The organism is Mycobacterium deserti, from assembly GCF_025345615.1.
In the GTDB taxonomy this organism is placed as follows: Bacteria; Actinomycetota; Actinomycetes; order Mycobacteriales; family Mycobacteriaceae; genus Mycobacterium; species Mycobacterium deserti.
Map to the genome: position 1 here is coordinate 1065265 of NZ_JAODWD010000001.1, position 112438 is coordinate 1177702.

Consider the following 112438-nt stretch of genomic DNA (forward strand, 5'->3'; position numbering starts at 1 on the left):
GCGGCACGGCGGCGCTCGCCGTCATCGTCGCCGCGACCGCACGCCGCAACGCAGAAGCACTCACAGGTAACTCAACTCCTCGCGCAGGGACCGGGTGTAACCAGCCACGAGAAGCCGGCGGGGAATCGATGTGTGGTCCAGTGCGAAGTCTCGCGTGCGCTGCCAGACGGTGTTCGACGAGTGGTAGACCCGGCCGAGAGTTCTTGCGAATGAGGCGGTCCGAGCGGTCCGCGCCTCGCGCTGCTTCTCGAACGCCGCGAATGCGCCTCGCACCTGCTCGGAGTCGGTGAGATCGCGTCCGGATAGGTGCCGGTCGAGGTAGAAGCCGTCTTCGACCGCCATGCCCGCTCCATAGGCGGCGTACGGCGACGTCGGGTGCGCCGCATCACCGAGTACGGTGGCGCGGCCGTGGGACCAGCGCCGCAACCGGGGTCGGTCGACGATCTCGCGCCGCAGGATGCGCTCGGTCGCGGTGGCGGCCAACAGCTCCGGCAGCGGACTGACCCAGCCGGCGAGGATGCGCTCAAGGTGAGTCCTGACCTCACCGGTGAATGGCACTGCGCGCGGCCAGGGTTCGAGCACCCACCACTGCCAGGCCGGCCGACCCCTGTGCAGAATCGGCGACCAGCTGGCCTGCGTGTCGCGGTTGTGGCAGATGCGCCCCACCGTGCGGTCGGGCCCGTCGAGCTCGCAGTAGCCCTGCCAACACACGAACCCGTGATAGGTGAGCGGGCTTTGGCCGTGCAGTGTCCGCCGCACGGCCGAGTTGATACCGTCGGCGCCGATCAAGAGATCGGCCTCGGCGTGGCGACCATCGGCGAAGAACAGCCGGACGCGACTCTCATCCTGGTCGAACCCGACCAGGTGCCGGTCGAGCTCGACGACTCCGTCAGGCATCGCGTCGCACATCCGCTCGTACAGGTCGGGCCGCAGCAGCCCGAAGAACGTTGCCCCAAAGTGCTTTTCGAGCTCAGGAATGGCTGGGAAGTCAGCTCGCACCCGACCGTCATATCTGCTGAACCCCAGTTGCGCCGGAGCGCCGAGTCCCTCGACGTTCACGCCGAGGCGCTGCAGTACGAGAAGGGGCGGCGTCGTCAGGCTCAATCCCGAACCGACGGCGCTCACTTCCGGCCGCCGTTCGTAGACGGTGACATCGTGACCGGAACGATGCAGGGCCAGGGCGGCACTCATCCCTCCGGGCCCCGCACCGACCACTGCGACTCGCGCCATGCCACCGCCTCATCACGAACTAGAGGATTATTCTAATTTGGTTGGTGAGCGTAAGCCGCAACGCCTGCGCCGTCAACGCCTGTGCCGGGTTCGGCCTGTCAGTACCGCAGTTCGAGTAGATGCAGTGCGAGACCGACCAGCTCGTCCGCCAGGTGCTTCTCGTCCACGTCGGTGACGCCGAGCGGACCGAAAAGCAGTCGCTGATCGGCGATTCCGATCAGCAGCGAGAAGCCGAGGTCGATTGCGCGTTGCGGGTCCGCGGCGCCAATCCGGTCCCGATGTTCGAGCAACAACTCCGCGTAGCGCGTGGCGGCGAGGTGAAACATCTCGCGGCGGTGCGCGCGGAATTCCTCGTCGACACACGCCTGCGCGGCGGTCGCCCGGTACACCGGCCCCATGTCCTGGTAGGCCGTGAGCATCGCGCCGACCACGGCGGCCACGATGTCCTCGATCGCCGCGCCGACGAAGTTCTCGGCCTCGGTGACGCGCTCCAACTCAGCGCGGGCCCGCTCCTCGGTGCGCTCGCGCAGCAGCCGCAGAACGGCGTATTTGTCGCTGAAGCGGGCATAGAACGATCCAACTGTGCGGCCGGAGCGCTCGATGATCTCCATGACGCCGATCTCGTGGAACAACTTGTCGCGGAGCAGTTCCTCCGTCGCGTCGAGGAATCGATTGACCGTCTCCTGACTGCGTGCCTGTCGCGCGCGCCGGACCGGCGCCGGCCTGGCCTGCCCTGCGGCAACGGATTTGCTCGCCATGGACGCCCACCTTACGGCCGGCACCCTGCGCCGTCGGCGCCACCGTGGCAAAAAATAGAAACTTGCTCTAGTTCGGCGATCGATGTGGTGTTATACATACACCAAGTCACCTGGTGTCTTTTAGGGAGAGCGTTCTTGATCGCCAACAGCGTCGCCGCCAAGCCGGTCCGTGAGATCGGCCAGTTCCTGGCGATGGCTCTCGACACCGCCTGGCTGGCCACCAGGCGACCGTTCGCGTGGCGAGAGCTGGTGCTGCAGACCTGGTTCGTCGCCCGAGTCTCGCTCCTACCCACGCTCATGCTGGCAATTCCCTTCACCGTCCTCGGAGTGTTCACGCTCAACATCCTGCTGCTCGAATTCGGCGCAGCAGACTTCTCCGGCAGCGGTACCGCGCTCGCGGCCGTCACGCAGATCGGTCCGCTCGTCACCGTGCTGGTCGTCGCGGGCGCCGGCGCCACCGCGATGTGCGCCGACCTTGGCGCCCGGACCATCCGTGAGGAGCTCGACGCCCTGCGCGTGCTGGGCATCAACCCGATTCAGTCGCTGGTCGTGCCGCGGGTCATCGCAGCCACCGTCGCGGCGCTGCTGCTGTCCTCGCTCGTCACGCTGACGGGCCTCATCGGCGGGTTCGCGTTCTCGGTGTTCGGTCAGCACGTGACACCAGGCACGTTCGCGGCGGGGCTCACCCTCCTGACCGGGTTGCCGGAGCTGATCATCTCCGCGGTCAAGGCCGCCCTCTTCGGGCTGTCCGCCGGACTGATCGCCTGCTACAAAGGCATCTCGGTGGGCGGCGGCCCCGCGGGTGTCGGCAATGCCGTGAACGAAACCGTGGTGTTCTCGTTCGTGGCGCTGTTCGTGATCAACGTGGTCGTCACCGCCGTCGGCGTCGAGGTGACGATGTGACCGTCAGCCTGCCCAGCCCGCTGAGGCCACGGCTGAACCGCACCTTCCGGCGGTTCGGTGCGGAGTGGAACAGGGTCGGTCGCCAGGCCGAGTTCTACGCCGAAACGCTGGGCGCGGTGGGCGATGCATTCACCCGCTACAAAAAGGAGATTTTGCGGCTGATCGCTCAGATGGGCCTCGGCACAGGGGCATTGGCGCTTATTGGCGGGGCTACCGTCATCGTCGGATTCATCACGTTGTCGGCGGGCGCCATCATCGCGGTTCAGGGTTACAACTCACTTGCCGGCATTGGCATCGAAGCACTGACCGGTTTCGCGTCGGCCTACCTCAACGTCCGGTTGATCGCCCCGCTGACCGCGGGCATCGGACTGGCGGCGACCATCGGCGCGGGCGCCACCGCGCAATTGGGCGCCATGCGCATCAGCGAGGAGATCGACGCGCTCGAGGTGATGGGCATCCGGTCGGTTGCCTACCTGGCCTCGACGCGACTGGTGGCGGGCGTACTCGTGGTCGTGCCGCTGTACTGCATCGCCGTCGTGATGTCCTTCGTCGCCGCGCGTGCGGGCACGACCATCGCCTATGGGCAGTCCACCGGCGTGTACGACCACTACTTCCGCACTTTTCTCAATCCGACCGATCTGGTCTGGTCCTTCCTGCAGGCGATCCTGATGGCAGTGGTGGTGATGCTCGTGCACACCTACTACGGCTTCACCGCGACGGGCGGTCCCGCCGGGGTAGGTGAGGCGGTGGGCCGTGCGGTGCGGGCGTCGTTGGTGTCGACGGTCCTCGTCACGTTGTGCGTGTCCCTGACCGTCTACGGCCAGTCCGGCAACTTCAACTTCGCAGGATGAGCGGGATGGACACGCGCCGCGGTCGCCGCTTACGCCCCGCTTGGTGGACGGTGATCCTGCTGGTGGTCGTCGGCGGCGTCTTTGCGTTCACGACCGCTTCGTTCACCGGGGTGTTCCGGTCCTTCGTTCCGGTGACGTTGACGTCCGACCGCGCCGGACTGGTGATGGAGTCGGGCGCCAAGGTCAAATTGCGCGGGGTACAGGTGGGGCGCGTCGGCGGAATCGACAGCACCGGAACGCACGTCGCGCTGAGCTTGCAGATCGATCCGGACGAAGTGCAGTTCATCCCCGCCAATGTGGGCGCCGAGATCAAGGCGACGACTGTGTTCGGCGCGAAGTTCGTCGACCTCGTCTACCCCGAGGAGCCCAGCCGCGACACTCTGGCACCGGGTGCGGTTCTGCGCTCCCGTAACGTCAGCACCGAGGTCAACACGGTCTTCGAGAACCTCGTCGGGGTACTCGACCAGATCGACCCGCCGAAGCTGAACGCGATCCTGAGCAGCGTGGCTGAGGCGGTGCGCGGCCGTGGTGCAGAGATCGGGGAAGCGGCCACCGAAGCCAACGAAGTGCTGACCGCCCTCAACGCGCGCAGCCCGGCGTTGGCACAGAATTGGTTGTCGCTCAGAGGTTTCAGCGATGCATACGGTGCCGCCGCGCAGGATCTGGTCACCATACTTGAGACGGCGAGCGCCACGGCGACGACGATCGCGGACCGCGCCGCCCAGCTGGATGCGTTGCTACTCAACATGATCGGTTTCACCGGAAGCGGCATCGAGTTGTTGGCCACCAACCAGGAGAATCTCGTGCGCGCCGTCGACGTGCTCAAGCCGACCACCGGTCTGGTGTACAAGTACAACCCCACTTACACCTGCCTACTACTGGGAGCACAGTGGTATCTGGACAACGGCGGCAACAGAATCGGCGCCGACGGGCGTACCGGGGTGATCGACGCCGGCCTCGGCCTCGGCGACGACCCGTATCGCTATCCCGACAACCTTCCGATCATCGGGGCCACCGGTGGCCCCGGCGGTAAGCCCGGATGCGGATCGCTGCCCGATGCGTCGAAGAACTACCCGGTGCGGTATCTGGTCACCGACACCGGCTTCGGCACCGGCGTGGACGTGCGCACGAATCACGGCATCGGTCATCCCTGGTGGGTTAACTACCTCCCGGTGACCCGCGCCGTGCCCGAGCCGCCCAGCGTGCGCGGTGAGGGTCCGCCGGCTCCCGGGCCCGTGCTGCCACCGGGTGTGCCGTGACCGGGCGGGGACGCGGCGACGGGTTGCGGTCCGCGGCATGGCGGTTGGCCGTCTTCGCCACAGTCTGTTCACTCGGCGGATTTGCGATGGTGGCGGTCTTCGGCCAACTGCGGTTCAACGAGAACGTCGATTACGGAGCGGATTTCGTCAATGTCTCTGGACTGGAGGAGGGGAACTTCGTCCGGATCGCGGGGGTGGAGGTCGGCAAGGTCGAGCACATCACCGTGCAGCCCGACTCGCGGGTGTCGGTCAGGTTCAGCGTCGATGAGTCCGTGCTGCTCACCGAGGGCACCCGGGCACTGATCCGCTACGACAACCTCATCGGCGGGCGGTTCCTCGAATTGCAGGAGGGCGCGGGGGCACCCAGACGGCTGTCCCCGGGAGAGACGATCGGCGTGGCGAACACCGAACCCGCGTTGGATCTCGACGCGCTGATCGGCGGATTCCGGCCGTTGTTCCGTGCTCTGGATCCCGAGCAGGTCAACGCGCTGGCGGGGCAACTGGTCGCCGTTTTCCAAGGCCAGGGACCCACAGTGGAGGCGTTCCTTGCGCGGACCGCCGCGCTGACCGGCTCGCTGGCCGACCGCGACCAGCTTTTGACCCAGGTCATCGACAACCTCAGCACCGTCCTGAATTCGCTTGCCGACCAGAGCGATCGCTTCGGTGCCGCCGTGGACTCGCTGTCCGATCTCATCTCGGGTCTTTCCGACCGAAGGTCGGAGATCGCGACAGGCCTCGCCTACACCGACGCTGCAGCGTCCTCGATCGCCGACCTCCTATCGCGCGCCCGCGAGCCGGCGCACCGCGTGGTCGAACAAGTCGACCGCACAGCCGATCTCGTGATGGCCGATCGCGAATATTTCGACGACCTGCTCAACACGCTGCCCGACGCCTACCGCATCCTGTCGCGCCAGGGCATCTACGGCGACTACTTCAGCTTCTACCTTTGCGATCTGTTGCTGAAAGTCAACGGCAAGGGCGGCCAACCGGTGTACATCAAGGTTGCAGGCCAGAGCACGGGGCGGTGCGCGCCCAAGTGAGGTTCTTCTCCGAACGCAATCCCATGGTCATCGGAATCGTCGGCATCGTGGCGGTCGCCGCAGCACTGCTGCTGGCGCCCCAGTACCAGAAGCTGGCGCTCCTGAATCCCGGGTCGAAGTACTCCGCCTACTTCGCCGAGGCAGGTGGGCTCGCCTCGGGCGCGGCTGTGCAGGTGTCCGGCTACCGCGTCGGAGAGGTGTCGGCGGTGTCGTTGGACGGCCAGCAGGTGTTGGTCGTCTTCGAGGTGGACGACGGCATCCGCCTCGGCGAGCGGACCGAAGCCGCCATCAAGGCCAGAACCCTGCTCGGGGCAAAGGTTCTCGAACTCACCCCGCGCGGCACCGGACGTTTGACCGACCCCATCCCCGTCGACCGCACGACATCGCCCTATCAGTTGGCCGACGCGATCGGCGACCTCAGCACGACCATCGAGGGCCTCGACACCGACGAGTTGTCAAACGCGCTGGCCACGCTCTCGGATACGTTTTCGACCACCCCGCCGGCGCTGCAAGCCGCGGTGAGCAATGTCGGTCGCCTCTCTGAACTGCTGAACTCGCGTGATGCGCAGGTACGGAACCTGTTGTCCACCGCCGCCAAAGCGACCACCGTGCTGGCCGAGCGGACCGACCGGGTCGCCGCGCTCATCGAACAGACGAACGCCCTTCTGGCCGCGCTGCGCGAGCAGAGCGCGGCACTGGACACCATCTCGGCAGACCTCGCTGCCATGGCGAGGCAGTTGTCGGGGTTCGTCGCCGACAACCGTGCGACACTGCGCCCCGCGCTGGACAAGCTGAACGGCGTCCTGGCCATTCTGGACAACCGCAAGGGGCAGCTTCAGAAGTCGCTGAAGCTGCTCAACGCCTATCAGATGTCGCTGGGAGAGGCCGTGTCGTCGGGCCCGTTCTTCAACTCTTATGTCGCCAACCTGCTGCCCGGCCAGTTCTTGCAACCCTTCATCGACGCCGCGTTCTCCGACCTCGGCCTGGATCCCCATGTGATGACCCCGTCGGAGTTGACCGATCCTCAGACGGGCCAGCCCGGCACTCCCGCACTGCCCGTACCGTATCCGCGAACGGGGCAGGGCGGACCACCCAGACTCACCCTGCCCGACGCCATCACCGGAGTGCCCGGTGACCCGCGCTATCCGTACCGGGAACCGGTGCCCGCACCACCCCCCGGTGGGCCACCGCCAGGAGCGCCGTGACCAGGCTGCGAAACGTTCGAGCAACACTGGCCGTCACGCTCGTGCTCACGCTGATCGCCGGTGTGGTGCAGACCTTTGTCCTGACCGCGCCCGGCCACACGCGGCTGGTGGCGTACTTCGCCAACAGCAACGGCATATTCGTCGGCGACGAGGTGCGGATCCTCGGTATCCCGGTCGGCGAGATCACCGAGATCACCCCTGAACCGCAGCGCGCCCGGATCACCTTCCAGGTTGACTCGCGCTACCGCATACCAGCTGACGTCAAGGCGGTGATCCTGTCGCCGTCGTTGGTCACCGCTCGCGCGGTGGCACTGACCCCGCCGTACGGAGGGGGCGTCGCGCTCTCCGACGGTGCGGTGATTCCCGAGACGCGCACTGCCGTCCCGGTGGAATGGGACGACGTTCGCGTGCAACTGGAGAAGCTGACCGAAACACTGCAGCCCAGCCAGCCCGGCGGGTTGAGCACGATGGGAGCGTTCGTCACCACCGTCGCGGACAACGTGCGTGGACGGGGGCCCGACATCCGCAGTACCGTAATCGAGCTCTCCGAGGCCCTTTCGGCACTCGGCGATCACAGCGGTGACGTCTTCGCGACGGTCAAGAACCTGTCGACCCTGGTGTCCGGGCTCAGTGCGAGCACCGAGCTGATGCAGCAGCTCAACATCAACCTGGCGGCGGTGACGGCGCTGCTCGCTAACGGATCGGACGAAGTGGCACAGGCACTTTCGACGCTCAACGCGGCCGCCGTCGACGTGCGGGCCTTCGTCGCCGACAACCGCGAGGCACTGGGCACCACGACCGATCACCTCGCACTGATCTCCGCCGCGCTCGTGGAGAGCCTCGGGGATGTCAAACAGGCGCTGCACATCACCCCCAATACCGCGGCCAACTTCGCGAACGTCTACCAGCCCGCCCAGGGCGGCATCAGCGCGGCCTTGGCCTTGAACAACTTCGCCAATCCGATCAGCTTCCTGTGCGGGGCGATCCAGGCTGCGTCGCGGCTCGGGGCCGAGCAATCGGCCAAGCTGTGCGTTCAGTACCTCGCGCCGATCGTCAAGAACCGTCAGCTCAATTTCCTGCCGCTCGGTGTCAACCCGTTCGTCGGCGCAACCGCGAGACCCAACGAAATCACCTACAGCGAGGACAGATTGCGGCCGATTCACACTCCGCCGGCGCAGCCGCGTGTCGCCACCGACCCTACCCACGGCATCGAAGGAATCATGGCGCCGCCAGGAGTGGGCCCGTGACCGCGACCGGTCGCGGCAGAATGGCTGTCACGGCGCTGGTGGTCGCCATGACGCTGAGCGGTTGCGGGTGGCGTGGGGTGAACTCGATGGCCCTGCCGGGTACCGCGGGCGACGGGCCCGACGCGTTCCAGATCCAGGCCCAGCTACCCAATGTCACCAATATCGAACAGAACTCGCGGGTGCGCGTCGGCGACGCGACCGTCGGAAACGTCGTTAAGATCGAACGGCAGGGCTGGCATGCGTTGGTCACCATGCGACTCGACGGTGATGTGCGGCTCCCGGCGAACGCCACCGCCAAGATCGGGCAGACGAGCCTGCTCGGATCGCTGCACGTGGAACTCGCGCCTCCGGTCACCGAACCGGCCGAGGGCCGGCTGCACGAAGGCTCGCTCATTCCGCTGACCGCTACCGGGAGCTACCCGACGACTGAACAGACGTTGGCGACCGCCTCCCTGCTGCTCAACGGCGGTGGTCTGGGCAAGCTGCAGGAGATCACCAAGGCGTTCGCAACCGGCTTCGCCGGTCGGGAGCGCGATGTGCGCAGCCTGCTGTCGCAACTCTCCGAGTTCGTCGGACACCTCGAGAGCCAGGTCGGTGCCATCGTCGAGGCGACCGACAGCCTGAATCGGTTGGTTGGCCAGTTCGCCGCGGAGAAGGAGACAATCGACGAAGCGCTCCGAACCATTCCCCGGGCGTTGTCCACCCTTTCCGATCAGCGCGACAACCTCGGCGAAGCCCTGGTGCAGCTCGGCAGATTCAGCGCGCTGGCGGCGGACTCAGTCGACAGGACAAAAGAGACACTCGTCGCCGAGCTCAACGACGTCGCGCCGGTGCTGGAGTCGCTGGGCGACACCGGCCCCGCGCTGACTCGTGCGCTCGGAATCCTGCTCACCTTCCCGTGGCCCAAGGAGTCGTTGGGCAAGTGGATGCGCGGAGACTTCGCCAACAGCACCTTCGTCGTCGACTTGACCTTGAGCCGACTGGACTCCGCCTTGTTCACCGGTACACGGTGGGAAGGCGATCTAACCCAGCTGGAGTTGCAGTGGGGCCGCACCATCGGGCAGAAGCCCAGCCCGTATACCGCGGGCAATCCCCTTGTGGCGCCGTATCGATTCGATCAGGGACCATAGCGTGATACTCGGCAGACGGATCGCCGTCCAACTGGTCGCGTTCGCCGTCATCTCTCTGATCGCCGCGGCAGTGATGGTCGGCGGTTACATGCAGCTGCCCGGTCGGGTGCTGGGGGTCGGCGAATACACCGTCACGGTCGAACTGGACCAGTCGGGCGGTCTTTACCGCAACGGCAACGTCACCTATCGCGGCACCGAGGTCGGCCGGGTGACCGACGTGCGGTTGACACCGCGCGGAGTGGCAGTCGACCTGTCTCTGGAAGCCGACGTGCCGATTCCGGCGGACCTCGATGCACAGGTGCACAGCGTCTCGGCGGCGGGCGAGCAGTACGTGGCGCTGGTGCCGCGCGAGCCGGCGTCGTCTCGTTCTCTGAAGGACGGCGACGTGATCCCGCGTGAGCGCACGTCGGTGCCGCCCGAGGTGAGCGGTCTCCTGGACCAGGCCAACCGCGGACTGCTCGCCATTCCGCGGGACGACCTGTTGGTGGCGGTCGACGAAACCAACACGGCGCTGGGCGGACTCGGCCCTGAGTTGTCCCGCATCGTGCACAGTCTCACGACGCTGTCCGGTGATGCGCACGCGAACCTGGGTGCCCTCACCGATCTGATCGAACGGGCGCCGCCGGTGCTCGACTCGCAGACCGCCACGTCCGATGCGATCGCGGCGTGGGCAGACCACACCGCCACAGCGCTGACGCAGGTCCGCGCCGAGGACGATTCGGTGGGAGGTCTTCTGAAGGACGGTAGTGCCGCGGTCGACGAAGCCCGGCAATTAGTTGATCGCCTGAAACCAACGCTGCCCCTGCTGCTCGCGAATCTGGTCACCGTCGGACAGGTGCTGTTGGACTACAACGCGAACCTCGAGCAGATGCTGGTGTTGTTTCCGCAGAGCATGGCGGTCGCCCAGGCGGGCATCGTTCCCGACAAGGACGTCCCCGGCCCCGAGCGCGGTGCTCCCTACTTGAACTTCAACCTCAACTTCGGCATCCCGCCGCTGTGCACGACCGGGTTTCTGCCGGCCTCGCAGCGCCGCGTACCCACGTTCGAGGACCATCCGGAGCGCCCACCGGGCGACCTGTATTGCCGTGTGCCACAGGATTCTTCCTGGAACGTCCGCGGTGTCCGCAACATCCCGTGCGCGACCGTTCCGGGTAAGCGGGCACCGACCGCACAGATGTGTGAGAGCGACCAGCAGTATGTGCCACTCAATGACGGGGTCAATTGGAAAGGTGACCCGAACGCGACGCTGTCGGGTCAGCCGGTACCCGAGCTTTTACCACTGTCCGAGCCACCACCGCCTCCGCTCGCCGTGGCGGATTACGATCCGGCGACCGGCCAGTACTTCGGTCCGGATGGCAAGGTGTACACCCGCGCCGATCTCGCGACACCGCAACGGCAGGACCGCAGTTGGGAGTCACTCATTCTTCCGCCTGCCGGCTAGTGCGGCGCATCACCAGGTTGACGACGACGGCCGCCGCGAGCAGCCCAGCACCGATGGCCATCGTCACCGGGCTCAGATACAACAACAACGCGGCCGCCGGCGCGCAGAGAACACGCTCCGGCCATCCCGCCTCGCGGATCATCCAGGCGCCCGTGACCACCGCCAGTGCGGCCACCGCCAACGCGCCGACCGCGCCCGTCCACAGCATGTCCAGCACGGAGCGCAAACCGAGCAGGCCTTCGCCATTGTCGGTGAGCACGAATGCGAACGGCACCAGGAACGCGGGCAGCGTGTATTTCCAGGTCTGCCACATGGTGGCGATCACCCGACCGCCGGTGATCGCCGACGCGGCCACCGCGGCGAGCGCGGTCGGCGGCGTCACCTCCGAGAGCACCGCGAAGTAGAACACGAACATCGCGACCGCCGGCGCGGCGACGCCCAGGTCCTGCAGCGCAGGCCCGATGATCACCCAGCTGATCACGAACGACGCTGTGACCGGAACGGCGAGGCCGAGCACGGAGACCGCGAGGGCGGCGAAGATTGCGGTGAGAATCAGCACCGCCGTGGGGTTCTCGGTGATCGCGCGCGCGGTGTTGACAAGGATGGAGTTCAACTGCAGGCCGAGTCCGGTCCTGCTGATCATCGCCGCGATGACGCCGGCCGCGGCGCATACGGCCGCGACGGAGAGCACGCCGCGTACCCCGGTGGCCAGTGCGCGATACAGCTTGATCGGGGTCAGGCGGTGCTCGCGATCGAGATATGACAGCACGATCTGCACCACGGTGGCGTACACCACTGCCCGCATCGCGGACATGTCCAGCGCCAGGAAGAGGACGATCGTCGCGAGCGAAATCAGGTGATAGCCGAAACGTCCCAGCAGCCGCCACACCGACTCGGTTGTGACCTCGACTTCCCTTGTGCCGTAGCGCCTGGCGTCGATTTCGACGGCCAGGAGGATGCCGAGGTAGTACAGGATCGTCGGCACGATCGCCCACACCAGCACCGTCAGGTAGGGCACCCCGAGGTACTCGGCGATGATGAAGGCGGCGGCACCAAGCGTCGGTGGTGAGAGGATCGCGCCGATGCCCGCGGCGGCAAGCATGCCGCCCGCGTTCTCGCTCGGGTAGCCGGCCCGTTTGAGCACCGGCCAGGTCACCGAGCCCAGGCTGACTGTCGTAGCCGTACCGGATCCGGAGACGCTGCCCATCAGGAAACCGGCCATCGTCACCGTTCGCCCCGGCGCCGCGCGCGACTTCTTGAACGCGGCGAAGGACAGGTCGATGAAGAACTTGCTGGCGCCGGAAGCCTCGAGCACCGCACCGTAAATCGTGAACAGCACGATGTAGGTGGCCGCCACATCCAGCGGAACCCCGTACAGACCCGTCGACTGGATGAACGAGGCGCTGATGATCTGGACCCAGTCGACGCCCGCGTGCGCGATGGCCGCGCCCTGTGGAAGGTAGCCGCCGTAATAGGCATACGCCAGCGCGAGCAAGCTCACGATCGGCAGCGGCCAACCGGTGGTCCGCCTGCAGGCTTCCAGCACGAGCAGCACCACGAGTGAGCCGACGATGATGTCGACCATGCCGGGCGTGCCTTGCCGGCTCAGGAACTCGTCGAAACCTCCACCACCGTCGCCGATTTGGATAGGCAGCACCGGGTAGAGGCAGGCCACCAATGCCACAGCCGCGAGCAGCCAGTCGAAAACGGTCGGATTGTTGCGCGGCACAGCCGGGTCTGACCCACGCCGTAGCCGCAGCCCGGAGCGGTAGCAAAGCAAGGTCAACGGCAGCACCGCGGCAAGGAACAGAATCAGCGAGACCTGGTTGCCCTGGGCGAGCGGGAAGAACACCTGATACAGCGCGAACAGTCCGATCAGCACACAGGCGACGGTGACCGCGTGATGAACCCAGCCGGTCAGCTGCCGGGCCGGTTTCTCCTCTTCATACCCCGCGGTGGACACCGCCTCACCGGCCGGCGGCTGCCGGCCGGTGTCGCGTTCGGTCTCGGTCAGTTCGCTGCGCCGAGCTCGTCGAGTGCTTTTTTGGCGCCGGGATGCAGCGGCACCGGGTTGGTCTGCTGGGCCGTGTCCAACGCGATGTCGTCGGCCGCCTTGTTCGCCTGCACGAGGTCGGCCTTGTGGTCGAACAGCGCCTTGGTCAGCACGCAGGCGGTGTTGCCGTCCATATCGTCTTTCACCAGAAGGAGATTGGGCACCACCACAGTCTGCACATCGGCGGGTGTCTGATAGGTGGCCGCCGGGATGATGCCGCGCTCATAGAGCGGGTTGATCTCCTGCAGCTTCGTCAGGGTGTCCGTCACGTCGAGGAGTTTGACGTTGCCGCGCTGGCTGACGAACAGGTCGGTGATGCCGCCGGTCGGCAGGCCGCCGGACCAGAACATCGCGTCGATCGAGCCGTCCTTCATACCCTCGACCGTCTTGCCGAGTTCGGTGCGCTGCGCCGAGATGTCCTTGCCGGGGTCGAGGCCGGCGGCTTCCAGCATCCGGTTGGCGATGACCTCGGTTCCGGAGTTCGGCGCTCCGGTGGAAACCCGCTTGCCGCGCATGTCGGCGATGGTGTTGATGCCGGCGTCGCTGCGCGCGATCACCTGGGTGTAATTGTCGTATAGACGGGTCAGGGCCGCGATGGGCTGCTTCTCGTCGAACGACGCCGTGCCGTTGACGGCGTCGGCGGCGGTGTCGGCCAACGAGAACGCCACCTGATGGGTGCCGGCGACGAGCTGCTGAATGTTCTGCAGCGACGCCGAGGTTTCCGCGGCGGTGGCCTTCAGCTTGCCGCCGGTCTGCTGGCTGATCGCTTCCGCATATGCCCCGCCGAGGGTGTAGTAGACACCGGTGGTGTTTCCGGTCGCGATGCTGATGCGAGCGTCGGCAGTCACCTCGCATGACGTCGGCTCCGCGGCCGCCGCGCCGTTTTCGTCGCCCCGCTGACCTCCACAACCGGCCAACACCAACAACATTGCGCCGATAACGGCGCCCAGTCCGTATCGCTTCACCTCCCCATCATGGGTGTTGGGCGGTGCTTCACGGGCGGTTTCGCCGAGTTGAGTCGGACCACGCTACCGCGCCTTCGTCACCGAGAATTTGCTGCAGGAGGGCTCCGCTGCTGCGTGGGACACTGTTCAGGTAGCAGGTTGCGGGCCGGGGAGGTGCGTAAGTGAGTGTGCTCGGCGCGTTCGAGTCGACGTGGTCGAATGCCCGGTCGACGTTCGGCGAAGGCAGCCCCGCGACCGGTGAACGGTACGACCAGAGCAGCAGCCTTCGCCAGATGCAGTCGGACCTGGAGTCCGCGGCGCCAGGGTCGCGCTGGACCGGTGCTGCCGCTACCGCTTACGACGCGGCCAACGCCGAACACCGTCGGGTGTTCGGCGAGCTGGCGAATCTGGATCGACGCTTGAAGGCACACGTCGACGCATCAGCGGCTGCCGTTGCCGCGGGGCGGTCGAACCTCGATGCCGTCAGGCAGTGGGTGGCGGCTGCGGCGGCGTCACTTCCCCCCGGCCAGGCGGGAGAACAGATGAAGCTGGCCGTCGCGCAGAAGGGCATCAGCGGCGTCATCGACGTCCTGACCAAGTCCAACGGCGACTTGAACGCGATCGGCGAAAACCTGCGGGGCCTCGGGGCCGAGTACGAAGCGCTCAAGGACCAGAGGTTCGGCAAGGGCGACATCGCGATGTTTGCAGGTGGCGGTGAAGGTGAGAGGAAAGAGGACGGCTGGAAGCCGGACAACAAGTACGAGGAGGCGCTGCATGAGGCGGGCCTGCTTGACGAGGAGCCGACCGGTTACTACGCGGAATGGTTGCAGAACGCGGATCGGCAGAGTGTTTCACCCGGAACCATCGTCGACATTGCTGAGCGCCACGACATCACACCGGAGGATTTCGAGGTCCTCAACCGCATGGAAAAGGTGACCGACCCCGACGGAAAATCGTTCTTCCTCATTCCGAAGGGCACCTCGGGCGACGACGCACGCAAGGCGGTACTCATGACGTACATCCTCAACGCGGGCACCGACTATGGCGAGGGTACCGACCGCGACTTCGAGCCCACCCCGTACTCCGCCGACGAGGTCCAGCGGATCATCGATCGTCAGAGTGCCAACTCATGGAGCTACGACCAAGACGTCGGCTTTGTGCTCGACAACGACGGAGCCTTGATGACGACCCCCAACGGCATGCTCATGGGAATGGGCGGCAACTGGGCGCAGGATCAGTTCAGTTGGTTGGGCGGCACAGCGTGGGGCGAGATCTTCATGGAGAACATTGACCACTCCGCCGGAGCCGGCCCCGCCGAGCAACTCCGCCAGATTGCACAATCCGGTGTCTCGTGGAACGTCGGCGCTGACGGTGTACCGAGGGCGGGCACGCTCGATTTGGATCGGCTACTGCACCACGAAGAAATTCATTCGCAGCAGTGGGCCCGCGAGGGCTACTTCGGCATGATCTGGGACGTGGCGACCGACTTGGACAGGCTCGAAGACGAAGCAGGCCGGCGTGACGGAGGCTACAAGTGATCCGTCGGGTTATCACCGTGGTGGCGGTGGTCCTGGCAATTGCAGTGGCGTTCTTCGGCATTCGTGCCTGCCAGAATCTCAACCGTGACCCACACGCCGCGTCCCTCCCCCCGGCATTCGGCGTGCGCATCACCGACGGTGAACTCCGCATCTGGACAGGGGCGCCCTGCCGCAAAGTCAACCGAGTGACCGTCAACTTCTCATCGGAGAACGCCAGACTCGTGCTCATGCCGCCCCCGGGCGAGTGGGCGGTAGTCGAATACTTCAATCTGAACGGGCCTTATCCTGGATTGAACGTCGTTGAACAGTTGCCCGACGGCTTCGACTGGCGCGCGTCGCAGACGATCGACCTCTGGATGGACGCGGGTGAAGGCGCAGGATCTACCCCCTCCAACATCGCAGAGATCGTCGACGGATCAGCGCAGCATCCCGACGACACATTTTGGTTTCAGGGGGTTGGCTGGCTCGGCCCCGCCGACGTCAAAGCGCAAGACGGCAAAACCTTTCTCAGCACGTGTACACCCGACCCGGCTGAAACACCCTCGCTGCCAGTCGCATTCGGTGCTCGCGTCACCGACGGCAAGCTACACCTGTGGACAGGCTCACCGTGCGACAAGGTCAACGGGGTCACACTGGAATTCAAGCCCGACGCCACCAAACCTGACCATGTTGATCTAGCGCTCGGGAAGGCCGGCGACGCCATGGTGCAGCTCGAGCACTTCACCCTCGGCGATCCGGTGCCGGGGCTGAAGGTGACCGAGGCGCTTCCAGAAGATTTCGATTGGCGGGAGCAGCAATCGCTGACCCTGTCGGTGCACAGCCTCGGCCCCCACGAATTATCGGAGACCGACCTCGTAGAGGTGATAGAGGGCTCGACCGCTCACCCGGACGACACGTATTGGTTCCAAGGCGTCGGCTGGCTGAATCCGGCGCAGGTGGTCGAGCAGAACGGAAAGACGTTCCTTGCCACGTGTACGCCCGACCCGAAGAAGTGACCTCTGTGGCTACGCCCCGAACACCGGCAGCGGCGGACGCGACTTCGCCAACAGATCGGTCACGACCGGGCCCAGCTCGGCGGGGTCCCAACGTGCGCCCTTGTCAATCTCTGCCCCGCGGGCCCAGCCTTCGGCGACGCGAATGATGCCGCCCTCGACCTCGAAGACCTTGCCCGTCACGTCTTTCGATTCGGCGCTGCCGAGCCAGACCACCAGCGGCGAGATGTTCTCCGGCGCCATTGCGTCGAAGTCCTTGTCCTGCGTCGACATCATGTCGGCGAACACCGTCTCGGTCATGCGGGTGCGCGCCGACGGCGCGATCGCGTTGACAGTGACGCCGTAGCGGCCCATCTCGGCCGAGGCCACCAATGTCATCGCCGCGATACCCGCCTTCGCCGCGCTGTAATTCGCTTGTCCCACACTGCCTTGCAGGCCCGCCCCGGAACTGGTGTTGATGATGCGGGCGTCGACGGTGTTGCCCGCCTTCGACTGTGCCCGCCAGTACGCGCCCGCGTGACGCATGGTGGCGAAGTGTCCCTTGAGATGTACGGCGACGACGGCGTCGAATTCCTCTTCGCTGGTGTTGGCGAACATCCGGTCGCGCACGATGCCCGCGTTGTTCACCAGGACGTCGAGTCCGCCGAACGAGTCCACCGCGGTCTGGATGAGACCCTCGGCCTGCGCCCAGTCGGCGACGTTGGCGCCGCTGGTGACGGCTTCGCCGCCGGCGGCGGTGATTTCGTCGACCACGGATTGGGCGGCGCTGCCCCCACCCGCGGGTGAACCGTCCAGGCCGACGCCGATGTCGTTGACCACAACGCGAGCGCCCTCGGCGGCGAACGCCAACGCGTGCGCGCGCCCGATGCCTCCTCCCGCACCCGTGACGATGACCACGCGGCCGTCGAGCAGTCCCATATCCGTTGTCTCCTTTGAGTTACTTGATTTCGGCAGTGGTGGTCGCCAGGTAATGCGGCGGCTCTCCGCCGCCGTGCACCTCCAGCGATGCCCCACTGATGTAGGACGCCGCGTCCGACGCCAGAAAAGCTGTGGCCCAGCCGATGTCGGCAGGCTTTGCGAGCCGGCCCAGCGGCACGTTCTTCGAGATCGCAGCGATCGAGTCGGCGTCGCCATAGAACAATTCCGACTGCTCGGTCTCGACCATGCCCACCACCACCGAGTTGACTCGCACTTTCGGCGCCCACTCCACGGCCAGTGTGCTGGTCATGTTCTCCACCCCTGCCTTGGCAGCACCGTATGCCGCCGTGCCAGGCGTCGGCCTGCGGCCGCTGACGCTGGAGATGTTGACGACGCTTCCGCCCTGCGGCTGCTTCTGCATATGGGCGTTGGCATGTGTCGACACCGACAATGCCCCAAGCAGATTGAGCTCGATGATCTTTCGATTGAACTTGGCCGATGCATCGGCGGTCAGCACATAGGGCGAGCCGCCGGCGTTGTTGACCACCACGTCGATGCGACCGTGGTCGGCGACGATCGCGTCGACCATCGTCTTGACCGCGTCGTCGTCGCGGATGTCGCAGGAGTGAAATGCGTAGGGAAGACCCTCGACGGGCCTACGGGCACAGGTGACGACGCTGGCGCCCTGATCGGCGAAGACGGCACTGATGCCCGCGCCGACGCCACGAACGCCGCCGGTCACCAGGACGACCTTGTCCTTGAGTCCGAGGTTTATCTCTGGCCTGTCGGTCACCGTGCTAGGGTACCAAGCAAGTGCTTGCTTAGGTAGCGACCCCGGAGTAACTGAGGTATCCGCATGACGATCACCACGAAAACCGTCGAGCCGGGCATCGTCTCGGTCACCGTCGATTACCCCAAGGTCAACGCGATCCCGTCGAAAGGCTGGTTCGAGCTCGCCGACGCCATCACCGCCGCGGGCCGAGATCACAGCACACACGTGGTGATCCTGCGGGCCGAGGGACGCGGCTTCAATGCCGGCGTCGACATCAAAGAGATGCAGAACACCGAAGGCTTCGGCGCACTGATCGACGCTAACCGCGGATGCTTCGAGGCATTTCGCGCGGTCTACGAGTGCGCCGTCCCGGTCATCGCCGCTGTCAACGGCTTCTGCGTCGGCGGGGGCATCGGTCTGGTCGGCAATGCCGACGTCATCGTCGCCTCCGATGACGCCACGTTCGGACTGCCCGAGGTCGAACGGGGCGCACTCGGTGCGGCGACCCACCTGTCGAGACTGGTGCCGCAGCACATGATGCGCCGACTCTTCTTCACCGCAGCGACAGTCGATGCCGCCACGCTGCACCACTTCGGCTCGGTCCACGAGGTGGTGCCCCGCGACGAGCTCGATGAGTCGGCGCTGCGGGTCGCCCGTGACATCGCCACCAAGGACACCCGCGTCATCCGCGCCGCCAAGGAAGCGCTGAACTTCATCGACGTTCAGCAGGTGAATTCGAGCTACCGCATGGAACAGGGCTTCACGTTCGAGCTCAATCTCGCCGGCGTGTCCGACGAGCATCGCGACGCGTTCGCCGGCACAAAAAAGGGTCAGAAGGCATGACAGACAAGCGAAGCACTCTCGACGCAGCGGTGGCCGAACTGCGCGACGGCATGACGATCGGCATCGGCGGCTGGGGCTCGCGACGCAAACCCATGGCATTCGTCCGGGCCATTCTGCGCACCGACGTCAAGGACCTGACCGTCGTGACCTACGGCGGACCGGATCTGGGGCTGCTGTGCTCGGCAGGCAAGGTGCGGCGGGTGTACTACGGATTCGTCTCGCTGGACTCGCCGCCGTTCTACGACCCCTGGTTCGCCAAGGCGCGCACTTCGGGGACCATCGAAGCCAGGGAGATGGACGAGGGCATGTTGCGCTGTGGTCTGCAGGCCGCAGCACAGCGCCTGCCGTTCCTGCCGATTCGCGCGGGGCTGGGCAGTTCGGTGCGCGAATTCTGGGGCGACGAACTCAAGACGGTGACCTCGCCGTACCCGGCCCCGGAAGGCGGCCACGAGACGCTGGTCGCGATGCCCGCACTGCGTCTCGACGCCGCGTTCGTCCACCTCAATCTCGGTGACGCACACGGCAATGCGGCCTACACCGGCATCGACCCCTACTTCGACGACCTGTACCTGATGGCCGCCGAACGGCGTTACCTCTCGGTGGAAAGCGTGGTGCCCACCGAGGAACTGGTCAAGGCGGTGCCACCGCAGGCGCTACTCATCAACCGCATGATGGTCGACACCGTCGTCGAAGCTCCCAACGGCGCGCACTTCACCACTGCCGAACCGGACTACCGCCGAGACGAGAAGTTCCAGCGCCATTACGCCGAGTCCGCAGGCGCCGACGATACGTGGGCCGAATTCAAGCGGACCTATCTGTCCGGCAGCGAGGCCGATTACCAGGCCGCGGTGCGCAACTTTGGGGAGGCACAGTGATGTCGGTGAGTCGTGCGGAGGTGTGCGCGGTTGCGTGCGCGGAGTTGTTCCGCGACGCCGGCGAGATCATGGTCAGTCCGATGGCGAACATGGTGTCGATCGGTGCCCGACTGGCTCGGTTGACCTTCTCCCCCGACATTCTGCTGACCGATGGCGAGGCGCGTCTGCTGGCCGACACACCCCCGCTCGGCGTCGTCGGCGCGATCGAGGGCTGGATGCCGTTCGGCCGGGTCTTCGAGACGCTGGCGTGGGGCCGCCGCCATGTGGTCATGGGCGCCAACCAAATCGACCGCTACGGCAACCAGAACCTGTCGGCGTTCGGACCGCTGCAGCACCCCAAGCGCCAGATGTTCGGCGTGCGCGGTGCGCCCGGCAATTCCGTCAACCACACCACCAGCTACTGGGTGGGCAACCACTCCAAGCGCGTGTTCGGTGACAGCGTCGACGTGGTGTCGGGTATCGGGTGGGACAAGGTCGATCCGGACAACCCGGCGTTCCGGTTCGTCAACGTGTACCGGGTCGTCAGCAATCTCGGCGTGTTCGACTTCAACGGGCCCGACCACCAGATGCGCGCCGTTTCCCTGCATCCCGGCATCAATCCCGAGGACGTCACGGAGAACACCTCGTTCGAGGTGCACGGACTGGACGAAGCGGAGACCACACGGCTACCCACCGAGGACGAGCAAAAGCTCATCCGGGAAGTGATTGACCCGAAATCGTTGCGGGACAGGGAAATACGAGCATGAGCAAATTGCGCACTCCGCTGACTGAGTTGGTCGGCATCGAGCATCCGGTGGTACAGACCGGGATGGGCTGGGTGGCGGGTGCGCGGCTGGTGGCGGCGACGTCGAACGCCGGCGGCCTCGGCATCCTCGCTTCGGCCACCATGACCCTGGAGGAACTGCGGACCGCCGTCGCCAAGGTCAAGGCGTCGACCGACAAGCCCTTCGGCATCAACATCCGTGCCGACGCCGGGGACGCCCTGGACCGTGTCGACCTGCTGATCCACGAGGGCGTGAAGGTCGCCTCGTTTGCGTTGGCACCCAAGCCGGATTTGATCGCCCGGCTCAAAGATGCAGGCGTGGTGGTGATTCCTTCAGTTGGGCTCGCCAAGCACGCGAAGAAGGTAGCCGGCTGGGGCGCCGACGCGGTGATCGTCCAGGGCGGCGAGGGCGGCGGGCACACCGGGCCGATCGCGACCACCCTGCTGCTGCCCTCGGTGCTCGACGCGGTCGACATCCCTGTGGTCGCCGCCGGAGGGTTCTTCGACGGCCGCGGACTGGCCGCGGCCCTGTCCTACGGCGCCGCGGGGGTGGCGATGGGCACCCGCTTCCTGCTGACGTCCGACTCGACCGTGCCGGATGCGGTCAAGCGACGCTACCTGGAGGCCGGCCTGGACGGCACCGTCGTCTCCACGCGAGTCGACGGCATGCCGCACCGCGTGCTGCGCACGGGTCTGGTCGAGAAGTTGGAAAGCGGTTCACGACTGCGCGGATTCTCGGCCGCGGTGCGCAACGCGCAGAAGTTCAAAAGGATGTCGCAGATGACGTGGCGGTCGATGATCAGCGACGGCCTCGAGATGCGCCGCGGCAAGGATCTCTCGTGGGCACAGGTCGTGATGGCGGCGAACACGCCGATGCTGCTGAAGGCCGGCCTGGTCGAAGGGAACACCGATGCAGGTGTGTTGGCATCCGGACAGGTCGCCGGGATCGTCGACGACCTGCCGTCGTGTGCGGAATTGGTGGAATCGATCGTCCGTGACGCGGCCAAGCATCTGCAGGCGGCGGCCGCGCTCGTCGAGTAAGAATATAGCTTAATCTCGACGAAGTGAAGCTAAAGTCTTCATATGACTCGCATGAAGGCTGGCGCTTCATCACCTGTCTCGCTGGCTACGCTCATCGGCGACGTGGTCGGATCTCGGCGCGTGGCCGACCGCGCCGCCGCGCACCGTGCCTTGAACAGTGCCTTGGGTGGAGTGTCTTCGGGGGCGATCGATCCGCCGGCGTTCACGGTCGGCGACGAGTTCCAGGGCAGCTATCCGACTGTAGGGGCGGCGATCGACGCAGCGCTGTCGGTGCGGCTGGCGGTCGCGCCCGACATCGACATCCGGTTCGGCATCGGCTGGGGTGTGGTGACGGTGCTCGATCCGGTCGCGGGAATCCAGGACGGACCGGGTTGGTGGTCGGCGCGTGAAGCGATTGAGTGGACCGCCGCAGCGCAGAAACAACCAGGGCTGGCATTGGTGCGCACGGCGTTTCGGGGCGTCGGCCGGGCCGACGTCGACGCGGTCAACGCCGCCCTGATGTGTCGGGACCATCTGCTTGGATCAGTCTCAGATCGATCGCTGCGGATTGTGAAGGGCCTGTTGACCAGACAGACGAAGAAGGACATCGCGACGGCCGAGGGTGTCAGCGCCTCGGCCGTGTCACAGCGTGCCGGTCGTGACGGGCTGGACCTGATCGTGGTGGCGTCGAGATACCTGCGGGACGTGCCGTGAGTGCGCTGGCCGTGATGCTGATCGCGATGGGCGGTGCCGACATCGTCCGACGGCTGACCGTGCGCCTGTGGGTGCCTGCGGTCGTCGCGCCCGGTGTTGTCGTAGGTTGCGCCGCGCTCGCGGGGCTGTGGCGTCTCGGCGACATCGTGCTGCTGGTGCTGGCAGCGCTGGCCAGCGTGGTCTGGGTGACGATGTGTGCGCGCGCCGAGCGCAGCGGTGAACGCGAGGTCGCACCCCTGGTGGTGTTCGGCGTCGCAGCCGGGCTGTTGATCCTGTTGTCCGGCTGGGGTTCTGACGTGGGCGGTGTTGTCGGTCGGTGGCCGTCATGGGTGGGCCTGCCCGTTGAACCCGACCGGCTGCTGATGATCGTGGGCGTCGTGCTTCTTCAGATAGTCACCGGGAATCAGCTGGTCCGCCTGGTCCTCGGCTCGGTCGGCGCGGTCAAGCCCGCCGGCCAGCCACAGCCGTCCGACCGGCTGAAGGGCGGCCGGTTACTCGGCCCGATGGAGCGGCTGTTGATCCTCGGACTCGGACTCGCCGGCCAGCTTGCGGCGGCCACGGCCGTCGTCGCTGCGAAAAGCATCATCCGGTTCCCAGAAATCAACGCTCAAAAAGCCCGGGAGAACGGCAATCTGGGCATCGATGACATCACCGAGTACTTCCTGGTCGGCAGTTTCGCCAGCTGGATCGTGGCGCTGGGCGGCCTGGCGCTAGCCCGTTGACCAGCTCGTAAAGAGCGGGAGATCGTCTGCCGCGGCGGAAACAGTAAGCCTTTCGATTCGGCCAAAACGCGGACTTCGCTTCCCTAGACTCATGGCGCATGAAGACCAACGCCGCCGTTCTGTGGGGACTCAACGAGAAGTGGAGCGTCGAGGAGGTCGACCTCGACGGGCCGAAGGAGGGCGAGGTCCTCGTCTCCTTCGAGGCCACCGGTCTGTGTCACTCGGACCACCATGTCGTGACCGGCGACCTCGCCGGAGTGCCCCTGCCGATGATCGGGGGTCACGAGGGTGCGGGCATCGTTCAGGAGATCGGGCCGGGTGTGCGCGACCTCGCGGTCGGCGACCATGTCGTGACGTCGTTCCTGCCTGCGTGTGGCCGCTGCCGCTGGTGTGCCAGCGGACACCAGAACCTCTGCGATCTCGGCGCGCTGATCCTGATCGGGGTGCAGGCCGACGGCACATACCGGCGCAAGGTCCGCGGCCAGGACGTCGGCATCATGGCGGGCGTAGGAAGCTTTTCGCAGTACGGAACCCTGGCTGAAGCGTCGGTCGTCAAGATCGACGACGACCTGCCGCTGTCCCGGGCCTGCCTGCTGGGTTGCGGTGTGATGACCGGCTGGGGGTCGGCCGTCAACACCGCAGACGTCACCCCCGGTGACACCGTCGTCGTGATCGGCTGTGGAGGAATCGGCAGCGGCGCTGTTCAAGGCGCGCGGCTCGCAGGCGCGGAGCGGATCGTCGTCGTCGACATCGTCGAAGCCAAGCGCGACAAGGCTTTCGAGTTCGGCGCCACCGACTTCGTGACGTCGATCGAGGAGGCGACCGAGTTGGTCGCCGAGATCACCCGCGGTGTGATGGCCGACTCTGCGCTGCTGACGCTGGGTGTGCTGGAAGGGCCGATGCTCAACGACGCGATGAACATCGTGCGCAAGGGCGGCGCGGTGGTCATGACCGCGATCGCCTCGATGGCCGACGTGACGCCGACGCTGCCGATGGCGATGATGACCCTGTTCCAGAAGCGGCTGCTCGGCAGCCTCTACGGGGAGGCCAATCCCCGCGCGGACATTCCTCGGCTGCTGAACCTGTATCGCGAAGGCAAGCTGCTACTCGACGAGACCGTCACCACCGAGTACAAGCTCAACGACATCAACGAGGGTTACGACGACATGCTCGCGGGCCGCAACATCCGCGGCGTGATCATCCACGACCACTGACTGCTCGCGAGCTCCTACAGGCGCTCGATGATCGTGACGTTGGCGGTGCCGCCGCCTTCGCACATCGTCTGCAGTCCGTAGCGACCGCCGATGCGCTCCAACGTGTTCAGCATCGTCGCGAACAGCTTCGCGCCCGTCGCACCAAGGGGGTGGCCAAGCGCGATCGCACCGCCGCTGGGGTTGACCTTCGCATGGTCGGCCTTGGTCTCCTTCAGCCACGACATGACGACCGGCGCGAACGCCTCGTTGATCTCGACGGTGTCGATGTCGTCGATCGACAGCCCAGTCTTGTCCAACGCATAGCGGGTCGCGGGGATCGGGCCGGTGAGCATGAACACCGGGTCTGCGCCGCGGGCGCTGATGTGATGAATTCGGGCGCGGGGCTTGAGGTTGTGGTCCTTGACGGCCTGCTCGGAGGCCAGCAGTACCGCACTGGCCCCGTCGGAGATCTGGCTGGCCATGGCCGCGGTCAAGCGGCCGCCGTCGGTGAGCGTCTTGAGACCGGCCATTTTCTCCAGCGAGGTGTCGCGCGGTCCCTCGTCAGTGACGAAGCCGTCGACGGGGATGATTTCGTTTTCGAAATGGCCTGCGCGGATAGCCTCCTGTGCCCGCTGGTGGCTGGCCAGCGAGTACTCCTCCATCTCCTCGCGCGAGATGTTCCACTTCTCCGCAATCAGCTCCGCCCCGCGGAACTGCGAGATCTCCTGATCGCCGTAGCGGTGCAGCCAACTCTTCGACTCGTTGGTGGGCGAGGTGTATCCGTACTGCTCGCCGGCGGTCATCGCCGAGGAGATCGGGATCTGGCTCATGTTCTGCATACCGCCGGCCACGATCAGGTCGGCGGTGCCGGACAGGATCGCCTGAGCGCCAAACGAAATGGCCTGCTGGCTGGAACCGCACTGCCGGTCGACGGTGACGCCTGGGACCTCTTCGGGGTACCCGGCGGCCAGCCACGACAGCCGGGCGATGTTGCCCGCCTGTGCTCCGATGGCGTCGACGCAGCCGGCGATCACGTCGTCGACGGCGCCCGGATCGACGTCGTTGCGGTCGAACAGCCCGCGCCACCCTGCGGCGCCGAGGTCGACGGGATGAACTCCGGCGAGCGATCCGTTGCGCTTGCCGACGGCGGTGCGTACCGCGTCGATGACGTATGCCTCAGGCATATCAGGCTCCTTTTTTGGTGATGCCGCCGAGAACGATGGCTAGGTACTGTCGGCCGACCTCTTCGGCCGTGAGCGGGCCGCCCGGCTGATACCAGCGAACCGAAACCCACGTGGTGTCACGGATAAATCGGTAGACGAGGTCGACGTCGAGATCTGGGCGGAAGTGGCCCTCCTCGATGCCCTGATTGAGCACGTCCATCCACATCTTGCGCTGCTCTTTGTTGCGCTCATCCACGTAGGAGAACCGGGCCTGCGACGACAGCCGCTTAGCTTCGTCCTGGTAGATGACAACCTGCGCGTGACGATGTTCGATCGCTTCGAACGACGCCATGAAAAGGCCCCTGAGCCGCTCGAGCGGGTTCGGTTCCGTGTCGATGATCTCCTGGTACCTCGCGAACAACCAGTCCAGAAAGCCGCGCAGCACCTCGTCGACCATTTCCTCTTTGGACGCGAAGTGGTGATAGAGACTGCCGGACAGGATGCCTGCCGAGTCGGCGATGTCGCGCACCGTGGTCGCGCGCAGTCCGCGGTCGGCGAACATCGTCGCGGCGAGTTCGAGCAGCTCGTCGCGCCGACTCGGAAGCGCCCTGTCCACCCGACCAGGATAGCAACCAAGCGCTTGCTAGGTAACCCGGGATGTCAGCGGGATTTCCGCCGGTACTGGCTGCACTCGTCGCCGCGCGGCGTGCCGTCGTGCGTGGCACGCCAACGCGACAGATTGAACTCGTACCACGGGTCCCGGTCGTCACTGCGGTACATCGCGCACACGCGCATGGGTCCGGGTAGCCGGGCCAGCGCCGGCTCGATGTCCGAGGACAGCCGAAACAGGTAGGCGGTGTCCAACACGCCGGTCTGCTCGTACCGGTCGATGTTGCGTTCGGCGATCAACCGCTCGGGATTCGTCGCCGCGAGGCCCAGGAGCGCCACCGCGCCCGCCATCAGGATCGCGCGCGGCAACCACCGCCCCGTCATCCGGATACCTGCGGCGGCGACGAGGATGAACACCGCGCCGAGCCACAATTCGATGGTGATCACCATGAGGCGCTCGGTACTGAACCCGTAGGCCTGCTGATACAGCCACATCCGGTGGATCGCCGAGATTACCACCACAACCGATGTGGCACAGAGGATTCCGACGAGGATACGCAAGAGTCGCCGATCCGATGCGGCCTGCCGCCTTGCCACCCGGATGACGCCGCTGAGCACCAGAAGCGTCAGCGCGGACACCCCCAGCAGCTGCCAGAAGCCCTGGCGGGCGTACTCGGCGTACGTCAGTCCTTCGGTCTGCAGGACGTGCGCATGCCCGCCGAACAGCACCGTGGCCTGAACGGCGACGAACCCGATGAACAGCACGTCGAGCACCGCAAGGGGCAACGCCCACTCCCAGTTCGGCAATGGGCGCATCGGACGCGGCGCCAGCGCATCGAGTTTGGGAGCGAAGCGCACCAGGTAGCCGCCGAACAGGACGAAGCACACCACGATCCCGCACACCAGGGCGCGGGCATAAGCCTCGAAAGGGTTCCACTCGGGCACCAACAGGCCTACCAACCGCGCGAAGGCCGGGTCGGCGGACGCGAACAGACCCCCGAACACCAACGCGAGCACAACGGTGACGGTTGCAACGATGCCGATCCGGACCGCGCTTGGCCGCCCACGCCACACGAGTCCGCCTTCGGGGACGGCGCGACGAACCCACCCGATCACCCGGGCGGGCAGCAGCCACGGCACGAAGGGCCCGGTGAAGGCGGCGGTCCACGTCCGGCCGCCCGCCAGCGTGCCCCAGCCGACGAGCCATGCAGCCAGAACACAAAGCAGCCCAAGCCATTCCGCGGCGAGCAGTGCGGGCACCGCGAGTAGCGCAACCGTGACCGTGATCCCGAGCCATTCACTGCAGGTCGGACGACGCTCGGCGGTGCCGTACACGACGCTGAGGACCATCAGACCGATCAGGGGATAGCCCACGCTGAGCACCGAGACTCGCCAGAACGCGGCACCCACCACGCCCACGACAAGCGCCAGCATCAGCAGTCGGCGCGGAGCGGCGGCCAGCGGGTCGAGCGGCCAGATCCGGTGCGGCCAGATGGTCCAACCAGGCTCGCGGTACCGCGGCCGTTGCGGACCGAGCATCGGAGGGGGCGGCGGTGGCGGCGGCCCTTGCGGTGCCCCGTACCAGCCTGGGTAGATCGTGCTCTGCGGTGTGGTCATCGTTGTTCCTCGCCTACCGCCGGCGCGGGGATGGTGACCCCGATTCGGCAACCAGTCCTGGCGTCCATCACTTCGATGGCGCCGCCGTGCAATTCGACCGCCCAGCGGGCGATCGCCAAACCGAGTCCGGTACCACCTGCCGACGTCGCCCCCCTGGTGAAGCGCTGGAACACGCGTTCACGTTCGGCGGGCGCAATCCCAGGTCCTTCGTCGCACACCTCGACCCGAAGGCCCGTCGGCTGCGCCGCACTCGCGATCACGGAGACCTTGGCGCCCGCAGGGCTGTGCCGGATGGCGTTGTCAACCAGGTTGACGACCACCTGCCGCAGGCGGGCCTGATCGGCGACGGCAGCCAGATCCGGAGGCGACACCTGCACTGACACCTGCACTCCATCGCCTGCCACCGCGACGTGGTCGATGGCCTCCTCGAGAAACTCCTTGACGCCGAATATGCTGGGCTGCAACGCAATGGCGCCGCCTTCGAGCCGAGATAAGTCGAGCAGGTTGGTCACCAACTCGCCGAGTCGCTCGGTCTGCGACAGCGCCATCCGCATCGTCTTGTCGTCCGGCTCCGCGATGCCGTCGACGACGTTCTCCAGCAGCGCGTGCAGCGCCGTGATGGGGGTCCGAAGCTCGTGCGAGACGTTGGCGATGAGACCGCGTCGATATTCATCGGCCGCGCCCAGATCGGCCGCCATCTGGTTGTACGCCGCCGCAAGCTGCCCGATCTCGTCCCTGGACGTGGCGCGGACGCGCGCGCTGTAGTCACCGCGGGCCATGGCGCGCGCGGCCGCGGTCATCTGCCGCAGCGGCGACGTCATGCCGTGGGCGAGGAATTGGGTGAGTGCGAGTGAGGTGGCCAGCGCGGCCAGCAATGCCCAGCGGAACTGCCAGCTCGCGCCGATCCAGAATGTGAACGCGGCAAGGGTGATCGCGCTGCCGACGAGAAGGGCCATCTTGACCTTGAACGAGCTGAAGGGATCCAGTGGCCGCGGCAGCCGATCCCACACGGCGGCGAGCCTGCTCAACGCGGTAGCTCCAGCGCGTACCCGACCCCGTGCACGGTGCGGATGAGTTCTGAGCCGAGCTTGCGACGCAACGCCTTTACGTGGGTGTCGACGGTCCTGCTCTCCACCCCTGATCCCCACCCCCACACGTGTTCGAGTAGGGCATCGCGGGAGACCGCCGTGCGCGGCCGGCCCGCCAAGAAGATGAGGAGATCGAATTCGGTTCGTGTCAAATGGATTTCGTTGTCGCCCTTGTGAACTCTGCGAGCCTGCAGGTCGATCCGGTGGTCACCAACCCACAGGGGTTGGGCCGGGTCGGTGCGGTCGACCCGGCGCAGAAGCACCCGGACGCGAGCGACGAGTTCGCGCATGCTGAACGGCTTTGTGAGGTAGTCATCAGCGCCGATGCCCAGCCCGATCAACATGTCGGTCTCGTCGGTTCGCGCGGTCAGCATCAGCACTGGGATGGGCTGCACGGCCTGGATCCGCCTGCACACCTCGAACCCGTCGAAGCCCGGCAACATCACGTCGAGCACCACGAGGTCCGGTTGGGATGCCGAAGCCGCGGCGACGGCTGACGGTCCGTCGACGGCGGTCTCGACCAGGAATTCCTCGGCACGCAGCCGAGTCGCGACGGCGTCCAGAATGGTCGGCTCGTCCTCGACCACCAGGATTCGCTTCACACATCCGACTGTAGGGGCCGGATGTGGGGCTTCCTGGCAGCGTTTGTGAAGATTCCGTGGAGATCGCGGTCGGTCAGGCCCGCTGGCTCGACACCGAGATGACCTCGCCGGTCAGGTAACTGGAGTAGTCGCTGGCCAGGAACGCGATGGTGGCGGCCACCTCCCACGGCTCGGCCGCACGCCCGAACGCCTCGCCTTCGGACAGCCGGTTCAGCAGATCCGAGGAACTAGTCTTCTCCAGGAACTTGTGCCGGGCGATGCTCGGTGATACCGCGTTGATCCGCACTCCGTACTCGACAGCTTCGATTGCGCTGCACCGGGTTAGCGCCATCACGCCGGCCTTGGCCGCGGCGTAGTGCGACTGGGAGTGCTGCGCGCGCCAGCCAAGCACGCTGGCGTTGTTGACGATCACGCCACCGTGGTCCGCCCCGCGGAAGTACCGCAGCGCCGCGCGCGTCGCACGCATCACCGACGTCAACGTCACGTTGAAAACGCGGTCCCACTCCTCGTCGGTCATGTCGACGACGGGAGTCTGTCCACCCAAGCCCGCGTTGTTGACCAAGACGTCAAGGCGCCCCATCCGGGCGGTGGTCGAGGCGATCAACGCGTCGACCTGCGCGGTCGACGTCACGTCGCACACCACACTCTCGACCCTGCCCTGGCCCAGTTCCGCCAGTTGGTCACGGGTCTCCCCCAGCCGTCGCTCGTGGTGGTCGGAGACCACCACGTCGGCGCCTTCGGCCAGCGCCCGCCGCGCGACCGCCGATCCGATGCCGGTGCCTGCCGCGGCCGTGACGACCACGACCTTGCCGGTGAGAAGCCCGTGGCCCTCAATCTCTTTCGGTGCTTCGGTGAGGCTCATCCTTTGACCTCTCGTGGCAGGCCGAGCACGCGCTCAGCGATGATGTTGCGTTGGATTTCGTTGGAGCCGCCGTAGATGGTGTCCGCCCTGGAGAACAGGAACAGCCGCTGCCATTCGTCGAAGTCGCCGTTGGTCAGTGTCAACCCGTCGCGTCCCCGTACCTCCATGGCGATCTCGCCCAGCTCACGATGCCAGTTGGCCCACAACAGCTTTGAGACGTTGTCCTGGCCCGGCTGCTCGACGTCCATGGTGGCCAGCGCGTAGGACCGCATGGTCCGCAGACCCACCCAGGACCGTGTCAGGCGTTCGCGGATCAGTGGATCGTCAGCTGCGCCGTTGCTCTTGGCGAGCTCGGCGACGGCGGACAGCTCACGGGCGTACTCGATCTGCTGACCAAGAGTCGACACGCCACGCTCGAACGTCAGCGTGCCCATCGCGACGCGCCAGCCGTCGCCCGGCGCACCGACCACCATCGAGGCATCGGTGCGGGCGTCGTCGAAGAACACCTCGTTGAATTCGGAGTCCCCGGTCAGTTGAACGATGGGCCGCACCTCGACACCCGGCTGGTCCAACGGCACCAGCAGATACGACAGCCCGGCATGACGTTTGGAGCCCTTCTCGGTGCGGGCCACAACGAAGCACCACTGCGCCCAGTGCGCCAGCGATGTCCACACCTTCTGCCCGTTGATCACCCACTGGTCGCCGTCGAGTTCTGCAGTGGTCGACACGTTGGCCAGGTCGCTACCGGCACCCGGCTCCGAATAGCCCTGGCACCACAGCTCGGTGACGTCGAGGATCTTCGGCAGGAATCGCTTCTGCTGCTCGGGCGTACCCCAGGCGATCAGCGTGGGCCCGAGCAGTTCTTCACCGAAGTGATTGACCTTCGCGGGGGCGTTCGCGATCGCGTATTCCTCGTAGAACGCGACTCGGTGCGCGACGGCCAGTCCGCGGCCGCCGTGCTCCTCGGGCCAGCCGAGACACGTCAGCCCGGCGGCGGCCAGCTTCTGGTTCCACGCCAGCCGTTCGGTGAACGCCTCGTGCTCCCGGCCCGGTCCGCCGAGCCCCTTGAGCGCGGCGTACTCGCCGACGAGATTGTCGGCCAGCCACTGGCGGACCTCGGCCCGGAACTCCTCGACCTCAATCACCCTTGTAGGCTAACCTACCAAGCACTTGCTTTGTTAGAGGAGCGGCGATGACCTCGGGGCACCACCCGCGAGCGGGGGACGACCTGCGGACCATTCCCCAGGTCCTGGACCGGATCGCCGACCGGTTTTCCGACCACGACGCGCTCGTCACCGACGAGCGGCGGTTCACCTACGCCGAATTACGGGACGAGGTGCGCAGTGCTGCCGCCGCCATGATCGACCTGGGTATCGCCGCGGGAGACCGGGTCGCGATCTGGTCCCCCAACACCTGGCACTGGGTCGTCGCCTGCCTGGCCACCCACTACGCGGGCGGCGTGCTGGTACCGCTGAACACCCGCTACACCGCCAGCGAGGCAACCGACATCCTGGCTCGAACGGGTGCACCGCTGCTGATCGCGTCGGGCGAGTTCCTCGGTGCGGACAAGGCCGCCTCCGTCGACCGCGACGCGCTGCCCGCCCTGCGCGATGTTGTGCGTGTTCCGATCGATAAGGACGACGGCACATGGGACGACTTCGTGGCCCGTGGCGGCGAGCTGAGCGCGGTCGACCTGCGGGCCGCCGCGGTGCGGCCCGACGACGTGTCCGACATCCTGTTCACCTCCGGCACCACCGGCCGGAGCAAGGGCGCGCTGTGCGCGCACCGGCAGTCGCTCGACGCGCCCGCGGCGTGGGCGGAATGCGGGCAGCTCACCAGCGACGACCGCTACCTGTGCATCAACCCGTTCTTCCACAACTTCGGCTACAAGGCGGGCATCCTCGCCTGCCTGCAGACGGGCGCGACACTGATCCCACAACTGACCTTCGATCCCGAAGCGACCATGCGCGCGGTGCAGGAGCACCGAATCACCGTGCTGCCCGGCCCGCCGACCATCTTCTCCACCCTGCTCGATCACCCCAAGCGCCACGAGTACGACCTGACCTCGCTGCGGTTCTCGGTCACCGGGGCCGCCGTCATCCCGGTCGTGCTGATCGAACGCATGCAGGCTGAGTTGGACATCGACATCGTGCTGACCGCATACGGCCTCACCGAGGCCAGCGGGTTCGGCACGATGTGCCGTGCCGACGACGACGCCGTCACAGTCGCGACGACGTGCGGGCGCCCGATCGCCGATTTCGAGTTGCGCATCGACAACGGCACCGCCGCCGGCGAGACGGGAGAGGTGCTGTTGCGCGGCCCCAACGTCATGCTCGGCTATCTCGACGACCCGGAGGCCACCGCCGCGGCGATCGACGCCGACGGCTGGCTGCACACCGGCGATGTCGGCGCCGTCGACGAGAACGGCAACCTCAGGATCACCGACCGACTCAAGGACATGTACATCTGCGGTGGGTTCAACGTCTACCCGGCCGAGATCGAGCAGGTGCTGGCGCGGCTGGACGGAGTGGCCGAATCGGCCGTGATCGGAGTGCCCGACGAGCGACTCGGTGAGGTGGGCAAGGCCTTCATCGTCACCAAGGCCGGCGCGACGCTCGACGAAGAGACCGTGATCGCATACGCAAAACAGCATTTGGCGAACTTCAAGACACCGCGATCGGTGGAGTTCCTCGAGTCGCTGCCGCGCAATCCGGGCGGCAAGGTGGTCAAGCCGCTGCTGAGGGAGAGGGCCTGATGGACCTGAATTTCGACGACGCCACTCGTGAGTTCCAGACCGAGGTGCGCGAATTCCTCGCGGCCAACCGGGACTCGTTCCCGACGAAGTCCTACGACACCGCCGAGGGTTTCGAGCAGCACCGGCGTTGGGACAAGGTCCTGTTTGACGCCGGTCTGTCGGTGATCACCTGGCCCGAGAAGTACGGCGGTCGTGACGCCACGCTCTTGCAGTGGGTGGTTTACGAAGAGGAGTACTTCCGCGCGGGCGCTCCCGGCCGCGCCAGCGCCAACGGCACGTCGATGCTCGCGCCAACCCTTTTCGCGCACGGCACCTCCGAGCAGCTCGACCGAGTGCTGCCGAAGATGGCCAGCGGCGAGGAGATCTGGGCGCAGGCGTGGTCCGAGCCGGAGTCCGGCAGTGACCTCGCGTCACTGCGGTCGACGGCGACCCGGACCGACGGCGGCTGGCTGCTCAACGGCCAGAAGATCTGGAGTTCGCGAGCTCCGTTCGGGGAGCGGGCATTCGGGCTGTTCCGGTCCGATCCTGAAGCCGAACGACACCGCGGGCTCACGTACTTCATGTTCGACTTGAAGGCGGACGGCGTCACGGTACGACCCATCGCGCAGCTCGGCGGCGACACCGGATTCGGGGAGATCTTCCTCGACGACGTTTTCGTGCCCGACGCCGATGTGATCGGCGATGTCCATGACGGCTGGCGTGCCGCCATGAGCACGTCGAGCAACGAGCGCGGCATGTCACTGCGCAGCCCCGCACGGTTTCTCGCACCCGCGGAACGGCTTGTCGCGCTGTGGAAGGACAACCCCGACCCGGCATACGCCGATCGCGTCGCCGACGCCTGGATCAAGGCGCAGGCGTACCGGCTGCACACGTTCGGCACCGTCACGCGGGTCGCCGGTGGCGGCGAGCTGGGGGCCGAGTCATCGGTGACCAAGGTGTTCTGGTCCGACCTCGACGTGGCGATCCATCAAACCGCACTCGACCTGCGCAGCGCCGACGGCGAGCTGGCGGACGCATGGACCGACGGACTGCTGTTCTCGCTGGGCGGCCCGATCTACGCCGGCACCAACGAGATTCAGCGCAACATCATCGCCGAGCGTTTGCTGGGACTCCCCCGAAAGTAGATGAATGAACTTCGAACTGGACGAACAGCAGCGCGACTTCGCCGCGAGCATCGATGCCGCGCTCGGCGCGGCCGACCTGCCGGGTGCGGTGCGAGCGTGGGCGGCCGGTGACACCGCGCGCGGCCGCAAGGTGTGGGCGCAACTAGCCGACCTCGGCGTCACCGCACTGATGGTGCCGGAGAAGTTTGACGGCATCGAGGCCCACCCGGTCGATCTCGTCGTCGCGCTCGAGCGGCTCGGACGCTGGTGCGTGCCCGGGCCGGTGGTCGAATCCATCGCCGTCGCACCGGTTCTGCTTGCCGACGACGACAGGAGCGCGGCCCTGGCCGCGGGCGAATTGATCGCGACGGTGGCAATGCCACCCCTGGTGCCTCGGGCAGTCGACGCGGACTCAGCGGGACTGACGCTGCTGGCCGCCGATGGCGAGGTGCGAGATGCGACGCCGAACGAACAGCACGAATCGGTCGATCCGAGTCGAAAGCTGTTCGCTATCACCGGTTCCGGCGAAGCGACCAAGGCCGATGTGGGTCGCGCCTATGAGTTCGGCGCGCTGGCCACGGCCGCGCAGTTGGTCGGAGCGGGCCAGGCGATGCTCGACATGTCGGTCGACTATGCCAAGCAGCGCAGCCAGTTCGGCAAGGTGATCGGCACGTATCAGGCGATCAAGCACAAGCTGGCCGACGTGCTTATCGCGGTCGAACTGGCGCGGCCGTTGGTGTACGGCGCGGCGCTGTCGCTGGCCGACGGTTCGACCGACACCGCGCGCGATGTCAGCGCGGCGAAGGCCGCCGCCGCTGACGCCGCGCTGTTGGCGGCGCGGGCGTCGCTGCAGACCCACGGTGCCATCGGCTTCACCCAGGAGCACGACCTTTCTCTGTGGCTGCTGCGGGTGCAGGCACTGCGGTCAGCGTGGGGTGATCCGACAGTGCACCGTCGACGCGTCTTGGAGGCCCTGTCGTGAGCGAAGAACGCGAACTGCTGCGCGAGACCGTCGCGGCTCTGGTCGAGAAGCACGCCGCGCCCGCCGCGGTGCGCGAGGCCATGGGATCTGAACGTGGATACGACGAGTCGCTGTGGAAGTTGTTGTGCGAGCAGGTCGGCGCGGCCGCGCTGGTGGTGCCCGAGGAGCTCGGCGGTGCGGGTGGTGAACTGGCCGACGCGGCCGTCGTGCTCGAGGAGTTGGGCAAGAGACTGGTTCCCACGCCGCTGCTCGGCACGACGCTGGCGGAGCTGGCGCTGCTCAGCGCCGACGAACCCGACGGCGACGCGCTCGAAGCTTTGGCCGAGGGCACGAAGATCGGCGCGGTCGTATTCGACGCCGACAACGTTGTGCACGGCGACGTCGCCGACGTCGTGATCGCCGCCGACGGTGAACGACTGACGAGGTGGACCAGCTTCACCGCGCACCGCGTCGAGGCCATGGACCCGACCCGTCGGCTCGCGCGCGTCGAACCGGAGGAGACCAGCGATCTTGCGGCCGACCCCGGATTAGTCGATATCGCAGCGGTTCTGGTGGCCGCCGAGCAGATCGGCGCGGCTTCGCGCTGCCTTGAGCTGACGGTCGAGTACACCAAGGACCGCGTGCAGTTCGGCAGACCGATCGGTAGCTTCCAGGCGCTCAAGCACAGGATGGCCGATCTGTACGTCGCGGTGCAGTCCGCGCGCGCCGTCGTCGACGAAGCGATCGCCGAGCCGTCCCCGTCGTCGGCTGCGCTGGCGCGGATCACCGCCAGCGAGGCGTTCTCGAAGATCGCGGCAGAAGCCGTGCAGATGCACGGCGGCATCGCGATCACCTGGGAGCACGACATCCAGCTGTACTTCAAACGCGCCCACAGCAGCGCGCAGTTGCTCGGTGCCCCCCGGGAGCATCTGCGTCGACTCGAATCCGAGGTGCTCTAGTTAGTGCTGCTAGCCACGGGTTAGCCTGGCTGCAATGAGTGACCGCGTCGCGCTTCGGGCGGGCATCCCGCCGTTCTATGTGATGGACGTATGGCTGGCCGCGGCCGAACGCCAGCGCAGCCACGGCGACCTCGTGAATCTGTCGGCGGGCCAACCCAGCGCGGGCGCGCCCACCGCCGTGCGCGAAGCCGCCAAAGCGGCATTGGACAACACCGTCCTCGGATACACCGTGGCTCTCGGTATTCCGGAGTTGCGCGCCGCGATTGCGCGCTCCTACCAGGATCGGCACGGGCTGACAGTGGACCCCGCCGACGTCGTGGTTACGACCGGATCCTCCGGCGGTTTCCTGTTGGCGTTCTTGGCCTGCTTCGACGTGGGCGACCGCGTGGCGATCGCCAGCCCCGGCTACCCCTGTTACCGCAACATCCTCTCGGCGCTGGGCTGCGAGGTGGTCGAGATCCCCTGCGGGCCCGAGACCCGATTCCAGCCGACCGCACCGATGCTCGCCGAGCTCGACCCGCCCGTGCAGGGTGTGATCGTCGCGAGCCCGGCCAACCCCACCGGCACCGTGATCCCACCCGACGAGTTGGCCGCGATCGCCACATGGTGCAGCGCGACCGGTGCGCGGCTGATCAGCGACGAGGTGTACCACGGGCTCGTCTACGAGGGCGCCCCCGCCACCAGCTGCGCCTGGACGACATCGCGCGATGCCGTTGTGGTCAACAGCTTTTCGAAGTACTTCGCGATGACCGGGTGGCGGCTGGGCTGGCTGCTCGTGCCGCAGGAACTGCAGCGTGCGGTCGACTGTCTGACCGGCAACTTCACGATCTGCCCGCCGACGCTGCCTCAGCTCGCCGCGGTCGCGGCGTTTCGCCCGGAGTCGATCGCAGAGTCCGACGCGCTGCTGCACCATTACGCGGCGAACCGCACGTTGTTGCTCGACGGCCTGCGCGGTATCGGCATCGACCGGCTGGCTCCGACCGACGGCGCCTTCTACGTCTATGCCGACGTTTCGCAGCTGACCACGGATTCGCTGTCGTTCTGCTCGAAGCTGTTGAAAGACACGGGCGTAGCGATCGCACCCGGCATCGACTTCGACCCGACACGAGGCGGCTCGTTCGTACGGCTGTCGTTCGCCGGGCCGACGAGCGACATCGCCGAAGCCGTCGAGCGGATCGGCGCCTGGCTCGGATAGAACGCCGGCAGGTTTGTTCGGTGCGACGGCGTACAGTCGAAAATGTGTTCGAAAGTCTGTTCGATATCGACCCGGCCGCCAGTGAGGCTCAGCTGAGGGCGGACGTCGAGCGCTTGGAGCGCCTGAAGTCCGCCGCTGCGGCGGCGCAGGCTCGCGCCACCGCGTTGTGGAGGACAAAGCGTCGTGCCGCCGAAGTGGCTGCCGGGGTGCCTGCAAGCCGGCGCGGGCGAGGGCTCGCTGCGGAAGTGGCGTTGGCGCGCCGGGATGCTCCGGCGCAGGGAGGCCGCCACCTCGGGCTTGCCACCGCCTTGGTCGAGGAGATGCCCTATACCCTTGCGGCTTTGGAGTCGGGAGTGCTGTCGGAATGGCGGGCCACCCTGATCGTGCGCGAACCGGCGTGTCTGAGCGTCGAGCATCGCCGCCATTTGGATGCCGAGATGTGCGGCGACACAACCCGCCTCGACGGCTGGGGCGACAAGCGGATCGCTGCCGAAGCCAAGAAGATCGCTTGTAAACTCGACGTCGGCGCCGTGGTGGACCGAAGCTCCAAGGCCGCCTCAGACCGGTGCGTGACCATTCGCCCGGCGCCCGACACGATGACCTGGGTGAAGGCGCTCTTGCCGGTGCGGCAGGGCGTGAGCGTGTATGCAGCGTTGAAGCGCGCCGCTGACACCACGTTCGACGACCGCTCCAGCGGCCAGATCATGGCGGACGAGTTGGTGGAGCGGGTGACGGGCCGCCCCGCCGCGCAACCGGTCGACGTGACGCTGAACCTCGTCATGGCCGACACCACACTCGCCGGTGACGACGACTCGCCCGCTTGGCTCGAGGAATACGGCACCGTCCCCGCCGCAATCGCCAGGGGGTTGATCGGTGATGCGACCACCGACGCCGCCGCCAAGGCCATGCTGCGCCGCCTGTACCGCCATCCGCGCAGCGGACAAATCGTCGCGTTGGAGTCGCAGGCTCGCATCTTTCCCAAGGGGCTGGCGGCATTCATCGGGCTGCGTGATCAAACTTGCCGGACACCCTTCTGTAACGCCCCGATTCGCCATCGCGACCACGCGGTGCCCAAGCACCGGGCCGGGCCCACCAGCGCGCGTAATGACCTCGGAGTCTGCGAGGCCTGCAACTATACCAAGGAAGCTCGTGGATGGACGGTGACGACCAGTGAACGCGACGGCCGACACCGCGCAGCGTTCACCACGCCTACCGGCGCGACATACCGATCCACGGCGCCGCCACTTCCCGGCCCGCCCATCCGAAGAGTCAGCCAGCTCGAAGGCCGACTCAGCGTCGACTTGGTTACGTTCGACGCTGCGTGACGTACCAATCCAGCAGCGCCGGATCATCGACGGCGCTGCGCTCCACGACTTTCGCCGCATCGGCGCCTTGGAAAAGTTTCTTGATCGGCACCTCGAGCTTCTTACCCGTGCGTGTGTGTGGGACGCCTGGAGCGACGATCACCTCGTCGGGCACATGCCGGGGCGATACCTCATCGCGGATGGTCTTCTTGATGCGCTCACGCAGCTCGTCGGTCAGGTCGGCGTCATCGGCGAGCACCACGAACAACGGCATCCAGTATCCGCCGTCGGGCTGCTCGGCGCCGATGACCAGGGCCTCGGCCACTTCCGGCAGCCGCTCGACCGCCTGATAGATGTCGGCGCTGCCCATGCGGATCCCGTGCCGGTTCAGCGTGGAGTCCGACCGCCCGTGCACGATGACGCTGCCGTGATCGGTGATGGTGATCCAGTCGCCGTGGCGCCAGACGCCCGGAAACGTCTCGAAATATGCGCTGCGATAACGGCTTCCGTCGGCATCATTCCAGAACGCGACCGGCATCGACGGCATCGGCTTGGTGATGACGAGTTCCCCCACCTCCCCTCGGACCGAACTGCCGGATTCGTCCCACGAATCGAGTGCACAGCCCAGATACGGCGCAGACAGTTCGCCGGGCCATACCGGCACCGTACGGACGCCACCGATGAATGCCGACACCACATCGGTACCACCACTTATCGACGCCACCTGGATGTGCTCGCCGACGTTGTCGCTCAGCCACAGCGACGACGACGGTGGCAGCGAGGATCCCGTGATCCCGACGAGCCTCAACGCCGACAGGTCATGCTCCTTGCGGGGTACCGCGCCCGCCTTGGCGCAGCCGAGCACGTAGCCGGGGCTGGTTCCCAGAACCGTCGCACCGACACGAGCGGCGATGTCCCACAACATATCCGGCTTCGGATGGTTGGGGCTGCCGTCGTAGCAGACGATCGTCGCGCCGACGAGCAGACCGGCGACCTGGAAATTCCACATCATCCAACTCGGACTCGTATACCAGAAGAAGACGTCGTCACTACCGATGTCGGACTGCAGGGCGATGGCCTTGAGGTGCTCGAGCACGACACCGCCGTGCCCGTGCATGATGCCCTTCGGAAGCCCCGTGGTGCCGGACGAGAACAAGATCCACAGCGGATGGTCGAACTCGACGGGTTCGGTGTCGAGTTCGCCGTCGTCGGTTTCGGTCAGTTCTGAGGCCATCACCGTTGCGCGCAGCGTCGGCAGTCCGTCTCTGAGAGCGGCGATGTCGGCGCTCTTGTCGTGGTACTTGCCGCCGTACCGGTAGCCGTCCGCAGTGACCAGCACGACCGGGTCGAGTTGGCCGAGGCGGTCCAGCGCGGCCTTGGCCGAGTAATCCTGCCCGCAGGCACTCCAGATCGCACCGATGCTCGCCGTTGCCAGGAACGCGATGACCGCTTCCGGGATGTTGGGCACGTAGCCGATCACCCGGTCGCCGGGAGATACGCCCAGCGAGCGCAGCTTTCGAGCGAAAGCCGCTGTGCGACCGATTAACTCGGCCCAGGAAAGCTCGGTGGTGCTGTCCTCACCCACGTAGATGATCGCCGGTCGGTCGGTGCGGGCGTTGCGGATGACCTGGTCGACGTAGTTGAGCCGGGTGCCCGCGAACCACGTCGCACCGGGCATCGTGTCGTCGCTCAGCACCTGCTCGGGACGCTCACCGAGATCGAAGTAGTCCCAGAGCGCGCCCCAGAACGCCGCGGGCTGGTCGACGGACCATTGCCACAACGAGCGGTAGTCGGAATCCTGGTCCACGAACCGCGCGAAGTCGGTCACCCGTGCTTCGGTGATGTCCTGTTCGGTCGGCTCCCATTGCGGCGTCGCCGTCATCGCGCGCTCCAGCCGCCGTCCATGGTGTAGGACGCTCCCGTCACCATCCCTGCGGCCGGTGCGGCGAGCCAGCACACCAGCGACGCAACCTCTTCGGGCTCCACGAGACGCTTGATGGCGCTCTCCTTCAACAGGATGTTCTCCACAACCTCGTCCTCACCGATGCCGTGCGTGCGCGCCTGGTCCCCGATCTGCTTGGTCACCAACGCGGTCCGAACGTACCCCGGATCGACACAGTTGCTCGTGACTTCGTGGGGACCGCCTTCGAGTGCGGTCACCTTCGACAAACCTTCCAACGCGTGTTTGGCCGTGACGTACGCGGATTTGTACTCCGACGCCCGCAGGCCGTGCACCGAGGAGATGTTGATGATCCGGCCGAACTTGCGCTCGTACATGTGCGGCAGCGCAGCGCGGATCAGGAGGAACGGTGCCTCCACCATCAGAGCGAGCATGAACCTGAACCGTTCGGGCGGAAAGTCCGGGATCGGGCTGACGTGCTGAATCCCGGCATTGTTGACCAGGATGTCGGTTTCGAGCTTGAGATCTTCGAGGGCGGTGACATCGGAAAGGTCGACGGCCCAGGCCTTTCCGCCGATCTCGTCGGCGACCGACTTGGCACCGACGTCGTCGAGGTCGGCGACCGTGACCGTCGCGCCGCGTGAGGCGAGTTCCCGCGCACAGGCCGCGCCGATCCCGCTCGCACCACCGGTGACCAGCGCGGTGCGTCCGGCGAGATCGGTCATACGACGCCCGCCTTGGCGAGCTGCTCGCGATCTGCCTCGTCGAGGGCCTTCAGGTCGATGCCGTTGGTCTCGCGGGTGAACCATGCGGCCACCAGCGTGATCGCCGCAGCGCCTGCAAGATAGACCGCGATCGGCACCCACGTACCGAACTTGTCGAGCAACCAGGTGGCGATCGCCGGTGCCAGCGATCCGGCGACGATCGAGGTGACCTGATAGCCAAGCGACACGCCGGAATACCGCATCCGGGTGGGGAACATCTCGGCCATGATCGCCGGCTGCGGTGCGTACATGAAGGCGTGGATCACCAAGCCGAGGATGACCGCGCCCATGATCAGCAGATAGTCGCCGCTGTTCATCATCGGGAAGGCGAAGAAGCCCCATGTGGCCGCCAGAATGGTGCCGACGATGTACACCGGCCTGCGACCATAGCGGTCGGACAACCGACCGATCTGCGGGATCACCAGGAAGTGCACCGCATGCGCGGCCAACAGCCACCACAGGATGTCGCTGGTGTCGGCACCGACGTGAGTCTTGAGGTAGACGATCGAGAACGTGACGACGAGGTAGTACATGATGTTCTCGGCGAACCGCAGACCCATCGCGGTGAAAACGCCGCGGGGGTAACGCCTCAGCACCTCGAACACGCCGTATGACACGGCTTTGACCCGTTCGACCTCTTCTTGGGCCGCGATGAAGATCGGCGCGTCGGTGACCTTGGTGCGGATGTAGTAGCCGACGAGCACCACGACCGCGGACAACCAGAACGCCACGCGCCATCCCCACGACAGGAAGGCATCGTCGGGCAATACGTTGGTCAGCACCAGCAGCACGACAGTGGCGAGCATGTTGCCAACAGGGACCGCGGCCTGCGGCCAGCTGGCCCAGAACGCGCGGTCCTTGTTCGGGCTGTGCTCGGCGACGAGCAAGACCGCGCCGCCCCATTCACCGCCGACTGCAAAGCCCTGCATGAACCGCAGGACGACGAGCAGGATCGGCGCCCATACTCCGATCTGCGCATAGGTCGGCAGACACCCCATCAGGAAGGTCACCGCGCCGACGAGCAGGATGGCGAACTGGAGCAGTTTCTTGCGGCCGTACTTGTCGCCGAAGTGCCCGAACACTATGCCGCCAAGGGGCCGCGCCACGAAGCCGACCGCATAGGTCAGCAGCGCGGCGATGAGCCCACTGGCCTCGCTGGTCCCTTCGGCGAAGAACACCTTGTTGAATACGAGCGTGGCCGCCGTGGCGTAGAGAAAGAACTCGTACCACTCGACGACGGTGCCCGCCATCGAGGCGACCACGACGCGTTTGAGGCCGGTCGATACGGACGCGGAATCGCTGCCCGTTGGCTCGTTGGTGACGCTCATCGAGTGCTCCTTCGACTGTGATGGCGGACACAGATGCTTGTGAGTATCCGTGCAGATACCCACCGCCCGCAATGGCCAAAACTGCAGGAGCGATCTGCAAAAATGCACTTGTGCCGTCTCCTGCGATCGAGCCGCCCGGTCGAAGGCCCAGCGCCGACGACCTCCTGGTGTTGCTGGCCGTCGGTCGCTCCGGCCGCTACAACACCGCCGCCGAGGAACTCGGCCTCAACCACACGACGATCTCGCGACGCATCGCGGCACTCGAGCAGACACTGGGCGGTCGGGTCTTGGCCCGGGTGGCCGGCGGATGGGAGCTCACCGACCTCGGGCGCGAAGCGCTCTCGGCCGCAGAAGCCGTCGAGTCGGCCGTCCGGTCCCTGACCGTCGACACCGGAGGCCGTCGGACACTGGAAGGCGTCGTGCGGATATCGGCCACCGACGGTTTCTCGGCCTACATCGCCGCCCCGGCCGCCGCTGAAGTGCAACGCGCGCATCCCAGGGTTGCCGTCGAAATCGTGGCCGCGACGCGACGCGCCACCCAGCAGCGCTCGGGCCTGGACGTCGAAGTGGTGGTCGGCGAACCGAAGGTGCACCGGGCGAAAGCCATTCGACTCGGCGACTACTGCCTCGGCCTCTACGGCGCGCGCGGCTACCTCGCCGAGCACGGCACGCCAGCGAGCATCGCGGACCTGGCCCGGTATCCCCTGGTCTACTTCATCGATTCGATGCTGCAGGTCGACGACCTCGACGTGGCGACGAGCTTCGCTCCCGCCATGCGCGAATCCGTCACCTCCACGAACGTTTTCGTGCACGTGGAGGCGACGCGCGCCGCCGCCGGACTCGGGTTGCTGCCGTGCTTCATGGCCGACCGCCACGAGGACCTGGTCCGCGTGCTGCCCGCCGACGTGGCCGTGCAGTTGACCTACTGGCTCGTCACCCGCGCCGAAACGCTGCGCAGGCCCGAGGTCGCGGCCGTGGTCGAGGCGATCCGCACTCGGGTCGCCAATCAGCGTGAGGTGCTCCTCGGGGGCCGCTAACGTCAGAACATGCCGTTTCTCGACCATCCGAAAGGCCCGGCGTACTACCGCCACTGGCCGGCCGCCGAGCCCCGTGCCGCCGTCATCTTCCTGCACGGCTTCGGCGAGCACACCGGCGTCTATCACCGCTACGCCTTCGCCCTCAACGCCGCCGGTATCGACCTGTGGGCAGTCGACCAGTTCGGCCACGGGCTCAGCCAGGGCGAACGCGGCGACTTCGGGTCCATCGAGCAAAGCTCGGAGCTGGCCGACACCCTGACCGAGCTGGCTTCGCGCCACAGGCCGGGGTTGCCGTTGATCGCCCAGGGCCACTCGTTCGGTTCGATCGTCACGCTGCTGCGCTTGCTGGGCCAGCCCGACCGTTACCGCGCCGGTGTCATCTCCGGCGCCCCGCTGGTCCCCGTCCCAGGGATGCTCGACAACGACACCTCGTTCGACCTCGATCCGGGTTGGCTGTCCGCCGACCCGTTCTATCTCGACTCGCTCGAAAACGATCCGCTGGCGTTCGTCGACGCCGATGGAGCTCCGTTGGCGCGCGAGCTGGACCGGGCCTGGGACCGGCTCGGCGCCGACTTGCCGAAGCTCGCGGTGCCGACCCTGGCCGTCCACGGCGTCAACGATCCGATTGCCCAGATCGGCGCCGTCCGCGCCTACGCGGAACAAATAGAACCGTTGCAGCTCAAAGCGTTTGACGGTGGTCGCCACGACATTCTGAACGACACGATGCACCGCGAGGTGGCCGAGACAATCATCGACTTCCTGAACGGCTCGATCTAGAGCCAGGTGTCCTCGGTGGTGGCGGTGAGGAACGCCTCCAAGTCGTCGCGCCAGTGCGCCGGGGTGTTCTTGTCCGGTTCGATCCCGGTGTATTGCCCCCGGTAGAACAGCAGCGGACGCGGCTTCCTGTGCGGCACGTCCGACATCGACTTCACCGCGCCGAAGACGACGAAATGGTCGCCGCCGTCATGCACCGAATCCACCGTGCAGTCGATGTGCGCCAACGTCCCCGAGATGATGGGAGACCCGAGTTCCGAGGGCAGCCAGTCGATCCCGGCGAACTTGTCGGGCTCTCTGGAACCGAACCGGGCCGAGACGTCCTTCTGCTTCTCGTGCAGCACGTTGACGCAGAAGTGCCCGCTGGCCTCGATCGCCTGCCACGACCGCGACACCTTTGTCGGACAGAACAGGACCAGCGGCGGTTCCAACGAAAGCGCCGCGAACGACTGGCATGCGAACCCGACGGGCGCACCGTCGTGCATGGTCGTGATCACCGTGATGCCCGTGCAGAACTGCCCGAGCACATTGCGGAACGTGCGGGGGTCGATATCCGGAGAACTCACTAGCCCTTGAAGCCCACGCTGAAGTCGTGTCCCCACAGGCTGACCGCGGTGCTCTCCCGGGCGACCCAGCTGTCGTCGTCTTCCACTTCGAGTCCCTCGCAGCCGAACTCGATGTCGAAGCCTCCAGGCGTCTTCATGTAGAAGGACAGCATCTTGTCGTTCACGTGCCGGCCCAGGGTCGCCGACATCTTGACCTTGCGGCGCAGCGCCCGATCCAGGCAGAGCCCGACGTCGTCGGCATTGCCGACCTCGACCATCAGGTGCACGATCCCGCTGGGTGTCTCACCCGGCATGAAGGCCAAACTGTGGTGCCGCGGATTCACCCCCAGGAAGCGCAGCCACGCCGGCGCGCCGTCGGCGGGACGGCCGACCAACTGCGGCGGCAGACGCATCGAATCGCGGAGGTGGAAGCCGAGCACGTCCCGGTAGAAGTGCAGCGTCTCGGCGTCATCGCGGGTGGTCAGCACCACGTGGCCGAGCCCCTGCTCCTCGGTGACGAACTTGTGGCCGTAGGGGCTCACGACGCGTCGATGCTCCAGCGCCACGCCGTGGAACACCTCGAGCGTGTTGCCCGACGGGTCGTCGAAGATGATCATCTCGTCGACGCGGCGGTCGGCGAGTTCGGCGGCACTCGCCTCTTTGTACGGCGTCCCGTGAATGTCGAGGCGACTGCGGATCTCCTGCAACGCAGCCGCATTCGCGGTCTCCCAACCGGATTCCAGCAGCCGGTCGTGCTCACCGGGCACGATGATCAACCGGGCGGGGAACTCGTCCATCCGCAGGTACAGCGCGCCGTCGACGGCGCCCTTGCCTTCGACCATGCCGAGCACCTTGAGCGCGTATTCGCGCCAGGCGCCGACGTCGGTGGCCTCGATGCGCAGATAGCCCAGCGACCGGATGCTCATCTACTACTCCCCCAGAAAGTCAATGGTGAGCTTGTTGAATTCGTCGAACTTCTCCAGCTGTGCCCAGTGCCCGCACTGCCCGAAGACGTGTAGTTGCACCCGCGGGATCTGCTTGAGTGCGACCAGCGCGCCGTCAAGCGGATTGACACGGTCTTCCCGACCCCAGATGAGGAGTACCCGTTGCCGGAGCTTGTACACCTCGCGCCACATCATGCCGAGCTCGAAATCGGGACCCGCGAACGACTTTCCCATCGCGCGCGCAGCGGCCAGCGATTCCGGCTGGCTGGCGATGGCGAACCGCTCGTCGATCAATTCCGGGGTGACGAGCTTCTGGTCGAAGACCATGATGCGCAGGAACTTCTCCATGTTTTCGCGCGTGGGCTCGGCGGTGAACTTGCCGAGCAGCTTGACGCCCTCGGTCGGATCGGGCGCGAACAGGTTCACGCTCAACCCGCCCGGCCCCATCAACACCAAGCGCCCGGCCCGGTTGGGGTTGTCGAGCGCGAAGCGGACCGCGGTGCCGCCACCCAGCGAGTTACCCACCAGCGCAGCGCGTTCGATGCCCAGGTGGTCGAACAGTCCCAACAGCGCGGTGGCGCTGTAGCGGTTGTACTGCTCGTGTTCGGTGTGCTTGTCCGAATGGCCGTAGCCGGGCTGGTCGACGGCCAGCACGTGAAAGTGGCGGGCCAGCACCGCGATGTTGCGGCTGAAGTTCGACCAGCTCGAGGCGCCGGGCCCGCCGCCGTGCAGCAGCACGACGGTCTCGCCGTGGCCGACGCCGGCTTCGTGGTAGTGCAGCCGCATGTCGTCACGCACCTGCGCGTAGCGCGACGTCGACTCGAAGGTGACCTCGACCTGCTGTTCCGTCTCCTGGATATACGACGTCATTTAAACCATCGTGTCCTGCGGCGGCAGCCCGAAGGCGTCGTTACCGAAGATCAAATAGGCGCGCTCGGGCTCATTGGCCGCGTGCACCCGACCCGCGTGGGCGTCGCGCCAGAACCGCTGCACGGGCTGATCGAGATTCAGCGCGGTGGCACCAGAGGCCTCGAACAGCAGGTCGATCGACGCGATCGCGCGGGCGGTCGCACGCACCTGGTCGCGGCGCGCGCGGGCGCGCAATTCGAACGGAATCTCCTTGCCCGCCTGCAGCAGGGCGTATTCGTCGGAGACGTTGCCGATCAGCTGGCGCCAGCCGGCGTCGATATCGCTGGCGGCCTCGGCGATGCGGATCTTGGCGAACGGGTCATCCTTGGACTTCTCGCCGGCGAACGCGGCGCGCACTCGCTTGCCCTGGTGCTCGACGTGGGCGGCGTAGGCGCCGTATGCCATTCCCATGATCGGGGCGCTGATTGTCGTGGGATGCATGGTGCCCCAAGGCATCTTGTACACCGGCGCGGTGTTGTTCTCGTATCCGCCCGCGGTGCCGTCGTTCATCGCCTTGTAGGACAGGAACCGGTGGCGCGGAACGAAGACGTCCTTGACGACGACGGTGTTGCTACCGGTGCCCTTGAGCCCCACCACATTCCAGACGTCGTCGATCCGGTACTCGCTGCGCGGGATCAGGAAGCTGCCGAAGTCCACCGGCCGGCCGTCCTTGATCACCGGGCCGCCGAGGAACGCCCACGTCGCGTGATCACAGCCGGAAGACCACTGCCACGCGCCGCTGACCAGATAGCCGCCGTCGACAACCGTGCCCGCGCCCATCGGCGCGTACGAGGACGACACCCGAACGGTCGGATCGTCACCCCAGACCTCGTCCTGGGCCTGCTGGTCGAACAGCGCCAGGTGCCAGTTGTGCACACCGATGATCGAACTGACCCAGCCCGTGGACCCGCACGCGCTGGCGATGCGGCGGACAGCCTCGTAGAACGCGCTCGGGTCGCACTGGAGCCCGCCCCACTGCTCGGGCTGCAACAGCTTGAAGAAGCCCACCTCGTCGAGTTCGTTGACGGTCTCGTCGGGGAGGCGCCGCAGGTCCTCGGCCGCCTGCGCGCGCTTGGCGATCAACGGCAGCAGATCGTCGATGCCGGCTAGGACCGACTGCACGTCGCGCTGTTCAATGGACGTCACTGGTTTGCCTCCCGGGAGCTAAGGACCTGAAAGAAGATTAGAACACGTTACGATTTGTGTCGAGGAGCGCGTTGCTACGGCCGCTAGACCTGCGGACATCCATTTCTGTAACCTGTTCTAGTTATGACACGTAGAAGGGGCGTTAGGTGACGGACGAGCCGCTCGGTGGCCACGTGCTCGAGCTGCAGGTGGCCGAGGTGGTCGAGGAGACCGACGACGCCCGCTCCCTGGTGTTCTGCGTTCCAGACGGGGTGGACATCCCTGCCGAGCGGTTGCGGTACGCGCCCGGCCAGTTCTTGACGCTGCGCGTGCCCAGCGAGCGCACGGGCTCGGTGGCGCGCTGCTACTCGCTGTGCAGCTCCCCGTTCACCGGCGACCCGATGACCGTCACCGTCAAGCGCACCGCCGACGGGTACGCGTCGAACTGGCTGTGCGAACACGCCCACCCAGGCATGCGGATGCACGTGCTGGCGCCGTCGGGCACGTTCGTGCCCAAGTCGCTGGAGAGCGACTTTCTGCTGATGGCCGCCGGCAGTGGCGTCACGCCGATGATGTCGATCTGTAAGTCGGCGCTCGCCGAAGGCAGCGGCAAGGTCGTGATGATCTACGCCAACCGCGACGAGAACTCGGTGATCTTCGGCACCACGCTGCGCGAACTGACGGCCAAGTATCCGGACCGACTTACCGTCGTGCACTGGTTGGAGAGTGTTCAGGGCCTGCCGAGCGCGGCCGCACTGGCAGCGCTGGCCGCGCCGTACGCCGGACACGACGCCTACATCTGCGGTCCGGGGCCGTTCATGGCCGCGGCGGAAGAGGCGCTCAAGAACGTCGGCACGCAGAGCATTCACATCGAGGTGTTCAAGTCGCTGGACTCCGACCCGTTCGCCGCAGTGGTGATCGAGGAGGACGACAGCGAGCAGGGGCCGGCCACCGCGATCGTCACGCTCGACGGCGAGACCCAGGAAGTGCGGTGGCCGCGCAACGCCAAGCTGCTCGACGTGCTTCTCGACAAGGGCCTCGACGCGCCGTTCTCTTGCCGCGAGGGTCACTGCGGGGCATGCGCGGTTCTGAAGAAGAGCGGCGAGGTCGACATGGACATCAACGACGTACTCGAGCAGTCCGACCTCGACGAGGGGTTGATTCTCGGATGCCAGGCCAAACCGCTGTCGGATTCGGTCGAAGTCACCTATGACGAATAGCGCGCGGGCTAACATTCGCCGCACGTGAGTGGGATGTCGCCGCGAGCGGCTCCGGAGGGGAGCAGTGTGACGAAGCGATTGATCGGCTGGCTGGCGGTGATCTCGGCCCTGGCGCTCATGCCGCTTCCGGTGGCGTCTGCCGCGGTCGACACCGGTGACGCGTCGATCCCGGTAAATCCGACCACCACGCTGGAGATGCATGTCACCGCCAATTGCATTGCCGCCGAAGCCAACTGCTTATGGAACACGGCCGCCAATCTGCGCACGCCGCAGGGTGTGATCGGCTTTCCCGGCGACCTGTACGCCCGCCAGACCACCACGGTTCGCACGATGGACCGCGGCGTCTGGGTGGAGACCCAGTTCAATGCGCCCAACACCCGGTTGTTTAAGTCCATCACCGACGTCGAGTTGTCGACGGTGTACTTCGGCGGCGGGCCGCCCGAGAAGTTCATTCTGCGGGGCAACACCTGGCCCACGGACTGGCGCACCGGACAGAAGAGGACGGACGTTCCGCTGATCGTGTGCTCGCACATTCAGGTGGTCTACGCCGGGGTGAACCTCACCTCGCCGGACGCGTGCGCGCAGGCCTCGTTCGGCTGACGCTAACGCGGTAGGCCAAGCAGGCGCTCGCCGGCCATGGTGAGCAGAATCTGCTCGGTGCCGCCAGCGATGGTCAGGCAGCGGGTATTGAGGAAGTCGAAGACCGCTTGGTTCTCGGCGACGCCGTGGCCTTCCGATAGCTCCATGCGCAGTTCGGACAGGGCCTGGCGGTAGCGCACCCCGATGAGTTTGCGAGCGCTGGCTTGCGGTCCCGGATCCTGGCCTCCCACGGCCAGTTCCGCGATCTTCTGGTCCAGCAGGGACCCGACCTGAGCTGACACGATCAACGCGCCGAGCTGATCCTGGCCAGCTGCATCGAGGTCGAGCTCGGCCACCGTGCGCAGCAACTCCTCCATCGGGTTGCCCAGCGCAGTACCTGCCGCCATCGCGACGCGCTCGTTGGCCAGCGTGGTCCTGGCCAACCGCCACCCGTCGTTGACCTGGCCGACGACCATCTCGTCGGGCACGAAGACCTCGTCGAAGAACACCTCGTTGAACAAGTTGTCGCCGGTGATCTCACGCAGCGGGCGGATTTCGAGGCCCGGCGACTTCATGTCGACGAGGAAGTAGGTGATGCCCTTGTGCTTCGGCGCTTCGGCGTCGGTGCGCGCAAGGCACACCCCCCAATGTGCCTTGTGCGCCGCCGACGTCCAGACCTTCTGGCCGGTGAGCTTCCAACCACCCTCGGTACGAACGGCTTTCGTGCGCAGCGCGGCCAGATCGGACCCTGCGCCAGGCTCGGAGAACAGCTGACACCAGATCAATTCGCCTCGCAGGGTCGGAGAGACGAACTGCTCGATCTGCTGCTGGCTGCCGTGTTCGAGGATCGTGGGGACGGCCCACCACCCGATCACCAGATCCGGACGCGTCACTCCGGCCTTGGCCATCTCCTGATCGATGAGCAACTGTTCGGCGGGGCCTGCTTTGCGTCCGAACGGCGGCGGCCAGTGCGGTGCCAGCAGTCGGGTCTCGGCCAGCGCCGCCTGTTGCTTCTCGGCGGGCACCGAAGCGACTTCGGCGACGGCGGAGGCGATCTCGGGTTGCAGATGCGCGACCGACTCGAGGTCGATGTGCAGTTCGCGCCGCACGCCCTGCTGGGTCAACGTCGCGACACGGCGCAGCCAGCGCGGCGCCCCGCCGAGGAAGTGGGCGATGCCGTACGCGCGGCGCAGATACAGGTGGGCGTCATGCTCCCAGGTGATGCCGATACCCCCGAGCACCTGGATGCAGTCCTTTGCGTTCTTCTTCGCCGCGTCGATTCCGATCGCGGCGGCCACCGCCGCCGCGATGGACAGTTGCCGCTCGTCGTCACTGGTGACGGCCCTTGCCGCATCGGTGGCTGCGACCGCAGCCTGTTCGGAACGCAAGAGCATCTCGGCGCACATGTGCTTGATGGCCTGGAAACTGCCGATCGGCTTGCCGAACTGCTCGCGAACCTTGGCGTATTCGGTAGCCGTGCGCAGCGTCCAGCGCGCCAGCCCGGCGGCCTCGGCCGCCAGCACCGTGGCGGCCAGGTCCGCGAGGCGTTGCGTGGAGGCCGGCAGCGTCTCGGCGAATACCTCGTCCAAAACGATTCGCGCCAGCGGTCGGGAGAAGTCCGTCGCCTTGTGCGCCTCGATCGCGACGCCGTCGGCGCCCGCGTCGATCAGCACGACGGCATCAGAGGCGGGCAGCACGAGCACACCAGCCGCGTCGGCGCCCAGCACATAGTCCGCGGTGCCCGACACCTTGCCGTCCGACAATCGCAAGTCAGCCGTCAACGCGACCCCGGCGGTGCGTTCTCCGGACGCCAGCGCTTCCAGCAATTCCGTGTGGGACGTCGGGATGAGCAGGGTCGCCAGTGCCGTGGTGGCCACCGGCCCGGGAACCAGAGCCGCGGCGGCCTCGTCGACCATCGCGCACAGATCCTCGGCCGTGCCGTCGGCCCCGCCGGCCTGTTCGGGAAGCGCGACACCGAATAGCCCTAGTTGCGCGAGACCCTCGTAAGGACCGCGCCAGGCGTCCGCCTTACCGTGTTCTATGTCACGTGTCGCTTCGACCGCCGCAGAGCCGACGGCCCAGCTACGCACCAGTTCGCGAGCCGCAAACTGCTCGTCTGTGATCGTCGCGGTCACCGTGACTCCTAGTCTTTGAGGCGAGAAGCCCTGCTTCTCACTAGAACGTGTTCTAATATTGCCAGTGTTCGACCGTCAAGTCGAACGCCGTCTGAGCAGGACACATCGGTGCCCTTCCGGCACGGGTTGTGAAAACGAGGATCGTCATGCGTATCGTTTTCGAACGAGATCGCACGATGAAGGAGACGCCGGCCGCATGTCGTCACCAGCAAGCACCAACCCGCCCTCGGGTTCGCAGACGCGCCCGCGTCAGGTGATGAACGTGGCCGTCCTGGCCGAGTCCGAACTAGGGTCCGAAGCACAGCGCGAACGCCGCAAGCGGATTCTCGACGCCACCCTGGCCATCGCGTCCAAGGGCGGCTACGAGGCGGTGCAGATGCGCGCCGTCGCCGAACGCGCTGACGTCGCGGTCGGCACGCTGTACCGCTACTTCCCGTCCAAGGTGCACCTGCTGGTGTCCGCGCTGGGCCGCGAGTTCGAGCGCATCGACGCCAAGACCGACCGCGCGGCGCTATCCGGTGGCACCCCGTATCAGCGGCTGAACATCATGGTCGGAAAGCTGAACCGAGCCATGCAGCGCAATCCTCTGCTGACCGAGGCGATGACGCGGGCGTTCGTGTTCGCCGACGCCTCAGCCGCCGGCGAGGTCGACCACGTCGGCAAGCTGATGGACTCGATGTTCGCCCGCGCCATGAGCGACGGCGAACCGACCGAGGACCAGTACCACATCGCGCGCGTCATCTCCGACGTGTGGCTGTCGAACCTGCTGGCGTGGCTGACCCGCCGCGCCTCGGCGACCGACGTGAGCAAGCGCCTCGACCTGGCCGTACGGCTGCTGATCGGCGACGGGGAGCACCCTAAGATCTAGCGGGTGAGCGATCTGCCGGCCGACCTGCTGCGCGCACTGACCTCGGCAGCCGAAACGCCGCGGCTCCTGGTCACCTCCGACTTCGATGGCACGTTGGCGCCGATCGTGAACAATCCGGCCGACGCCCGTCCCCTTTCGAATGCGTCGGAAGCCCTTGTGGCGTTGGCTGATTTGGACGCCACGTCGGTGGCCCTGATCTCCGGCCGCGCACTGGCCGTGCTGCGTGAACTATCGGGTGCGCCGGCGACGGTGCAACTGGTCGGCAGCCACGGCGCCGAGTTCGACAACGGGTTCGCGCATCCGGTGGACGAAGCGCTGCTGGCTCGGATCACCGCCGAACTGCGCGACATCGCCGCCACGCGGCCGGGCGTCACCGTGGAGACCAAGCCCGCCAGCGTCGCCCTGCACGTGCGCAACGCCAGCCCTGCAGACGGTGAAGCCGCGCTACAGCAGGCGCGGGCGGCCTCGCGGTCGTGGGACGCCCACCCCACCGAGGGCAAAGCGGTAGTGGAGTTCGCGGTGGTCACCACGGACAAGGGCGAGGCCGTCGACATCCTGCGCGAGCAGTGCGCCGCGACGGCCGTGGTGTTTTTCGGCGATGACGTCACCGACGAGAAGGCCTTTCGCCGCATGCGCGGGTCCGACGTCGGCGTGAAGGTCGGGCCGGGTGACACGCTGGCGGCCTATCGGATCGGCTCCCCCGAAGATGTCGCCGCCGCACTGGAATTCCTGCTCGAGGCCCGTGCTCACCGCTGACGAGCTGGCCGAGCGGACCACTAGGGCGGTCGCATCGGCGGCCGCTGCGGGCCGCGACCTCGGACTCGAAGTGAGTCGGCCGCGGGTGCTCTACGACGTCTTCAGCGTCATCGTGCATCTCGAACCCTCACCCGTGGTGGTGCGGGTGCCGACCGTTCTGCCGCCGTCCTACTCGGTTGCGCCAGAAGCACAGACAGCGCAACAACGTTCGGAACTGGCCGTGGCGGGCTGGCTGGCCGATCGCGGCCACCCGGTGGTGCCGCCCAGCCCGCTGGTACCCCGCGAACCCGTACGGCGCGAGGGGTTTTCGATGACGTTCTGGGAGCTGGTCGACGAGGTTGCCGACGACGCACCGGACATGCTGCGCCGCATCGGGCAGATCGCGCAGTTGCACGCCGCGCTGCGTGACTACGAGGGCGACGGGCTGGGATTCTGGACCCCCTTCGGTACCTACATTCCCGAAGGCCTCGCCGAGCTGGCGCACATGCCCGAGCTGCTCGACCCCGCCGATCTTCGACGAGCGCAACGGGAATGGGCCGTTCTCTCGCCGGTGCTGACATCGCGCGCGGTCTTCCAGTCAACGTTCCCCGGCGCCGGAATCCAGGCTATTCACGGTGATGCGCCGTACGCCAACATGATTCGCACGCCTGACGGCGAGCTGTGGTCGGACTTCGAACTCGTCACGCTGGGGGCCGTCGAGTCCGACCTCGCGATGGTGGGACCAGAGGGGGTGGCAGCCTACAACGTGGCCGCGTCGAGGTTGGGCCTGCGGCCGGTCGACGAGCGGGTGCTGCGCGTCACCGAAGCAGCGGGTCGGCTCGCCATGGTGGCGGCTCTGGCGATGGCGCCGAACCTGCCGTTGCTGGTGGACGGGCTGAGACCGATGGTCGAGCAATGGCGGGCGACGCCCGAGGTGACCGAGGTCTAGGCCGGCGGGCCTGATGTCCTGCCGCGGATCAGTTCGGTGTCGAGGGCCTCGACCACCGGCAGCCCGGAGCGCGGCGGATGATGCAGCAGGTGGCCCGCGCGTCTGCCCTTCTCGATGCTCGGCTGACGCACCGTCGTCAGGCCCCTCGCCAGCGCGTCCGGCACTCCGTCGAAGCCCGTCACGGTCATCTGGCCGGGCACGTAGATACCGCGCCCCCGCAGGTGGTCCATCGCCGACAGGGCGAGTACGTCGGCGGTGCACATCAATGCTGTCGCTCGGGGATTGGCCTCGAGCGCCACGTCCGCGGCCGCCCCACCTGAGGTGGGCAGGTGCTCGTAGCTCTCCACCACGGTCAGCGAGTTCGGATCAAGGCCGGCGGCGGCCATCGCGTCGGTGACGCCGTGGATGCGCTCGCGCTGGACATGGAAATGCGGAGTCCTCAGTCGCTGGGGATCGGCAACGGCCGGGCTCGGCCCGCCGTGCGGCCAGTCTCGTCCCAGCCGCATGGTCAGCAATGCGATCTGGGTATGGCCTAGGGCCACAACGTGTTCGGCGACCTTGCGCATCGCCGCACGGTCGTCGATGCCGACCCGGGACACGCCGGGTACATCCTGGGGCTGGTCGACCACCACCACCGGCAGTTGCCGCTGCTGCACGATCGACAGGTACGGATCGTCGTCGGACGCGGAGTACACCACGAAACCGTCGACGCCGGCGGCGAGCACCGCAGCCGAACCCTCGCTGACGGTGCGGTTCGGTCCGACCGCGACCAAAAGCAGGCCCTGGCCGGCTTCTTCGCACGACTCCGCCAGTCCGGCAACGAAATCCAACGCCGCGGGGTCGGAGAACGAGTAGTTCAGCGGCTCGGTGATCATCAAGCCCACCGCTCCGGCCTTGCGGGTACGCAGTGAGCGCGCGACCGGGTCAGGGCCGGGGTAGCCCAGCCGCTTGGCGGTGGCGAGCACCCGTTCGCGGAGGTCGGCCGACAGCTGGTCGGGCCGGTTGTAGGCGTTGGAGATCGTGGTGCGCGAAACCTTGAGCTCGGCGGCGAGGGAGGCAAGGGTCGCACGCCGCCTGGGCGTGGTACTCCTCGACATGCCTGGTCACGTTAGCCCATACCAAGGCAGTTCTAGGTCACCAGCACGCGATCGGCATTTGGACGCAGCCCGCGTTCGACGGCCCACACCACGCCCCACACCCCACACGCGATGGTCACGATCACGAAGCTGGGCGGAGCGTTGAACATCGCCGAGAAGCCAAGTCCCAGCCACACCGCGGCCAGGCTGATCACGGTTGAGGTCGCGATCGCCGCGCCCGGCCTCGGCGTCAGCATGATGGCCGCGGCAGCGGGCGTGACGATCAACGCGAAAAGCAGCAGGGTGCCGACGGCCTGTACCGCCATCGTCACGGCCAACCCGAGCAGTGCCATGAACACCATCGACAGCGCCCGAACCGGCACTCCTTTGGCGACGGCGACCTGGGCGTTGACCGAGGTGAATAGCAGCGGGCGGTAGATGAAACCGATGCTGAGGGCCAGCACGACAAGCAGGACGGCGAACGAGACGATCTGCTGCTGCGAGATTGCGAGCAGGTTGCCGAACAAGACGTTGGTCATGGTGCTCGAACTTCGGGTGGCCATCGAGTTGAAGAACAGGCCCAGGCCGGTCGCCATTGCAAGTACAGTGCCCGTGGCCACCTCGCGGTCGGCGGCGCGGCGCCCCAGCGCACCGATCACCAGGGCACCACCGATGCAGAACACGCCGAGCCCGAACGCGACCGGCAGTCCGATGAGTACGGCACCCGTCGCTCCTGGAAGTCCGATGTGCGCCAATGCGTGCGCGGCGAATGCGGTGTTGCGCACAACGACGAAATACCCGACGAGGCCGGCGGCCAGCGCGACGATGGTGCCGCCGACGAGCGCGTTGCGCATGAACGGCGAGGTCATGATCTGCAACCAGTTGTCCTGGTAGCTGAGCGCCACCAGGTCGGTGGTCACGGCGTCCTCCTCGTGTACAGCTCGCCCTGCGGGGTGTGCACCACCTCCACACGCGTGCCGTACAGGTGGCTCAACAGTGTCTCGTCCACGACGCCGTCGAGTGTGTCGAAGTGGGCGTGCCCGTCGAGCAAATAGATGGCGCTCGTCAGCACCCCCAACAGCGGGTTGAGGTCGTGGGCGACGACGAGCACCGTCACTCCGAGTTCTTTGTTGATGCGGTCGAGAACGGCGACGATCTCGCGCTGGCTGCGCAGGTCCAACGATGCGAGCGGTTCGTCGAGGATCAACATCCTGGGTTGGGACACCAGCGCCTCGGCCAGCGCGACGCGCTGGCGCTGACCACCGGAGAGCTGGGACAGACGCTTGTCGGCCACGGCGGTCGCGTCCACGGCCGCCAACATCTGGTCCACCCGTTCGGTGTCGGAGCGGGAGGAGCGGCCGAATCCCCATCTGTGCCCGGTCAGCCCGAGCATCACGGCGTCACGGGCGCGCACGGCGTCCCCCGCGGTCGCAGCATAGTTCTGCGGAACGTAACCGATCCCCTGGTTGAGTTCGCCCGGCGGCTGACCGAACACCCGCACGCGACCGCAGCCCGGCGGAATGAGGCCCAGCACGATCTGCAGCAGCGTGGTCTTGCCGGCCCCGTTGGAGCCGATGACAGCGACGATGCCGCCCGCGGGCACCTCGAAGGTCGCCTCGGACCAGATCAGGCGCCCGCCGCGAGCGGCACTGACGTCCTCGAACGTCAGCGCCGCGACATCGGAGTCAGGTTGTGACACCAAGGGCCTCGGCCAACGCTTTCAGCTGGCTCACCTGCCAGCTCTCGAAGGACGTCGCGTCCGAGGGCACCGTCTCGGTCACCTCGACGACCGGTACACCGGCCTGCTCGGCCGCACCGCGAAGCTGTTGCGGCACAGAGCCTTCTGTCTGGACGTTGTAAATCAGGGCGTCGACGCCGCCGTCGCCGAGCAGGCGCAGGAACGCGTCGAGGTCGGCGGGCGACGGATCTGACTCATTGGCTGCCGCGGCCTGATAGCCCTGCGGCGTGCGGTTCGTCAGGCCGAGGGCGCTCGCCATATCGTCGAAGACGGTCTCCGTCGCGGCGTAGGTCTTGCCCGTCGCGCTGGCCTTGATGGAAGCGATGGCTTGATCGTACGGCTTCATCGTCTCGGCGAAGGCCGCGCGACGCTCGTCGAAGTACTCCGCAGCATCCGGCGCCAGCTTGCCGAGCTCGGCTGTGACCGCATCGGCCACACCGGTCACGGCCGCAGGGTTGTACCAGACGTGCGGATTCGGCTCACCCTCGTGGCCTTCGTCGCCATGATCGTGACCGTGCCCCTCCTCATGCTCTTCGTGAGGCGCCTCGGCGCCACTGGCCTCGAGCGCGTCGACGACCGGGGCATTCGACGCCGACGTGGCGGCGAGCTTGGCCGCCCACTCGTCATAGTGGCCGCCGTTGATGACCACCAGTTGCGCGCCACCGAATTTGGCCGCATCCGACGGTGCGGGCTCGTAGTCATGAGGATCAACTGCCGAACTGGCCAGCACCGTGGTGACGCGCGCACAGTCGCCGCCGAGTTCGGAGACGATGTCGCCCCACTGGTCGACGCTGACAACGACGTTGACTGGCTCGACGACACATTGAGCGGCTGCGGCTGTCGAGGGTGGGGTCGCCGACTCGTCGCCTCCCCCGCATGCCGCGAGTCCGAACGGTGCGGCTAACACAAGGCTGGCGAGCGAGGCGCGGACGGCGGCGGTCTTAGCGGTGGTCACGGCGACAACGATAACCGTTTTCACCATGTCCGCGCACGTGGGGGTGTGCTGCATAATGACGATCATTATCATTAAGGGATGTCAACCGCCAAACAAGACCTCCTGCCCGTCACCGTGCTGTCCGGGTCCTCGGCGCAGGCAAGACCACGCTGCTCAACCACATCCTGGCCAACCGCGAAGGCAAGCGCGTGGCGGTGATCGTCAACGACATGAGCGAAGTGAACATCGACGCTGCGCTGGTGACTGGCCATGGGCACCTGGACCGCACCGAGGAGAGGCTGGTCGAGCTGACCAACGGGTGCATCTGCTGCACTCTGCGCGAGGACCTGATCAGGCCGGCCCGAACCTCGTCATCGAGCTGGCCCAGTACTGGTCGACGACAGAACTGAAGCCGAGCCAGGAGATCGTGTTCATCGGGATTCGCATCGACCGGGCCAAGTTGACCCAGCTGCTCGACTCTGCGCTGTTGACCGATGCCGAGATGGCCCAAGGTGAGCGAGCATGGCTGGCCTACCCCGATCCGCTGCCGGCTTGGGGAGTAACCCACAGCCACACGCACTGAACCTTCTATAGCAACCGGCGCCGACCCCTGTGGGTCGGCGCCGGTTGTCTTGTGTGAACGATCAGTGCTCGTGGCCGAGTGCGCCGCTGATCTCATTTGGAGTCTGCTCGAGCGTGACCGACTTGGTCACCTCACCGGCCTCGGTGTCGACGAGATGCAGTTCCCTGCTCGCTGGCTCCGTCACGAAGATGTCATGGCCACGGGCGAACACCGCCGGTCGCGGTTGCTGCCAGTCCTCGGGCTCGGTCCAGTTGGCAGTCACCGCAATCGTCTTCATCGTCGCGCCGGTGTTCGGATCGATGACATACAGATTGCCGTCGGTGCCCAGGATCAGTGCTTCGGCATGCGGGCCCCGAGCAAGAGACCGCCACGAATAGCTCACCGAGGCGGGTAACCGCACGACCTTGAGTTGATTGGCATCCGCGTCGATCAACGCGAACTGCTCGGTGCGCTCCAACTCCGCTTCTGGATCGACCTTGAAGTCGCCCAACCCGACCGCCGAGTCGGCATGCGACTTGATGGTGCCGACGCGACCGTACTCACCGGGGCTGGCGATCTTGGTGAACCGACCGTCGGCGAACGCCAGTACGCCGTTCTCGCAACCGAACATCGCGGTCTCCTCAGCGACCACCGCTTCACCGTGAATGCCCGGGCACTCCGCGCTGCGTGCGATCTCTTTGCCACTGGCGTCGAGCGCCACCGCCCCACTTCGGGTGTCCTCGTTGCCGTCACTGCGTAGTTGTGTTCCGTCGCTGAGCACGACGGCGACACCATGGTGTGGTTGTGGCGCCTTCATTGTCTTGACTTTCGGTGAGCCATCCGTCAACTGGTGCGGATCGAACACGGTGATCTCTCCGCTGCCATCTGCGAATAGCACGGTGTTTTCGCCATGCGGCACAACGTGTCCCGGGTCATTCGCGGCGAACGTCGTGTCCGTCATCTGGCCGTTGGCGGCGTCGAGAACCTGGAAGCCTTCGCTGGTCGAGACCAGGACATGCTCGGTGTCACCCGCGGGATTCACTCTCAGGAAGCCATCCATCGGAATGTCGGCTTTGACCTCGAGGCTCTCGCCGTCGATGACGAGGAGGCCGCCGTCGTAAGTCGCGACCACCGGCGCGGCGACGTCCACTTTCGGCGGTGCACTGTCGGTCGCAGGCTTGTCCTCAGCGCCACAGGCGGCCATTGTCAGCGCGGCGGCAAGTGCTGAGGTTGCCACCATGGTTCGTTTCGAGTTCATGGATCTCCTAATCGGTTGTCTGACAGGGGTTCAGCGGGACGTGAGTCCAGACACGATGGCCTCGGTGTTGGTGCGCATCATGTCGAGGTAAGTGGCGCCGGAGGTACCCGGTTCGCTGAGCGACTCGCTGTACAGCGATACGACGTCGACGTCCACCCCGGCCTCTTCGGCGAGCACACGCGCCAACCGGTCCGGGTGCGACGAGTCGACGAACACGGCGGGTACACCGGCGCTCCGCACGGCCCCCGCGAGCGATTCCAGGTCTGATGAGCTGGGTGAAGCCAGCGTGGTACCGCTCGGCACGATTGCCCCGATGATCGTGAAACCGAAGCGCTGTGCCATATATCCGAGCACATGGTGATTGGTCACCAGCTTGCGGCGCTCGGCGGGGATCTTGCCGAACTGCTCAGTCATCGAATCCGACAGTCTCCGCAGTTCATTGCGGTAGTTGTCGGCATACGTGCTTACTTCCTCGACGTCGATGTCCGGGACGCGCTCTCGAAGCGCGTCGACGATGGCGTCGGTCCCGGCGAGCATGCGCTGCGGGTCGGTCCAGAAGTGCGGATCGGGGCGTCCCACGCTGTCACCCGACGAGTACCGGATCGGCTCGACATGGTCACCCACCGCAAGCGTCGGCACGCCATCTTCAGCGGCTGAATCGACGTGTCGCTGCAACGACTCCTCCAAACCGAGTCCGTTGTAGACCACGAGGTCGGCGGTCGTCATAGCGGCAGCCTCCTGCGCCGAGATACCGAACGAGTGCGGGTCGGCGTTCGGCTTCATCAGTACGCGCACCTCAGCGGTGTCGCCGACGATGTTGCGCACGACGTCACCAAGGATGTTGGTAGTGACGACGATCCGGGGCTCGGACGACGGGGCGTTGCCACCTCCGGTACATGCGCTCAGGAGTGCGACCAGAGCGACCAGGACACCGCGCAAGACCTGCTTCATCTGCCCGCCTTCACCATCAGGCCGGGCTCGACGTCGGTCTCCAGGATTCGCGCAATTCTCATTCGGTCGCCGTAGTCGATTTCGTAGATCTGGTTAGCTGCCGCGTTGTTCACGTAGGCGCGTTCGCTGTCCACTTCGATCACCGGTGGTGGCCCTTCTGCCGGCAAGCCGTCCGAAAAGACCCTCACACTAGATGTTTCGGCACCCGACGTGGTGTCAACGGCGTGCAGTACACCGTCGCGGGTCAACACCAGCACCTCACCGTCGTCGCCTGTGCTGACTGCGACGGCGCCGCGCGCCGGCACCGTGGACCATGTTCGTCGTCCGCTGTCCAGCACCCAGATGTCGTCACCGGCAAGCGCCGCCAGCACGTCGTGCCGGGCGCGGTTCTGCAGCGGGCCGAGCGCCACCGCGGGTCCGCCGGCGGGGAACGGAACCGGGGTGACAGTAGGCTCTTGACCACTCACCGCGACGCGCAGCGCGCCGTTCGCACATCCGAATATCACGGAGCGGCTCAACACGATCGGTGCCGTGGCCCTCGGGCAATTTCCCGGCAAGGGCCGCACCCCACCGGCATCGTCGACCAATTCCAACTTGCCGGTTTCAGTGACTATGAGAACGCCGTCTCGACGCGGGGCCGCCTGCGCGGCGTCGCGGCGGGCACCGAGATCAGCGGTGGCGGGATCGGTTTCGTGCTCTGCCAACCGGTCCCGGTTGAGCAGCCGCACCCCGCCTTCGCCCGTCCGTACCACCGCGACCTTTTGGTCGGCGGTGACGGTCGCGGCTGCCACGCCCACAGTTCCGGCGAGGGCCGGATCCGTCACGTAGTAATGGTTGTGGTCGCCATGATCGAACGTCCACGACCCGGCATCGACGATCGTCAGCTCGTCATGCCCGTGCAGATAACCGAATCTGCCGTCACCGCTGAGCTTTTCCACCGATCCGAACCGGCCGACGGTGGTCTCCGCCTCATCGAGGACGTCGAAGACGGAAGTATCACCCGTAGCCGGGTTGACCAGCACCAATCTGGTCACCGGCTCCGCCGACTCCTGAGCTCCGGCTGGCGGCGCCTCGTGGTCATCGACAGCAGGCGCCGTGGTCGCCGCCGTCTCCTCGCCGCCGCCGCCACAACCGGCGACGAATACCGCCGCCATGAGCAGTGCGCCGGCTTTGGCGACATGGCGACGTAACGCCGCAGCGCCAAACGAGATGAAGAAGATCCCCACCGCGGTGGCGGCGATCGTCGCCCCCCCGGCGGTTCCGGCGTACCAAGAGACGACCAACCCGAGGCCTACCGCCGCGACGCCGATCACCGCGGCGACGGCCATGATTCGCGGGATCGCGTTAGCCCAGATAGCGGCCGCCGCCGGCGGCGCTATCAAGAGGCCGAACACCAGTAGCGTCCCGACGACGCGGAACGACGCGACGATCGCCACCGCAACGAGCACGGTCAGCACCGCCGCGGCCAACGTCGGACGCAGCCCCAAGGTGGTGGCCTTACGGGTGTCGAAGGTGGCCGCGACAAAGGCCCGCCGCCCGACAATCGCGACTGCCGTGGTCAGCAGCAACGCCACCGTGAGGAAGGCGATGTCACTCGTTCGAACTGCGAGCACGTCACCGAAGAGGAACCCGGTCAGGTCGACCGCGTAGCTCTGCGAGTGCGAAACGATGATCACACCGGTAGCGAGCATGCCGACCAACAGCAGGCCGATGCTGGTATCAGCGGACAGCCGGGATGCCCCGCTGACGGTGGAGACGCCGTACGCCATCGCGAGGGCGGCGATCATCGCGCCGACGAAGATGTTGCCCCCGAGCAGAGATGCCACTGCGACGCCGGGCAGCACCCCGTGAGACATTGCATCGCCGAGGAACGCCGAGCCGCGCAGAACCACCCAGGTGCCGACGATCGCGCACAGGAACGCCACGATCGCACCGGCGATCAACGCTCGCTGCACGACGTCAGAGTGGAACGGGTCCAACAGCCAGCGGAGCACCCGTAAACTCTTATCATTAACGATAATCATTTTCAATTGACAGGGTGTCCGATGGCTGACGGCATACGGCTTGAACGAGTGAGCTTCGGCTACAACGGGACCCAGGTCTTCGACGAGTTGACGTTGCAGGTCCCGGGAAGCATGGGGACAGCTGTCATCGGCGCGAACGGGTCAGGCAAGTCGACTCTGCTCGGGTTGATCGCCGGCACACTCCGGCCCCAGTCGGGGTCGATTGACGTGCGCAATCCAGAGGGGATCGCACTGGCGGTCCAGCACAACCAGGTCAGCGAGACGTTCCCCATCACGGTCGCCGAGGCCGTCGCGATGGGTAGGTGGCGCAGCCTGGGCCTATGGAGGCGGGCGTCGAATGCAGACCGTGCCATCGTCGACTACTGGATCGCCGCTTTCGATCTCGACGATCTTCGCCGACGGCGGCTCGGGAGCCTGTCCGGTGGGCAACGGCAACGCACTCTCCTGGCACAGACCTTCGCCCAGGAGTCACCGATCGTGTTGCTCGACGAGCCGACGGTCGGTCTCGACGCAGAGTCGAGAGAACGCCTACGGTTTCACGTCGATCGACTCGCCAGGGCAGGCACGACCGTGGTGGCTGCGACCCATGATGTCGAACTGGCGGGGCGCTTCGACCTGTGTGTGTTGCTCGGCGGCGGGCGTGTGCTGGCTACCGGGACACCGTCCGACGTACTTACCGAATCGAACCTGGCCGCGGCACTGACCCTAGGCTGACGGAAATGAGCGAGCATACGTTCAGTCCGGCAGAGCGACGAGCGATCTATCGGGTCATCGCCGAACGCCGGGATATGCGGCGCTTCGTCCGTGGCGCAGCCGTTCCAGAGGACGTGCTGGTCCGCCTGCTCCAAGCGGCGCACGCTGCGCCGAGCGTGGGGCTGATGCAGCCGTGGAGATTCATCCGGATCACAGATCAGGAGTTGCGGCGCAGCATTCATGCTTTGGTCGACGAGGAACGAGCGCTCACGGCCAGCGCGCTGGGCGCACGCGCCGAAGAGTTCCTGGCGTTGAAAGTCGAGGGGATTCTCGAATGCGCCGAACTGTTCGTTGTCGCACTCGGCGACGGTAGGCAGGCGCACGTCTTCGGTCGACGCACGCTGCCGCAGATGGACCTCGCGTCCGTGTCGTGCGCGATCCAGAACATGTGGTTGGCGTCGCGTGCGGAAGGACTCGGAATGGGATGGGTGTCGTTGTTCGATCCAAGCCGGCTCGGCGACCTGCTCGGTCTACCCGACGACGCCGACGCGGTCGCGATCCTGTGTCTAGGACCGGTACCGGAATTCCCCGACCGCCCCCAGCTGGAGATTGACGAATGGACCGTCGCGAGGCCGCTCGACCAATTCATCGCCGAGAACAGATGGACGGCTTCGGAACCGGCCTAGGCTGGAGTCATGCCTGCTGTTGATCTCAATGCCGACCTCGGCGAGAGCTTCGGGGTGTGGCGGTTAGGCGACGACGACGCCATGCTCGACGTCGTCACCAGCGCCAACGTGGCCTGCGGGTTCCATGCAGGCGACGCGGCAACCCTGGCCCGGACGTGCCGCGCGGCGGCCGGACGCGACGTTCGCATCGGCGCCCAGGTGAGCTACCGCGATCTCGCCGGTTTCGGCCGCCGCTTCATCGATTCCACACCCGAGGATCTGACCGCCGACGTCATCTACCAGATCGGCGCGCTGCAAGCACTCGCACACGCAGCGGGCTCGACCGTCAGCTACGTCAAACCCCATGGCGCGCTGTACAACACGGTCGTCACCCATAGTGAGCAGGCACGCGCTGTTGCCGAGGCGGTGCGTGCCGTCGACTCAGATCTGCCGGTACTCGGGCTCGCCGGGTCGGCGTTCTTCCGAGAGGCCGAGGAGCTCGGTTTGCGCACCGTGCCTGAGGCGTTCGCCGACCGGTCTTACCGTCCGGATGGGCAATTGGTATCGCGCCGTGAACGCAATGCGGTGCTTCATGACACTGCACAGATCGCCGAACGCGTGTCATCGATGGTCGGTTCCGGCCGGGTCGACGCCGTCGACGGGTCCACGATCCCGATCACCGTCGAATCGATCTGCGTACACGGGGATTCACCGGGGGCGGTGCAGATCGCGACCGCGGTACGCGAACGGCTGCTAGCCGACGGCGCCGAGATCAGGCCGTTCGTCTGATCGCTCGGAATCGTCGCTGCGGTCCACCAATTGATAACGGATCAGTCGTGAGCTGTTCGTCACGACCGCGACCGATGAAGCATTGTGCAGGATCGCCGCGAGCACCGGGGACAGACCGCCGCCGGCGCCCAGCAGAAGACCGAATGTGTTGACCGCGATGGACATACCGTAGTTCTGCCGGATGACTTCGACGGCGCGGCCACCGAGCATCCGAACGTCGAGCAGCCGCCGTAGGTCGTCACTTGCCAGGGCGACGTCTGCCGTTTCAACGGCCACGTCCGTGCCACCGAGTCCCATGGCGATACCGATATCGGCCGCGGCGAGCGCCGGCGCGTCATTGACACCGTCTCCCACGACGGCGACGACGTAGCCCTCGTCGCGTAGCGCGTGCACCACCTCGAGTTTGTCCTCGGGAAGCGTCTCGGCCCGCCACTCATCGATACCGAGTTCATCGGCTACGGCTCGGGCCGTGGCCGGGTGGTCACCTGTCAACATCACGATCCGCCGAATTCCGTTCGCGCGCAGATCTGCCAACACCGACTTGGCTTCCGGCCGCAGCTCGTCGCGCAGGCTGATCAGACCGACCAGCGCGCCGTCGACGGCCAGCAGCAACGGAGTCTCGGCCTGTCGCTGCAGTCTGGTCACCCAGTCCACCGCCTTGGCTGTCACCTCGACGTCCTCGCGCGCCAGCAGTGACGGGCTACCCAGGAGCAGCGTTCGGCCGTCGGCGATGGTCCGCATGCCCAGACCGACGAGAACCTCACACTCTTCGTGCGGCGGAATCGCGATGTGCCGCTCCTCGGTCGAACGAATCACTGCTTCGGCCAGCGGGTGCCGGGAGTGAATCTCAGAACTGGCCGCATACGCCAGAACCTGTTCTGGCTCCCAATCATCGTGCAAGGCAACAATATTGGTGACAACCGGCTTGCCGAGGGTGAGAGTGCCCGTCTTGTCGAACACCACTGCATCGACTCGGCCCGCCTCCTCGAGGTGAGCTCCGCCCTTGATCAGAATGCCCCGGCGGGCGCCGTTGCCGATGGCGGCGCTGATCGCGGTGGGGGTAGCGAGGCCGACCGCGCACGGGCAGGCGACAAGAAGCATCGTCATCGCGCGGCGCACATCGCCGGTGAGTACCAGCGTCACAGCGGACATCAAAAACGAAGCGGGCACGAAGCGTCTTGAGAAGTTCTCTCCGACGGTCTGGATAGGCGCCCGGTGCTGCTGGGCCTCCTCGACGCGGGTGACAATCCGGCCGATAGTGGTCTCCCGGCCAACGGCTCTGGCGTGTACGACGAGGCGTCCACGTAGGACAACAGAACCGGCGTGCACCCGCGCGCCGGACGTCACGCTGACAGGCAGTGTCTCACCGGTGATAGCCGACTGATCGACGATGGCTTCGCCGTCCACCACTTCCCCGTCGACCAGGACGGCCACCTGCTCGTGCACCACCACGTGGTCGCCGATCTGCACCGAGTCGGCCGCCACCTGGACCTCCGTGCCGTCTGCGAGCCGAACCCACGCGGTGTCCTGATTACCCTGCAGGAGGTTCGCGATCGCCCGCCGGGTGCGACGTAGTGTCAGGTCTTGAAGGTACTCGCCGATGTTGAGCAACCAGAGCACCGTCAGCGCTACCACGTTCTCCCGCAGTACCAGGCTCGCGATGGTGGCCGCCGAAACCAAGAGATCGGTGCCGGCCGACTTTCCGCCGCGCAGCGATCGTAATGCGCCGCGAAGGAACGGATAACCGGTGATGATCGTCGCCCCGGTCGCGAATGTCCTGCTGGTCGGCCCAAGCAGCGGTGGCCTCCCGAGGCCGTAACGTCGAATCCCGAGCAGTGTGAGCGCGATCCCGCCGATCGTCATCCGGAGCACATCCGCGTTACGAATGTCGGCCGACCGCGGCGTGCGGGCCGGAACCAGGGCCGCCGGCACCTCACGCGCCGCGGTGATCGCCTCCAGGACAGCCACGGACTCACATCGGCGCGGCGAGTACCACACCACGACCGATCCGGTTCGAGGGAAGGCGTGCACGGCGCGCACGCCCGCGACCTTGTCGACTGACTCCTCGACGGCGACGGCTGTCCGCGAGTCGGACCGCAGCCAGGGCACAATGACTCGCATCCGTCCCGCAGCGTCGGAGACGACGGTCAACGGCTCCAAGAGGTCAGTGCTCGTGAGCGTGATCAGATTCGCCGACGGCCGGTGGCGGCACCTCTTCGCCCATACGCTCGCGCGCCTCGGCCATCACGTCCGCGATGTTCAACCGGGCGGTCTCAGCGGTCTCCTCCGCCTTACGGGTGCCGCGCAACGTCCATTCGGCCGCCGTCACGCTCACCTCGCGGACCGGCACCTTCGCAAGACCCTTGCGAAGTAAGTCGTAAGCGGCGACTCCGACCGCGCCGGTGACCACCGTTGTCGCTGCCTTTGCCACGAGCGCTTGTATCGCCATGGGTTCACCTTATCGCGGATGATGCTGGCAAGATGGCCGCGTGACCACCAGTCTGCTGGACCTGCGCCGGCGGATCGGTTCCATGCAGATTCTGGTGCTGGGCATCGTGGCGCTGGCGGTGTTCGGTGGGGCGCTGCGCGGTTTCGTCGTCGGCACACCGGATCTCGCCACCGCAGCCACAGTGTTCTGTGGGATCTTCGTACAGGCCATCCCGTTCCTGGCGCTGGGCGTGGTGATCAGCGGACTGGTTGCCGCGTTCGTCTCACCGGACCGGCTGGCGCGGTGGTTGCCCCGCCGGCCCGCCGCGGCGATCCTCACCGCGGGTGTCGGCGGCGCAGCGTTGCCCGGATGCGAGTGCGGCTCGGTTCCCGTGGCGCGTCGGCTGTTCGGCGAGGGAGCGGTCGGGGCCGCCGCGCTGACGTTCATGTTGGCGGCGCCGGCCATCAACCCCGTGGTGCTGGTGGCCACCGCTGTCGCGTTCCCCGGCCAGCCGCAAATGGTGGCCGCCCGGTGCATTGCGTCGCTGCTGACGGCCTTGGCCATGGGTGCGTTGTGGTCGCGGTTCGGCCGCGGCGAGTGGATCACCCGCCGGTTACCGGCAATCCGCCAGGGCGAGGGATCGAGGTGGGCAGTCTTCACCGAGGCGGCCCGCCACGACTTCCTGCAGGCTGCCTCGTTTCTCGTGATAGGGGCGGCAGCGGCGGCGGTTCTGCAAGTCGTCGTTCCGCCGTGGCTCTTCGAGCATCTTGCCGGCCAGTTGATCCTCGGCATCCTGACGATGGCGTTGCTGGCCGTGGTGCTGTCGTTGTGTTCGGAGGCCGACGCGTTCGTGGCTGCCAGCCTGACGATGCTTCCCTTGCTGCCGCGGCTGGTCTTTCTCGTCGTGGGCCCGGCGGTTGACCTCAAATTGTTCGCGATGCAGACCGGGATGTTCGGCCGGGCATTCGCAGTGCGATTCGCCCCCGCGACACTTGTTGTCGCGACACTGGCCGCCACGGGCGTCGGGCTGTTGATGTTGGGCGCGCAATGAGTCGGGAAACGGAGAACGCCGTCCTGTTGCTGATCGGCGTCAGTATCGCGTTGATCACGGTGACCGGCACGTACACCCGATACGTCAAACCGTCACTGCTGCCGTGGCTGGTTGCGTCGGCGGCATTGCTCATCGTGCTCGCGCTGATCTCGATCGTGCGCGACGTCAGGAGCCGGCAGGCCGACGACGAACACGATCACGGCCACACTCACCGGCCCGGCATCGTGTGGCTGCTTGTCGTGCCGATTGCGTTGCTTGGCATCGTCATTCCGCCTGCCATCTCACCGCAGGCCGCGGCGCCGTCAGTCACCGAGGTGTCCACCGAGGTGCTGCGGCGGCCCTTCCCACCACTGCCCGACGAGCGTGCGCCGGTGCTGTCGTTGCCCGAGGTATTGGTGCGCGTTGCGCAGGATTCGGCCAACACCCTCGACGGTAGGCTGCTCACCGTCAGCGGCTTCACCCTCAAGGTGGACGGGCGCACCGACCTGGCGCGGGTGGTGATCTTCTGTTGCGCGGCCGACGCTCGGCTTGCCCAGATCCGATTGAGCGGGCCTGCCGCACAACAGATTGCGGCGTATCCCGAGGACACCTGGCTCAGGGTAGAGGGGAGAATCCCGCCGGGACAGAGTGATTCGAGCCGACGATCGATTCCGACGATGGAAGTCCTCAGCCAGGCACGCATCGATCCGCCCGCTAACCCGTATGCGTACTGACCTTCAGCTCACGGCGGTCGACGAGATGAGTCCGCAGTCTGCGCATTTCGATCCGCCGGGTACGCGGTAATACAGACAGCAACTCCGGCGGCGGAACGCCAAGTTGTACCTGATTGTTCCGGTGCCCGACAGCTTTGCGGTCGTCAGCAGGGAACGCGCCAGCCGGGTGGCCGGGTCGCGCAGTTGCGGCCGCGCCCAGTAGAGCGCCCGCGTCGCCGCGACCAAGGCGGACGCGACATTGCCGTCGAGCAGGCCGGGCGCCACCTTTACCCGCAGACCGGCTGCGAACACGTCGAGGTGCTCCTGCACGACTGTGCGGTACAACTGGCCCGCCACGTCACTTTCAACAGGCACGCCGACGGGCTCGGGCAACCGCAGCGCTGCGGTGTCCGCGGCGCGCTGGAGTCCGGTCAGATCGGGAACGACACCGTGAGTCAACACGCAGGCCAGAACCGGTGACCACAACCTGGTGGCGTGGCTGAACTGCACCAGCGAGGCAGCGATACGGAGGTCAACGGTGTCGTGACGCTTGGCCGTGGCATCGATCAGGTCGGCGTACCCGTCGGCGTAGCAGCTCTCGACAGGACGCCATCCCTGCGGGTCGCCGGCCACAGTGATCGCGAAAAAGCCGCGGCAGGCGGCGATCTCGGCCAACTCCGCAGCGATGCACATTCCCACGCGGGCCATCCTCTCTGGGGATCCGCCCGAGAGTTGCGAGCAGCCGTCGCCTGTCGGAGCCGATACTGCCACATGAGGTGCTAGCGCCCGTCGCCGAAGGGCAGCAGGGCCATCTCGCGGGCGTTCTTGATCGCGATCGCGACCTGTCGCTGCTGCTGCGGCGTCAGCCCGGTCACCCGGCGGGACCGTATCTTGCCACGCTCGGAGATGAACGTCCGCAACAGGTGAACGTCTTTGTAGTCGATCGCACTGACGCCGGCGGCTTTGAGCGGGTTCCGTTTCTGCCGCTTGGGTTCCGGCGCAGGCGGCCTTCGCGCCCGTTTCTTCTTGGCCATCCGGCTCACCAACTCGACTTCGAAACGCCTGGCAGTTCGCCGCGGTGCGCCAGTTCGCGCATCCGCACTCGGGACAGCCCGAATTTGCGAAGGTGTCCGCGCGGCCTGCCGTCGACCGCGTCGCGATTGCGCAACCTCACAGGACTGGCGTCGCGCGGAAGCCGTTGCAGCGCAGCCATGGCCGCGACTCGTTCCTCCGGCGTGCCGCGCCGGATCGTGTCCTTCAACTCGGCGCGCCGCTCGGCATACCGTTCGACGGTCCGCCGGCGCTGGTCGTTCTTCGCGATCTTGGATTTCTTGGCCATCAGCGCTCCTCACGGAAGTCGACGTGGCGGCGAATCACCGGGTCGTACTTGCGCAACACCAAGCGGTCGGGATCGTTGCGCCGGTTCTTACGGGTGACGTACGGGTAGCCGGTTCCTGCCGTGGATCGCAGTTTGACGACAGGCCTGATGTCGGTGCGCGCCATCAGATCTTCTGCCCTTGCCTGCGCAGCCGCGCCACGACAACCTCGATCCCGTCACGGTCGATGACCTTGATTCCCTTGGTGCTCACTCGGAGCTTGACCCGGCGCCCCTCCGACGGCAGGTAATACGTCTTGACCTGGATGTTGGGATTCCAGCGGCGACGACTACGCCTGTGCGAATGCGACACGGAGTTGCCGAAGCTCGGGGCTCGGCCGGTGACTTGGCAGTGCGCGGACATGTTCCTCCTTCACCCCGTACGCTAACGTTAATGAAAACCATTTTCAACACGGAGGAGGATTCGTGCGCACTCCAGTGGTACTGATCTGCGGCCAGGGCGACACGAACGGCGTCGCCGAGGTGTTGGCTCGCGCCAGTGGCACGGTGGTGGTTCGACACGAGTACGACGGCCAGGTTGTGGTGCGCAGCGTGACGACGGCCGAGGGCACGACGGCGTGGCCGCTGGAATTGGTCAAAGGATGCGTCACGTGCACCGTGCGCGCGGACCTGCTGGTCCTGCTGCGTCGGCTGAACCGACGTGACGATGTGAATCGCATTGCCGTGCAATTGATGCCGTGGCTCGAGCCCGAACCGGTCTGCTGGGCCGTCGAGAACGTCCGGGTCAGGGTCGGCCCGGGGTACACCGACGGCCCGGCGGCGCTCGACGTTCGCATCGAGGCGGTGGTGACGTGTGTGGATTCGAGCGTCTGGCTGAGTCAGGCCGTCGGCGACGACGACTTGAACGACGGCCGCACAGTGGCGCAGGTGGTGGTCGGACAGGCCGAGTTCGCCGATGCGCTGGTGCTCACCGAACCGCACGCCGAGACGCTGGCTGTGCTGCGTCGGTTGGCGCCGCGAGCCCGGCTCACGGTCGGCGCCGTTCGCGCCGAGACGGCGCTGGCCAACCTCGAACCGGACAGCCGCCGTGGCCGCAGCGACAATCCGCACGATCCGCTGCTTGCGGGACAGCCGTCGCTCGCGTCCGACGGCGACGTCGGGCTTCTGCTGTTCTCCGCACGCCGGCCCTTCCATCCCCAACGGCTGCACGCCGCGTTGGACGTGCTGCTCGACGGCGTGGTCCGCGCCCGCGGCAGACTCTGGCTGGCCAACCGATTCGACGACGTCATGTGGCTCGAATCTGCGGGTAGGGGAATGCATTTCGAGTATGCCGGGCGATGGTTGGCGGCGATGAGTACCAGTGAACAGGCCTACGCCGACCCGCAGCGCGCCGCGCTGGCCGCCGCCGACTGGCATGACCGGCTCGGCGACCGGCACGTGTCGATCGCGGTGCTGGTGTGCGGCGCGAAGCCCGATGACGTCGTCGCCGCGCTTCGCGGCGCGCTGCTCACCAGCCAGGAGTGGGCCAGGCCCGAGGAATGGTCCACCTACCCCGATCCGTTCGGCGACTGGCACGACGAACCATGTGACGAAAAGTCCGAGTACGCAAGCGATGCGGCGAGAAGACACGATGGAGAGGACCGATGAAGCCAGGCATTCACCCCGAGTACCGACCGGTGGTGTTCAAGGACGCCACCACTGGCGACGCGTTCCTGACGCGGTCGACGGCCACGACTGAACGCACGATCGAGTGGGAGGACGGGCAGACCTATCCACTCGTCGTCGTCGACATCAGCTCAGCATCACACCCGTTCTGGACGGGATCGCGTCGACACATCGACACCGCGGGGCAGGTCGAGAAGTTCAGGCGCCGTTATGGAGGCCGCGCATAAGGTTGGCGCTATGCGCCTCAAGCTCGGCCGGCCGGATCTCGCCGACTACCAAGGCTATTTCGACGTGCCGGCGGCTGCGGCAGACGCCCCCGTGACGGTGACGTGGGCCGGGGTGACGACACTGCTGATCGACGACGGCGCATCGGCCCTGATGACCGACGGCTTCTTCTCGCGGCCCAGCCTCGCCGAGGTCGGGCTGCGGCGAATCGCGCCATCGGCCCCGCGCATCGACGGCTGCCTGACGCGGCTCGGCGTCGATCGATTGGAAGCGGTGCTGCCCGTCCACACCCACTTCGACCACGCCATGGACTCCGCGTTCGTCGCCGAGCGCACGCACGCCAAGGTTGTCGGCGGCACGTCGGCCGCCAACGTCGGACGGGGCGGTGGAATACCCGAGGAGCGTCTTATCGTCGCCACGCCCGGCACGGCGGTGTCGCTCGGCGCCTACGACGTCACCCTCGTCGAGGGCGATCACTGCCCGCCCGACAGGTTTCCCGGAGTCATCACCGAGCCCGTCGTTCCCCCGGTCAAGATGTCGGCATTCAAGTGCGGCGAATCGTGGTCGACGCTCATTCATCATCGGCCGTCGGATCGACGACTGCTCATCGTGGGCAGCGCCGGCTTCGTGCCCGGCGCACTGGCCGGGCTGCGCGCCGAGGTGGTGTACCTCGGCGTCGGCCAACTCGGCCTGCAGCCCAAGCAGTACCTGGTCGACTACTGGGCCGAAACCGTGCGCGCCGTCGGTGCGCGCCGGGTGGTGCTGATCCACTGGGACGATTTATTCCGCCCGCTGCACCGGCCGTTGCGGGCGCTGCCGTACGCCGGTGACGACCTCGACGTCTCGATACGGGTGCTGTCGCGGCTGGCCGCCGACGATGGTGTGCCGCTTGCGCTGCCCACGCTCTGGCAACGCGCCGATCCGTGGACCTGACGCTGGCGCTGACGGCGCTGGCAGTTGTGCTGGTGTTCGCGGTGGTGCGCCCGCACAAGTGGCCCGAAGCCGTCGTGGCGGTGCCCGCGGCCGCGATCCTGATCGCCGCGGGTGCCGTCTCGCTGCCCGAGGCCGCCGCGGAGGTCGGACGGCTGCTGCCGGTGGTCGGGTTCCTTGCCGCCGTCCTGGTGCTGGCCCGGGTGAGCGACGACGAAGGCGTGTTCAAAGCCGCGGGCGCGCTGATGGCCAAGAGTGCTGCGAACAGCCAGAACAGATTCTTGGCAACAGTTTTCGCGATCGCGGCTGCGACAACCGCGATCCTCAGCCTCGATGCGACGGTGGTGCTGCTGACGCCGGTGGTGCTCGCGACCGCGCGTGTGCTGACAGTCCCGCCGAGACCCCACGCCTACGCCACCGCGCATCTCGCCAATAGCGCGTCACTGCTCTTGCCGGTGTCCAACCTGACCAACCTGCTGGCCTTCGCCGCGGCGGGGGTGTCGTTCCTGCACTTCACCGCGCTCATGGCGGTGCCGTGGCTGGCCGCGATCGCCGTCGAATTCCTCCTCTTGCGTTGGCTTTTCAGGCGAGAGCTCGCCATCACACCTCAACCGCAGACGCGGGAGGCGATCGACGTGCCGGTGTTCGCCGTCGTGGTGCTCGGCCTGACACTGGCCGGATTCGTGGTCACCTCGACTGTCGGCCTCTCACCCGCGTGGGCGGCGCTCGCGGGAGTGACGGTGCTGGCCGCGCATGGCCTGGTCCGGCGTCGCAGCACGGTGTCCCGCCTGGTGGGCGCCGCTGATGTTCCGTTCCTGATATTCGTGCTGTGTCTGGGCGTGGTGGTCGACGCGGTGATGGTCAACGGGCTCGACGGCGCGCTGCGCGGTCTGCTTCCGGCCGGGGACACCCTGGCCGCATTGCTCGCCGTCGCCGCGATCGCCGCTGCGTTGTCCAACCTGGTGAACAACCTGCCGGCGGTGTTGTTGCTGCTGCCTCTGGTGTCGGCTTCCGGACCTGCGGTCGTGTTGGCCGTGCTGATCGGTGTCAACATCGGCCCCAACCTGACCTACGTCGGGTCATTGGCGAACCTATTGTGGCGCGGCGTCGTCCGCCGCGACATCGCGGCCGGCCCCTGGGAGTTCACCCGAATCGGGCTGTGCACCGTGCCGGTCACGCTCGTGGCTTCGGTCATCGGGCTGTGGTTGGCACTGCGGTTGTTCGGCGTGTAGTGCCGGTGACCGTGACGCAAACGCCGGTAGGACAATGAGCGTCGACTCGGCCGCCAACGGCGCTGCGGCGTGCGTGACGCCCGACGATCGGCCACATTGGTGACGTGGGCGCGTTCAGCAGGTACGTGGCCCTTGGCGATTCGTTCACCGAGGGCATCGGCGACCCCGACATCACCAGGGCGAACGGACTGCGGGGTTGGGCCGACCGGGTTGCCGAGGTGCTCGCGGCGACCAATCCGCAGATGCAGTACGCCAATCTTGCGGTGCGGGGCCGCACCATGGACGAGATCCTGGCCGACCAGGTGCAGACCGCGGCGATGCTCGAACCCGATCTCGTCACGATCTACGCGGGGATGAACGATCTGTTGTCGGTGCGCACCGACATCGACGCGATGATGGCGCGTTACGCCGACGCCTTGAAAAGCCTGCAGCAGACGGGTGCGGTTGTGCTCACGTTCACCGCGGCGGACCTCGGGACCGTCCCCCTGTTTCGCCGCCTGCGCGGACGCGCGGCGATCTACAACGAGTTGCTGCGCGCTACCGCCGACGATCTGGGCGTGCACATCGTCGACTTCTGGCGGTTCTCCGAATTCTGCGACCCTCGACTGTGGGACGGCGACCGGGTGCACCTGTCGCCGTTGGGGCATGAGCGGATGGCCGCCAAAGTGCTTGACACACTGACTGTTTCCCACGGTCTGACCACAGCGTCGGCCGCCGTGCTCGCTTCGTCGCCGCCGGTCCGGGACTTCCGTGCCAACATGCGATGGGCTGCCGCGTTCGCGGCGCCATGGGTGGCGCGGCGCGTTCGACGGGTGACGCCGGGGGCCGGCGTGGAGCCCAAGTCGACGATGCTGGTGAAGGTCCGCGCCTAGCTACGTGCGCCGCTGACGGGCGATCTCGGCGAGCACCACGCCCGCGGCGACCGAGGCGTTCAGCGATTCCGTCGGCCCGGCCATCGGAATGGACACCACCGCGTCGCAGGTCTCCCGCACCAAACGCGACAGACCCTTTCCTTCGGAACCCACCACGACCACGATGGGCCCTGCGCCGTCCAACTCGTCGACAGTGGCGCCGCCACCGGCGTCCAGCCCCACGATCTGAAGTCCGGCGTCGGCCCAACTCTTCAGCGTCCGAGTCAGATTCGTCGCCCTGGCCACCGGCACCCTGGCCGCCGCGCCTGCGCTCGTGCGCCATGCCACCGCGGTGACCGACGCCGACCGGCGCTGCGGGATCAGAACGCCGTGACCGCCGAACGCGGCAACCGAACGCACGACAGCGCCGAGGTTGCGCGGGTCGGAGATGTTGTCAAGGGCGACAAGCAGTGCCGGTGCACCGTCGGCGGTCGCGGCGGCGAGCAGATCGTCCGGGTGTGCATACGCATACGGCGGCACCTGCAGCGCGATGCCTTGGTGCAGTCCGTTCGCCGAGAGTCGGTCCAGATCGTGTCGGGGCACCTCGAGGATCGAAATGCCCGAATCCGCAGCGATCTGAACGCATTCGGAGAGCCGCTCATCGGCCTCAGTACCAAGCGCAACGTACAGCGCCGTGGCCGGCACCTGCGCGCGCAGGCATTCCAGCACCGGATTGCGGCCCAGCACGATCTCGGTGTCGTCGGTCTTCTTGTGCCTGCCCTGCTGTTGTCGCGCGGCCTTCGCTGCCCGCTTGGCTGCCGGATGATGAGGCCGTTTGTGCGCGGGCGGGGTCGCACCGCGGCCCTCGAGGCCACGCCTGCGGACACCGCCCGACCCGACCGTCGGCCCCTTCTTGGTACCGGCTTTGCGCACCGCGCCCCGACGCTTGGAGTTGCCCGCCATTACTTGGTGCCCCCGTCGAGCAGTGACCACTGCGGTCCGTCCGCGGTGTCGGTGACCTCGATGCCGGCTTCCTTGAGACGGTCCCGAATCGTGTCGGCCTCCGCCCAGTCGCGGCGCGCCCGCGCATCCTCGCGGCGCTTCACCTCCGCATGCACGAGCACGTCCACGGCAGACAACGCGGCCGACGTCTCGTCCTTCGACTCCCAGCGCTGATCGAGCGGGTCGGCCCCGAGAATGCCCATCATCGCGCGGATCGACATCGCCTGTGCCAAAGCGGTTTCGTGGTCGCCGGCATCCAGCGCCCGGTTGCCTTCGGCGCGAGCGGCGTGCACCTCGGCAAGGGCGATCGGCACCGACAGGTCGTCGTCGAGGGCCGCGCCGAATTTCGGGGTCCATTCGCCCGGCACCACAGCCCCGACCCGGGTGCGCACCCGGTGCAGGAAGTCTTCGACGCCGGCATAGGCCTTGGCCGCGTCGGCGAGCGCGGTCTCGGAGAACTCGAGCATCGACCGGTAGTGCGCACTACCCAGGTAGTAGCGCAGCTCGGCGGCCCGGACCCGTTGGAGCACAGCGGGTATGGCCAGCACATTGCCCAGCGACTTGCTCATCTTCTCGCCGCCCATGGTCACCCAGCCGTTGTGTAGCCAGAACCGGGCGAACGGGTCGCCCGCGGCCTCGGCCTGGGCGATCTCGTTCTCGTGGTGCGGGAAAACCAGATCCATTCCGCCCGCGTGGATGTCGAACTCGGACCCGAGATACGTCTCGCACATCGCGACGCATTCGGTGTGCCAGCCGGGGCGGCCACGGCCCCACGGCGTCGGCCAGGACGGCTCGCCGGGCTTGGCGCCCTTCCACAGCGTGAAGTCACGCTGGTCGCGCTTGCCGGTGGCGACGCCTTCCCCCTGGTGTACGTCGTCGATCCGATGGCCGGACAGCTTGCCGTACCCAGGCTCGGGCAGCAGGCTCTGCACGTTGAAATACACGTCGCCGTCGCCGGTATAGGCGTGGCCCCGCTCGAGCAGCCGCTCGATCAGCTCGACCATCTGGGTGATGTGGCCGGTGGCGCGGGGCTCGGCCGACGGCGGCAGCACGCCGAGCGCATCGTAGGCAGCCGAGAACGCGCGCTCGTAAGTGGCGGCCCACTCCCACCACGGCCGACCCGCTTCGGCGGCCTTGTTGAGGATCTTGTCGTCGATGTCGGTGACGTTGCGGATGAACGCGACGTCGTAGCCCTTGGCCATCAGCCAGCGCCGCAGTACATCGAACGCCACCCCGCTGCGGACATGGCCGATGTGCGGCAGCCCCTGCACGGTGGCGCCGCAGAGGTAGATCGACACGTGGCCGGGCCGCAGCGGCACGAAGTCGCGGACGCCGCCCGCCATGGTGTCGTAGAGCCGCAGGTCGCCGGTCACCCCTTGTCGACCATTCGCTCCGCTCACGACGTGCCAGCTTACCGGCCTAATCGACCTCAACCACCAACGCGGTCGCGAGGGCGGCAAGGCCCTCGCCGCGGCCGGTCAATCCCAGCCCGTCGGTGGTGGTCGCCGACACGGACACCGGTGCGCCCAGCAGCTCGGAGAGCACCTCCTGCGCCTCGGCACGGCGCGGGCCGACCTTGGGCCGGTTGCCGATCACCTGCACCGCGGCATTGCCGACCCGAAGGCCGTCGTCGGCCAGCAGCCCACGCACATGGCGCAGCATGTCCGCGCCGCTGACACCACGCCATTCGGGACGGGCGGTGCCGAACACCTCGCCGATGTCGCCGAGCCCGGCCGCGGACAGCAAGGCGTCGCACAACGCATGCGCGGCGACATCACCGTCGGAATGCCCGGCGCAGCCGTCGACATCGTCGAAGAGCAGGCACAGCAGCCAACACGGCCTGCCGGCCTGAATGGGATGAACGTCGGTGCCGAGCCCGACCCGCGGGATCGACATCAGGGTGTTCAGGAAGCGGCGGCCAGCGCCTCGTCGAGAATGGTCGCGGCCTTCTCGTCGTCGGTGTTCTCGGCCAGCGCCAGCTCGCCGACGAGGATCTGCCGCGCCTTGGCCAGCATGCGCTTCTCGCCTGCGGACAGGCCACGCTCCTGATCGCGCCGCCACAAATCACGCACGACCTCGGCGACCTTGTTCACGTCACCGGAGGCCAGCTTCTCGAGATTGGCCTTGTACCGGCGTGACCAGTTGGTCGGCTCCTCGGTGTGCGGGGCGCGGAGCACCTGAAACACCTTGTCGAGACCCTCCTGCCCGACGACGTCGCGCACCCCGACGTACTCTGCGTTGTCAGCGGGAACGCGGACCGTCAGGTCGCCTTGGGCAACCTTCAAGACGAGGTATTCCTTCTGTTCGCCTTTGATGGTCCGGGTTTCGATCGCCTCGATCAACGCGGCACCGTGGTGGGGATAAACGACGGTGTCTCCGACCTTGAAAATCATCAGTTTCGAGCCCCTTTCACATACCAATGCTAACACGGAGACCAGACAGGGGCAGAACAACGGTGCAGGTCAGGGGCACCGCAGGTGAAGACTAGGGCTTGACACCGTGATGAATCCGTGCTTGACGGGCGGCTCTGGAAGGTAGCTGCGGATGGCCCGTCCGCCCTGCGCTACCGCGTCTCGCGCGCAGCTACTACAGTCCATAGTCGAATGCATAGTCTCACCACCGCGACCGGCGTCTCGGTCGCCTCGACGGCCGAGCAGGAGGCCCGTGTGAACCGCGTCAGATTGGCCGCCAGCGTGCTGGCCGCCGCCGTTGTGCTCAGCGGTTGCGGAGCCGGGCAGATCTCCCAGACCGCCACTCAGGAACCCGCGGTCAACGGCACCAGCGCCAACATCGGCGAGGTCTCGTTGCGCAACGTCCATCTGAGGGGCACCCAGACCACCGACTACATCCAGCCGGGTCGTGACATCGAGTTGCTGTTCCAGGCGTCGAACAATTCGCCGGACACGGACGACAAGCTGGTTTCCATCACCTCCGACGTCGGCACGGTGACGCTGACCGGCGACGGGTCGCTGCCGGCCAGCGGCGCGCTCGTCGTCGGTGCACCCGACGGGCAGATCACCCCGCTGGAAAGCGTCGAACCGGCCGAGGCCGTCGAAGCGATGGTCGCGCTGAAAAAGCCGATCACCAACGGGCTGACATACGACTTCACGTTCACCTTCGAGAAGGCGGGTCAAGGCACCGTCGCGGTGCCGATCTCGGCGGGTGAGACCCCGCGCCGAGACCCCGTTCAGGACACCGGCGACGCAGGCGGCCACTCGGGCGGTCACTGACCGCGAAAGTCGCCCGACACGACTTCGTGCCCGGCGGTTCTGTCGGCCGCGGCGGATAACGTTTGCTCGTGGCCAAACCGCGATCGCAATACCGGTGCTCGGAGTGCCACCACCTCACTGCGAAATGGGTGGGCCGTTGCCCGGACTGCGGCACCTGGGGAACCGTTGACGAGGTCGCCGTTCTCGCGGCGGTGAACGGCTCATCGGTTCGGCGCGCGGTCGCCCCGACGTCGCCCGCCGTGCCCATCAGCTCTATCGATCCCGGCCAGACCCGGCACATCCACACCGGCGTCGACGAATTGGACCGAGTGCTCGGCGGTGGGCTGGTCCCGGGGTCGGTGACGCTGCTCGCCGGTGACCCCGGCGTCGGCAAGTCGACGCTGCTCCTGGAGGTCGCCCATCGTTGGGCGCGCGCCGGGCAACGCGCGCTGTATCTCTCGGGTGAAGAGTCAGCCGGGCAAATCCGGATGCGGGCCGAACGCACGGGCTGCACACACGACGAGGTGTATCTGGCCGCCGAGTCGGATCTGCAGGTGGCTCTGGGCCACATCGACGCCGTGCGTCCGAGCCTCGTCGTCGTTGACTCGGTGCAGACGATGTCGACCACCGAGACCGACGGGGTCACCGGCGGCGTCACCCAGGTGCGCGCGGTCACCACCGCGCTCACCATGGCCGCCAAGACGTCGGGCGTCGCGCTGATTCTCGTCGGCCACGTCACCAAGGACGGCGCCATCGCCGGCCCGAGGTCGCTCGAGCACCTGGTCGACGTCGTACTGCACTTCGAAGGCGACCGGGCCACGTCGCTGCGGATGGTGCGCGGCGTCAAGAACCGATTCGGCGCCGCCGACGAGGTCGGGTGTTTTCTGTTGCACGACAACGGAATCGAAGGCGTCGCCGACCCTTCTGGATTGTTCCGCGATCAACGGCCCACGCCGGTGCCCGGCACCGCCGTCACGGTCACCCTCGACGGGAAGCGCCCCCTGATCGGCGAGGTACAGGCCCTCATAGGCCAACCCGCCAACGGCTCACCACGGCGGGCGGTCAGCGGTATCGACTCATCGCGCGCCGCAATGATCACTGCGGTGTTGGACAAGCACGTCGGCCTGCCCGTCGGCACCCGCGACATCTATCTGTCCACCGTTGGCGGCATGCGACTGACGGACCCCTCGGCTGACCTTGCGGTGGCGCTGGCGATCGCGTCGTCGCAGACGGATCTGCCGATGCCGGCCGAGGCGGTGGCGATCGGTGAGGTCGGTCTTGCCGGCGATCTAAGGCGTGTCACGGGGATGGACCGGCGCCTGGCCGAGGCCGCCCGCCTCGGCTTCACCGTCGCGATCGTGCCGCCCGGCGTGAAGTCTGTGCCCGCAGGTCTGCGGGCCATTTCGGCCGACAACATCGGCGCGGCGTTGCGGGTATTGCGGGAGATCAGCAAAAATACGGCCAACGAGCGTTGATCGGGCTGACCGATCCTAGGAGGGGCGGTGGCCGTTAAGGCAAGCGGCAGGTCGAGTCGCAGAGTGGTGCAACTGGCCCGGCCCACCCTGCGTGAGACCCTCTCCAGGCTGGCGCCGGGTACGCCATTGCGCGACGGCCTCGAGCGCATCCTGCGCGGACGCACCGGCGCCCTTATCGTGATCGGCTACGACGACAGCGTGGAGACGATCTGCGACGGCGGATTCGAACTCGACATCCGCTACGCACCGACCAGGCTGCGTGAGCTGTCGAAAATGGACGGCGCGGTCGTGCTCTCCAGCGACGGCAGCCGCATCCTCCGGGCCAATGTGCAGCTGGTACCCGACCCGTCGATCCCGACCGAGGAGTCCGGCACCCGTCACCGTTCCGCCGAACGCACGGCGATTCAGACGGGTTATCCCGTTATCTCCGTGAGCTCGTCGATGAGCATCGTCACCGTCTACGTCGCGGGTGAACGCCACGTGGTCCCCGACTCGGCTGCCATCCTCTCGCGGGCAAACCAGACCATCGACACGCTCGAGCGGTACAAGACCCGCCTCGACGAGGTCGGCAGGCAGCTCTCGACGGCCGAGATCGAGGACTTCGTCACGTTGCGCGATGTCATGACGGTGGTGCAACGGTTGGAGATGGTCCGGCGCATCAGCCTCGAAATCGACTCGGACGTGGTCGAACTCGGCACCGACGGGCGCCAGCTCAAGCTGCAGCTCGACGAACTCGTCGGCGACAACGAAACCGCCCGAGAGCTGATCGTGCGGGACTACCACGCCAATCCGGATCCGCCGTCGGCCGCACAGGTCAGCGCCACGCTGGAGGAGCTCGACGGTCTTTCGGACAGCGAGCTTCTCGACTTCACCACGTTGGCAAGGGTTTTCGGTTACCCGTCGACGGCAGAGGCGCAGGATTCGGCGATGAGTTCACGCGGCTACCGGGCGATGGCGGGCATCCCGCGACTGCAGTTCGCCCACGTGGATCTGCTGGTGCGGTCGTTCGGCTCACTGCAGGGACTGTTGGCCGCCAGCGCCAGCGACCTGCAGAACGTCGAGGGCATCGGTTCGATGTGGGCCCGCCACATCCGCGAAGGCCTGTCGCAACTGGCCGAATCGACGATCGCCGACCGGCTGGCCTAGCCGACGGGCGCTGGCGCCGGTCCTGGTGGCGGCCCCGCACCCTGAGCCGGCGGCGGTGCCTGTGCAGGCTCGGCAAGGATGAACGGCACCGTCGCCGAGCGCAGATTGCCCAACTGCACCACGAGGTTGTAGGTGCCCGGTCCGATCGGTTGCCGCGGCAGCGGGCATCCCGGAGCCGAACCCATGCCCGTCCAGGTCACCTCGGTGGTGACCTGCTCGCCCGGCTGGAACGTCTTGACCAGGGTCTCGTTCGACGGTGCGCAGTCCAGGTTCGACCACAGCCGGCTGTTGTCGAGCGAGTAGACGTAGGCGGCGAGCACCGCGGCGCCGACGTCACGCTGGCAAGCCACCAGCCCGATGTTGGTCACCACCATGGTGAACTTCGGCTGGTCGCCGACGACGTATTGCGGCTGGTTGGTGATGCCCTTGACCGCCAGCGTCGAGTCCGGGCAGTCGTCGCCCTCGTTGAGGATCGGCGGCGGCGTGACCGCGGCGGTCGGCGTCGGGGTCGGCGCGGGCGCCTGCTGAGCAGGCGGCACCACCGGCGTCTTGACCTCGGGGTTCTGCCCGGGCAGCGGTGTCGGGCCGGCTGCGGTGGCCGCCGGCTTGTCGGCGGCCGTCTCGTCGGTGCCGGTCGCGTTCTTGACGACGACGAGCACGACGGCCGCGATCAGGCCGATCACCACGACCGCGATGCCCAGCGCCAACGCCCGGCGACGCCAGTAAATCTGCGTCGGGAGGGGGCCTTGCGGTTCCAGATCCAGCACAACTTCACGGTAAGGCCAGGTCACGCCTGATTGCCCGAGGTCGCTCGGCGTGTCGCTCGTCAGCCTTCGCCGATGTCGCCGATGTGGTCCCGCAACACCACCCGCCCATCGGACAGGCCGTAAGTGAGTCCGACGATCGCGAGCGAGCCGGCCGCGAGACCTTCGGCGACAGGCGCCGACTGGATGCGCAGCTGGGCGACGGTCTCGTTGACGTGTTTGGTGACGAACTCGCCGACGCCGCTGAATCCCGCATGCCTGCCGGCCAAGACCGACGGCATGATCCGGTCCACCACGTCGCGGATGTGCCCGCTCGGCGGCGCCTCGCCGTCGGCCGTCGACACCGCTGCGGTCACCGCACCGCAGCTGCTGTGGCCCAGCACGACGATCAGCCGCACGCCGAGCGCCGTCACGGCGTACTCGAGGGAACCGAGCACCGCGGAGTCGAGCACATGCCCGGCGGTGCGAACCGTGAAGATGTCGCCGAGGCCTTGGTCGAATGCAATCTCCACGGGCACGCGGCTGTCCGAACAGCCGAGCACAGCGGCGATCGGGTGCTGTCCATTGGTCAACGCGGATCGATGGTCGAGGCTCTGGTGCGGGTGTTGGGCCTCTCCCGCAACGAACCGCTCGTTACCCTCTTTGAGTGCTTTCCACGCGGTCACGGGGCTGGTGTTCGGCATGACCGACATTGTGCCGCAGCTGCTGGATTGGTATGACCGCGAGCAGCGCGACCTACCGTGGCGTCGGCCCGGCGTCTCCGCGTGGCAGGTCCTGGTCAGCGAATTCATGCTGCAACAGACGCCGGTCGCGCGCGTCGAGCCGATCTGGCGCGAGTGGGTGGCGCGCTGGCCGACACCGTCGGCGACCGCGGCGGCCGGGCCCGCCGATGTGCTGCGGGCTTGGGGCAAGCTCGGCTACCCGCGTCGGGCCAAGCGTCTGCACGAGTGCGCAACGGTGATCGCGACCGAACACGGCGACGTGGTGCCGTCGGACGTCGACACCCTGCTGACGCTGCCGGGGATCGGGGCGTACACCGCCCGGGCCGTCGCATGCTTCGCCTACCGCAAGCGGGTGCCGGTCGTGGACACCAACGTCCGACGGGTGGTGGCGCGGGTGGTGCACGGCCGGGCCGACTCTCCCTCCTCGGTCCGCGATCTCGACGACGTCGCCCGGCTGCTGCCCGATGACGGTGACGCGCCCCGCTTTTCGGTGGCTCTGATGGAACTCGGGGCGACGGTGTGCACGGCCCGCGCACCGCGGTGCGGCCTGTGCCCGCTGGGTCGGTGCGCGTGGCGGTCGAGCGGGTATCCGCCCGCGGCCAGCCCCGCCCGCCGGGCGCAGCGCTACGCGGGTACGGATCGCCAGGTTCGCGGCAAGCTGCTGGATGTGTTGCGGGACAACAGCTCTGCGGTGACGCGCGAGCAACTCGACGTCGTCTGGCTCACCGACACCGCACAGCGCGATCGCGCGCTGGCCTCGCTGCTGGTCGACGGGCTGGTGGAGCAGACCTCCGACGGCCGGTTCGCGCTCGCCGGTGAGGGCGACTGACGTCCAGTGGCGCCGCCGGTCAGGCGGTGACGGCCTCCTCCTGGCAGGGGCCGTTACAAGAGAACCGTCGGCGGTAGTCGGATGGCGTCACGCCGATGATGCGCCGGAAGTGGTGCCGCAGCAGTGTGGCCGTGCCGAATCCCGACCGCTCCGCTATCCGATCGATGTCGAGATCGGTCTCCTCGAGCAGGGTGCGCGCATACAACACGCGCTGGTCGGTCACCCATTGCATCGGGGTGCGACCGGTCTCCTCGACGAACCGGCGGGCGAAGGTCCGCGCCGACATGTGGGCGCGGGCGGCCAGTGACGCAACGGTGTGCGGACGGTCGAGATTGCCGAGGATCCAGTCCAGGTGCGGCGCGAAGCCCTCCGAACATCGGAGCGGGATCGGCTGGTCGATGTACTGGCGCTGTCCACCGTCGCGCTGCGGCGGCACGACCATGCGCCGCGCGATCTTGTTGGTCACTTCGCTGCCGAGTTCACGGCGCACGAGATGCAGGCAGGCGTCGATGCCTGCCGCGGTGCCCGCGCTGGTCACGAGGTTGCCGTCGTCGACGAACAGCACATTGCGGTCGACCTTGGCGGTCGGGTACATCCGCGCCAGGTCGGCGGCGTGCATCCAGTGCGTCGTGCACGGCCGCCCATCGAGCAGCCCCGCGGCACCCGCGACGAATGCGCCGGAGCAGACGGTGAGGATGATCGACCCGGAGTCGGCGGCCGCCTTGATCGCCTCCAGCGCGGCGGGGAGGTACTCCGAGCCGCCGATCGCCGGGATCGCCACCAGGTCGGCACCGACCAGAGCGTCGAGGCCGTGGTCGGGAATGATCGTCGCCCCGACGGACGTGCGCAGTGGTGCGCCCGCCTCCGGCCCGCAGACCTTGAAGTCGAAGTTGGGCACGCCGTCCGCGGACCGGTCGATTCCGAAGACTTCGCAGATCACGCCGAACTCGAAAATCGCTAGCTCGTCGAGCACCAGCGCCGATACGCTGTTAATGGCCATGGCAGCATTTTATCGCAAGGTGTCTTTTCTGCCACTGTTGGCGGGATTTATATGGGCGAAGGATTACTGCCATGACCACTGCACTGACCTTCCTGATCCTCATCTCTCCGTTCGCGGTGGCAGCTGCGCTCAGCTGGGCCGCTCGTCGCGACGGATTCCTGCGTCTGCACCGCGACCAATTCCGGCTCGCCGCGCCGATGGCAGGCCGGCTGCCCGAGAACGACCGCGACTCGTTCCGGGTGGGACACGACCTCGACGCCATCCGCACTCGCTTCGAGCAGCAGCCGTCCTGGCCGGTCTCAACCGGTGCCAGCGAGCGACGCTAGAAACGTCTCGACGGCTTCTCGGTAGATCTGCGGCGCATCGTCGTGGATGAGGTGGCCGGCGTCGGACACACGCAGATATGTTGTCCGATAGCCGGTTTCCTTCATCTTCAGCATCTGCCCCGCGGGCGTTACCGAGTTGCCTGCCTCGATCAGCAGTGCAGGCACGCGAACTGCCCGCCACTGCAGCCAGTAGTCGCGCGTGCCCCATTCGGCGGCGATCTCGATCCAGGTCCCGGTGTGCCCGTGCAGCCGCCAACCCGTGGCAGTGCGGTCGAACGCCTCGAGGAAGTACTGCCCGGCGACGGGACCGAACTCGTCGTAAACCCGTTGCTGCGAATCGAATTCAACAGGAAGCGCATGCAGCCACGGCTCCCACGGACCGGTGGTGCGCCCACGGAAGTCCGGGGCCATGTCCTCAACGACCAGCGCGCGCACCAACTCCGGTCGCGACGCAGCCAGACACCACGAATGCAGCGCTCCCATCGAATGACCGATCATGACCGCGGGCCCGCCGAGTGCGGCGACGGCATCGCCCAGGTCGGATACGAAACGCTCGGTGCTGACCGGCCGCGAATCGTCGACGTCGCGGCCGCGGTGCCATGGCGCGTCATAGGTGTACACCGCGCCCAGCCGGGTCAGCCACGGCAAATGACGCGACCACGTGGTGCCGCGGCCCATCAATCCGTGCACCAGCACCAGCGGTTCGCCCTCACCGCCGCACGGGGTGAGCAGGTCGGCGGCCATGGCAGCGCACGGTAGCCTAACGGCATGCCTGTGGTGAAGATCAACGCAATCGAGGTCCCGCCCGACGCAGGTCCCGAACTGGAGAAGCGATTCGCACACCGTGCCCACGCTGTCGACAACCAGCCTGGGTTCTTGGGTTTCCAGTTGCTGCGCCCGATCAAGGGCGAGGACCGCTACTTCGTGGTGACCCAGTGGGAGTCCGAGGAGGCCTTCCAGGCGTGGGCCAGCGGGCCGGCCATCGAGGCACACAAAGGCCAGCAGACCAATCCCGTGGCCACGGGCGCGTCACTGCTGGAGTTCGAGGTCGTACTTGACGTTGCGGGCACCAAGGCTTAGCGCGGGGCGTCACCGCGCACGCGAGCAGCGAAGAAGGCCCCGAGCGGCCGGACTAGCGGTCGCCGTCGCGCTCGTCGTCGTGTTGGCCGGTGGCTGCACTCATGCAGGCCCGCCCGCCGCAGACGCCGCGTACGGCGCGCACATCCCCATCAACACGCCCCCGGGTCTGCGGGCCAAGCAGACGATGGACATGCTCAACTCGGAGTGGCCGATCGGCACCGTCGGCGTTGCGACGATGGCCGCGCCAGAACAGGTCAAACCGATCACCTCGGCGATGGGCAACCTGTGGTGGGACCGGCCGATCACGGTGAAGAACGTCGAGATCGGCGCGGGGCACGCGACGTTGCACGTGGAAACGTCGTACGGCGTGGCGCAGACCATCGGACTGCGTACCAACGCCGCCGACATGGTCAATCGGTTCGAGGTCTCCATCGAGCACCCGGAAATCAAGGACTGGGCGGACGTCGACGAACAGCTGAAGCGATCCGGCGCTCGGTACTCGTATCAACTCTCCAAGGTCAATGAAGGTAGGTGCGAAGTCGTCAAGGGCGCCAACACCGACCTGTCGCTACCCCTGGCCTCGATCTTCAAGCTCTATGTGCTGCTTGCGGTCGCCGAGGCGGTCAAGGCCGGCACAGTGAAGTGGACCGACCCGCTGACCATCACGAAGGAGGCCAAGGCGGTCGGCACCGCCGGTCTGGACGAGTTACCGCCTGGAGCAAAGGTTTCCGTGCGCACCGCGGCGCAACAGATGATCTCGACAAGCGACAACACCGCCACCGATCTGCTGATCGGACGGTTGGGGCCGGGCGCGGTCGAGCACGCGTTGGTGACGGCCGGCCATCACGACCCCGCCAGCATGACGCCGTTCCCGACCATGCACCAACTGTTCTCGGTCGGCTGGGGCGAACCGAATCTTCGGGAGCAGTGGAAGCAAGCCACTCCGCAGGACCGGGTGCAGTTGCTCGAGCAGACGAATTCTCGCCCTTACAAACCGGATCCGGCACGCACGCACACCCCGGCGTCAAACGACGGCATCGAGTGGTTCGGCAGCGCTGCCGACATCTGCCGTGTGCACGCCGCCCTGCAGGCCGCCGCCGTCGGCGAGGCAGCGCCCGTGAAGGATATTCTGTCGGCCACCCCGGGGATCGACCTCGACAGGTCGAGGTGGCCGTACATCGGCTCCAAGGGCGGAAACCTGCCGGGAGACTTGACATTCAGCTGGTATGCCGAGGACGACGGAGGTCAGCCTTGGGTGGTCAGCTTCCAGTTGAACTGGCCCCGCTACCGCAGCCCGACGGCGGGCGCCTGGCTGTTGCGGATTGCGCACCGGGCCTTTGACCTGGCGCCGGCCGGCTGAGTCACAGATTCGATCGCAGCGTCCAGTTGTGCCCGCGGAAGTGCATGACCGTGCGACTCACCGGCGCAATGTCCACGCGCCAGAACGACTTCGGCGGCGCGTCGAGCGCGACGAGGATCGCCGCGCGGATCACCGCGGGGTGAGTGACCGCGACCAGTCGGGCGCGACGGCTGGTCAGTGAATCCAGCCATCCGCGCACCCGGCTGATCAGGTCGACGACGGTTTCGCCGCCGTGCGGTGCCTGCGCCGGGTCGGTCAGCCACAGCACCAGATCGGCGGGGGTCACCCCGCTGAGCACGCCGCCGCGCCAGCGTCCGGTGTCCAGATCCGCAAGCCGAGCGTCGATTTGAGCCTGCAGGCCGAGCAGGTCGGCTGTCTGTCTGGCCCGTTTCTCGGGTCCGCAATAGGCCTTTTCGACGACGCCCAGATCAACCGACGCGTCGGCTTGGCGGTGACCGACAGCGTTGAGCGGCTCGTCGGTGGGAAATCGTCCGGCCGCCATCGCGTCGGTCATCGCATGTGACACGAGGGTCAGCCGGACGATCTCGCTCATGCCGTTGAGGACGTCTCCTGCCGCTTACCCTCGAGCAGGCGCGCGACCATAGCACCGAAGACCAGAGCGATGGTCACGTACATGACGACCTGAGTGCCCAGCGAGAAAAGCCGGAACTCATAGAGGTCGTCGGCGGGGAAGCCCTCATAAATGATGGTTCCCGAGTCGTCGCGCAACGGCCCGGGCGTCTCGTCGATGCCCGGAAGGATCAACATCACCACCGCGATCGCCACGAGGTAACTGCCCGCCGCGGCAAGGGTCGCATTCCACGCGCCGAGTTTCGCCGACCAGCGGCGGCCGAGGGCGACGGCGCCGACCAGCAGCGCCGCCGACAGCACCACCATCGCCAGGTAGAGCAGGGTGCGCTGGCGGATGGTCTCGTCGAGACTGACGGCCGGCGGGCTGCCCGGATATTTCAGCGCGGGAACGATGTAAAGGCTCAGCAGCATGCCGCCCGCGACGTAGAGCGACAGCAGCCTGGCCGAGACGTCCCCGACCCGGCCGTACACCACCGCGAACAGCACCGCGAACAGTGCGCCGATGGCGACGCTGAACAACAGCACGCCAAGCCCCATCCCGATGTTCATCTGCACGGCACGGGTGAATCCGCCGCCGTCGCTACCGTGACTGTGTGCCGCCACACCCGTGGCCGATTCGGCGGCCTCATGTGCGGCGCCGACGCCCTCCTCGTATCCGATGGCCCGCTCGATCACCGGTTCGACGAAGATCCGGGCGAAGATGAACGAGAGCACTCCAGCAAGGGCGCCGGCCAGCAGGCCGCGCCAAATAATCTGCTTTTCCATTGTGCGTCGTCTGCCCCGGCCGGGTCAGTGGCAGGGGAAGCCGAGCAGATGACGGGCGTCGTGCACGAATTCGTGGATTGCGGTATTGCTACCGAACACCGACGTCGCACCCTGATCCAAACCGACGAAATAGAGCACCAGAAGGGCGAAGAACGCGGTCAGCGACAGCCATAGTGCCGCCTTGGTGGCGGAGAAGTCGATTGCCGGCGCAACGGATCTGCGGGCCTGAGAAGAGGTCATGTGCGGTCCTTTCCGGGATTTCGCGTCCCAGTTCACGCACGGCGAGCCGTGCATGTGGTGCGGTTGACGGCGGGCGTCGGGTCTGACTCAACACAGTGGCGCGACCGTTCTGGATTCTCACCAGATTCCTTCGCTCGCCGATTACATCGCACATCCTAAGCACTCGGTGCGACTTTCGCGGACCCCGCATAGGCAGAAGCCCCCGAAACGTTGCCGTTTCGAGGGCTTCCGCGTTGTCGAGCTATTCGGCGGCTGCGGCACTCGGGGTGCCCGCGGCGCCTGCCTTCTCCAGTTCCGGCTCGACCGGTGTGACCGGTTTCTTGGAACCGACGAAGGTGAACACCGCGTCCTCGCCGGAACCTTCGCCGTCCCAGTTGTCGACGTCAACGGTGACGAGCTGACCGGGACCGACCTCTTCGAAGAGGATCTTCTCGCTCAGGGCATCCTCGATCTCGCGCTGGATGGTCCGGCGCAGCGGCCGCGCACCGAGCACGGGGTCGAACCCGCGCTTGGCCAATAGCGACTTGGCTTTGTCGGTCAGCTCCATGGCCATGTCCTTGGCCTTGAGCTGCTTTTCCACCCGGCCGATCATCAGGTCGACCATCTTGATGATCTCGTCGCGAGTCAGCTGATGGAAGACGATGATGTCGTCGATGCGGTTGAGGAACTCCGGCCGGAAGTGCTTCTTGAGCTCGTCGTTGACCTTCTGCTTCATCCGCTCGTAGTTGTTCTCGCCGCCGCCCTGGGTGAAGCCGAGACCAACCGCCTTGCTGATATCAGACGTACCGAGGTTCGACGTGAAGATCAGCACGGTGTTCTTGAAGTCGACCGTGCGGCCCTGCCCGTCGGTCAGGCGACCGTCTTCGAGGACCTGCAACAGGCTGTTGTAGATCTCCTGATGCGCCTTCTCGATCTCGTCGAACAGCACGACGGAGAACGGCTTGCGCCGCACCTTCTCGGTGAGCTGGCCGCCCTCTTCGTAGCCGACGTAGCCCGGAGGGGCGCCGAACAGCCGCGAAGCGGTGAAGCGGTCGTGGAACTCGCCCATGTCGATCTGGATGAGCGCGTCGTCGTCGCCGAACAGGAAGTTCGCCAGCGCCTTGGACAACTCGGTCTTACCGACACCGGACGGGCCGGCGAAGATGAACGAGCCCGACGGACGCTTCGGATCCTTCAGCCCGGCGCGGGTACGGCGGATCGCCTTGGAGACGGCCTTGACCGCATCCTCCTGGCCGATGATCCGCTTGTGGATCTCGTCCTCCATGCGGAGCAGACGCGTGGTCTCCTCCTCGGTCAGCTTGAACACGGGGATGCCGGTCCAGTTGCCGAGCACCTCGGCGATCTGCTCGTCGTCGACCTCTGCGACCACGTCGAGATCACCTGAGCGCCACTGCTTCTCGCGCTCAGCGCGCTGCGCGACGAGCTGCTTCTCCTTGTCGCGCAGGCTGGCGGCCTTCTCGAAGTCCTGCGCGTCGATCGCGGACTCCTTCTCCCGGCGCGCCTCGGCGATCTTCTCGTCGAACTCGCGCAGGTCTGGCGGCGCGGTCATCCGGCGGATGCGCATCCGCGCGCCGGCCTCGTCTATCAGGTCGATCGCCTTGTCCGGCAGGAACCGGTCGTTGATGTAGCGGTCGGCCAGGGTGGCCGCGGCCACCATCGCGCCGTCGGTGATGGAGACGCGGTGGTGCGCCTCGTAGCGGTCACGCAGACCCTTGAGGATCTCGATGGTGTGCTCGACGGTCGGCTCACCGACCTGCACCGGCTGGAACCGGCGCTCGAGCGCGGCGTCCTTCTCGATGTACTTGCGGTACTCGTCGAGGGTGGTCGCGCCGATGGTCTGCAGCTCGCCGCGGGCCAGCTTGGGCTTCAGGATCGAGGCCGCATCGATGGCGCCCTCGGCGGCACCCGCTCCGACGAGCGTGTGCAGCTCGTCGATGAACAGGATGATGTCGCCGCGGGTGTTGATCTCCTTGAGCACCTTCTTCAGGCGCTCCTCGAAGTCACCGCGGTAGCGGCTGCCCGCGACCAGCGAGCCGAGGTCAAGCGTGTAGAGCTGCTTGTCCTTGAGCGTCTCGGGAACCTCGCCGTGCACGATGGCCTGTGCCAGGCCCTCGACGACGGCGGTCTTGCCGACGCCGGGCTCGCCGATCAGGACCGGGTTGTTCTTGGTACGGCGGCTCAGCACCTGCATGACCCGCTCGATTTCCTTCTCGCGGCCGATCACGGGGTCGAGCTTGCCCTCCATGGCTGCCGCGGTGAGGTTGCGGCCGAACTGGTCGAGAACCAGGGACGTCGACGGGTTGCCCGCCTCGCCGCCACGGCCACCGGTGCCGGCTTCTGCGGTCTCCTTGCCCTGGTATCCGCTCAGCAGCTGGATGACCTGCTGGCGCACACGGGTCAGCTCGGCGCCCAGCTTCACCAGCACCTGGGCGGCCACGCCCTCACCCTCGCGAATCAGGCCGAGCAGAATGTGCTCGGTGCCGATGTAGTTGTGGCCGAGCTGCAGCGCCTCACGCAGTGAGAGCTCGAGCACCTTTTTGGCGCGCGGGGTGAACGGAATGTGGCCGGACGGCGCCTGCTGGCCCTGGCCGATGATCTCCTCGACCTGGCTGCGCACGCCTTCCAACGAGATGCCCAGCGATTCCAGCGACTTGGCGGCTACGCCCTCGCCCTCATGAATGAGTCCCAGCAGGATGTGCTCGGTCCCGATGTAGTTGTGGTTGAGCATCCGGGCCTCTTCTTGAGCCAGGACGACGACCCTGCGGGCACGGTCGGTGAATCTCTCGAACATCGGTTTTACCTGCTCTCCATCACATAGGCGGGTGTCTCTGCGAGCGATGCGCGCTTGCCCACCTGCCTCCACTCTAATGGGCGGTTCCCACACGCGTGTCGCTGTGCGGACCTACCCACGCAAGACTGCAACGCCGCGACGTCGGCAAATCGTTCCGATACGGCCGGACTGCCGGTTCGCCGCTAGCGAAAGGCGGGATATAAAGGTCGGGCGGGCGCTATCAGGGGTGGTGAGAGCCGGGAATGTCAGCACTGCGCCTTGGCGCCGTCGGGCTGTCGTTGATCGCCGTTTGTTATGGATTCGCAAGATTTGCCTACGGCCTGTTCCTGCCCGCCTTCGACGAGCGGTTCGGGCTCGGCGGCGCGATGGCCGGCGCGATCGCGTCGAGCAGTTACCTCGCGTACTGCGTGGCGATCGTGGCGGCGACCGCCGCAACCCCGCGGTGGGGCGCCAGGACGGTCGCCGTGCTCGCGGGCGTCGCGGCCGCGGTGGGCACGGCGACCATCGCCGCCGCTCCGAACGTCATTGTCCTGGCGATTGGTGTGGTCATCGCCGGTTCGAGCACCGGCCTCGCCTCTCCCCCGCTGGCGCACGCCGTTGCCCGCCATGTCACCGCTGATCGCGTGGACCGGGTGCAGACCGTGGTCAATTCCGGCACCGGCCTCGGCGTGATGGTGTCAGGGCCCATCGCGCTGGCGAGTGGGGCCGACTGGGCGATGGCGTGGTACGTGTTCGCGGCGACCGCCGTCGTCGTCACGGTGTGGGTCGCACTCACGATTCCGCCGAACTCCGGTCAGGCCGAGCGGCGTGCGCTCGTCCCCACACCGGTGCTCGCCGCTGGGTCGCTGCCGCTCTTCGTCGCGTCCGCGATGATGGGCGCAGGTAGCGCGGCGATCTGGACATTCGGCCGCGACGTCGCGGTGGGTGGCGGGCTCAGCCCGACCGCGTCGACGGTGATGTGGATCGTCTTGGGCGCGGCCGGCCTGCTCGGTGCGCTGACCGGCGACCTCGCGTCCCGTGCAGGCTTGGCCCGCGCGTGGACGGCCGCAATGCTGGTGCTGGCCGCTGCGACCGCGGTCTTCGGCGCCGTCGGCGGCCCTTCGCTCATCGCGACAGCCGCCGTGTTCGGAGCCGTGTACCTCGCACTCACCGGCTTGGTGCTGCTCTGGGGTATTCGCGTCTATCCGGACCATCCGGCGTTCGGAGTCGGAGCGCCGTTCCTCCTCATTGCGGCCGGGCAGGCTCTGGGCTCCCCGGCGATCGGCGCGCTGTCCGACGGGTTCACCGTTCCAGTCGCATTCGGTGCCGCGGCACTCACCTTGGTGATCGGCGCGGCCATCCGGCCGACAACCAGCTGATTGTCAGCCGGTTCTCCGTTCGAATGAATCCTGGCAACCGCTGGTTAGGTTGCCGCGTGGAATGCGTCGATCACATCGGCCGGGATGCGACCGCGAGTGGACACGTTGTGTCCATTGCGGCGCGCCCAATCCCGAATCGCAGCACTCTGCTCCCGATCAATGGCAGCCCGGCCGCGGCCGGAGCCCGCCGAACGTCCGCGTCGGCGGCCGCCGACCCGGCGGCCGGCGTCCACCCACTGTTTGAGGTCCTGTCGCAGTTTCGCAGCATTCTTCGACGAAAGGTCGATCTCGTAGCTGACTCCGTCGAGACCGAATTCGACGGTCTCGTCTGCGGCGCCCTCACCGTCGAAATCATCGACCAACGTGACGGTCACCTTTTTCGCCATTTTGCCCTCACTGCCCTTCAGATCAACAGATTAGACCTCGAACCCCGGGCACCAATGTGCCATATAAAAGCAATTGTTACAACAACACTTGAATCACAGCAGATCAGTTGCTGTGTCGTCGAACAATCGGGAACAAAACCGTCTCTCTAATCGACAGACCCGTCAATGCCATCAACAGCCGATCTATACCCATTCCGGTACCTGTTGACGGCGGCATCGCATACTCCAAAGCGGCCAGGAAATCGTCGTCCAGAGCCATTGCCTCATCGTCACCGGCCGCCGCGGCGCGCGCTTGCGCCTCGAAACGTTCACGCTGAATTACAGGGTCGATCAGTTCGGAGTAGCCGGTGGCCAGTTCGATGCGTCGGACGTACAGGTCCCATTTCTCGGTGACGCCTTCGATGCTGCGATGAGAGCGGGTCAAAGGCGTTGTCTCGACCGGGAAATCCCGCACGAAGGTGGGGGCCCACAGGGTGTTTCCCACGGTGTGTTCCCACAGTTCCTCGACCAATTTGCCATGGCCGTAACCGCGGTCGCGGGGAATCTCGACCCCGAGACGGTCGGCGGTCGCCCAGAGCTCCTCGGCAGAAGTGTCGGGAGTGACCTCTTCTCCGAGAGCCTCCGACAGTGACGGATACATTTGTATCGACGGCCATTCGCCGTCGAGGTCGTAGGTGGAGCCATCGGGCAATGGAACCTGTCTGGTGCCGATCGCCTCATCGGCAACCTCTTGAATTATCTCACGCGTCACAACCGCGGAGTCGTCATACGTGCCGTACGCCTGATATGTCTCGAGCATGGCGAATTCCGGAGAATGCGTCCAATCCGCGCCTTCATTTCTGAAGACCCGATTCAACTCGAAGACTCTCTCGAATCCACCTACCAAGCAACGCTTCAGGAAGAGTTCAGGAGCGATGCGCAGGTAGAGCTCGGCATCGAGCGCATTGGAGTGCGTAATGAACGGCCTGGCCGCCGCCCCGCCGGCCAGCGTCTGCAGCATCGGCGTTTCGACTTCCAGGAAGCCGCGCCGCTCCAATGCCGAACGCACAGCACGCACTACGGCGACACGCTGGCGCGCAATCGTTCGCGCCTCGGGACGCACGATCAGATCGACATAGCGCTGCCGGACGCGGGACTCCTCACTCATCTCTTTATGTGCGACGGGAAGGGGTCGCAACGCTTTTGAAACGATTTGCCAGGAATCTGCGAGCACAGACAGCTCGCCGCGCCTCGAACTGATGATCTCGCCGTGCACGTAGACAATGTCGCCAAGGTCCACGTCGGACTTCCACGCGTCGAGCGACTCCTGACCGACGCGGTCGAGACTGATCATGGCCTGCAGTTGGGTACCGTCACCCTCCTGCAGTGTGGCGAAACACAACTTGCCCGAATTGCGCGCGAACATGACCCGGCCTGCGACCCCCACCATTTCTGCGGTCTCGGTGTTGGCTTCGAGCTCGGGATACGCCTGTCGGATCTCGGCGAGGGTGTGGGTGCGGGCGACTTCGACCGGGTACGGCTCACGACCCTCGGCCAGCAATCGCTCACGCTTGGCCTGACGAATCCGGTATTGCTCGGGAACGTCGGATTCTGTGGCGGGCTGGTCTGCGGAGGTCACGGCCTGCCAGCTTAAATGAACGCGTGCCCGCTCCCATCAGCGCGGCGGCGCTCGCCGCGCTGGCCGACGAGCCGCTGGACTGGCGGTTCAAGGGGCTGCCCGCCTCGTGGTGGGGCCGGACGCCCGCGCAGGTCTGCGAAACGGCGCCGGACCTGATGTCCGAAGGCGCGGTCGGACCGGTGTGCGTGCTGCGCGCCGACGCCCTGCGCCACAACCTCACGACGATGGCGGACTGGTGCCGCGGCCGCGGTGTGGAACTCGCGCCGCACGCCAAGACGCATATGGCCCCCCAGCTGCTGGCCCGCCAGTTCGATGCAGGCGCAACAGCGGTGACTCTGGCAACGATCAGCCAGGTCCGCGTCGTTCGGGCCTTCGGCGTCGGCGATGTGGTGCTGGCCAACGAACTGGTCGATGAGGCCGGGTTGCGCTGGCTCGCCGCTGAACTCGATGCCGATGCGTCGTTCCGGATCGTCTGCTGGGTGGACTCGCTGTCCGGAGTAGCGCAGATGACGGCCGCGCTGACGGCGGCCGGCGCTCGAAGGCCGCTCGACGTCTGCGTCGAGGTGGGCCTGGCCGGCGGACGGACGGGCTGCCGCGACGCAGAGTCCGTCGACGAGGTGGCGCGCGCGGTGGTCGCGTCACCGCGGCTTCGACTGATCGGTGTGGCCGGCTACGAAGCTGCGCTCGGGCACGATGTCGGTGGGGGCGCGCTCGGCCGCGTCAGGTCGTACTTGACCGAGATTCGCAACAGCGCACTGCGATTGGCGCCGATCTTCGAGACCGATCGGGTAGTGGTGACCGCCGGCGGCAGCACGTACTTCGACGCGGTGGCGGAGGTGCTGGCCGGTGATTGGCGCACCGTGATCCGCAGTGGCTGCTACCTGACGCACGACGACGGGTTGTATGACAGGACGTCGCCGCTGCGGAACGGGCTGATGGCGGCGATGAGCGTGTGGGCCCAGGTGATCTCACGCCCCGAGCCCGAGCTGGCACTGCTGACGATGGGTCGCCGCGATGTGTCGTTCGATCAGGATCTACCGGTCCCGTACGGCCTTCCTGCAAGCCGGGTCGTGAAGCTCAACGACCAGCACGCCTATATGCGACTCGGCGGGGACGACAGGGTTGACGTGGGAGACTGGGTGGAGTTCGGCATCTCGCATCCCTGCACGACTTTCGACAAGTGGCAGATGATCCCGGTCGTCGACGCCGACAACCGAGTCCGCGAACTGGTGCGCACGTTCTTCTAGCGATTCAACGGGCCGGCTTGAGGCGGCCGCGCTGGTTGTCGCGGTTGCGTTCGAACACCAATCGCAGACCGTCGAGCGTCAGGTGTTGATCGTAGTGGCCGACGGTGCGCATATCGGGCAGCAGCAGAGGCGCTGTGTGGCCGGTCGCCACCACCGCGACATCGCTGCCTGCGAAGCCGTCGACGTCCTCGCGGATGCGGTGCACCAGACCGTCGACCAGTCCCGCGAACCCGAACACGGCGCCTGCCTGCATGCACTCGACTGTGTTCTTGCCGACCACCGACCGCGGCCGGGTCAACTCGACGCGGCGCAGCGCCGCCGAGCGTGTCGCGGCCGCGTCCGACGACACCTCGACCCCCGGCGCGATGGCACCACCGAGGAACTCGCCCTTGGCCGAGACCACGTCGACGCAGATCGACGATCCGAAGTCGATGACGATCGCCGCCGATCCGTACTTGTGGAACGCCGCCAGGCAGTTGACGATCCGGTCGGCGCCTATCTCCTTGGGGTTGTCGACCAGAAGCGGAATACCGGTGCGCACACCGGGTTCGATGAGCACGTGCGGAACGGACGGCCAGTACTGGCCGAGCATCTCGCGGAGTTCGTGCATGACCGAGGGCACCGTGGAGAGCCCCGCGGCCCCGGTCAGTCGTTCGGAATCGTCACCGATGAGACCGTCGATCGTCAGGGCCAGCTCGTCGGCGGTCACTTCGGATTCAGTGCGAATCCGCCAGTGCTGGGCCACCTTCGCGTGCTCGCCCGAACCCGACACCAATCCGACGACGGTGTGGGTGTTGCGGACGTCGATCGCGAGGAGCACGGCTACCGCGGTGACATCAGTTCGGACGCATCGGCCGGCACGTGGGCGGGATCGTGACCGAGATCGACCTGCCTGTTGGCGGCGTCGACGAATACGATCCGGGGCTGATACTCGCGCGCCTCGGCGTCCTCCATCGTGCCGTAGGCGATGAGAATCACCAGATCGCCCGGATGCACCAGATGCGCTGCCGCGCCGTTGATTCCGATAACGCCGCTGCCGCGTTCGCCGGTGATGGCGTAGGTGACCAGGCGCGCGCCGTTGTCGATGTCGACGATGGTGACCTGCTCACCCTCGAGCAGGTCAGCGGCGTCCATCAGATCGGCGTCGATGGTGACCGAACCGACATAATGTAGGTCAGCTTGAGTGACGGTCGCGCGATGGATCTTCGACTTCAGCATTGTTCGTAACATCAATTCCTCCAGGGCAATTCGTGACTGCCGGCCGATCCGGCAAATGGATCTGACTCTTCCGACCCGACGCGGGGATGACCGTCGATGCCGGCGCTGGCCCCGATGTCGATGGCGATGTTGTCCAGCAGTCTGGTCCGGCCCAGCCGGGCGGCCACGAGCATGCGAGCGGCTCCCTCCGCAGGTGCTGGGCCCAGCATCGGGTCACGCACCTCGAGGTAGTCGACCTCGATCGAGGGCACCTCGTCGAGCACGGCCCGCGCCGCGTCCAAGGCAGCCGCGGTGCCGCCCGACGCGGCATACATCCCAGCGAGCAACGCCGCCGACAACGCGCCCGCGTGTTCGCGCTGCTCCTCGTCGAGGTAGCGGTTGCGCGATGACATCGCCAACCCGTCGGCCTCCCGCACGATCGGCACGCCGACGATCTGCACGTCGACGTTCAGGTCGGCGACCATCTGACGGATGAGCGCCAACTGCTGGTAGTCCTTCTCCCCGAAAAATGCGCGATCCGGCCGCACGATCTGCAGCAGCTTCAGAACGACGGTCAGCACGCCCGCGAAATGGGTTGGTCGCGAGGCACCTTCGAGTTCCATGCCCAACGGGCCGGGCTGGACCGAGGTCCGGGTCCCGTCGGGGTACATGTCGGCGGCCGTCGGAGTGAACGCGATTTCCACGCCCTCTTGCCGCAGCGCCGCCAGATCGTCGTCCAACGTCCGCGGATAGGCGTCGAGGTCCTCGCCGGCGCCGAACTGCAGCGGGTTGACGAAGATCGACACCACCACTACTGCTCCCTGGACGCGCTTGGCGGCGCGGATCAACGTCAGATGGCCTTCGTGGAGGGCGCCCATCGTCGGCACCAGCATGACCCTGCGCCCGGTAGCCCGCAGCGCCCTGCTGACGTCGTTGACATCGCGCGCGCTGGAGAAGACGTTCAACTGTCCCGCGGTGAACTGCGGCTTGCGCGGCATCATGGCTGTCCCGTCCCCAGCTGGCGCGTGGGCCCATCCGCGAGCACCGCGAACACATCGCGGGGCGCATGGGCTCGCTTGGCCGTTCGCAATGAATTGTCCCGGTATGCCCGTGCCAGTTCGGGGTCCGCCTCGCCCAGCGCCTCGAGATGACGGGCGACGACGTGCGCATCGCCGCGGGCGACCGGACCGGTCAGCGCAGCCTGCCCCCGCTGCAGCGCGTTCTCCAGCGACGCGCGTGCCAACGGACCGACGACCCGTTCCGCGATCCCGCCCGGGGCGCTGCCGACGAGTTCCTGGCCCAGCAGTTCCTGACCCCACAGCGCGGCCCGCAGCGCCTCGACTGCATCGAGCAGCACGGTGACCACGTGATTGCTCGCGTGCGCCAGCGCCGCGTGGTAGAGCGCACGTGCGTCTTCGCGAACCCGGAACGGCTCTCCGCCGATCTCGAGCACCAACGATTGCGCAACCGCGTATCCGACCTCGTCGGCGGCCGTCACGCCGAAGCAGCCGTCACGGAGCCGCTCGATGTCCTCGTCGGCACCGGTGAACGTCATGGCCGGGTGGATCGCCAACGGAATGCAGCCCTGCGACGCCAGCGGGGCCAGCACGCCGATGCCGTTGGCACCCGAGGTGTGCGCGACGATGGTCCCCGGCCGCACCGCGCCGGTGGCTGCGAGGCCCGTCACCAGGCCCGCGAGTTCGGTGTCGGGCACCGCGATCAACAACAGCTCGGCGCGAGCCGCGACCTCGTCGACCGCCAGCACGGCGGTATCGGGCAACCGGCGCTGCGCGCGCTCGCGCGACGCCTGGGAGATTGCGCTGCAGGCGACAACGACGTGTTCGGCGCGCTCCAACGCGACGCCGAGCGCGGTACCCACCCGACCAGCGGAAATGATGCCGATCGTGAGTCGCGCCGGACGGAATCCGTCGGGGGTCCCCATGTAGACGACCTCACTGAATGTCGAAAGATGCGTGCGTTCCGGTCCTGCGGTGCGGGTACCGGACGGTCGATACGAGGTTAGCTCACTGTTCGCGGCGGCGGCGACGCCCACCACCGGTGGGGGCTGCCTGCAGGCGAGCGAGCAGCTCGGCAACGGATTGCCCGCCGGTCTGGGGCTCGTCGTCGCTGCGGTGCCTTCGCCCGGACGACTGCGCTGTTTCACGTGTCGGTTCGGGCTCCGGCGGTGACGGTGGTTGCGCGGGCTCGGTGGCCAGTGTCGGCGGGGACGGCGCACGCCCGGGATCGCCGGCGTCCGGCGGCGCCGAGTGGCGGCCGCGGCGGGATTCCTGCGGCGTCGTCGACATCGCCGGATGCGCGCTCTCGGGATCGGGAGCCCGCCGCCTGCCGACATATTCGGCCGAGCCGTTTTCAGTCACCGGCACCGGCGGCGCCACCCAGTTGCTACCTGGCGTGCCGGCCGGAATGTACTGCCCCTCTGCGGGAGCCGGTCGCCAGTTCGTCGCGGGGGCCGGCTCCTGCTGCTGCGGCTCTTGTGGCGGCAGCCAAGGAATCTGGGTCTCTCGGGGCTGCTCGCGCGCGGGTTCCCGAAGCGGTTCGGGCGGGGGTGGCGCGGGCGGCTGTGGTGTGGACGGCGGTGGCGTCCATGCGGGCTCTTCGCCTCGGTGCCGTCGCGCCTCGCGCTCGATGTCTGAGGCCCGCCGATGCGCACCGCCCGGCGGCGGGGGCGGCGGCACCCAATCGAATTCGGGCGGATTCGGCTCGGCGGGCACGTCGATGATCGGGCTTTCCTCGGTGCGTGCGTTCGAGTCGTCGCGGGTCTCGGCCTCGATTCGGCTGCTGCTGACGCGGCCGGTGGTCTCGTTGTCGGGGCGGGCCCAGTCGCTGAGGGCGCGGACGGTCGAGCGTTCGTTCTCGATCGCCGGCCGATGCGACAGGTCGGCGTCGAACAGGATCTCCAGGTTGGCACGCAGCGCGGCCAGCTCGGCCCGCAGACCGGCCACCTCGTCGGCGGCCTGGGCGCGCAGCTCCGAGGACAGCTCACGACGCAACTGCGTCTCTACCGAGAGTTCGTATTCGCGGCGCGCGGAGATCTCCCGGTCCAGCTGTAGGTCGTAGACCAATTTGAGGTCGCGCACCTTGGCCTGGTCGACATCGCTCTGCCTGCGGTAGATGACCGACACGAAGGCCGCGACGACCGCTGCCCACAACGCGAGGATGACAGCGAGCTTCAGCAGCTCCACCCGATTGGTGAACACCAGGGCCGAACTGGCCCCGATGGCCAGCACCAGCAACGCTGTCAGAAGCACCCAGCCCGGCCTGCGCCCGCCGCGCCGGGGGCGCGCGCTGCGGTTCAGATCGGTCATGGGGCGACTGTACCCGCCACAGGTCACCAAGCGTGTCGACCGCTGCGGCGATTCGGCTGCTCAGCCTTGGTATTCCGTCACTCGGCCGCCCTGTCGGGGTCGTCCGGCGGCTCCTGCGGAGACATGCAGCAATGCTGGAGCCACAGCGCGGCGGAGACCAGAGCGAGTGCACATGCGGCGGCCACAAGGGCTCCCGCGGTGTCCTCGCCCGCGACCCGCAAAGTCGAGCGGCGAGGCAGCAGATAGCCGAGCACGCCCAGCCACCACCCCAGGACCAGCGCGCCCACCCATGCCGACGCCTTGGCGATCACCACCGAACGGGCCACTGCGAGCGGATGTAGCCAACCCGGTCCGTCGCCGATCCGCCCGTCGTTGATCTTGGCGCGCACGAACACCCCCCATCCCGCTTCGGCGATCGCGACGGCAAGAAGCGAGACGCCCGTCCACAGCGTCAGCGGCGGGAACCACCGATAGGTCAGCGTCACCAGGACGTAGCCGACGACGGCGACGATCACCACCGCGGCCGTCAGATCGCGCTTGCGGGTGGGGCCCATCAGGTCAGCACCAGGCCGGTGACGAGCACACCCGCGCGTTCTTCGGCGTCCAGGTCGGCCGCCAGCTCTGCGACTGGTCTAAGCCGGCCCGCCACCGTCAGCGTGGCGTCGGGTTCGACCGCGAGCCACGGCTCCAGCACGAACGCGCGCTGGTGCGCCCGCGGGTGCGGCAGCGTCAGCACCTCGTCGTCCGATGTGACCTCACGATCGCCGTCCCGGCACGCGATCAGGTCGACGTCGAGGGTGCGGGGTCCCCACCGTTCGTTGCGTTCGCGGTTCGCCGCGCGTTCGAGTTCCTGCGCTCGGCGCAGCCACCCGTGCGGATCGAGGCTCGGGTCGTCGGCGAGAACCACGGCGTTGAGAAACGGGTCCTGCTCGACACCGCCCCACGGAGCCGTCTCGTACACCGGCGAGACCGCACGCACCGCATCGGCGAGCCCGTCGACCACTGACTGCAGCATGGCGAGCCGGTCGCCGATATTGGATCCGACCGACAGCACGACCGAAGTCATTCGGTGCTCCTCGCGTGCGCAGAAGTCACTCGGTGCTCCTCGCGTGCGCAGAAGTCATTCGGTGCTCCTCGCGTGCGCAGAAGTCACTCGGTGCTCCCGCGTGTGTCTCGACGCGATCTTCGCGCCACCACCGCAACATCGCTGAACTGCAGCGGAATCGGAGCCGACGGCTTGTGGACGACGACCTCGACGGCCTGCACCCGACCGTCGGCCATCACCTCCTCGGCGATCTCACCGGCAACCGTCTCGATGAGGTTCCGCGGCGGTCCGGCCACGATGTCGGCGGCCCGCTGCGCCAGCTCTCCGTAGTCGAGGGTGTCGGTCAAGTCGTCGCTCGCGGCCGCCGCCGCGAGGTCGACCCACACCGTGATGTCGACGATGAAATCCTGCCCGTCGCGTCGCTCGTGGTCGAATACCCCGTGATTGCCACGAACGGTCAACCCGCGCAATTCGATTCGATCAGTCATCCGCTCCACGCCTCGACCACCTTGAGCGCGTCGACCGACGCGCGAACGTCGTGCACCCGGACACCCCACGCGCCGTGCAGACCGGCTAGCGCGGATATCACCGCTGTCGCGGTCTCGCGGCCGTCCGGCGGCCGGGGTTCGCCGGCGGCATCCGCCAGCAGAGTGCCGAGGAAGCGTTTGCGCGACGCGCCCACCAGGACCGGTATCCCGGTGGCGACGAATTCGGGCAGCGCGTGCAGCAGGGCCCAATTGTGTTGGCTTGTCTTGGCGAATCCGAGGCCAGGGTCGATGACCAGTTTGGCCGGATCCACGCCGGCAGCCACGGCCGCGTCCACACCGGCCAACAGTTCGTCGCGAACCTCGACGACGACATCGCGGTACGGCGGCACCTGATGGGGTTGTTCGGCCCCGACTGAGCGCCAGTGCATCAGGATCCACGGCACGTTCGCATCGGCGAGCAGTGGCGCCATGTCCGCGTCAGCGCGGCCGCCCGACACGTCGTTGACGATCTGCGCGCCGTTCTCCAGGGCAGCTCGCGCGACTTCCGCGTGCATCGTGTCGATACTGACCGTAAGCCCATGATCGGCAAGCTCTTTGATGACCGGCAGGACGCGCGACTTCTCCACGTCCGCGTCGATGCGCGTGGCACCCGGCCGGGTCGATTCACCGCCGACGTCGACGATCGCGGCTCCTTCTGCGGCCAGCGCAAGTCCGTGCTCCACGGCACGGTCACGGTCGAGGAACAGTCCCCCGTCGGAAAAGGAGTCGTCGGTGACGTTCACGACCCCCATGACCTGCACCCGTGTCGATGTCACTTTCGCAGGATGAGATCCAGTGCCTCGGCCCGTGACGCGTTGTCGGTCTTGAACTGTCCGCGCACGGCGGACGTCGTCGTGACCGCGCCGGGTTTACGTACGCCGCGCATCGCCATACAGAGGTGCTCGGCCTCGACGATGACGATTGCGCCGCGCGGCTTCAGTTTGCGCATCAGGGCATCGGCGATCTGTGCGGTCAGCCGCTCCTGCACCTGCGGCCTCTTGGCGTACAGGTCGACCAGGCGCGCGATCTTCGACAGCCCGGTGACCCTACCGTCGACACCGGGGATGTAGCCGACGTGCGCCACCCCGTGGAACGACACGAGATGGTGCTCGCAGGTCGAGTACATCGGGATCTGCTTGACCAACACCAGTTCGTCGTGTTGTTCGTCGAACGTGGTGTCCAACACGCTGTCCGGATCGGTGTAGAGACCGGCGAAGAGCTCCTTGTAAGCGCGCGCGACCCGCGCGGGAGTGTCTTCCAACCCGTGCCGGTCGGGGTCTTCACCGACCGCGATCAGCAGTTCGCGAACTGCCGCCTCGGCACGTGGTTGGTCGAACGTCCCTGGATTGAACGTAGCCGAGTTGTTGTGCGGCCGCGCCATTGAAGCCCCTCCGTTTAGTTGTCAGCCGTGCGGGTTCTGCCGGCCGTTGTCCGGTCCCTGTTCCTCGTTGGGATTAGGTGAATTCCCTTGCGGCGCGGGCGCTCCGGGCTGTGGGTAGGGCTGATACGGCGGATAGGGTGGCGGAGCCCCTCCGGCGAGATTGGGGTTGTGCCACGCCTGCTGATGCGGCGGCGGATACCAGTACCCCTGCGACTGCGGCGCGGGCTGCTGTTGCTGCTGCTGCTGCGGATGAGGCGGCCACCCCGGAGCATGCCAACCGGCGGGGGCGCCGTAATCGGGTTGCGTGGAACCGGCCGCAGGAGTTCCGTTGGTTCCGTTGCCGTTCGCACCGTTCTGGTGCTGACGCGCCGCGGCATCCTGGGTGGCTTGGGCGATGGCGGCCTTGAACGCCGGCTCGGGGATCGGCTTGGGCCATTCCTCGCCGCGTTCGATGGCCAGCTCGCCCGGCGTCTTGATCGGCGGTTTGTCCGACGGCACGCGGCCGCCGAAATCGTCGAACATGGTCAATCGCGGCCGCTTCTTCACGTCTCCGAAGATCGCCTGGAGTTCGACGCGGTGCAGCGTCTCCTTTTCCAGCAGCTCGCCGGCGAGCGTATCGAGCACGTCGCGGTACTCGGTGAGGATCTCCCAGGCCTCGGTATGGGCGGCTTCGATCAGTTTGCGCACCTCGTCGTCGATGATCTGCGCGACTTCATGGCTGTAGTCGGCCTGCGTACCCATGGTGCGGCCCAGGAACGGGTCGCCGTGCTCGGTGCCGTAGCGCACCGCGCCGAGCTTGGAGCTCATGCCGTACTCGGTGACCATCGCGCGGGCGATCTTGGTGGCCTGCTCGATGTCGGACACCGCGCCGGTGGTCGGCTCGCGGAACACCAACTCCTCGGCAGCGCGCCCACCCATCGCGAACACCAGCCGAGCGATCATCTCCGACCGCGTCATCAGGCCCTTGTCGTCCTCGGGCACCGCCATGGCGTGACCGCCGGTGCGACCGCGGGCCAGGATCGTCACCTTGTAGATCGGCTCGATGTCGGGCATCGCCCACGCCGCGAGCGTGTGCCCGCCTTCGTGGTAGGCGGTGATCTTCTTCTCGTGCTCGCTGATGATGCGGCTCTTGCGGCGCGGGCCGCCGACGACGCGGTCGACAGCCTCCTCGAGGGCGGGGCCGGTGATGATCGTGCCGTTCTCGCGAGCGGTCAGCAGCGCGGCCTCGTTGATGACGTTGGCCAGGTCGGCGCCCGACATGCCGACAGTGCGCTTGGCCAGTCCTTCGAGGTCGGCGTCGTCGGCGATCGGCTTGCCCTGCGAGTGCACCCGCAGGACCGCGCGGCGTCCGGCCAGGTCAGGAGCCGAGACCGGGATCTGGCGGTCGAAGCGGCCCGGCCGCAGCAGCGCGGGGTCGAGGATGTCGGGGCGGTTGGTGGCCGCGATCAGGATGACTCCCTGGCGTTCGCCGAAGCCGTCCATCTCGACCAGCAGCTGGTTGAGCGTCTGCTCGCGCTCGTCGTGGCCGCCGCCCATGCCCGCACCGCGCTGACGGCCGACGGCGTCGATCTCATCGACGAAAATGATGCAGGGGCTGTTCTGCTTGGCCTGCTCGAACATGTCACGCACGCGCGAAGCGCCTACGCCGACGAACATCTCGACGAAGTCGGATCCGGAGATGGTGAAGAACGGCACCCCCGCCTCACCGGCGACCGCGCGGGCCAGCAGCGTCTTGCCGGTGCCGGGCGGCCCGTAGAGCAGCACACCCTTGGGAATCTTGGCCCCGAGCGCCTGATAGCGGCTCGGATTCTGCAGGAAGTCCTTGATCTCGTAGAGCTCCTCGACCGCCTCGTCAACACCTGCGACGTCGGCGAAGGTGGTCGTGGGCATGTCCTTACCGAGTTGCTTGGCCTTCGACTTGCCGAAGCCGAAGCCCATCCGCCCGCCGGACTGCATGCGGGAGAACATCACGAACAGACCGACGAGCAGGAGCAGGGGCAGCAGGTAGATCAACAGCGAGCCGAGCATGCTGCCTTGGTTCACGACGGTGTTGGTCTTGGCGTTCTTGGCCTGCAGCGCGTCGAACAGCGTCGCTCCGTACCCCGTGGGGTACTTGGTGATGATCTTGTCGCTGTCCTCGGTGTCGGAGTTGCCGTCCTTGAGCTCGAGGCGCAGCTGCTGCTCCCGGTCGTCGATCTGCGCGCTCTTGACGTTGTCGCTGTTGATCTGAGCGACCGCGACCGAGGTGTCGACGGGTTTGTATCCGCGGGTGTCGTCGCTGAAGTAGAAGAACGACCAACCCAGTAACAGCACCACCGCGATCACGGTGAGCGTGCGGATCACATTTTTCCGGTTCATTCAGTACGCCGTCCTGGGCTTCATCTCGTGCGGCCGCTCGCGGCCGGTGTCCTTCCGATTCGCGCAGTTGGAAACCTCAAGGCTACCGCTAGACCAACGAAGCAAGGTTCCCGACGGCTCTGTGCGCCGCCTGCCGCCCCTGCGAAACCATGCTGTGCTTGGCTGACTTCGTGCTCACCTCTGCCGAGCGGTTCGTCGAGACCAACGGTGTGCGATTGCGGGTGATCGAGGCCGGTGATCGCGGAGCGCCCGTGATCGTGCTGGCGCACGGGTTCCCCGAGTTGGCGTACTCGTGGCGACTGCAGATCCCCGTGCTCGCCGACGCCGGCTATCACGTAATGGCTCCCGATCAACGGGGGTACGGCGGCTCCAGCCGACCCGAGGCCGTCCAGGATTACGACATTCACGCCCTCACCGCCGATCTCGTCGGCCTGCTCGACGACGTCGGCGCGGACCAGGCCGTCTTCATCGGCCACGACTGGGGTGCCATGGTCGTGTGGCACACCGCGCTTCTGGCTCCGACCCGCGTCCGGGCGGTCGCCGGTCTGAGCGTGCCGCCGATCCCCCGAGCGAGGTCCCGTCCCACCGAACGGTGGCGGGAGAAATTCGGCGACGACTTCTACATGCTGCGCTTCCAGCAGTACGGCGTGGCAGATGCGGAGATGGAAGCCGATGTCGCCGCCACCATGAGCGGGATGTTCGCCGGGCTGGTGGCCGGACCGGCGCCGCTGCCGAAGTGGATCAGCCCCGAGGAGTTCGAGCATTACGTCGCCGAGTTCAGCCGGACCGGGTTCACCGGCGCGTTGAACTGGTACCGCAATTACGACCGAAATTGGGAGTCGACCCCCCAGCTCGCAGACGCGCGAATCACCGTGCCCGCGCTGTTCGTCGGCGGCACGGCCGACCCCGTCGGGCCGACGATGAACCCCGCACGCGCGCTCGAAGTCGTGTCCGGCGAGTACCGCGAGGTGATGATCGACGGCGCCGGCCACTGGATCCAGCAGGAGCGGCCCGACGAGGTCAACGCCGAACTGCTTGCCTTCCTGGCCGGGTTGGGCTGAGCTCGCAAATCCCGACGCGCACTGCGGGTTCTGGCGACTCCGTAACGGTAGGGTGCCAGGCGTGCCTGTAGCGCGAAGTTCGATGGCGGTCCGAATCCTTGCCGCTGCTGCCCTGGCGGCGGCGGCGCTGACCGGTTGCGACGCGACCTCTGGGCCCATCGTCAGCACCGGTGACACCGAGACCCGTCAGGTCACCGTCATCGGCCAGGGCGAGGTGGAGGGCACCCCTGACACGCTGACGATCAACGCGGGGATGGAGATCATCGCCGCCGACGCGGCAGGGGCGCTGAACCAGACCAGCCAGCTTCAGCGGGCGGTCATCGACGCGCTGGCCAACTCGGGCGTCGACCGCAAGGACATCAACACCTCAGAGGTGAGCGTTCAGCCGCAGTACACCGGCGGGGACAGCAACAACATCAACGGTTATCGCGCGTCGAACACCATCGACATCAAGATCCGCCAACTCGATGCCGCATCGCAGGCATTCGGCATCATCGCCAGTACAGGCGGCAACGCGACGAGGATCAACAACGTCACCCTCGCGATCGAGGACGACTCGCAACTGGTCCGCGAAGCGCGCTCGAGAGCCTTCAACGACGCCAAGAGCCGTGCCGAGCAGTACGCGCTGCTGGCCGAACTGGACCTCGGCAAGGTGCTCTCGATCTCGGAGGCCCCGTCGTCGACGCCGCCGGTGCCGTATCCGAGCACCCGCGACGGCGCGGCGGAGATGGCCGCCGTGCCGATCGAACCCGGCCAGCAGACCGTCGGATTCAGCGTGACGGTGATCTACGAGCTGACCTGAGTCGCACGGTCAGCCCGCCGGAGCAATGACGACCGGTATCCCGTTGAGCACAGCAGTCCCCGACAGCGGGTCGAGGCTGTTGCCGTCGTTGAGCTGATTGACGTTGACGCCCGGCTGGCTCGCGGCCAGTTCCTGTCCAGTCTTCGCGCGGTCGTGTCCCCACCCGTGCGGCAGTGACACCACGCCGCGGCGCATGCCGTCGGCGACCTCGACCGGAGCCAGCAGTTCGCCACCCGGCCCCTTGACGACGGCCGTGTCCGTGAGACCGAGATCGGCAGCGTCGTCGGGATGGATCCGCAGTGTGCACCGGTTCGATCCGCCGGCCAGTGCGGGCAGGTTGTGCATCCAACTGTTGTTCGACCGAAGATGCCGCCGGCCGATGAGCACGAAGCTGGCGGGGCTGCGGTCGAGCGCATCGCGCAGACGTGCCGCGTCGGCGAGCAGCGGCTCGGGCGCGAGTTCTATTCGGCCCGTGGGGGTTCGCAGCACCTGGCGCAAGCGCGGTTGCAGCGGTCCGAAGTCGATGCCGTGCGGCGCCTCCTTGAGCGTGCGCAACGTCAAGCCGTCGGGACGTGCGCCGAACGCGTCGCCGTACGGGCCGAGCCGCAGCATCATGTCGAGTCGCCGCTCGTAACCCGGCCCGTCGATCAGCATCGTGGTCAACTCGTCGACGGGCCGCCCCGCGACCGGCGAACCTGGATCGGCCGTCTCCTTGGCCAGTGTCATCGCGATGACCTGATCGTCCACGACTGACGGGTCGCCGTCGATGCCCATGCCGTAGAGCATCAGCGCGATGCGCGACAGGATCTCCGGTTCGTCCGGACGGTCCGCCAGCGGAAGCACGGGCGGTGAATACCTCGCGTTGTTGCGCACCGCGAGGTTGCCCAGCGCGAAGTCGAAATGCGCGCTCTGCGACGGGGGCGGTGGCGGCAGGATGACGTCGGCGTGGCGGGTGGTCTCGTTGAGGTAAGGGTCGACGCTGAGCATGAAACCGACACCGTCGAGCGCCTTCTCGAGCCGATCACCGTCGGGCGCGGACAGCACCGGGTTGCCAGCGATCGTGATGATCGCCTTGATCTGGCCGTCGCCGGGAGTGTCGATCTCCTCGGCCAGGGCAGCGGCTGGAAGTTCGGACAGCGCCTCGGGATATCCGGACACCCGGCTGTGCCACCGTCCGGTCGCGAAGCCCCGTCCGGCCTTGGGTGGGCGCGGTGCCGGCGCGACCGGTGACAGCGGGAACATGGACCCGCCGGCCCGGTCCAGGTTTCCGGTCAGGACGTTGACGACGTCCACGAGCCAGCTGCCGAGCGTGCCGAATTCGACTGTCGACGTGCCCATCCGGCCGTAGACGGCGGCCGACGGGGCCGCGGCGAGCTCGCGGGCGAGCAGTCGGATGTCGTCGGCCTCGATGCCGCAGTACTCGGCCACCGCGTCGGGTCCGAAGTCGTCGGCCAGCGTGCGGACCAAATCGACCCCGTTGACGTCGTCGGCGAGATGACCGAGGGCGACGAGTCCCTCGTCGAACAGCACATGGACGACGGCCAGCAGCAGCGCCGCGTCCGTACCGGGACGCGGGGCGAGGTGACGGTCGGCGAGTTCTGCGGTGCGGGTGCGGGCCGGGTCGATGACGATCAGCCGCCCACCACGCTTACGAAGTGCCCGCAGCTTGCCTGGGAAGTCGGCTGCGGTGGCCAGACTGCCGTTGGACACAAGCGGATTCGCGCCGATGACGACGAGATAATCGGTGCGATCGAGATCGGGCACGGTGAACGCGACGGGGCTGCCATACATATAGCCCAGTGCGACATGCTTGGGCATCTGATCCAGGGTGCTCGCGGAGTAGACCTGTCGCGTGCCTAGCGCGCGAATGACCAGCGGCGCGTACAGGCTGCCCGCGACGGTGTGCGCGTTCGGGTTGCCGAGGTACACGCCGACCGACGCGCCGCCGTGCGCGGCGATGACGTCGCCCAGGCCGTTCGCCACCGCGGCGTAGGCCTCGTCCCAGGTCGTTTCGGTCAGTACACCGTCGCGGCGGACCAGCGGCCGCGTCAGCCGGTCGGGATCGTTGTCGAGTTCGCCGAAACTCGCCCCCTTGGGGCAGATGAAGCCGTGGCTGAACACGTCGTCGCGATCTCCGCGTGCGCCGGTGATCCGGCCGTCGCCGATGGACAGGGTCAGGCCGCAGGTGGCCTCACACAGCGGGCAGATCCGCAGCGCCTGACTGCTCCCCGCGTCCGCGGGTGCCGTTTCGGTCATGGTCCACATACTGCGCTGCCTACGGCTGTTCGTACACCTTCGGATCAAGCGTGCCGATGTACGGCAGGTCGCGGTAGCGCTCCGCATAGTCCAGGCCGTAGCCGACCACGAACTCGTTGGGGATGTCGAAACCGATATAGCTGATGTCCACGTCGTCGCGCACGGCGTCGGGCTTGCGCAGCAGCGTGCACACCCGCAGCGAGCGCGGCCGTCGCGACGCGAGATTGCGCAACAGCCACGACAGCGTCAGGCCGGAGTCGACGATGTCCTCGACGATCAGCACATCGCGGTCGTTGATGTCGCGGTCGAGGTCCTTGAGGATCCGCACCACGCCCGACGACGACGTCGAGGACCCGTACGAGCTGACCGCCATGAACTCCAACTGGGTGGGCAGCGGAATGGTCCGCGCGAGGTCGGTGACGAAGAACACCGCACCCTTGAGCACAGTCACCAGAAGCAGGTCCTGGCCGTTCGAGTCAACCGCGTCGCGATACTCCTGCCCGATCAGCGCGCCGAGCTCGGCCACCTTGCCCTGAATCTCCTCGGAGGACAGCAACACCGACTTGATGTCACCCGGATACAGCTCGGTGGTGTGCGCAGCCACGTCCACAGCGTGCCAGATTTCACACGGGCTCGGTGTGCAGGGTCAGCATCCCGTCGCGGCGACCCGCGACCAGCCGCTGGTTGCGCAGCTGTGAACCGACGGCCACTCCCCCCTGCCCACGCCACGCGGTCACCAAGGTGTCCACCCCGCGGATCTGCGTGTCGGTCAACCCGGTCGCCCCGCCTGCCAGCAGCCAGCCCCGGATCACCCTGCGCCGCAGCGCCGTGGGCAGCTCGGCGAGCCGGCGGGTGTCGAGTCCCTCACCGGCGTCCAGGTCGGCCAAGGCTCGTTCAGCCAGCTCGTCGAGTGCGTCGTTGTCCTCGCGCAGCGACGACGCGGTGCGGGCCAGGGCCTCGGCGACACCCCCGCCGAGCGTCTCCTCCATCAGCGGCAGCACGTCGAGCCGCAGACGGGTGCGGGTGAACCGTGGG

Annotated in this window: 116 protein-coding genes and 1 pseudogene (2 of these 117 running past the window's edge); 53 read left to right on the forward strand and 64 right to left on the reverse strand. The window is 66.9% G+C overall.

The window, feature by feature from the left end:
- The 3 genes from N4S67_RS05390 to N4S67_RS05400 form a co-directional block, all read right to left on the reverse strand.
- Positions 1-64, reverse strand: the 5' end (the start) of a protein-coding gene (locus N4S67_RS05390; RefSeq protein ID WP_260991861.1) for a 2-oxo acid dehydrogenase subunit E2. The gene continues 545 nt to the left of window position 1, outside the view; only the first 64 of its 609 coding nucleotides appear in the window; the start codon lies at positions 62-64; its stop codon lies beyond the left edge, outside the window.
- Positions 61-1230, reverse strand: a complete 1170-nt coding sequence (locus N4S67_RS05395) for an FAD-dependent oxidoreductase (RefSeq protein WP_260991862.1) — start codon at positions 1228-1230, stop codon at positions 61-63. Before N4S67_RS05395 ends, N4S67_RS05390 begins: the two co-directional genes overlap by 4 nt.
- A 98-nt stretch (positions 1231-1328) precedes the next feature.
- Complete coding sequence (locus tag N4S67_RS05400) at positions 1329-1988, reverse strand: TetR/AcrR family transcriptional regulator (protein ID WP_260991863.1); 660 nt, start codon at positions 1986-1988, stop codon at positions 1329-1331.
- A 192-nt stretch (positions 1989-2180) separates the two neighbouring features.
- Here N4S67_RS05400 and N4S67_RS05405 point away from each other — a divergent pair, with 192 nt between their 5' ends.
- From N4S67_RS05405 to N4S67_RS05440, 8 genes are read left to right on the forward strand one after another with little or no spacing between them, the layout of a single operon-like run.
- Positions 2181-2891, forward strand: coding sequence for an MlaE family ABC transporter permease (locus tag N4S67_RS05405; RefSeq protein ID WP_260992069.1), 711 nt, complete (start codon positions 2181-2183; stop codon positions 2889-2891).
- Positions 2888-3742, forward strand: coding sequence for an ABC transporter permease (locus tag N4S67_RS05410; RefSeq protein WP_390893226.1), 855 nt, complete (start codon positions 2888-2890; stop codon positions 3740-3742). Before N4S67_RS05405 ends, N4S67_RS05410 begins: the two co-directional genes overlap by 4 nt.
- A gap of 5 nt (positions 3743-3747) precedes the next feature.
- The gene (locus N4S67_RS05415) at positions 3748-5001 is read left to right on the forward strand and encodes an MCE family protein (RefSeq protein ID WP_260991864.1); all 1254 of its coding nucleotides are present in this window, start codon (positions 3748-3750) and stop codon (positions 4999-5001) included.
- Entirely contained in the window at positions 4998-6041 is a 1044-nt protein-coding gene (locus N4S67_RS05420) for an MCE family protein (protein ID WP_260991865.1), read from the forward strand. The genes N4S67_RS05415 and N4S67_RS05420 overlap by 4 nt, the downstream gene beginning before the upstream one ends.
- Positions 6038-7246 (forward strand): MCE family protein, encoded by a 1209-nt coding sequence (locus N4S67_RS05425; protein ID WP_260992071.1) that lies wholly within the window; start codon positions 6038-6040, stop codon positions 7244-7246. Before N4S67_RS05420 ends, N4S67_RS05425 begins: the two co-directional genes overlap by 4 nt.
- On the forward strand, positions 7243-8493 hold the full coding sequence (locus N4S67_RS05430) for an MCE family protein (protein ID WP_260991866.1): 1251 nt from the start codon (positions 7243-7245) through the stop codon (positions 8491-8493). Before N4S67_RS05425 ends, N4S67_RS05430 begins: the two co-directional genes overlap by 4 nt.
- 20 nt (positions 8494-8513) lie before the next feature.
- Positions 8514-9623, forward strand: coding sequence for an MCE family protein (locus N4S67_RS05435; RefSeq protein ID WP_260992072.1), 1110 nt, complete (start codon positions 8514-8516; stop codon positions 9621-9623).
- Between the two features lies 1 nt (position 9624).
- A complete protein-coding gene (locus N4S67_RS05440) occupies positions 9625-11064 on the forward strand; it encodes an MCE family protein (RefSeq protein WP_260991867.1) in 1440 nt (479 codons plus the stop codon).
- On the opposite strand, the gene N4S67_RS05445 is transcribed toward N4S67_RS05440, so the two are convergent.
- Together N4S67_RS05445 and N4S67_RS05450 are read right to left on the reverse strand one after the other, a co-directional pair.
- On the reverse strand, positions 11042-13027 hold the full coding sequence (locus tag N4S67_RS05445) for a TRAP transporter permease (RefSeq protein WP_260991868.1): 1986 nt from the start codon (positions 13025-13027) through the stop codon (positions 11042-11044). The two genes, N4S67_RS05440 and N4S67_RS05445, sit on opposite strands and share 23 nt — an antisense overlap.
- 47 nt (positions 13028-13074) lie before the next feature.
- Positions 13075-14046, reverse strand: coding sequence for a TAXI family TRAP transporter solute-binding subunit (locus N4S67_RS05450; RefSeq protein WP_260992073.1), 972 nt, complete (start codon positions 14044-14046; stop codon positions 13075-13077).
- Between the two features lie 197 nt (positions 14047-14243).
- Between N4S67_RS05450 and N4S67_RS05455 the strand changes: the two genes are divergently transcribed.
- Positions 14244-15599 carry an EspA/EspE family type VII secretion system effector gene (locus tag N4S67_RS05455; protein WP_260991869.1) on the forward strand — a complete coding sequence of 452 codons (1356 nt, stop codon included), beginning with the start codon at positions 14244-14246 and terminating at the stop codon, positions 15597-15599.
- Between the two features lie 17 nt (positions 15600-15616).
- Positions 15617-16594, forward strand: a complete 978-nt coding sequence (locus tag N4S67_RS05460) for a hypothetical protein (protein WP_260991870.1) — start codon at positions 15617-15619, stop codon at positions 16592-16594.
- Positions 16595-16603: 9 nt separating this feature from the next.
- Here the strand turns inward: N4S67_RS05460 and N4S67_RS05465 are convergent, their stop codons facing one another.
- Entirely contained in the window at positions 16604-17509 is a 906-nt protein-coding gene (locus tag N4S67_RS05465; protein WP_260991871.1) for an SDR family oxidoreductase, read from the reverse strand.
- A gap of 19 nt (positions 17510-17528) precedes the next feature.
- Entirely contained in the window at positions 17529-18302 is a 774-nt protein-coding gene (locus N4S67_RS05470; RefSeq protein ID WP_260991872.1) for an SDR family oxidoreductase, read from the reverse strand.
- A 63-nt stretch (positions 18303-18365) separates the two neighbouring features.
- Between N4S67_RS05470 and echA20 the strand changes: the two genes are divergently transcribed.
- From echA20 to N4S67_RS05505, 7 genes are all read left to right on the forward strand, one after another.
- Positions 18366-19124 (forward strand): (7aS)-7a-methyl-1,5-dioxo-2,3,5,6,7,7a-hexahydro-1H-indene-carboxyl-CoA hydrolase, encoded by a 759-nt coding sequence (echA20, locus tag N4S67_RS05475; RefSeq protein ID WP_260991873.1) that lies wholly within the window; start codon positions 18366-18368, stop codon positions 19122-19124.
- Entirely contained in the window at positions 19121-19999 is an 879-nt protein-coding gene (gene ipdA, locus N4S67_RS05480) for a cholesterol ring-cleaving hydrolase subunit IpdA (RefSeq protein WP_260991874.1), read from the forward strand. Before echA20 ends, ipdA begins: the two co-directional genes overlap by 4 nt.
- Complete coding sequence (ipdB, locus tag N4S67_RS05485; protein ID WP_260991875.1) at positions 19999-20745, forward strand: cholesterol ring-cleaving hydrolase subunit IpdB; 747 nt, start codon at positions 19999-20001, stop codon at positions 20743-20745. Before ipdA ends, ipdB begins: the two co-directional genes overlap by 1 nt.
- Entirely contained in the window at positions 20742-21803 is a 1062-nt protein-coding gene (gene ipdC, locus N4S67_RS05490) for a (3aS,4S,5R,7aS)-5-hydroxy-7a-methyl-1-oxo-octahydro-1H-indene-4-carboxyl-CoA dehydrogenase (protein WP_260991876.1), read from the forward strand. Before ipdB ends, ipdC begins: the two co-directional genes overlap by 4 nt.
- 42 nt (positions 21804-21845) lie before the next feature.
- The gene (locus N4S67_RS05495; RefSeq protein WP_260991877.1) at positions 21846-22496 is read left to right on the forward strand and encodes a SatD family protein; all 651 of its coding nucleotides are present in this window, start codon (positions 21846-21848) and stop codon (positions 22494-22496) included.
- Positions 22493-23218: a hypothetical protein gene (locus N4S67_RS05500; protein ID WP_260991878.1), complete on the forward strand. Its 726-nt coding sequence runs from the start codon at positions 22493-22495 to the stop codon at positions 23216-23218. Before N4S67_RS05495 ends, N4S67_RS05500 begins: the two co-directional genes overlap by 4 nt.
- 98 nt (positions 23219-23316) lie before the next feature.
- Positions 23317-24432 carry an NDMA-dependent alcohol dehydrogenase gene (locus tag N4S67_RS05505; RefSeq protein WP_260991879.1) on the forward strand — a complete coding sequence of 372 codons (1116 nt, stop codon included), beginning with the start codon at positions 23317-23319 and terminating at the stop codon, positions 24430-24432.
- Between the two features lie 14 nt (positions 24433-24446).
- Here N4S67_RS05505 and fadA6 read toward each other — a convergent pair whose 3' ends face one another.
- The 7 genes from fadA6 to ipdE1 form a co-directional block, all read right to left on the reverse strand.
- Positions 24447-25595, reverse strand: a complete 1149-nt coding sequence (fadA6, locus tag N4S67_RS05510) for a steroid 3-ketoacyl-CoA thiolase FadA6 (RefSeq protein WP_260991880.1) — start codon at positions 25593-25595, stop codon at positions 24447-24449.
- A gap of 1 nt (position 25596) precedes the next feature.
- Positions 25597-26190: a TetR family transcriptional regulator KstR2 gene (gene kstR2 / locus N4S67_RS05515; RefSeq protein WP_260991881.1), complete on the reverse strand. Its 594-nt coding sequence runs from the start codon at positions 26188-26190 to the stop codon at positions 25597-25599.
- Positions 26191-26234: 44 nt separating this feature from the next.
- Positions 26235-27800, reverse strand: a complete 1566-nt coding sequence (locus tag N4S67_RS05520; protein ID WP_260991882.1) for a DUF4153 domain-containing protein — start codon at positions 27798-27800, stop codon at positions 26235-26237.
- Positions 27797-28756, reverse strand: coding sequence for a HAMP domain-containing sensor histidine kinase (locus N4S67_RS05525; protein WP_390893250.1), 960 nt, complete (start codon positions 28754-28756; stop codon positions 27797-27799). Before N4S67_RS05525 ends, N4S67_RS05520 begins: the two co-directional genes overlap by 4 nt.
- A gap of 68 nt (positions 28757-28824) precedes the next feature.
- Positions 28825-29490 carry a response regulator transcription factor gene (locus N4S67_RS05530; RefSeq protein ID WP_260991884.1) on the reverse strand — a complete coding sequence of 222 codons (666 nt, stop codon included), beginning with the start codon at positions 29488-29490 and terminating at the stop codon, positions 28825-28827.
- Positions 29491-29563: 73 nt separating this feature from the next.
- Entirely contained in the window at positions 29564-30352 is a 789-nt protein-coding gene (gene ipdF, locus N4S67_RS05535) for a (5R,7aS)-5-hydroxy-7a-methyl-1-oxo-2,3,5,6,7,7a-hexahydro-1H-indene-carboxyl-CoA reductase (RefSeq protein WP_260991885.1), read from the reverse strand.
- Positions 30349-31497 carry an acyl-CoA dehydrogenase IpdE1 gene (gene ipdE1 / locus N4S67_RS05540; RefSeq protein WP_260991886.1) on the reverse strand — a complete coding sequence of 383 codons (1149 nt, stop codon included), beginning with the start codon at positions 31495-31497 and terminating at the stop codon, positions 30349-30351. Before ipdE1 ends, ipdF begins: the two co-directional genes overlap by 4 nt.
- A 47-nt stretch (positions 31498-31544) precedes the next feature.
- On the opposite strand from ipdE1, the gene fadD3 reads away from it, so the two are divergent.
- Genes fadD3 through N4S67_RS05570 form a run of 6 tightly spaced genes read left to right on the forward strand, consistent with a single transcriptional unit; the run spans position 31545 to position 38650 of the window.
- Entirely contained in the window at positions 31545-33107 is a 1563-nt protein-coding gene (gene fadD3, locus N4S67_RS05545) for a 3-((3aS,4S,7aS)-7a-methyl-1,5-dioxo-octahydro-1H-inden-4-yl)propanoate--CoA ligase FadD3 (RefSeq protein WP_260991887.1), read from the forward strand.
- On the forward strand, positions 33107-34231 hold the full coding sequence (locus N4S67_RS05550; protein WP_260991888.1) for an acyl-CoA dehydrogenase family protein: 1125 nt from the start codon (positions 33107-33109) through the stop codon (positions 34229-34231). Before fadD3 ends, N4S67_RS05550 begins: the two co-directional genes overlap by 1 nt.
- A gap of 4 nt (positions 34232-34235) precedes the next feature.
- Positions 34236-35192, forward strand: coding sequence for an acyl-CoA dehydrogenase family protein (locus N4S67_RS05555; RefSeq protein ID WP_260991889.1), 957 nt, complete (start codon positions 34236-34238; stop codon positions 35190-35192).
- Complete coding sequence (ipdE2, locus tag N4S67_RS05560) at positions 35189-36130, forward strand: acyl-CoA dehydrogenase IpdE2 (RefSeq protein ID WP_260991890.1); 942 nt, start codon at positions 35189-35191, stop codon at positions 36128-36130. Before N4S67_RS05555 ends, ipdE2 begins: the two co-directional genes overlap by 4 nt.
- Before the next feature lie 34 nt (positions 36131-36164).
- Positions 36165-37325: a pyridoxal phosphate-dependent aminotransferase gene (locus N4S67_RS05565; protein WP_260991891.1), complete on the forward strand. Its 1161-nt coding sequence runs from the start codon at positions 36165-36167 to the stop codon at positions 37323-37325.
- Positions 37326-37369: 44 nt separating this feature from the next.
- Positions 37370-38650, forward strand: a complete 1281-nt coding sequence (locus N4S67_RS05570; protein WP_260991892.1) for a 13E12 repeat family protein — start codon at positions 37370-37372, stop codon at positions 38648-38650.
- Here N4S67_RS05570 and N4S67_RS05575 read toward each other — a convergent pair.
- Genes N4S67_RS05575 through N4S67_RS05585 form a run of 3 tightly spaced genes read right to left on the reverse strand, consistent with a single transcriptional unit; the run spans position 38631 to position 42621 of the window.
- Complete coding sequence (locus N4S67_RS05575; protein ID WP_260991893.1) at positions 38631-40511, reverse strand: acetoacetate--CoA ligase; 1881 nt, start codon at positions 40509-40511, stop codon at positions 38631-38633. The two genes, N4S67_RS05570 and N4S67_RS05575, sit on opposite strands and share 20 nt — an antisense overlap.
- Positions 40508-41254: a 3-hydroxybutyrate dehydrogenase gene (locus N4S67_RS05580; RefSeq protein ID WP_260991894.1), complete on the reverse strand. Its 747-nt coding sequence runs from the start codon at positions 41252-41254 to the stop codon at positions 40508-40510. The genes N4S67_RS05575 and N4S67_RS05580 overlap by 4 nt, the downstream gene beginning before the upstream one ends.
- On the reverse strand, positions 41251-42621 hold the full coding sequence (locus N4S67_RS05585; RefSeq protein ID WP_260991895.1) for an MFS transporter: 1371 nt from the start codon (positions 42619-42621) through the stop codon (positions 41251-41253). Before N4S67_RS05585 ends, N4S67_RS05580 begins: the two co-directional genes overlap by 4 nt.
- Before the next feature lie 71 nt (positions 42622-42692).
- On the opposite strand from N4S67_RS05585, the gene N4S67_RS05590 reads away from it, so the two are divergent.
- Positions 42693-43658, forward strand: coding sequence for a LysR family transcriptional regulator (locus N4S67_RS05590; protein WP_260991896.1), 966 nt, complete (start codon positions 42693-42695; stop codon positions 43656-43658).
- A 9-nt stretch (positions 43659-43667) separates the two neighbouring features.
- On the forward strand, positions 43668-44435 hold the full coding sequence (locus N4S67_RS05595) for a lysophospholipase (RefSeq protein ID WP_260991897.1): 768 nt from the start codon (positions 43668-43670) through the stop codon (positions 44433-44435).
- On the opposite strand, the gene hsaB is transcribed toward N4S67_RS05595, so the two are convergent.
- Genes hsaB through hsaA form a run of 4 tightly spaced genes read right to left on the reverse strand, consistent with a single transcriptional unit; the run spans position 44432 to position 47976 of the window.
- Positions 44432-44998 (reverse strand): 3-hydroxy-9,10-secoandrosta-1,3,5(10)-triene-9,17-dione monooxygenase reductase subunit, encoded by a 567-nt coding sequence (gene hsaB, locus N4S67_RS05600; RefSeq protein WP_260991898.1) that lies wholly within the window; start codon positions 44996-44998, stop codon positions 44432-44434. The two genes, N4S67_RS05595 and hsaB, sit on opposite strands and share 4 nt — an antisense overlap.
- Entirely contained in the window at positions 44998-45903 is a 906-nt protein-coding gene (hsaC, locus tag N4S67_RS05605) for an iron-dependent extradiol dioxygenase HsaC (RefSeq protein ID WP_260991899.1), read from the reverse strand. The genes hsaB and hsaC overlap by 1 nt, the downstream gene beginning before the upstream one ends.
- Before the next feature lie 3 nt (positions 45904-45906).
- Positions 45907-46791, reverse strand: a complete 885-nt coding sequence (hsaD, locus tag N4S67_RS05610; RefSeq protein WP_260991900.1) for a 4,5:9,10-diseco-3-hydroxy-5,9,17-trioxoandrosta-1(10),2-diene-4-oate hydrolase — start codon at positions 46789-46791, stop codon at positions 45907-45909.
- On the reverse strand, positions 46792-47976 hold the full coding sequence (hsaA, locus tag N4S67_RS05615) for a 3-hydroxy-9,10-secoandrosta-1,3,5(10)-triene-9,17-dione monooxygenase oxygenase subunit (protein WP_260991901.1): 1185 nt from the start codon (positions 47974-47976) through the stop codon (positions 46792-46794).
- 146 nt (positions 47977-48122) lie between these two features.
- Here hsaA and N4S67_RS05620 point away from each other — a divergent pair, with 146 nt between their 5' ends.
- On the forward strand, positions 48123-49175 hold the full coding sequence (locus N4S67_RS05620) for a ferredoxin--NADP reductase (protein ID WP_260991902.1): 1053 nt from the start codon (positions 48123-48125) through the stop codon (positions 49173-49175).
- 66 nt (positions 49176-49241) lie between these two features.
- On the forward strand, positions 49242-49775 hold the full coding sequence (locus tag N4S67_RS05625; protein ID WP_260991903.1) for a hypothetical protein: 534 nt from the start codon (positions 49242-49244) through the stop codon (positions 49773-49775).
- A gap of 2 nt (positions 49776-49777) precedes the next feature.
- On the opposite strand, the gene N4S67_RS05630 is transcribed toward N4S67_RS05625, so the two are convergent.
- Positions 49778-51889, reverse strand: coding sequence for an acyl-CoA dehydrogenase (locus N4S67_RS05630; RefSeq protein ID WP_260991904.1), 2112 nt, complete (start codon positions 51887-51889; stop codon positions 49778-49780).
- Between the two features lie 262 nt (positions 51890-52151).
- On the opposite strand from N4S67_RS05630, the gene kstR reads away from it, so the two are divergent.
- The 3 genes from kstR to N4S67_RS05645 are packed head-to-tail and all read left to right on the forward strand — an operon-like array spanning position 52152 to position 54441.
- Positions 52152-52757 carry a cholesterol catabolism transcriptional regulator KstR gene (gene kstR / locus N4S67_RS05635; RefSeq protein WP_260992074.1) on the forward strand — a complete coding sequence of 202 codons (606 nt, stop codon included), beginning with the start codon at positions 52152-52154 and terminating at the stop codon, positions 52755-52757.
- Between the two features lie 3 nt (positions 52758-52760).
- The gene (otsB, locus tag N4S67_RS05640; protein WP_260991905.1) at positions 52761-53513 is read left to right on the forward strand and encodes a trehalose-phosphatase; all 753 of its coding nucleotides are present in this window, start codon (positions 52761-52763) and stop codon (positions 53511-53513) included.
- On the forward strand, positions 53500-54441 hold the full coding sequence (locus N4S67_RS05645) for an aminoglycoside phosphotransferase family protein (protein WP_260991906.1): 942 nt from the start codon (positions 53500-53502) through the stop codon (positions 54439-54441). Before otsB ends, N4S67_RS05645 begins: the two co-directional genes overlap by 14 nt.
- Here N4S67_RS05645 and N4S67_RS05650 read toward each other — a convergent pair.
- Genes N4S67_RS05650 through N4S67_RS05665 form a run of 4 tightly spaced genes read right to left on the reverse strand, consistent with a single transcriptional unit; the run spans position 54438 to position 58237 of the window.
- Complete coding sequence (locus N4S67_RS05650) at positions 54438-55538, reverse strand: LacI family DNA-binding transcriptional regulator (protein ID WP_260991907.1); 1101 nt, start codon at positions 55536-55538, stop codon at positions 54438-54440. The two genes, N4S67_RS05645 and N4S67_RS05650, sit on opposite strands and share 4 nt — an antisense overlap.
- A 32-nt stretch (positions 55539-55570) precedes the next feature.
- Positions 55571-56437 (reverse strand): metal ABC transporter permease, encoded by an 867-nt coding sequence (locus N4S67_RS05655; protein WP_260991908.1) that lies wholly within the window; start codon positions 56435-56437, stop codon positions 55571-55573.
- Entirely contained in the window at positions 56434-57216 is a 783-nt protein-coding gene (locus N4S67_RS05660) for a metal ABC transporter ATP-binding protein (RefSeq protein ID WP_260991909.1), read from the reverse strand. Before N4S67_RS05660 ends, N4S67_RS05655 begins: the two co-directional genes overlap by 4 nt.
- The gene (locus N4S67_RS05665; RefSeq protein ID WP_390893228.1) at positions 57203-58237 is read right to left on the reverse strand and encodes a metal ABC transporter solute-binding protein, Zn/Mn family; all 1035 of its coding nucleotides are present in this window, start codon (positions 58235-58237) and stop codon (positions 57203-57205) included. The genes N4S67_RS05660 and N4S67_RS05665 overlap by 14 nt, the downstream gene beginning before the upstream one ends.
- A 51-nt stretch (positions 58238-58288) precedes the next feature.
- On the opposite strand from N4S67_RS05665, the pseudogene N4S67_RS28020 reads away from it, so the two are divergent.
- Together N4S67_RS28020 and N4S67_RS28025 are read left to right on the forward strand one after the other, a co-directional pair.
- Positions 58289-58542 (forward strand): annotated as a pseudogene (locus N4S67_RS28020) (GTP-binding protein); the annotation flags it as partial.
- Positions 58509-58772 (forward strand): GTP-binding protein, encoded by a 264-nt coding sequence (locus N4S67_RS28025; protein WP_260991910.1) that lies wholly within the window; start codon positions 58509-58511, stop codon positions 58770-58772. The pseudogene N4S67_RS28020 and the gene N4S67_RS28025, both read left to right, overlap by 34 nt.
- Positions 58773-58833: 61 nt before the next feature.
- Here the strand turns inward: N4S67_RS28025 and aztD are convergent, their stop codons facing one another.
- From aztD to aztB, 3 genes are read right to left on the reverse strand one after another with little or no spacing between them, the layout of a single operon-like run.
- Positions 58834-60009, reverse strand: a complete 1176-nt coding sequence (aztD, locus tag N4S67_RS05680; protein WP_260991911.1) for a zinc metallochaperone AztD — start codon at positions 60007-60009, stop codon at positions 58834-58836.
- Positions 60010-60039: 30 nt separating this feature from the next.
- The gene (gene aztC, locus N4S67_RS05685; RefSeq protein ID WP_260991912.1) at positions 60040-60960 is read right to left on the reverse strand and encodes a zinc ABC transporter substrate-binding protein AztC; all 921 of its coding nucleotides are present in this window, start codon (positions 60958-60960) and stop codon (positions 60040-60042) included.
- Complete coding sequence (aztB, locus tag N4S67_RS05690) at positions 60957-62954, reverse strand: zinc ABC transporter permease AztB (RefSeq protein WP_260991913.1); 1998 nt, start codon at positions 62952-62954, stop codon at positions 60957-60959. Before aztB ends, aztC begins: the two co-directional genes overlap by 4 nt.
- Positions 62955-63005: 51 nt before the next feature.
- Between aztB and aztA the strand changes: the two genes are divergently transcribed.
- The 3 genes from aztA to N4S67_RS05705 are packed head-to-tail and all read left to right on the forward strand — an operon-like array spanning position 63006 to position 65131.
- A complete protein-coding gene (gene aztA / locus N4S67_RS05695) occupies positions 63006-63698 on the forward strand; it encodes a zinc ABC transporter ATP-binding protein AztA (RefSeq protein ID WP_260991914.1) in 693 nt (230 codons plus the stop codon).
- Between the two features lie 5 nt (positions 63699-63703).
- Positions 63704-64363: a 5,6-dimethylbenzimidazole synthase gene (bluB, locus tag N4S67_RS05700; protein WP_260991915.1), complete on the forward strand. Its 660-nt coding sequence runs from the start codon at positions 63704-63706 to the stop codon at positions 64361-64363.
- A gap of 9 nt (positions 64364-64372) precedes the next feature.
- The gene (locus N4S67_RS05705; RefSeq protein ID WP_260991916.1) at positions 64373-65131 is read left to right on the forward strand and encodes a LamB/YcsF family protein; all 759 of its coding nucleotides are present in this window, start codon (positions 64373-64375) and stop codon (positions 65129-65131) included.
- On the opposite strand, the gene N4S67_RS05710 is transcribed toward N4S67_RS05705, so the two are convergent.
- Together N4S67_RS05710 and N4S67_RS05715 are read right to left on the reverse strand one after the other, a co-directional pair.
- A complete protein-coding gene (locus tag N4S67_RS05710; protein ID WP_260991917.1) occupies positions 65096-67252 on the reverse strand; it encodes a heavy metal translocating P-type ATPase in 2157 nt (718 codons plus the stop codon). The two genes, N4S67_RS05705 and N4S67_RS05710, sit on opposite strands and share 36 nt — an antisense overlap.
- Before the next feature lie 43 nt (positions 67253-67295).
- Positions 67296-67580, reverse strand: a complete 285-nt coding sequence (locus tag N4S67_RS05715) for a DUF1490 family protein (RefSeq protein ID WP_260991918.1) — start codon at positions 67578-67580, stop codon at positions 67296-67298.
- A gap of 82 nt (positions 67581-67662) precedes the next feature.
- On the opposite strand from N4S67_RS05715, the gene N4S67_RS05720 reads away from it, so the two are divergent.
- Positions 67663-68610, forward strand: coding sequence for a permease (locus tag N4S67_RS05720; RefSeq protein WP_260992076.1), 948 nt, complete (start codon positions 67663-67665; stop codon positions 68608-68610).
- Positions 68607-69323, forward strand: a complete 717-nt coding sequence (locus tag N4S67_RS05725) for a TIGR03943 family putative permease subunit (protein ID WP_260991919.1) — start codon at positions 68607-68609, stop codon at positions 69321-69323. The genes N4S67_RS05720 and N4S67_RS05725 overlap by 4 nt, the downstream gene beginning before the upstream one ends.
- 3 nt (positions 69324-69326) lie before the next feature.
- Here N4S67_RS05725 and N4S67_RS05730 read toward each other — a convergent pair whose 3' ends face one another.
- From N4S67_RS05730 to rpmB, 5 genes are all read right to left on the reverse strand, one after another.
- Complete coding sequence (locus N4S67_RS05730; protein ID WP_260992077.1) at positions 69327-69995, reverse strand: (2Fe-2S)-binding protein; 669 nt, start codon at positions 69993-69995, stop codon at positions 69327-69329.
- Between the two features lie 86 nt (positions 69996-70081).
- Entirely contained in the window at positions 70082-70336 is a 255-nt protein-coding gene (gene rpsR / locus N4S67_RS05735; RefSeq protein WP_260991920.1) for a 30S ribosomal protein S18, read from the reverse strand.
- A gap of 5 nt (positions 70337-70341) precedes the next feature.
- Positions 70342-70641, reverse strand: coding sequence for a 30S ribosomal protein S14 (rpsN, locus tag N4S67_RS05740; protein ID WP_260991921.1), 300 nt, complete (start codon positions 70639-70641; stop codon positions 70342-70344).
- The gene (rpmG, locus tag N4S67_RS05745; RefSeq protein ID WP_260991922.1) at positions 70641-70805 is read right to left on the reverse strand and encodes a 50S ribosomal protein L33; all 165 of its coding nucleotides are present in this window, start codon (positions 70803-70805) and stop codon (positions 70641-70643) included. Before rpmG ends, rpsN begins: the two co-directional genes overlap by 1 nt.
- Entirely contained in the window at positions 70805-71041 is a 237-nt protein-coding gene (rpmB, locus tag N4S67_RS05750) for a 50S ribosomal protein L28 (RefSeq protein ID WP_260991923.1), read from the reverse strand. The genes rpmG and rpmB overlap by 1 nt, the downstream gene beginning before the upstream one ends.
- A gap of 62 nt (positions 71042-71103) precedes the next feature.
- Here rpmB and mrf point away from each other — a divergent pair, with 62 nt between their 5' ends.
- From mrf to N4S67_RS05775, 5 genes are all read left to right on the forward strand, one after another.
- On the forward strand, positions 71104-72285 hold the full coding sequence (mrf, locus tag N4S67_RS05755) for a ribosome hibernation factor-recruiting GTPase MRF (RefSeq protein ID WP_260991924.1): 1182 nt from the start codon (positions 71104-71106) through the stop codon (positions 72283-72285).
- Entirely contained in the window at positions 72282-72530 is a 249-nt protein-coding gene (locus N4S67_RS05760; protein WP_260991925.1) for a type B 50S ribosomal protein L31, read from the forward strand. The genes mrf and N4S67_RS05760 overlap by 4 nt, the downstream gene beginning before the upstream one ends.
- 10 nt (positions 72531-72540) lie before the next feature.
- Positions 72541-73461, forward strand: a complete 921-nt coding sequence (locus N4S67_RS05765) for an MBL fold metallo-hydrolase (RefSeq protein ID WP_260991926.1) — start codon at positions 72541-72543, stop codon at positions 73459-73461.
- Positions 73452-74690 (forward strand): SLC13 family permease, encoded by a 1239-nt coding sequence (locus tag N4S67_RS05770; protein WP_260991927.1) that lies wholly within the window; start codon positions 73452-73454, stop codon positions 74688-74690. The genes N4S67_RS05765 and N4S67_RS05770 overlap by 10 nt, the downstream gene beginning before the upstream one ends.
- 104 nt (positions 74691-74794) lie before the next feature.
- Complete coding sequence (locus N4S67_RS05775; protein WP_260991928.1) at positions 74795-75562, forward strand: SGNH/GDSL hydrolase family protein; 768 nt, start codon at positions 74795-74797, stop codon at positions 75560-75562.
- Here N4S67_RS05775 and rlmB read toward each other — a convergent pair whose 3' ends face one another.
- The 4 genes from rlmB to carD all read right to left on the reverse strand — a co-directional run bounded on the left by rlmB (position 75563) and on the right by carD (position 78936).
- A complete protein-coding gene (gene rlmB, locus N4S67_RS05780; protein ID WP_260991929.1) occupies positions 75563-76504 on the reverse strand; it encodes a 23S rRNA (guanosine(2251)-2'-O)-methyltransferase RlmB in 942 nt (313 codons plus the stop codon). It lies immediately after the preceding gene.
- Positions 76504-77886, reverse strand: a complete 1383-nt coding sequence (gene cysS, locus N4S67_RS05785) for a cysteine--tRNA ligase (protein WP_390893251.1) — start codon at positions 77884-77886, stop codon at positions 76504-76506. The genes rlmB and cysS overlap by 1 nt, the downstream gene beginning before the upstream one ends.
- Positions 77887-77962: 76 nt before the next feature.
- The gene (gene ispF, locus N4S67_RS05790; RefSeq protein ID WP_260992079.1) at positions 77963-78442 is read right to left on the reverse strand and encodes a 2-C-methyl-D-erythritol 2,4-cyclodiphosphate synthase; all 480 of its coding nucleotides are present in this window, start codon (positions 78440-78442) and stop codon (positions 77963-77965) included.
- A gap of 5 nt (positions 78443-78447) precedes the next feature.
- Complete coding sequence (carD, locus tag N4S67_RS05795) at positions 78448-78936, reverse strand: RNA polymerase-binding transcription factor CarD (RefSeq protein ID WP_043412998.1); 489 nt, start codon at positions 78934-78936, stop codon at positions 78448-78450.
- 273 nt (positions 78937-79209) lie between these two features.
- Between carD and N4S67_RS05800 the strand changes: the two genes are divergently transcribed.
- From N4S67_RS05800 to disA, 3 genes are all read left to right on the forward strand, one after another.
- Complete coding sequence (locus N4S67_RS05800) at positions 79210-79773, forward strand: hypothetical protein (protein WP_260992080.1); 564 nt, start codon at positions 79210-79212, stop codon at positions 79771-79773.
- Between the two features lie 68 nt (positions 79774-79841).
- The gene (gene radA, locus N4S67_RS05805; RefSeq protein WP_260991930.1) at positions 79842-81227 is read left to right on the forward strand and encodes a DNA repair protein RadA; all 1386 of its coding nucleotides are present in this window, start codon (positions 79842-79844) and stop codon (positions 81225-81227) included.
- A gap of 27 nt (positions 81228-81254) precedes the next feature.
- Positions 81255-82373, forward strand: a complete 1119-nt coding sequence (gene disA / locus N4S67_RS05810; protein WP_390893230.1) for a DNA integrity scanning diadenylate cyclase DisA — start codon at positions 81255-81257, stop codon at positions 82371-82373.
- Here disA and N4S67_RS05815 read toward each other — a convergent pair.
- Entirely contained in the window at positions 82370-83140 is a 771-nt protein-coding gene (locus N4S67_RS05815; RefSeq protein ID WP_260991931.1) for a hypothetical protein, read from the reverse strand. The two genes, disA and N4S67_RS05815, sit on opposite strands and share 4 nt — an antisense overlap.
- 59 nt (positions 83141-83199) lie before the next feature.
- Positions 83200-83820 (reverse strand): carbonic anhydrase, encoded by a 621-nt coding sequence (locus N4S67_RS05820; RefSeq protein WP_260991932.1) that lies wholly within the window; start codon positions 83818-83820, stop codon positions 83200-83202.
- On the opposite strand from N4S67_RS05820, the gene N4S67_RS05825 reads away from it, so the two are divergent.
- Positions 83819-84688 (forward strand): A/G-specific adenine glycosylase, encoded by an 870-nt coding sequence (locus N4S67_RS05825; protein ID WP_260991933.1) that lies wholly within the window; start codon positions 83819-83821, stop codon positions 84686-84688. The genes N4S67_RS05820 and N4S67_RS05825 overlap by 2 nt on opposite strands.
- A 19-nt stretch (positions 84689-84707) precedes the next feature.
- On the opposite strand, the gene N4S67_RS05830 is transcribed toward N4S67_RS05825, so the two are convergent.
- Entirely contained in the window at positions 84708-85688 is a 981-nt protein-coding gene (locus N4S67_RS05830; RefSeq protein ID WP_260991934.1) for a helix-turn-helix domain-containing protein, read from the reverse strand.
- A 71-nt stretch (positions 85689-85759) separates the two neighbouring features.
- Between N4S67_RS05830 and N4S67_RS05835 the strand changes: the two genes are divergently transcribed.
- Positions 85760-86014 carry a hypothetical protein gene (locus N4S67_RS05835; RefSeq protein ID WP_260991935.1) on the forward strand — a complete coding sequence of 85 codons (255 nt, stop codon included), beginning with the start codon at positions 85760-85762 and terminating at the stop codon, positions 86012-86014.
- Here the strand turns inward: N4S67_RS05835 and N4S67_RS05840 are convergent.
- Positions 85988-86758 (reverse strand): alpha/beta fold hydrolase, encoded by a 771-nt coding sequence (locus N4S67_RS05840; RefSeq protein WP_260991936.1) that lies wholly within the window; start codon positions 86756-86758, stop codon positions 85988-85990. The genes N4S67_RS05835 and N4S67_RS05840 overlap by 27 nt on opposite strands.
- Before the next feature lie 24 nt (positions 86759-86782).
- Here N4S67_RS05840 and mhuD point away from each other — a divergent pair, with 24 nt between their 5' ends.
- On the forward strand, positions 86783-87094 hold the full coding sequence (mhuD, locus tag N4S67_RS05845; protein WP_260991937.1) for a mycobilin-forming heme oxygenase MhuD: 312 nt from the start codon (positions 86783-86785) through the stop codon (positions 87092-87094).
- Positions 87075-88454, forward strand: a complete 1380-nt coding sequence (locus N4S67_RS05850) for a serine hydrolase (RefSeq protein ID WP_390893253.1) — start codon at positions 87075-87077, stop codon at positions 88452-88454. Before mhuD ends, N4S67_RS05850 begins: the two co-directional genes overlap by 20 nt.
- 1 nt (position 88455) lies before the next feature.
- On the opposite strand, the gene N4S67_RS05855 is transcribed toward N4S67_RS05850, so the two are convergent.
- The 4 genes from N4S67_RS05855 to clpC1 all read right to left on the reverse strand — a co-directional run bounded on the left by N4S67_RS05855 (position 88456) and on the right by clpC1 (position 92841).
- Positions 88456-89007 (reverse strand): histidine phosphatase family protein, encoded by a 552-nt coding sequence (locus N4S67_RS05855; RefSeq protein ID WP_260991939.1) that lies wholly within the window; start codon positions 89005-89007, stop codon positions 88456-88458.
- Entirely contained in the window at positions 89004-89810 is an 807-nt protein-coding gene (locus N4S67_RS05860) for a CbtA family protein (protein ID WP_260991940.1), read from the reverse strand. The genes N4S67_RS05855 and N4S67_RS05860 overlap by 4 nt, the downstream gene beginning before the upstream one ends.
- Before the next feature lie 24 nt (positions 89811-89834).
- A complete protein-coding gene (locus N4S67_RS05865) occupies positions 89835-90050 on the reverse strand; it encodes a CbtB-domain containing protein (RefSeq protein ID WP_260991941.1) in 216 nt (71 codons plus the stop codon).
- Positions 90051-90291: 241 nt separating this feature from the next.
- Positions 90292-92841 (reverse strand): ATP-dependent protease ATP-binding subunit ClpC, encoded by a 2550-nt coding sequence (gene clpC1 / locus N4S67_RS05870; RefSeq protein WP_260991942.1) that lies wholly within the window; start codon positions 92839-92841, stop codon positions 90292-90294.
- Positions 92842-93083: 242 nt separating this feature from the next.
- Between clpC1 and N4S67_RS05875 the strand changes: the two genes are divergently transcribed.
- Positions 93084-94199: a YbfB/YjiJ family MFS transporter gene (locus N4S67_RS05875; RefSeq protein WP_260991943.1), complete on the forward strand. Its 1116-nt coding sequence runs from the start codon at positions 93084-93086 to the stop codon at positions 94197-94199.
- A 44-nt stretch (positions 94200-94243) separates the two neighbouring features.
- Here N4S67_RS05875 and lsr2 read toward each other — a convergent pair whose 3' ends face one another.
- Both lsr2 and lysS read right to left on the reverse strand, forming a co-directional pair.
- Complete coding sequence (gene lsr2 / locus N4S67_RS05880; RefSeq protein ID WP_260991944.1) at positions 94244-94585, reverse strand: histone-like nucleoid-structuring protein Lsr2; 342 nt, start codon at positions 94583-94585, stop codon at positions 94244-94246.
- 103 nt (positions 94586-94688) lie between these two features.
- On the reverse strand, positions 94689-96203 hold the full coding sequence (gene lysS / locus N4S67_RS05885) for a lysine--tRNA ligase (RefSeq protein ID WP_260991945.1): 1515 nt from the start codon (positions 96201-96203) through the stop codon (positions 94689-94691).
- 23 nt (positions 96204-96226) lie between these two features.
- Here lysS and N4S67_RS05890 point away from each other — a divergent pair, with 23 nt between their 5' ends.
- Complete coding sequence (locus N4S67_RS05890; protein WP_260991946.1) at positions 96227-97450, forward strand: alanine racemase; 1224 nt, start codon at positions 96227-96229, stop codon at positions 97448-97450.
- Between the two features lie 4 nt (positions 97451-97454).
- Here N4S67_RS05890 and N4S67_RS05895 read toward each other — a convergent pair whose 3' ends face one another.
- The 11 genes from N4S67_RS05895 to ftsH form a co-directional block, all read right to left on the reverse strand.
- Positions 97455-98270, reverse strand: a complete 816-nt coding sequence (locus N4S67_RS05895) for a type III pantothenate kinase (protein ID WP_260991947.1) — start codon at positions 98268-98270, stop codon at positions 97455-97457.
- A 2-nt stretch (positions 98271-98272) separates the two neighbouring features.
- On the reverse strand, positions 98273-98680 hold the full coding sequence (panD, locus tag N4S67_RS05900; RefSeq protein ID WP_260991948.1) for an aspartate 1-decarboxylase: 408 nt from the start codon (positions 98678-98680) through the stop codon (positions 98273-98275).
- Positions 98680-99648 (reverse strand): pantoate--beta-alanine ligase, encoded by a 969-nt coding sequence (panC, locus tag N4S67_RS05905; protein WP_260991949.1) that lies wholly within the window; start codon positions 99646-99648, stop codon positions 98680-98682. Before panC ends, panD begins: the two co-directional genes overlap by 1 nt.
- Complete coding sequence (locus N4S67_RS05910; protein WP_260991950.1) at positions 99645-100589, reverse strand: Rossmann-like and DUF2520 domain-containing protein; 945 nt, start codon at positions 100587-100589, stop codon at positions 99645-99647. Before N4S67_RS05910 ends, panC begins: the two co-directional genes overlap by 4 nt.
- 82 nt (positions 100590-100671) lie before the next feature.
- Positions 100672-101973: a DUF6779 domain-containing protein gene (locus N4S67_RS05915; protein ID WP_260991951.1), complete on the reverse strand. Its 1302-nt coding sequence runs from the start codon at positions 101971-101973 to the stop codon at positions 100672-100674.
- 77 nt (positions 101974-102050) lie between these two features.
- A complete protein-coding gene (locus N4S67_RS05920; protein WP_260991952.1) occupies positions 102051-102527 on the reverse strand; it encodes a DUF3180 domain-containing protein in 477 nt (158 codons plus the stop codon).
- Entirely contained in the window at positions 102527-103039 is a 513-nt protein-coding gene (gene folK, locus N4S67_RS05925; RefSeq protein WP_260991953.1) for a 2-amino-4-hydroxy-6-hydroxymethyldihydropteridine diphosphokinase, read from the reverse strand. Before folK ends, N4S67_RS05920 begins: the two co-directional genes overlap by 1 nt.
- Before the next feature lie 83 nt (positions 103040-103122).
- Positions 103123-103506 carry a dihydroneopterin aldolase gene (gene folB / locus N4S67_RS05930; RefSeq protein WP_260991954.1) on the reverse strand — a complete coding sequence of 128 codons (384 nt, stop codon included), beginning with the start codon at positions 103504-103506 and terminating at the stop codon, positions 103123-103125.
- Positions 103503-104297, reverse strand: a complete 795-nt coding sequence (gene folP / locus N4S67_RS05935; RefSeq protein ID WP_390893254.1) for a dihydropteroate synthase — start codon at positions 104295-104297, stop codon at positions 103503-103505. The genes folB and folP overlap by 4 nt, the downstream gene beginning before the upstream one ends.
- Before the next feature lie 20 nt (positions 104298-104317).
- Positions 104318-104926 carry a GTP cyclohydrolase I FolE gene (gene folE / locus N4S67_RS05940; protein ID WP_260991956.1) on the reverse strand — a complete coding sequence of 203 codons (609 nt, stop codon included), beginning with the start codon at positions 104924-104926 and terminating at the stop codon, positions 104318-104320.
- A gap of 21 nt (positions 104927-104947) precedes the next feature.
- Positions 104948-107284: an ATP-dependent zinc metalloprotease FtsH gene (gene ftsH / locus N4S67_RS05945; protein WP_260991957.1), complete on the reverse strand. Its 2337-nt coding sequence runs from the start codon at positions 107282-107284 to the stop codon at positions 104948-104950.
- 149 nt (positions 107285-107433) lie between these two features.
- Here ftsH and N4S67_RS05950 point away from each other — a divergent pair, with 149 nt between their 5' ends.
- On the forward strand, positions 107434-108345 hold the full coding sequence (locus N4S67_RS05950) for an alpha/beta fold hydrolase (protein ID WP_260991958.1): 912 nt from the start codon (positions 107434-107436) through the stop codon (positions 108343-108345).
- Positions 108346-108406: 61 nt separating this feature from the next.
- Positions 108407-109147, forward strand: coding sequence for an SIMPL domain-containing protein (locus N4S67_RS05955; protein ID WP_390893232.1), 741 nt, complete (start codon positions 108407-108409; stop codon positions 109145-109147).
- Positions 109148-109156: 9 nt separating this feature from the next.
- Here N4S67_RS05955 and N4S67_RS05960 read toward each other — a convergent pair whose 3' ends face one another.
- The 3 genes in view from N4S67_RS05960 to tilS are tightly spaced (at most 19 nt apart) and all read right to left on the reverse strand, a layout consistent with a single transcriptional unit that may run on beyond the window.
- The gene (locus N4S67_RS05960; protein ID WP_260991959.1) at positions 109157-111403 is read right to left on the reverse strand and encodes a molybdopterin-dependent oxidoreductase; all 2247 of its coding nucleotides are present in this window, start codon (positions 111401-111403) and stop codon (positions 109157-109159) included.
- Between the two features lie 19 nt (positions 111404-111422).
- Positions 111423-112025, reverse strand: a complete 603-nt coding sequence (gene hpt / locus N4S67_RS05965; RefSeq protein ID WP_260992083.1) for a hypoxanthine phosphoribosyltransferase — start codon at positions 112023-112025, stop codon at positions 111423-111425.
- A gap of 1 nt (position 112026) precedes the next feature.
- Positions 112027-112438, reverse strand: partial view of a tRNA lysidine(34) synthetase TilS gene (gene tilS, locus N4S67_RS05970; protein ID WP_260991960.1) — the 3' portion only. The gene runs 551 nt beyond the window's last position; only the last 412 of its 963 coding nucleotides appear in the window; the start codon falls outside the window, past its right edge; the stop codon is at positions 112027-112029.

Bases quoted from the DNA above. Each gene is read 5' to 3' on its own strand.
- N4S67_RS05395 (WP_260991862.1), bottom strand. From the start codon at position 1,230: ATGGCGCGAGTCGCAGTGGTCGGTGCGGGGCCCGGAGGGATGAGTGCC.
- N4S67_RS05400 (WP_260991863.1), bottom strand. From the start codon at position 1,988: ATGGCGAGCAAATCCGTTGCCGCAGGGCAGGCCAGGCCGGCGCCGGTC.
- N4S67_RS05405 (WP_260992069.1), top strand. From the start codon at position 2,181: ATGGCTCTCGACACCGCCTGGCTGGCCACCAGGCGACCGTTCGCGTGG.
- N4S67_RS05415 (WP_260991864.1), top strand. From the start codon at position 3,748: ATGGACACGCGCCGCGGTCGCCGCTTACGCCCCGCTTGGTGGACGGTG.
- N4S67_RS05435 (WP_260992072.1), top strand. From the start codon at position 8,514: ATGGCTGTCACGGCGCTGGTGGTCGCCATGACGCTGAGCGGTTGCGGG.
- N4S67_RS05450 (WP_260992073.1), bottom strand. From the start codon at position 14,046: ATGTTGTTGGTGTTGGCCGGTTGTGGAGGTCAGCGGGGCGACGAAAAC.
- N4S67_RS05465 (WP_260991871.1), bottom strand. From the start codon at position 17,509: ATGGGACTGCTCGACGGCCGCGTGGTCATCGTCACGGGTGCGGGAGGA.
- echA20 (WP_260991873.1), top strand. From the start codon at position 18,366: ATGACGATCACCACGAAAACCGTCGAGCCGGGCATCGTCTCGGTCACC.
- ipdA (WP_260991874.1), top strand. From the start codon at position 19,121: ATGACAGACAAGCGAAGCACTCTCGACGCAGCGGTGGCCGAACTGCGC.
- ipdB (WP_260991875.1), top strand. From the start codon at position 19,999: ATGTCGGTGAGTCGTGCGGAGGTGTGCGCGGTTGCGTGCGCGGAGTTG.
- ipdC (WP_260991876.1), top strand. From the start codon at position 20,742: ATGAGCAAATTGCGCACTCCGCTGACTGAGTTGGTCGGCATCGAGCAT.
- N4S67_RS05495 (WP_260991877.1), top strand. From the start codon at position 21,846: ATGACTCGCATGAAGGCTGGCGCTTCATCACCTGTCTCGCTGGCTACG.
- N4S67_RS05505 (WP_260991879.1), top strand. From the start codon at position 23,317: ATGAAGACCAACGCCGCCGTTCTGTGGGGACTCAACGAGAAGTGGAGC.
- fadA6 (WP_260991880.1), bottom strand. From the start codon at position 25,595: ATGCCTGAGGCATACGTCATCGACGCGGTACGCACCGCCGTCGGCAAG.
- N4S67_RS05520 (WP_260991882.1), bottom strand. From the start codon at position 27,800: ATGACCACACCGCAGAGCACGATCTACCCAGGCTGGTACGGGGCACCG.
- N4S67_RS05525 (WP_390893250.1), bottom strand. From the start codon at position 28,756: ATGGCCCTTCTCGTCGGCAGCGCGATCACCCTTGCCGCGTTCACATTC.
- ipdF (WP_260991885.1), bottom strand. From the start codon at position 30,352: ATGAGCCTCACCGAAGCACCGAAAGAGATTGAGGGCCACGGGCTTCTC.
- fadD3 (WP_260991887.1), top strand. From the start codon at position 31,545: ATGACCTCGGGGCACCACCCGCGAGCGGGGGACGACCTGCGGACCATT.
- N4S67_RS05550 (WP_260991888.1), top strand. From the start codon at position 33,107: ATGGACCTGAATTTCGACGACGCCACTCGTGAGTTCCAGACCGAGGTG.
- N4S67_RS05555 (WP_260991889.1), top strand. From the start codon at position 34,236: ATGAACTTCGAACTGGACGAACAGCAGCGCGACTTCGCCGCGAGCATC.
- N4S67_RS05565 (WP_260991891.1), top strand. From the start codon at position 36,165: ATGAGTGACCGCGTCGCGCTTCGGGCGGGCATCCCGCCGTTCTATGTG.
- N4S67_RS05575 (WP_260991893.1), bottom strand. From the start codon at position 40,511: ATGACGGCGACGCCGCAATGGGAGCCGACCGAACAGGACATCACCGAA.
- N4S67_RS05580 (WP_260991894.1), bottom strand. From the start codon at position 41,254: ATGACCGATCTCGCCGGACGCACCGCGCTGGTCACCGGTGGTGCGAGC.
- N4S67_RS05585 (WP_260991895.1), bottom strand. From the start codon at position 42,621: ATGAGCGTCACCAACGAGCCAACGGGCAGCGATTCCGCGTCCGTATCG.
- N4S67_RS05590 (WP_260991896.1), top strand. From the start codon at position 42,693: ATGGCCAAAACTGCAGGAGCGATCTGCAAAAATGCACTTGTGCCGTCT.
- N4S67_RS05595 (WP_260991897.1), top strand. From the start codon at position 43,668: ATGCCGTTTCTCGACCATCCGAAAGGCCCGGCGTACTACCGCCACTGG.
- hsaC (WP_260991899.1), bottom strand. From the start codon at position 45,903: ATGAGCATCCGGTCGCTGGGCTATCTGCGCATCGAGGCCACCGACGTC.
- hsaD (WP_260991900.1), bottom strand. From the start codon at position 46,791: ATGACGTCGTATATCCAGGAGACGGAACAGCAGGTCGAGGTCACCTTC.
- N4S67_RS05650 (WP_260991907.1), bottom strand. From the start codon at position 55,538: ATGTCGAGGAGTACCACGCCCAGGCGGCGTGCGACCCTTGCCTCCCTC.
- N4S67_RS05665 (WP_390893228.1), bottom strand. From the start codon at position 58,237: ATGGTGAAAACGGTTATCGTTGTCGCCGTGACCACCGCTAAGACCGCC.
- aztD (WP_260991911.1), bottom strand. From the start codon at position 60,009: ATGAACTCGAAACGAACCATGGTGGCAACCTCAGCACTTGCCGCCGCG.
- aztC (WP_260991912.1), bottom strand. From the start codon at position 60,960: ATGAAGCAGGTCTTGCGCGGTGTCCTGGTCGCTCTGGTCGCACTCCTG.
- aztA (WP_260991914.1), top strand. From the start codon at position 63,006: ATGGCTGACGGCATACGGCTTGAACGAGTGAGCTTCGGCTACAACGGG.
- bluB (WP_260991915.1), top strand. From the start codon at position 63,704: ATGAGCGAGCATACGTTCAGTCCGGCAGAGCGACGAGCGATCTATCGG.
- N4S67_RS05705 (WP_260991916.1), top strand. From the start codon at position 64,373: ATGCCTGCTGTTGATCTCAATGCCGACCTCGGCGAGAGCTTCGGGGTG.
- N4S67_RS05710 (WP_260991917.1), bottom strand. From the start codon at position 67,252: ATGCGAGTCATTGTGCCCTGGCTGCGGTCCGACTCGCGGACAGCCGTC.
- N4S67_RS05715 (WP_260991918.1), bottom strand. From the start codon at position 67,580: ATGGCGATACAAGCGCTCGTGGCAAAGGCAGCGACAACGGTGGTCACC.
- N4S67_RS05720 (WP_260992076.1), top strand. From the start codon at position 67,663: ATGCAGATTCTGGTGCTGGGCATCGTGGCGCTGGCGGTGTTCGGTGGG.
- N4S67_RS05725 (WP_260991919.1), top strand. From the start codon at position 68,607: ATGAGTCGGGAAACGGAGAACGCCGTCCTGTTGCTGATCGGCGTCAGT.
- N4S67_RS05730 (WP_260992077.1), bottom strand. From the start codon at position 69,995: ATGTGCATCGCTGCGGAGTTGGCCGAGATCGCCGCCTGCCGCGGCTTT.
- rpsR (WP_260991920.1), bottom strand. From the start codon at position 70,336: ATGGCCAAGAAGAAACGGGCGCGAAGGCCGCCTGCGCCGGAACCCAAG.
- rpsN (WP_260991921.1), bottom strand. From the start codon at position 70,641: ATGGCCAAGAAATCCAAGATCGCGAAGAACGACCAGCGCCGGCGGACC.
- rpmG (WP_260991922.1), bottom strand. From the start codon at position 70,805: ATGGCGCGCACCGACATCAGGCCTGTCGTCAAACTGCGATCCACGGCA.
- rpmB (WP_260991923.1), bottom strand. From the start codon at position 71,041: ATGTCCGCGCACTGCCAAGTCACCGGCCGAGCCCCGAGCTTCGGCAAC.
- N4S67_RS05760 (WP_260991925.1), top strand. From the start codon at position 72,282: ATGAAGCCAGGCATTCACCCCGAGTACCGACCGGTGGTGTTCAAGGAC.
- N4S67_RS05765 (WP_260991926.1), top strand. From the start codon at position 72,541: ATGCGCCTCAAGCTCGGCCGGCCGGATCTCGCCGACTACCAAGGCTAT.
- rlmB (WP_260991929.1), bottom strand. From the start codon at position 76,504: ATGGCGGGCAACTCCAAGCGTCGGGGCGCGGTGCGCAAAGCCGGTACC.
- cysS (WP_390893251.1), bottom strand. From the start codon at position 77,886: ATGGCGGGCGGCGTCCGCGACTTCGTGCCGCTGCGGCCCGGCCACGTG.
- carD (WP_043412998.1), bottom strand. From the start codon at position 78,936: ATGATTTTCAAGGTCGGAGACACCGTCGTTTATCCCCACCACGGTGCC.
- N4S67_RS05825 (WP_260991933.1), top strand. From the start codon at position 83,819: ATGACCGACATTGTGCCGCAGCTGCTGGATTGGTATGACCGCGAGCAG.
- N4S67_RS05820 (WP_260991932.1), bottom strand. From the start codon at position 83,820: ATGCCGAACACCAGCCCCGTGACCGCGTGGAAAGCACTCAAAGAGGGT.
- N4S67_RS05830 (WP_260991934.1), bottom strand. From the start codon at position 85,688: ATGGCCATTAACAGCGTATCGGCGCTGGTGCTCGACGAGCTAGCGATT.
- N4S67_RS05835 (WP_260991935.1), top strand. From the start codon at position 85,760: ATGACCACTGCACTGACCTTCCTGATCCTCATCTCTCCGTTCGCGGTG.
- N4S67_RS05840 (WP_260991936.1), bottom strand. From the start codon at position 86,758: ATGGCCGCCGACCTGCTCACCCCGTGCGGCGGTGAGGGCGAACCGCTG.
- mhuD (WP_260991937.1), top strand. From the start codon at position 86,783: ATGCCTGTGGTGAAGATCAACGCAATCGAGGTCCCGCCCGACGCAGGT.
- N4S67_RS05855 (WP_260991939.1), bottom strand. From the start codon at position 89,007: ATGAGCGAGATCGTCCGGCTGACCCTCGTGTCACATGCGATGACCGAC.
- N4S67_RS05860 (WP_260991940.1), bottom strand. From the start codon at position 89,810: ATGGAAAAGCAGATTATTTGGCGCGGCCTGCTGGCCGGCGCCCTTGCT.
- N4S67_RS05865 (WP_260991941.1), bottom strand. From the start codon at position 90,050: ATGACCTCTTCTCAGGCCCGCAGATCCGTTGCGCCGGCAATCGACTTC.
- clpC1 (WP_260991942.1), bottom strand. From the start codon at position 92,841: ATGTTCGAGAGATTCACCGACCGTGCCCGCAGGGTCGTCGTCCTGGCT.
- N4S67_RS05875 (WP_260991943.1), top strand. From the start codon at position 93,084: ATGTCAGCACTGCGCCTTGGCGCCGTCGGGCTGTCGTTGATCGCCGTT.
- lsr2 (WP_260991944.1), bottom strand. From the start codon at position 94,585: ATGGCGAAAAAGGTGACCGTCACGTTGGTCGATGATTTCGACGGTGAG.
- panD (WP_260991948.1), bottom strand. From the start codon at position 98,680: ATGTTACGAACAATGCTGAAGTCGAAGATCCATCGCGCGACCGTCACT.
- panC (WP_260991949.1), bottom strand. From the start codon at position 99,648: ATGATGCCGCGCAAGCCGCAGTTCACCGCGGGACAGTTGAACGTCTTC.
- N4S67_RS05910 (WP_260991950.1), bottom strand. From the start codon at position 100,589: ATGGGGACCCCCGACGGATTCCGTCCGGCGCGACTCACGATCGGCATC.
- N4S67_RS05915 (WP_260991951.1), bottom strand. From the start codon at position 101,973: ATGACCGATCTGAACCGCAGCGCGCGCCCCCGGCGCGGCGGGCGCAGG.
- N4S67_RS05920 (WP_260991952.1), bottom strand. From the start codon at position 102,527: ATGGGCCCCACCCGCAAGCGCGATCTGACGGCCGCGGTGGTGATCGTC.
- folK (WP_260991953.1), bottom strand. From the start codon at position 103,039: ATGACTTCGGTCGTGCTGTCGGTCGGATCCAATATCGGCGACCGGCTC.
- folB (WP_260991954.1), bottom strand. From the start codon at position 103,506: ATGACTGATCGAATCGAATTGCGCGGGTTGACCGTTCGTGGCAATCAC.
- folP (WP_390893254.1), bottom strand. From the start codon at position 104,297: ATGGGGGTCGTGAACGTCACCGACGACTCCTTTTCCGACGGGGGACTG.
- folE (WP_260991956.1), bottom strand. From the start codon at position 104,926: ATGGCGCGGCCGCACAACAACTCGGCTACGTTCAATCCAGGGACGTTC.
- ftsH (WP_260991957.1), bottom strand. From the start codon at position 107,284: ATGAACCGGAAAAATGTGATCCGCACGCTCACCGTGATCGCGGTGGTG.
- N4S67_RS05950 (WP_260991958.1), top strand. From the start codon at position 107,434: ATGCTGTGCTTGGCTGACTTCGTGCTCACCTCTGCCGAGCGGTTCGTC.
- N4S67_RS05960 (WP_260991959.1), bottom strand. From the start codon at position 111,403: ATGACCGAAACGGCACCCGCGGACGCGGGGAGCAGTCAGGCGCTGCGG.